This is a genomic window from Streptomyces sp. NPDC006624, from assembly GCF_040611555.1.
Taxonomy (GTDB): domain Bacteria; phylum Actinomycetota; class Actinomycetes; order Streptomycetales; family Streptomycetaceae; genus Streptomyces.
Genome location: NZ_JBEXOM010000010.1, coordinates 167,897 through 281,929 on the forward strand (window position 1 = coordinate 167,897; position 114,033 = coordinate 281,929).

General features: G+C 72.7%; 99 protein-coding genes. 65 read left to right on the forward strand and 34 right to left on the reverse strand.

Annotated elements, in window-relative coordinates; translation table 11 throughout:
• Positions 1-115 precede the first annotated feature (115 nt).
• The 3 genes from ABZY20_RS20475 (at position 116) to truA (ending at position 2,806) form a co-directional block, all read left to right on the forward strand.
• Complete coding sequence (locus ABZY20_RS20475; protein WP_003966937.1) at positions 116-1,138, forward strand: DNA-directed RNA polymerase subunit alpha; 1,023 nt, start codon at positions 116-118, stop codon at positions 1,136-1,138.
• Between the two features lie 181 nt (positions 1,139-1,319).
• The gene (gene rplQ, locus ABZY20_RS20480; protein ID WP_356442908.1) at positions 1,320-1,805 is read left to right on the forward strand and encodes a 50S ribosomal protein L17; all 486 of its coding nucleotides are present in this window, start codon (positions 1,320-1,322) and stop codon (positions 1,803-1,805) included.
• A 146-nt stretch (positions 1,806-1,951) separates the two neighbouring features.
• Positions 1,952-2,806: a tRNA pseudouridine(38-40) synthase TruA gene (gene truA, locus ABZY20_RS20485; RefSeq protein WP_356442909.1), complete on the forward strand. Its 855-nt coding sequence runs from the start codon at positions 1,952-1,954 to the stop codon at positions 2,804-2,806.
• A gap of 17 nt (positions 2,807-2,823) precedes the next feature.
• Here the strand turns inward: truA and ABZY20_RS20490 are convergent, their stop codons facing one another.
• Complete coding sequence (locus ABZY20_RS20490; protein ID WP_356442910.1) at positions 2,824-3,639, reverse strand: hypothetical protein; 816 nt, start codon at positions 3,637-3,639, stop codon at positions 2,824-2,826.
• A gap of 230 nt (positions 3,640-3,869) precedes the next feature.
• Between ABZY20_RS20490 and ABZY20_RS20495 the strand changes: the two genes are divergently transcribed.
• The 5 genes from ABZY20_RS20495 to ABZY20_RS20515 all read left to right on the forward strand — a co-directional run bounded on the left by ABZY20_RS20495 (position 3,870) and on the right by ABZY20_RS20515 (position 10,654).
• Positions 3,870-5,012, forward strand: coding sequence for a CapA family protein (locus ABZY20_RS20495; RefSeq protein ID WP_356443010.1), 1,143 nt, complete (start codon positions 3,870-3,872; stop codon positions 5,010-5,012).
• 206 nt (positions 5,013-5,218) lie between these two features.
• Positions 5,219-7,465, forward strand: coding sequence for a HAMP domain-containing protein (locus ABZY20_RS20500; protein WP_356442911.1), 2,247 nt, complete (start codon positions 5,219-5,221; stop codon positions 7,463-7,465).
• Positions 7,466-7,472: 7 nt separating this feature from the next.
• Positions 7,473-8,957 carry a poly-gamma-glutamate synthase PgsB gene (pgsB, locus tag ABZY20_RS20505; RefSeq protein ID WP_356442912.1) on the forward strand — a complete coding sequence of 495 codons (1,485 nt, stop codon included), beginning with the start codon at positions 7,473-7,475 and terminating at the stop codon, positions 8,955-8,957.
• A 94-nt stretch (positions 8,958-9,051) separates the two neighbouring features.
• Positions 9,052-9,534 carry a poly-gamma-glutamate biosynthesis protein PgsC/CapC gene (locus ABZY20_RS20510; RefSeq protein ID WP_356442913.1) on the forward strand — a complete coding sequence of 161 codons (483 nt, stop codon included), beginning with the start codon at positions 9,052-9,054 and terminating at the stop codon, positions 9,532-9,534.
• 40 nt (positions 9,535-9,574) lie between these two features.
• A complete protein-coding gene (locus ABZY20_RS20515) occupies positions 9,575-10,654 on the forward strand; it encodes an NlpC/P60 family protein (protein WP_356442914.1) in 1,080 nt (359 codons plus the stop codon).
• Between the two features lie 4 nt (positions 10,655-10,658).
• On the opposite strand, the gene ABZY20_RS20520 is transcribed toward ABZY20_RS20515, so the two are convergent.
• Positions 10,659-11,528 carry a hypothetical protein gene (locus ABZY20_RS20520; RefSeq protein ID WP_356442915.1) on the reverse strand — a complete coding sequence of 290 codons (870 nt, stop codon included), beginning with the start codon at positions 11,526-11,528 and terminating at the stop codon, positions 10,659-10,661.
• A 74-nt stretch (positions 11,529-11,602) separates the two neighbouring features.
• Here ABZY20_RS20520 and ABZY20_RS20525 point away from each other — a divergent pair, with 74 nt between their 5' ends.
• From ABZY20_RS20525 to glmM, 4 genes are all read left to right on the forward strand, one after another.
• Positions 11,603-11,923, forward strand: coding sequence for a hypothetical protein (locus tag ABZY20_RS20525; protein ID WP_356442916.1), 321 nt, complete (start codon positions 11,603-11,605; stop codon positions 11,921-11,923).
• A gap of 217 nt (positions 11,924-12,140) precedes the next feature.
• Positions 12,141-12,584 (forward strand): 50S ribosomal protein L13, encoded by a 444-nt coding sequence (rplM, locus tag ABZY20_RS20530; RefSeq protein ID WP_086737897.1) that lies wholly within the window; start codon positions 12,141-12,143, stop codon positions 12,582-12,584.
• Positions 12,585-12,626: 42 nt separating this feature from the next.
• On the forward strand, positions 12,627-13,139 hold the full coding sequence (gene rpsI, locus ABZY20_RS20535) for a 30S ribosomal protein S9 (RefSeq protein ID WP_031118774.1): 513 nt from the start codon (positions 12,627-12,629) through the stop codon (positions 13,137-13,139).
• A 153-nt stretch (positions 13,140-13,292) separates the two neighbouring features.
• Positions 13,293-14,651, forward strand: a complete 1,359-nt coding sequence (glmM, locus tag ABZY20_RS20540) for a phosphoglucosamine mutase (RefSeq protein ID WP_356442917.1) — start codon at positions 13,293-13,295, stop codon at positions 14,649-14,651.
• A 55-nt stretch (positions 14,652-14,706) separates the two neighbouring features.
• On the opposite strand, the gene ABZY20_RS20545 is transcribed toward glmM, so the two are convergent.
• Both ABZY20_RS20545 and coaA read right to left on the reverse strand, forming a co-directional pair.
• Positions 14,707-15,645: a DUF389 domain-containing protein gene (locus ABZY20_RS20545; RefSeq protein WP_356443011.1), complete on the reverse strand. Its 939-nt coding sequence runs from the start codon at positions 15,643-15,645 to the stop codon at positions 14,707-14,709.
• Between the two features lie 32 nt (positions 15,646-15,677).
• Positions 15,678-16,646: a type I pantothenate kinase gene (gene coaA, locus ABZY20_RS20550; protein WP_356442918.1), complete on the reverse strand. Its 969-nt coding sequence runs from the start codon at positions 16,644-16,646 to the stop codon at positions 15,678-15,680.
• A gap of 193 nt (positions 16,647-16,839) precedes the next feature.
• Between coaA and ABZY20_RS20555 the strand changes: the two genes are divergently transcribed.
• From ABZY20_RS20555 to ABZY20_RS20570, 4 genes are all read left to right on the forward strand, one after another.
• The gene (locus ABZY20_RS20555) at positions 16,840-17,844 is read left to right on the forward strand and encodes an ATP-binding cassette domain-containing protein (RefSeq protein ID WP_356442919.1); all 1,005 of its coding nucleotides are present in this window, start codon (positions 16,840-16,842) and stop codon (positions 17,842-17,844) included.
• Positions 17,841-18,650, forward strand: coding sequence for an ABC transporter permease (locus tag ABZY20_RS20560; RefSeq protein WP_356442920.1), 810 nt, complete (start codon positions 17,841-17,843; stop codon positions 18,648-18,650). The genes ABZY20_RS20555 and ABZY20_RS20560 overlap by 4 nt, the downstream gene beginning before the upstream one ends.
• A 96-nt stretch (positions 18,651-18,746) precedes the next feature.
• A complete protein-coding gene (gene glmS / locus ABZY20_RS20565) occupies positions 18,747-20,594 on the forward strand; it encodes a glutamine--fructose-6-phosphate transaminase (isomerizing) (RefSeq protein ID WP_356442921.1) in 1,848 nt (615 codons plus the stop codon).
• A gap of 433 nt (positions 20,595-21,027) precedes the next feature.
• Positions 21,028-21,399, forward strand: coding sequence for a holo-ACP synthase (locus ABZY20_RS20570; protein ID WP_356442922.1), 372 nt, complete (start codon positions 21,028-21,030; stop codon positions 21,397-21,399).
• A gap of 15 nt (positions 21,400-21,414) precedes the next feature.
• Here the strand turns inward: ABZY20_RS20570 and ABZY20_RS20575 are convergent, their stop codons facing one another.
• Positions 21,415-21,687, reverse strand: a complete 273-nt coding sequence (locus ABZY20_RS20575; RefSeq protein WP_356442923.1) for a hypothetical protein — start codon at positions 21,685-21,687, stop codon at positions 21,415-21,417.
• A 138-nt stretch (positions 21,688-21,825) separates the two neighbouring features.
• Between ABZY20_RS20575 and ABZY20_RS20580 the strand changes: the two genes are divergently transcribed.
• The gene (locus tag ABZY20_RS20580; protein WP_356442924.1) at positions 21,826-22,815 is read left to right on the forward strand and encodes a BtrH N-terminal domain-containing protein; all 990 of its coding nucleotides are present in this window, start codon (positions 21,826-21,828) and stop codon (positions 22,813-22,815) included.
• Positions 22,816-22,891: 76 nt separating this feature from the next.
• Here ABZY20_RS20580 and ABZY20_RS20585 read toward each other — a convergent pair whose 3' ends face one another.
• Positions 22,892-24,049 carry a hypothetical protein gene (locus ABZY20_RS20585; RefSeq protein ID WP_356442925.1) on the reverse strand — a complete coding sequence of 386 codons (1,158 nt, stop codon included), beginning with the start codon at positions 24,047-24,049 and terminating at the stop codon, positions 22,892-22,894.
• A 159-nt stretch (positions 24,050-24,208) separates the two neighbouring features.
• On the opposite strand from ABZY20_RS20585, the gene ABZY20_RS20590 reads away from it, so the two are divergent.
• The 6 genes from ABZY20_RS20590 (at position 24,209) to ABZY20_RS20615 (ending at position 30,198) form a co-directional block, all read left to right on the forward strand.
• A complete protein-coding gene (locus ABZY20_RS20590; RefSeq protein ID WP_356442926.1) occupies positions 24,209-25,675 on the forward strand; it encodes an NAD(P)H-hydrate dehydratase in 1,467 nt (488 codons plus the stop codon).
• A 166-nt stretch (positions 25,676-25,841) separates the two neighbouring features.
• Entirely contained in the window at positions 25,842-26,729 is an 888-nt protein-coding gene (locus ABZY20_RS20595; protein ID WP_356442927.1) for a L,D-transpeptidase family protein, read from the forward strand.
• Between the two features lie 80 nt (positions 26,730-26,809).
• The gene (gene alr, locus ABZY20_RS20600; RefSeq protein ID WP_356442928.1) at positions 26,810-27,979 is read left to right on the forward strand and encodes an alanine racemase; all 1,170 of its coding nucleotides are present in this window, start codon (positions 26,810-26,812) and stop codon (positions 27,977-27,979) included.
• A 108-nt stretch (positions 27,980-28,087) separates the two neighbouring features.
• The gene (locus ABZY20_RS20605) at positions 28,088-29,344 is read left to right on the forward strand and encodes an alpha/beta hydrolase (protein WP_356442929.1); all 1,257 of its coding nucleotides are present in this window, start codon (positions 28,088-28,090) and stop codon (positions 29,342-29,344) included.
• On the forward strand, positions 29,313-29,831 hold the full coding sequence (gene tsaE, locus ABZY20_RS20610; protein WP_356442930.1) for a tRNA (adenosine(37)-N6)-threonylcarbamoyltransferase complex ATPase subunit type 1 TsaE: 519 nt from the start codon (positions 29,313-29,315) through the stop codon (positions 29,829-29,831). The genes ABZY20_RS20605 and tsaE overlap by 32 nt, the downstream gene beginning before the upstream one ends.
• Positions 29,832-29,988: 157 nt before the next feature.
• Positions 29,989-30,198: a hypothetical protein gene (locus ABZY20_RS20615; protein WP_356442931.1), complete on the forward strand. Its 210-nt coding sequence runs from the start codon at positions 29,989-29,991 to the stop codon at positions 30,196-30,198.
• A gap of 39 nt (positions 30,199-30,237) precedes the next feature.
• On the opposite strand, the gene ABZY20_RS20620 is transcribed toward ABZY20_RS20615, so the two are convergent.
• Positions 30,238-30,792 (reverse strand): hypothetical protein, encoded by a 555-nt coding sequence (locus tag ABZY20_RS20620; RefSeq protein WP_356442932.1) that lies wholly within the window; start codon positions 30,790-30,792, stop codon positions 30,238-30,240.
• 829 nt (positions 30,793-31,621) lie between these two features.
• Here ABZY20_RS20620 and tsaB point away from each other — a divergent pair.
• From tsaB to ABZY20_RS20640, 4 genes are read left to right on the forward strand one after another with little or no spacing between them, the layout of a single operon-like run.
• On the forward strand, positions 31,622-32,275 hold the full coding sequence (gene tsaB, locus ABZY20_RS20625; RefSeq protein ID WP_356442933.1) for a tRNA (adenosine(37)-N6)-threonylcarbamoyltransferase complex dimerization subunit type 1 TsaB: 654 nt from the start codon (positions 31,622-31,624) through the stop codon (positions 32,273-32,275).
• Entirely contained in the window at positions 32,272-32,778 is a 507-nt protein-coding gene (gene rimI / locus ABZY20_RS20630) for a ribosomal protein S18-alanine N-acetyltransferase (RefSeq protein ID WP_356442934.1), read from the forward strand. The genes tsaB and rimI overlap by 4 nt, the downstream gene beginning before the upstream one ends.
• A complete protein-coding gene (gene tsaD, locus ABZY20_RS20635; RefSeq protein WP_356442935.1) occupies positions 32,771-33,874 on the forward strand; it encodes a tRNA (adenosine(37)-N6)-threonylcarbamoyltransferase complex transferase subunit TsaD in 1,104 nt (367 codons plus the stop codon). Before rimI ends, tsaD begins: the two co-directional genes overlap by 8 nt.
• Complete coding sequence (locus tag ABZY20_RS20640) at positions 33,871-34,128, forward strand: hypothetical protein (RefSeq protein WP_356442936.1); 258 nt, start codon at positions 33,871-33,873, stop codon at positions 34,126-34,128. Before tsaD ends, ABZY20_RS20640 begins: the two co-directional genes overlap by 4 nt.
• Before the next feature lie 128 nt (positions 34,129-34,256).
• On the opposite strand, the gene ABZY20_RS20645 is transcribed toward ABZY20_RS20640, so the two are convergent.
• Positions 34,257-36,566 carry a glycoside hydrolase family 3 N-terminal domain-containing protein gene (locus tag ABZY20_RS20645; protein ID WP_356442937.1) on the reverse strand — a complete coding sequence of 770 codons (2,310 nt, stop codon included), beginning with the start codon at positions 36,564-36,566 and terminating at the stop codon, positions 34,257-34,259.
• Between the two features lie 194 nt (positions 36,567-36,760).
• Between ABZY20_RS20645 and ABZY20_RS20650 the strand changes: the two genes are divergently transcribed.
• From ABZY20_RS20650 to ABZY20_RS20665, 4 genes are all read left to right on the forward strand, one after another.
• Complete coding sequence (locus ABZY20_RS20650; RefSeq protein ID WP_356442938.1) at positions 36,761-37,834, forward strand: LacI family DNA-binding transcriptional regulator; 1,074 nt, start codon at positions 36,761-36,763, stop codon at positions 37,832-37,834.
• A 537-nt stretch (positions 37,835-38,371) separates the two neighbouring features.
• Positions 38,372-39,382 (forward strand): LCP family protein, encoded by a 1,011-nt coding sequence (locus ABZY20_RS20655; RefSeq protein ID WP_356443012.1) that lies wholly within the window; start codon positions 38,372-38,374, stop codon positions 39,380-39,382.
• A gap of 189 nt (positions 39,383-39,571) precedes the next feature.
• Entirely contained in the window at positions 39,572-39,928 is a 357-nt protein-coding gene (locus tag ABZY20_RS20660; protein WP_356442939.1) for a YciI family protein, read from the forward strand.
• A gap of 305 nt (positions 39,929-40,233) precedes the next feature.
• Positions 40,234-41,439 carry a sigma-70 family RNA polymerase sigma factor gene (locus ABZY20_RS20665; protein ID WP_356442940.1) on the forward strand — a complete coding sequence of 402 codons (1,206 nt, stop codon included), beginning with the start codon at positions 40,234-40,236 and terminating at the stop codon, positions 41,437-41,439.
• An 8-nt stretch (positions 41,440-41,447) separates the two neighbouring features.
• On the opposite strand, the gene ABZY20_RS20670 is transcribed toward ABZY20_RS20665, so the two are convergent.
• The gene (locus tag ABZY20_RS20670; RefSeq protein WP_356442941.1) at positions 41,448-42,611 is read right to left on the reverse strand and encodes a methyltransferase domain-containing protein; all 1,164 of its coding nucleotides are present in this window, start codon (positions 42,609-42,611) and stop codon (positions 41,448-41,450) included.
• 682 nt (positions 42,612-43,293) lie between these two features.
• Here ABZY20_RS20670 and ABZY20_RS20675 point away from each other — a divergent pair.
• From ABZY20_RS20675 to ABZY20_RS20695, 5 genes are all read left to right on the forward strand, one after another.
• Positions 43,294-44,175, forward strand: coding sequence for a polysaccharide deacetylase family protein (locus ABZY20_RS20675; protein WP_356442942.1), 882 nt, complete (start codon positions 43,294-43,296; stop codon positions 44,173-44,175).
• Positions 44,172-44,891, forward strand: coding sequence for a polysaccharide deacetylase family protein (locus ABZY20_RS20680; RefSeq protein WP_356442943.1), 720 nt, complete (start codon positions 44,172-44,174; stop codon positions 44,889-44,891). The genes ABZY20_RS20675 and ABZY20_RS20680 overlap by 4 nt, the downstream gene beginning before the upstream one ends.
• A 387-nt stretch (positions 44,892-45,278) precedes the next feature.
• Positions 45,279-45,587 (forward strand): co-chaperone GroES, encoded by a 309-nt coding sequence (groES, locus tag ABZY20_RS20685; RefSeq protein ID WP_356443013.1) that lies wholly within the window; start codon positions 45,279-45,281, stop codon positions 45,585-45,587.
• Positions 45,588-45,702: 115 nt separating this feature from the next.
• Entirely contained in the window at positions 45,703-47,328 is a 1,626-nt protein-coding gene (groL, locus tag ABZY20_RS20690) for a chaperonin GroEL (protein WP_356442944.1), read from the forward strand.
• 166 nt (positions 47,329-47,494) lie between these two features.
• Entirely contained in the window at positions 47,495-48,556 is a 1,062-nt protein-coding gene (locus ABZY20_RS20695; protein WP_356442945.1) for a hypothetical protein, read from the forward strand.
• A gap of 50 nt (positions 48,557-48,606) precedes the next feature.
• Here the strand turns inward: ABZY20_RS20695 and ABZY20_RS20700 are convergent, their stop codons facing one another.
• Complete coding sequence (locus tag ABZY20_RS20700; RefSeq protein ID WP_356442946.1) at positions 48,607-49,383, reverse strand: hypothetical protein; 777 nt, start codon at positions 49,381-49,383, stop codon at positions 48,607-48,609.
• 230 nt (positions 49,384-49,613) lie between these two features.
• On the opposite strand from ABZY20_RS20700, the gene ABZY20_RS20705 reads away from it, so the two are divergent.
• On the forward strand, positions 49,614-49,904 hold the full coding sequence (locus ABZY20_RS20705) for a hypothetical protein (protein ID WP_356442947.1): 291 nt from the start codon (positions 49,614-49,616) through the stop codon (positions 49,902-49,904).
• A 465-nt stretch (positions 49,905-50,369) separates the two neighbouring features.
• Here ABZY20_RS20705 and ABZY20_RS20710 read toward each other — a convergent pair whose 3' ends face one another.
• From ABZY20_RS20710 to ABZY20_RS20730, 5 genes are all read right to left on the reverse strand, one after another.
• Positions 50,370-53,000 carry a tetratricopeptide repeat protein gene (locus ABZY20_RS20710; protein WP_356442948.1) on the reverse strand — a complete coding sequence of 877 codons (2,631 nt, stop codon included), beginning with the start codon at positions 52,998-53,000 and terminating at the stop codon, positions 50,370-50,372.
• A gap of 146 nt (positions 53,001-53,146) precedes the next feature.
• On the reverse strand, positions 53,147-53,575 hold the full coding sequence (locus tag ABZY20_RS20715; RefSeq protein ID WP_356442949.1) for a hypothetical protein: 429 nt from the start codon (positions 53,573-53,575) through the stop codon (positions 53,147-53,149).
• 712 nt (positions 53,576-54,287) lie between these two features.
• Positions 54,288-54,995, reverse strand: a complete 708-nt coding sequence (locus ABZY20_RS20720) for an ester cyclase (RefSeq protein WP_356442950.1) — start codon at positions 54,993-54,995, stop codon at positions 54,288-54,290.
• Positions 54,996-55,081: 86 nt separating this feature from the next.
• Entirely contained in the window at positions 55,082-55,855 is a 774-nt protein-coding gene (locus ABZY20_RS20725; RefSeq protein WP_356442951.1) for an SDR family oxidoreductase, read from the reverse strand.
• 94 nt (positions 55,856-55,949) lie between these two features.
• Entirely contained in the window at positions 55,950-56,618 is a 669-nt protein-coding gene (locus ABZY20_RS20730; protein WP_356442952.1) for an MOSC domain-containing protein, read from the reverse strand.
• A gap of 80 nt (positions 56,619-56,698) precedes the next feature.
• Here ABZY20_RS20730 and ABZY20_RS20735 point away from each other — a divergent pair, with 80 nt between their 5' ends.
• The gene (locus tag ABZY20_RS20735) at positions 56,699-57,595 is read left to right on the forward strand and encodes a LysR family transcriptional regulator (protein WP_356442953.1); all 897 of its coding nucleotides are present in this window, start codon (positions 56,699-56,701) and stop codon (positions 57,593-57,595) included.
• Positions 57,596-57,688: 93 nt separating this feature from the next.
• On the opposite strand, the gene ABZY20_RS20740 is transcribed toward ABZY20_RS20735, so the two are convergent.
• Positions 57,689-58,018 (reverse strand): WhiB family transcriptional regulator, encoded by a 330-nt coding sequence (locus ABZY20_RS20740; protein WP_031119978.1) that lies wholly within the window; start codon positions 58,016-58,018, stop codon positions 57,689-57,691.
• A 380-nt stretch (positions 58,019-58,398) separates the two neighbouring features.
• On the opposite strand from ABZY20_RS20740, the gene ABZY20_RS20745 reads away from it, so the two are divergent.
• The 4 genes from ABZY20_RS20745 (at position 58,399) to ABZY20_RS20760 (ending at position 62,982) form a co-directional block, all read left to right on the forward strand.
• Positions 58,399-59,010 (forward strand): response regulator transcription factor, encoded by a 612-nt coding sequence (locus tag ABZY20_RS20745; RefSeq protein ID WP_003948568.1) that lies wholly within the window; start codon positions 58,399-58,401, stop codon positions 59,008-59,010.
• Positions 59,011-59,497: 487 nt separating this feature from the next.
• Positions 59,498-60,085 (forward strand): sigma-70 family RNA polymerase sigma factor, encoded by a 588-nt coding sequence (locus tag ABZY20_RS20750; protein WP_356442954.1) that lies wholly within the window; start codon positions 59,498-59,500, stop codon positions 60,083-60,085.
• Between the two features lie 152 nt (positions 60,086-60,237).
• Positions 60,238-61,740, forward strand: coding sequence for an IMP dehydrogenase (guaB, locus tag ABZY20_RS20755; RefSeq protein ID WP_356442955.1), 1,503 nt, complete (start codon positions 60,238-60,240; stop codon positions 61,738-61,740).
• 117 nt (positions 61,741-61,857) lie between these two features.
• Entirely contained in the window at positions 61,858-62,982 is a 1,125-nt protein-coding gene (locus ABZY20_RS20760) for a GuaB3 family IMP dehydrogenase-related protein (protein ID WP_356442956.1), read from the forward strand.
• Between the two features lie 425 nt (positions 62,983-63,407).
• Here ABZY20_RS20760 and ABZY20_RS20765 read toward each other — a convergent pair whose 3' ends face one another.
• Entirely contained in the window at positions 63,408-64,913 is a 1,506-nt protein-coding gene (locus ABZY20_RS20765; RefSeq protein ID WP_356442957.1) for an oligopeptide:H+ symporter, read from the reverse strand.
• 519 nt (positions 64,914-65,432) lie between these two features.
• On the opposite strand from ABZY20_RS20765, the gene ABZY20_RS20770 reads away from it, so the two are divergent.
• The gene (locus tag ABZY20_RS20770) at positions 65,433-66,110 is read left to right on the forward strand and encodes a response regulator transcription factor (protein ID WP_356442958.1); all 678 of its coding nucleotides are present in this window, start codon (positions 65,433-65,435) and stop codon (positions 66,108-66,110) included.
• 28 nt (positions 66,111-66,138) lie between these two features.
• On the forward strand, positions 66,139-67,413 hold the full coding sequence (locus tag ABZY20_RS20775; protein ID WP_356442959.1) for an ATP-binding protein: 1,275 nt from the start codon (positions 66,139-66,141) through the stop codon (positions 67,411-67,413).
• 22 nt (positions 67,414-67,435) lie between these two features.
• On the opposite strand, the gene ABZY20_RS20780 is transcribed toward ABZY20_RS20775, so the two are convergent.
• Positions 67,436-67,918 (reverse strand): GtrA family protein, encoded by a 483-nt coding sequence (locus tag ABZY20_RS20780; RefSeq protein WP_356442960.1) that lies wholly within the window; start codon positions 67,916-67,918, stop codon positions 67,436-67,438.
• Positions 67,919-68,081: 163 nt separating this feature from the next.
• Here ABZY20_RS20780 and ABZY20_RS20785 point away from each other — a divergent pair, with 163 nt between their 5' ends.
• The 4 genes from ABZY20_RS20785 (at position 68,082) to ABZY20_RS20800 (ending at position 72,811) form a co-directional block, all read left to right on the forward strand.
• The gene (locus ABZY20_RS20785) at positions 68,082-69,275 is read left to right on the forward strand and encodes a 5-(carboxyamino)imidazole ribonucleotide synthase (protein WP_356442961.1); all 1,194 of its coding nucleotides are present in this window, start codon (positions 68,082-68,084) and stop codon (positions 69,273-69,275) included.
• Positions 69,272-69,793 carry a 5-(carboxyamino)imidazole ribonucleotide mutase gene (gene purE, locus ABZY20_RS20790; RefSeq protein WP_356442962.1) on the forward strand — a complete coding sequence of 174 codons (522 nt, stop codon included), beginning with the start codon at positions 69,272-69,274 and terminating at the stop codon, positions 69,791-69,793. Before ABZY20_RS20785 ends, purE begins: the two co-directional genes overlap by 4 nt.
• A gap of 4 nt (positions 69,794-69,797) precedes the next feature.
• Positions 69,798-70,985 carry a dipeptidase gene (locus tag ABZY20_RS20795; protein WP_356442963.1) on the forward strand — a complete coding sequence of 396 codons (1,188 nt, stop codon included), beginning with the start codon at positions 69,798-69,800 and terminating at the stop codon, positions 70,983-70,985.
• 692 nt (positions 70,986-71,677) lie between these two features.
• Positions 71,678-72,811: a dipeptidase gene (locus ABZY20_RS20800; protein ID WP_356442964.1), complete on the forward strand. Its 1,134-nt coding sequence runs from the start codon at positions 71,678-71,680 to the stop codon at positions 72,809-72,811.
• A 44-nt stretch (positions 72,812-72,855) separates the two neighbouring features.
• On the opposite strand, the gene ABZY20_RS20805 is transcribed toward ABZY20_RS20800, so the two are convergent.
• Entirely contained in the window at positions 72,856-73,248 is a 393-nt protein-coding gene (locus tag ABZY20_RS20805) for a VOC family protein (RefSeq protein ID WP_356442965.1), read from the reverse strand.
• A gap of 14 nt (positions 73,249-73,262) precedes the next feature.
• Positions 73,263-73,634, reverse strand: a complete 372-nt coding sequence (locus ABZY20_RS20810) for a VOC family protein (protein WP_356443014.1) — start codon at positions 73,632-73,634, stop codon at positions 73,263-73,265.
• 133 nt (positions 73,635-73,767) lie between these two features.
• Between ABZY20_RS20810 and ABZY20_RS20815 the strand changes: the two genes are divergently transcribed.
• Positions 73,768-74,277 (forward strand): CGNR zinc finger domain-containing protein, encoded by a 510-nt coding sequence (locus ABZY20_RS20815; protein ID WP_356442966.1) that lies wholly within the window; start codon positions 73,768-73,770, stop codon positions 74,275-74,277.
• 94 nt (positions 74,278-74,371) lie between these two features.
• Here the strand turns inward: ABZY20_RS20815 and ABZY20_RS20820 are convergent, their stop codons facing one another.
• Positions 74,372-75,715 (reverse strand): UDP-glucose/GDP-mannose dehydrogenase family protein, encoded by a 1,344-nt coding sequence (locus tag ABZY20_RS20820; RefSeq protein WP_356442967.1) that lies wholly within the window; start codon positions 75,713-75,715, stop codon positions 74,372-74,374.
• Between the two features lie 188 nt (positions 75,716-75,903).
• On the opposite strand from ABZY20_RS20820, the gene ABZY20_RS20825 reads away from it, so the two are divergent.
• On the forward strand, positions 75,904-77,061 hold the full coding sequence (locus tag ABZY20_RS20825; protein ID WP_356442968.1) for an acyl-CoA dehydrogenase: 1,158 nt from the start codon (positions 75,904-75,906) through the stop codon (positions 77,059-77,061).
• A 75-nt stretch (positions 77,062-77,136) separates the two neighbouring features.
• Here the strand turns inward: ABZY20_RS20825 and ABZY20_RS20830 are convergent, their stop codons facing one another.
• Positions 77,137-78,348 (reverse strand): phospholipase D-like domain-containing protein, encoded by a 1,212-nt coding sequence (locus tag ABZY20_RS20830; protein ID WP_356442969.1) that lies wholly within the window; start codon positions 78,346-78,348, stop codon positions 77,137-77,139.
• A gap of 246 nt (positions 78,349-78,594) precedes the next feature.
• Between ABZY20_RS20830 and ABZY20_RS20835 the strand changes: the two genes are divergently transcribed.
• On the forward strand, positions 78,595-78,960 hold the full coding sequence (locus tag ABZY20_RS20835; RefSeq protein ID WP_356442970.1) for a four-helix bundle copper-binding protein: 366 nt from the start codon (positions 78,595-78,597) through the stop codon (positions 78,958-78,960).
• 91 nt (positions 78,961-79,051) lie between these two features.
• Here ABZY20_RS20835 and ABZY20_RS20840 read toward each other — a convergent pair whose 3' ends face one another.
• Positions 79,052-80,338, reverse strand: coding sequence for an LCP family protein (locus ABZY20_RS20840; RefSeq protein ID WP_356442971.1), 1,287 nt, complete (start codon positions 80,336-80,338; stop codon positions 79,052-79,054).
• A 92-nt stretch (positions 80,339-80,430) separates the two neighbouring features.
• Here ABZY20_RS20840 and ABZY20_RS20845 point away from each other — a divergent pair, with 92 nt between their 5' ends.
• Positions 80,431-81,015: an acyl-CoA thioesterase gene (locus ABZY20_RS20845; protein WP_356442972.1), complete on the forward strand. Its 585-nt coding sequence runs from the start codon at positions 80,431-80,433 to the stop codon at positions 81,013-81,015.
• A 10-nt stretch (positions 81,016-81,025) separates the two neighbouring features.
• Here ABZY20_RS20845 and ABZY20_RS20850 read toward each other — a convergent pair whose 3' ends face one another.
• Positions 81,026-82,516 carry an LCP family protein gene (locus ABZY20_RS20850; RefSeq protein ID WP_356442973.1) on the reverse strand — a complete coding sequence of 497 codons (1,491 nt, stop codon included), beginning with the start codon at positions 82,514-82,516 and terminating at the stop codon, positions 81,026-81,028.
• Between the two features lie 127 nt (positions 82,517-82,643).
• On the opposite strand from ABZY20_RS20850, the gene ABZY20_RS20855 reads away from it, so the two are divergent.
• Positions 82,644-83,681, forward strand: a complete 1,038-nt coding sequence (locus ABZY20_RS20855; RefSeq protein ID WP_356442974.1) for a glycosyltransferase family 2 protein — start codon at positions 82,644-82,646, stop codon at positions 83,679-83,681.
• A 567-nt stretch (positions 83,682-84,248) separates the two neighbouring features.
• Here ABZY20_RS20855 and ABZY20_RS20860 read toward each other — a convergent pair.
• The 5 genes from ABZY20_RS20860 to ABZY20_RS20880 all read right to left on the reverse strand — a co-directional run bounded on the left by ABZY20_RS20860 (position 84,249) and on the right by ABZY20_RS20880 (position 92,181).
• Positions 84,249-85,898, reverse strand: a complete 1,650-nt coding sequence (locus ABZY20_RS20860; protein ID WP_356442975.1) for an LCP family protein — start codon at positions 85,896-85,898, stop codon at positions 84,249-84,251.
• Between the two features lie 194 nt (positions 85,899-86,092).
• Positions 86,093-87,868 (reverse strand): LCP family protein, encoded by a 1,776-nt coding sequence (locus ABZY20_RS20865; RefSeq protein ID WP_356442976.1) that lies wholly within the window; start codon positions 87,866-87,868, stop codon positions 86,093-86,095.
• 231 nt (positions 87,869-88,099) lie between these two features.
• Positions 88,100-89,842, reverse strand: a complete 1,743-nt coding sequence (locus tag ABZY20_RS20870) for an LCP family protein (RefSeq protein WP_356442977.1) — start codon at positions 89,840-89,842, stop codon at positions 88,100-88,102.
• 238 nt (positions 89,843-90,080) lie between these two features.
• Entirely contained in the window at positions 90,081-91,295 is a 1,215-nt protein-coding gene (locus tag ABZY20_RS20875; RefSeq protein WP_356442978.1) for an LCP family protein, read from the reverse strand.
• Between the two features lie 130 nt (positions 91,296-91,425).
• Complete coding sequence (locus tag ABZY20_RS20880; protein WP_356442979.1) at positions 91,426-92,181, reverse strand: TIGR03089 family protein; 756 nt, start codon at positions 92,179-92,181, stop codon at positions 91,426-91,428.
• A 150-nt stretch (positions 92,182-92,331) separates the two neighbouring features.
• Between ABZY20_RS20880 and ABZY20_RS20885 the strand changes: the two genes are divergently transcribed.
• Entirely contained in the window at positions 92,332-93,753 is a 1,422-nt protein-coding gene (locus tag ABZY20_RS20885) for a peptidoglycan recognition protein (RefSeq protein ID WP_356442980.1), read from the forward strand.
• A gap of 145 nt (positions 93,754-93,898) precedes the next feature.
• Positions 93,899-94,981, forward strand: coding sequence for an NDP-sugar synthase (locus ABZY20_RS20890; RefSeq protein ID WP_356442981.1), 1,083 nt, complete (start codon positions 93,899-93,901; stop codon positions 94,979-94,981).
• A 445-nt stretch (positions 94,982-95,426) separates the two neighbouring features.
• On the opposite strand, the gene ABZY20_RS20895 is transcribed toward ABZY20_RS20890, so the two are convergent.
• The 4 genes from ABZY20_RS20895 to ABZY20_RS20910 form a co-directional block, all read right to left on the reverse strand.
• Positions 95,427-96,428: a DNA-3-methyladenine glycosylase 2 family protein gene (locus tag ABZY20_RS20895; RefSeq protein ID WP_356442982.1), complete on the reverse strand. Its 1,002-nt coding sequence runs from the start codon at positions 96,426-96,428 to the stop codon at positions 95,427-95,429.
• Positions 96,429-96,506: 78 nt separating this feature from the next.
• Positions 96,507-97,823 carry a coenzyme F420-0:L-glutamate ligase gene (locus ABZY20_RS20900; protein ID WP_356442983.1) on the reverse strand — a complete coding sequence of 439 codons (1,317 nt, stop codon included), beginning with the start codon at positions 97,821-97,823 and terminating at the stop codon, positions 96,507-96,509.
• A complete protein-coding gene (gene cofD / locus ABZY20_RS20905; protein WP_356442984.1) occupies positions 97,820-98,779 on the reverse strand; it encodes a 2-phospho-L-lactate transferase in 960 nt (319 codons plus the stop codon). Before cofD ends, ABZY20_RS20900 begins: the two co-directional genes overlap by 4 nt.
• Before the next feature lie 133 nt (positions 98,780-98,912).
• Positions 98,913-99,419, reverse strand: coding sequence for a cysteine dioxygenase family protein (locus ABZY20_RS20910; RefSeq protein WP_356442985.1), 507 nt, complete (start codon positions 99,417-99,419; stop codon positions 98,913-98,915).
• A gap of 656 nt (positions 99,420-100,075) precedes the next feature.
• On the opposite strand from ABZY20_RS20910, the gene ABZY20_RS20915 reads away from it, so the two are divergent.
• From ABZY20_RS20915 to ABZY20_RS20925, 3 genes are all read left to right on the forward strand, one after another.
• On the forward strand, positions 100,076-100,339 hold the full coding sequence (locus ABZY20_RS20915; protein WP_010034659.1) for a WhiB family transcriptional regulator: 264 nt from the start codon (positions 100,076-100,078) through the stop codon (positions 100,337-100,339).
• Between the two features lie 162 nt (positions 100,340-100,501).
• Positions 100,502-104,182 (forward strand): glycosyltransferase family 2 protein, encoded by a 3,681-nt coding sequence (locus tag ABZY20_RS20920; protein WP_356442986.1) that lies wholly within the window; start codon positions 100,502-100,504, stop codon positions 104,180-104,182.
• A complete protein-coding gene (locus ABZY20_RS20925) occupies positions 104,179-105,717 on the forward strand; it encodes a DUF5719 family protein (protein WP_356442987.1) in 1,539 nt (512 codons plus the stop codon). The genes ABZY20_RS20920 and ABZY20_RS20925 overlap by 4 nt, the downstream gene beginning before the upstream one ends.
• 24 nt (positions 105,718-105,741) lie before the next feature.
• On the opposite strand, the gene ABZY20_RS20930 is transcribed toward ABZY20_RS20925, so the two are convergent.
• On the reverse strand, positions 105,742-106,197 hold the full coding sequence (locus tag ABZY20_RS20930) for a metallopeptidase family protein (RefSeq protein WP_356442988.1): 456 nt from the start codon (positions 106,195-106,197) through the stop codon (positions 105,742-105,744).
• 294 nt (positions 106,198-106,491) lie between these two features.
• On the opposite strand from ABZY20_RS20930, the gene ABZY20_RS20935 reads away from it, so the two are divergent.
• The 7 genes from ABZY20_RS20935 to ABZY20_RS20965 all read left to right on the forward strand — a co-directional run bounded on the left by ABZY20_RS20935 (position 106,492) and on the right by ABZY20_RS20965 (position 113,996).
• On the forward strand, positions 106,492-106,914 hold the full coding sequence (locus ABZY20_RS20935) for a DUF3499 domain-containing protein (protein ID WP_030844668.1): 423 nt from the start codon (positions 106,492-106,494) through the stop codon (positions 106,912-106,914).
• A gap of 129 nt (positions 106,915-107,043) precedes the next feature.
• Positions 107,044-108,660 (forward strand): L-lactate permease, encoded by a 1,617-nt coding sequence (locus tag ABZY20_RS20940; RefSeq protein ID WP_356442989.1) that lies wholly within the window; start codon positions 107,044-107,046, stop codon positions 108,658-108,660.
• Positions 108,661-108,764: 104 nt separating this feature from the next.
• Positions 108,765-110,129 carry a phosphomannomutase/phosphoglucomutase gene (locus ABZY20_RS20945; RefSeq protein ID WP_356442990.1) on the forward strand — a complete coding sequence of 455 codons (1,365 nt, stop codon included), beginning with the start codon at positions 108,765-108,767 and terminating at the stop codon, positions 110,127-110,129.
• Positions 110,130-110,206: 77 nt separating this feature from the next.
• Positions 110,207-110,377 carry a Trm112 family protein gene (locus tag ABZY20_RS20950; RefSeq protein WP_356442991.1) on the forward strand — a complete coding sequence of 57 codons (171 nt, stop codon included), beginning with the start codon at positions 110,207-110,209 and terminating at the stop codon, positions 110,375-110,377.
• 109 nt (positions 110,378-110,486) lie between these two features.
• Complete coding sequence (locus ABZY20_RS20955) at positions 110,487-111,614, forward strand: SIS domain-containing protein (RefSeq protein ID WP_356442992.1); 1,128 nt, start codon at positions 110,487-110,489, stop codon at positions 111,612-111,614.
• Between the two features lie 95 nt (positions 111,615-111,709).
• Positions 111,710-112,861, forward strand: coding sequence for a mannose-6-phosphate isomerase, class I (gene manA, locus ABZY20_RS20960; protein ID WP_356442993.1), 1,152 nt, complete (start codon positions 111,710-111,712; stop codon positions 112,859-112,861).
• A 154-nt stretch (positions 112,862-113,015) separates the two neighbouring features.
• On the forward strand, positions 113,016-113,996 hold the full coding sequence (locus tag ABZY20_RS20965) for a cation diffusion facilitator family transporter (RefSeq protein WP_356442994.1): 981 nt from the start codon (positions 113,016-113,018) through the stop codon (positions 113,994-113,996).
• The last annotated feature ends 37 nt before the right edge of the window (positions 113,997-114,033 follow it).

The following is a 114,033-nucleotide window of genomic DNA, read 5'->3' on the forward strand; positions in this document are numbered from 1 at the left end:
CTCCGTATAGGGCCGTATCGCCCGTACCCTTGCAGTACCCGCCTCTTTTTGTCGGGGGCGGCTCAAGTCGGGCGTCAAATAGCGGGCGCCCACGACTGAAGGATCTGATCCACACATGCTGATCGCTCAGCGTCCCTCGTTGACCGAAGAGGTCGTCGACGAATTCCGCTCCCGGTTCGTGATCGAGCCGCTGGAGCCGGGCTTCGGTTACACCCTCGGCAACTCCCTGCGCCGGACCCTGCTGTCCTCGATCCCGGGTGCGGCGGTCACGTCCATCCGCATCGACGGCGTCCTGCACGAGTTCACCACCGTGCCGGGTGTCAAGGAGGACGTCACCGACCTGATCCTCAACATCAAGCAGCTGGTCGTCTCCTCGGAGCACGACGAGCCGGTCGTGATGTACCTGCGCAAGCAGGGCCCGGGTCTGGTCACCGCCGCCGACATCGCGCCCCCGGCCGGTGTCGAGGTGCACAACCCCGACCTCGTCCTCGCCACGCTCAACGGCAAGGGCAAGCTGGAGATGGAGCTGACGGTCGAGCGCGGCCGCGGTTACGTCTCCGCCGTGCAGAACAAGCAGGTGGGCCAGGAGATCGGCCGTATCCCGGTCGACTCCATCTACAGCCCCGTGCTCAAGGTCACGTACAAGGTCGAGGCCACGCGTGTCGAGCAGCGGACCGACTTCGACAAGCTGATCGTCGACGTCGAGACCAAGCAGGCGATGCGTCCGCGTGACGCCATGGCCTCCGCCGGCAAGACCCTGGTCGAGCTGTTCGGTCTCGCCCGCGAGCTGAACATCGACGCCGAGGGCATCGACATGGGCCCGTCCCCGACGGACGCCGCCCTGGCCGCGGACCTGGCGCTGCCGATCGAGGAGCTGGAGCTCACCGTTCGGTCGTACAACTGCCTCAAGCGTGAGGGCATCCACTCCGTGGGTGAGCTCGTGGCGCGGTCCGAGGCCGACCTGCTCGACATCCGCAACTTCGGTGCGAAGTCGATCGACGAGGTCAAGGCCAAGCTCGCGGGCATGGGCCTGGCGCTGAAGGACTCGCCTCCCGGATTCGACCCGACCGCCGCCGCCGACGCCTTCGGTGCGGACGACGACGCGGACGCCGGCTTCGTGGAGACCGAGCAGTACTGAGAGCTCGGGCCATCCGGTCCGTACTCGGGCGCGGGTGCGCTGCGGCTTGTCGCGCAGTTCCCCGCGCCTCTTCCGGGAGCGTCCCTTCGGGACTGCTCCCGGATCTCCGACGGGCGACCGCCTGCTCGGATACTGACCCCGGTACCTGATACGGCCGGGGCAGACACCTAGGAGAAACACCATGCCGAAGCCCACCAAGGGTGCCCGTCTGGGCGGCAGTGCCGCGCACGAGAAGCTGATGCTCGCGAACCTCGCGAAGTCGCTCTTCGAGCACGGCCGGATCACCACCACCGAGGCGAAGGCGCGCAAGCTGCGTCCGTACGCCGAGCGTCTGGTCACCAAGGCGAAGAAGGGCGACCTTCACAACCGCCGTCAGGTGCTCCAGGTCATCACGGACAAGAGCATCGTCCACACGCTCTTCACCGAGATCGGCCCGCGCTACGAGAACCGTCCGGGTGGCTACACCCGTATCACCAAGATCGGTAACCGCCGTGGCGACAACGCGCCCATGGCCGTCATCGAGCTGGTCGAGGCGCTGACGGTGGCGCAGGAGGCGACCGGCGAGGCCGAGGCCGCCACCAAGCGTGCCGCGAAGGACAACGAGGCTGCCGAGGCGCAGGTCGACACGACCAAGGCCGAGGAGACCGAGGAGTCCAAGGACGCGTAAGCGTCTGCCGGGGGCCGTGCGTCGGCGGCTGCGGCCTCGTCGTGGTCGTTCGCGCAGTTCCCCGCGCCCCTGAAGGGCGTTGTTGGCGGGTCCGTTCCCTGGTGCAGGGGGCGGGCCCGCTTTCGTGTGGGTGAGAGGATCCTGGGGTGAGTGACGAAGTAGAGGCCGGTTACGTCCGGGTCCGGCTCGACCTGTCGTACGACGGGAGCGAGTTCTCCGGGTGGGCCAAGCAGGCCGGGGGGCGGCGGACCGTGCAGGGGGAGGTCGAGGACGCCCTGCGGACCGTGACGCGGTCGGGGGAGACCTTCGAGCTGACCGTGGCGGGGCGCACCGACGCCGGTGTGCACGCCCGTGGGCAGGTCGCCCATGTCGACCTGCCGCGTGCGGTGTGGGCCGAGCACCGGCAGAAGCTGCTGAAGCGGCTCGCCGGGCGGCTGCCCCGGGACGTGCGGGTCTGGGCGCTCAGGGAGGCGCCGAGCGGGTTCAACGCGCGGTTCTCGGCGGTGTGGCGGCGGTACGCCTACCGGGTCACCGACAACCCGGGGGGCGTGGACCCGCTGCTGCGGAACCACGTGCTGTGGCACGACTGGCCCCTCGACGTCGACGCCATGAACGAGGCGGCCCGGGGGCTGCTGGGCGAGCACGACTTCGCCGCCTACTGCAAGAAGCGCGAGGGGGCCACCACCATCCGGACGCTCCAGGAGCTGAGCCTGGTGCGCGGGGACGACGGGATCATCACCGCCACGGTGCGGGCCGACGCCTTCTGCCACAACATGGTGCGTTCGCTCATCGGGGCGCTGCTGTTCGTGGGCGACGGGCACCGGCCCGCCGACTGGCCGGGCAAGGTGCTGGCGGCCGGTGTGCGGGACTCGGCCGTGCACGTCGTCCGGCCGCACGGACTGACGCTGGAGGAGGTCGGCTACCCGGCCGACGAGCTGCTCGCCGCGCGCAACAAGGAGGCGCGCAACAAGCGGTCGCTGCCGTCGGCGGGGTGCTGCTGAGGGGCTTGCGCGGTGCCTCACCGGTCAGCGGCGTCCCAGGCCGTGACCAGAGTGGACAGGGCCCGCGTGGCGGCCCGGGCGTCGGCGCCGTCGCCACGCGCGTCGGCGGAGAGCTCCACGTGGAGGAACCGGGCGTGGTGGCGCTCAGCGGTCCTGCCCTGGATGTTGGTGGTGCCTTCCAGGGGGCAGCGGGCCGACCAGCCCCGGCACACCCGCAGCCCGTCGGCCTCCATGCCGTCGGCCAGGGCGGCGGCCTCGGTGAGGGTGCGCCGCGCGGCTCCGGTGGACAGGACGGCCTCGTAGGGGCGGTGTGACTCCTTGGCGAAGCCGTGCAGCTGCACCCCGGGCACGTCGCGCTTCTGGAGTTCCACGACGACGGTGTGGAACATGCTGTCCTCCTGGTGGGCGACGTCGGCGGCGTCCCGTCGGCCGGCCTCGCGGTGCGCGCCGGCCAGGACCAGTGAGCCGCCGGGGTTGTCCTCCAGGAGCCGGACGCCGAGGCGCTCGGTGTCCCGGTCGGAGACCGGGTGGGGGACCTGGACGTTCCAGCGGACGTCGGAGTCGGCGGTCAGGTAGAGGCGTCCCCAGCGCTCGGCCTTGCCCGGGCGGGCGGCGGCGATCTCGTCGTACCTGCGACCGGACTCGGTGTCGGTGAGGTGGTTCAGCTTGAGACCGAGGGGGGCGAGCAGCCGTCCGGCCTTCGTGGCGTCGCCGTCCAGGAGGCGGCCGACGGCCTCGGCGACGTGCTCGCGCTGGGTGCCGTCCGGTGGGGTGTAGGCGTCGTCCGGCTTCAGGTCCGCCGTGTACGTGAGGATCCTGTCGCGGAGGTCCACCAGCTCCCGGGCGGGCGGAATGGCATCGTCCGTTGACCGGTCCGTGGTCGACTGGCAGCCGAACAAGGCCAAGACGAGTCCGACTTGGGCAACAATGCGAGTCAAATGTGACTGTCTTGTGATGGCAGTGTCCGTGGTGCGTGTGTGGCCCATGTAAACATGATGCGGTGACATTTCGTAATCCTCTCCGGATCGCTCGGGCGGCGACGGCCTTCGCGGCCACCCTCGCCGTGACGAGCGCGTGCACCTCCTCGGCTTCCACGCCGCAGGTGAAGCCAGGCGGGCGCTCTTTCACCGTGGCCGCCACCGGTGACGTGCTGATCCACCCCGAGCTGGTCGACCAGGCCGCCAAGGATGCCAAGAAGACCGGCAGGGGAGAGGCCGGGCTGGACTTCGGACCGCTGCTCGCCGGTGTCAAGCCGGTCATCAGCAAGGCCGACCTGGCCATCTGTCACATGGAGACACCCGTCGGGAAACCGCGGGGGCCCTTCGAGGGGTATCCGGAGTTCCTCGTCCCACCGCAGATCCTGACATCGCTCAAGGACGTGGGCTACGACACCTGTTCGACGGCCTCCAACCACACCTTCGACCACGGTCTGCCAGCCGTACGCCGCACCCTGAACGCCATGGACGAGGCCGGCCTCGGTCACACCGGCTCCGCCCGCACGCCCGAGGAGGCGGAGCGGGTCGCCATCCGTGACGTCGAGGGTGTGAAGGTCGCCCACCTGTCCTTCTCCTGGGAGTCGTTCGCCCATCCGGCGCCCGAGAAGCAGAAGTGGGCGTTCAACAAACTCGGCACGGACGCCATCAGGGAGGCCGAGGCCAAGGCCCGGAAGAAGGGGGCCGAAGTGGTGATCCTCTCGGTCCACTGGGGGGCCGAGCACCACAACGAACCGGGCGTGGGGCAGTTGCGGCTGGCGGAGCGGCTCACCACGGAGACGGGCATCGACCTGGTGATAGGGCACCACGCGCACGTGGTCCAGCCGATCCAGAAGGTGAACGGCACCTGGGTCGCCTACGGCCTGGGCAACCACGTGGCCCGCCACTCCTCGCCCAGCGGGCTCACCGAGGAGGGCGCGATCGGCTGGTTCGATTTCCGTGAGACGACGGACGGATGGGACGTCTCGGCCCGTTACGCCACGACTCTGGTGGAGATCCCGCCCGAGTTGGAGGCCGGCGAGAAGGCGCCCGGCGGCGCGGTCACGGATCACCGGGTGGTGGATGTGCGGCGCGCCCTGAAAGAGCCGGGGGACCTCTCGGAGCAGCGGCTCGCCCGCTACCGGCTGGCGGCCGATCGGACGCGTGGCTTCCTGTACAACCGCGGGGCGCCGGGAGGCGAGGGTCTGAAGGAACTCGAAGTGGAGCGTGACTAGCGCCACAGCGCATCGCCGGGCGGCGGATGCAACCTCGCCGCTGCCCAGGAGTCTTTCAAATGACGGCTTGTCATGCCCCCCGGGTCCTCGGCGGTGTGATCGGCAGACGCCGTCTCCGTAGAGGTCGGAGGAGACCACCGGTGACATCGACTCGTGCCGCACGCCCCGTGAAGCGCGGGCGGCGGCGCAGCCGCAGACGAGCGGACATGCCGCTCCTGGGAGGCATCCGTCCCCCGATAGCCCTGCTCTGCGTGCTCGTGCTCGCCCTCGCGGGCCTCACCGCCAAGGTGCTCGGCCCCGCCGGGGAACCGGTCGTGCCAGAGGCCGTGCGGTCCTCCCAGCAGCACTTCGCGGAGGACGGCGCCATCGCGCTGCGCGCCTCGATCGACGAGCGGGTCACCGACCTGAACCGCACCGCCGCCGCGCTGAACGCCGGGCCGCCGGTGAAGCCCGAGCAGGTCCTGTCCGACCTGGGCAAGACGTACCAGAAGTGGACGGGCACCACCGTTCTGGACCTGCAGAGCGGTAAGGTGCTGGCCGCCAGAGGGGAAACGATTCCCCTCGCATGGCTGGACAAGGAGGTCCTCACCGGCGACCGGGCGCTCAAGCCCCGGATGGTGCGGCTGAAGACCGGTGACGTGCGCCTGATGACCATGGCGGTCCTCGGCTCCGAGGGCAGGTCCCAGCACCTGCTGATCGCGTCCAACAGTCTGTCCGTGCCCGCCATCACCCTGGGCCAGTTCCGCTCCATGGCCGTCGTCGCCACCGGCGGTGAGATCCTCGCCACCGCCGGCTTCGAGCAGTCCGAGAACATCAACTCGGATCAGGGCCGCAAGGAGCTTGCCTGGCTCCAGAAGCAGATGAGCGAGCTGTCGGCCCGGGCGGCCGAGGAAGCCGAGCAGGACCCGATCAGCGCCAGGGAGCCGGGCTCGCACGGCTACCCCGGTGTCAGCGGGACCCTGCTCGGCGAGAGCTACAACGGCCGCACCGCCACAGCCGGTTACGCCTCCCTGGCCTCTTCCGACCCCGAGGAGAAGAAGAGCGTCGGCGCCGGGCTCGGGCTCACCGTCGTGGCCCTGCTTCCCGTGGTCCAGCAGCATGCGGCCACGCCCGGCCGGGAGCTGTACGGGCTGATGGCCGCGGGAGCACTCGTGGTGCTCGGCCTGCTCGCGGCCGCCGTGCTCTGGGCGACCGTGCAGCGGCCGCTGCTGCGGCTGTTCCTGGAGTCTCGGCGGCTGGCCCGGGGCGACCTGACGCGTCCGCTGTCCGTGCCCCGCTGGGGGGAGGCCGCGCGCATCGGTTCCGCCCTGGAGCGGTTGCGCGGGCAACTGGGCGGTGCGGGCGGCGACCCCGTCGGCGGCCGGAACCGCAGGACGCCCTTCGGAGTACGCGGGGCGCTCGCGCTGACCGCCCTACTGCTGTTGCTGTGGTGCGTGCCCACCGGCCTCCTGCTGAACCGCACCGACGACTCCGTCAGCATCCCGGCCTCCATGGTCAACGACCAGCGCGACCGGACCGACCTGATCGCCGACCGGGTGCGCCGGGCGCTCAACGAGGCCCAGGCCGACCTGGTCTCCACGTCCCGGCTGATCGACCCGGACGATGCCGGTTCCGTCCCGGCCCTGCTCGAGGAGACCCTGCGCGAGCACAGCCGGTACCAGTCGCTGTACCTGCTCGACGAGGACGGCGACGTCGTCGCCCGCGCGGGCAGGGAGCCGCGCGCCGGATTCGCCGCCGCGGACGACCTGCCGCTGATCCGGGTCACCGGAAAGGGCGAGAAGAAGCCGGTCGTGCAGGCCGCGGCACCGCTGCCGGACCACAAGGGGACGACCCTGGTCGGCGAGGTCAGGATCGAGTTCCTCAACTCGCTGCTGAAGCGGCCCGGGCTCGGCGAGGTCCGCGTGGTGGACGCCGAGGCGCGGACCCTCGCCGCCGGCGACGGCTTCCTGGCCTTCGAGGAGCTGCCGCGCGAGGCGCTCACCGACCTGGTCAAGGCGGGCAACGTGGTCACCGGTGCGGGCCCGGTCGAGAACGGCCTGCTCATCCGCGAGGGACGCGGGACCACGGTCGCCGCGGCCGCCCCGTTCTCCGGCGGCGGAGTGGCCGCCGACATCGGCTGGACCGTGGTCAGCTGGCAGAACGCCGAGGACTTCAAGATCACCCCGTACCAGCGCGAGGACCGCAGCGTCCTGGCCGGACTGCTCGGTCTGGCCCTGATCGTCGTCTGCCTCGGCTGGGTGTACCTCGTCGTGGCCCGGCCGATGCGGGCCCTGGCGGCCGGTGCCGAGAAGCTGGCCGACGGCGACCTCAAGTCCGTGCTCTACCCGCGCTACCAGGACGAGGTGGGCGCCGTCGTCCGCAGCCTCGAACTGCTGCGTCAGCAACTCCAGGCCCGTAAGCAGACCCAGGCGCGCCGGCTCGTCGAGCCGGAGGCCGGCGTTCGGGGAAGGTGACCCAGCCGTGCTCTATCTGTACTTCGTCCTGCTCACCGGCAGCCTGCTGCTGCTCGTGGCGGGCATCGTGGAACAGCGCCGGCACTACGCCGCCCTGCACAGCATCCCCTCCCGCGTGCTCGTGAACGGCATCCGCGGCAAGTCCTCCATCACCCGGCTGTGCGCCGGGGCGCTGCGCGGCGGCGACCTGGTGACCGTGGCGAAGACCACCGGCACGGCGGCCCGCTTCATCCACCCCGACGCCACCGAGGAGCCGGTCTACCGCAAGTTCGGCATCGCCAACGTGGTGGAGCAGATCGGCATCGTGCGCCGGGCCGCCACCTACCGGCCCGACGCCCTCGTCATCGAGTGCATGGCCGTCATGCCGGCCCTGCAGGAGGTGAACCAGAGCAAGCTGATCCGCTCCACGATCGGCGTGCTGTGCAACGTCCGTGAGGACCACCTCGCCGAGATGGGCCCCACCCTCGACGACGTGGCGCGGTCGCTGTGCCGCTCCATGCCCGAGGACGGCATCTGCGTCACCGCGGAGAAGGAGCGCTTCCACATCCTCCAGGAGGAGGCGGACGCCCGGAACTGCCAGTTGATCTACGCCGACCCGGAGACCGTCACCGACGAGGAACTGCGCGGCTTCAGCTGGTTCACCTTCAAGGAGAACGTCGCCATCGCCCTGGTCGTGGCCGAGCTGCTCGGCGTGGAACGGCAGGTCGCCCTGCAGGGTATGTACGACGCCCCGCCGGACCCGGGCGTGCTGTCCGTCGAGCGCTACGCGACGCCCGAGGGCAAGCGGCTGGCCTTCGCCAACGTCTTCGCGGCCAACGACCCCGAGTCGACGCTGATGAACATCAACCAGCTGCTCGACCTGGGAGCCATCCACCGGCCGCTGAACGTCGTGATCAACTGCCGGCCGGACCGCGTGGAGCGCAACGGCCAGATGGGCGAGATCATCCCCGACCTGCAGCCGGACCACGTCTTCGTGATCGGGCACCCGGCCAAGAGCGCGATCGACGCCATCCCCGCCGAGTGGCGCGACCGCGCGGTCGACCTCGGGGGCGAGCGGCGGTCGGCCGAGGAGTTCATGCCCGCCCTGCTGGGGCGCCTGGCCGCCGACTCCTCCCTGGTCGCCATCGGCAACATCCACGGCCAGGGCGAGGAACTGCTGGAGTACCTGGCCGAACTCCCGGCGGACGAGTCCGCCCCCGCCACCGCCGCCCGGCCCTCGGCCGCGGCCGCCCCGGCCCAGCCGGCGCGCCTCGACCCCTACGCCTCGTACCCCATGGCCTACGAGGAGCGCTACCAGGCCTCCCGCACCCAGGAGATCCCGGTGGTCCGCATCCCGGCCCAGCCGTCCGGGCCGTACGCCGGCGCCGGGCACCACGAGCCCTCCCCCTACCAGCAGGGGCCCTACGGCGCCGCGGACCAGGGATGGCAGTACCGGGACGACCCCTACGGGCACGTCCCGGCCGACGACGGGGGCCGGCCGCCCCGTCCCTGACGTCCCGCGGACGGGGCGAGCCGGCCCGCACGACCGCCGACCGCCCCGCGCCGAACCTGCATCCGTACCCCGTCGCCCGTGCCCGGAGAACCCGTTGACCACCGCCGCCCTGTCCCCCGAGATGGCCGCCCTCGGCATCGCCATCGGCCTGTTCTTCTCGTTGCTGTGCTACCTGACCACCAACCTGTCGCCCGGCGGCATGATCACGCCCGGCTGGCTCGCCCTGACCCTCATCGAGGACCTCCAGCGGGCGGCCATGGTGGTCGGCGTCACCGCCCTCACCTACGCGGGCACCAAGGTCATGCAGCGGCTGGTGATCCTCTACGGCAAGCGGCTGTTCGCCGCGGTGGTCCTGCTGGGCGTGCTGCTCCAGGCCACCGTGATGATCGTGCTCTCGCTGGAGTTCCCGCTGCTGTACGGCAACCAGACCCTCGGCTTCATCGTGCCGGGCCTGATCGCGTACCAGATGGTCCGCCAGCCCAAGGGGGCGACGCTGCTGGCGACCGGCACCGTCTCGCTCATGGCCTACATCGTCGTCGCCGCCGGACTGCTGCTCGGCATCATGCCCACCGTCTGAGAACCGGCGTCCCGGCGACCGAGAACCCAGGAGAGAACACATGGCAGGGAAGAAGAAATCGCGGCCGGTCCTGTCCGGCCTCGTGGTGCTGGGGCTCGTCGCGACCTCCGGCTACCTCACCGTGGAGCTGCGCAAGCAGGAGGACAAGGGCGTCCCGGAGATCACGAACGTCGGCGTGCTCGACGGCTCGGACCGGGCCGGGACGAAGAAGCGCGACGAGGGCGGGCAGAGCTGGTCCCGGCTGGAGAACCCCGCCCGCTCCGTGCTGCGCGGGTCCGACGGCCAGGTCGAAGCGGTGTTCACCGACGGGGCGCGCACCGCGACCCTGACCGGTCCGGCCCGCACCTTCGCCGAGCCCTCCTCGACCAGCTCCAAGGTCTCCACGACCGACTGGGTGCGCCTCATGCCCGAGCCCTGGAAGAAGGGCGCGGACCGGCAGAAGTGGTTCAAGGACTGGTACGCCCAGTACCAGGGCAGCAAGGAGGACGACCTCCTGGCCGTCGCCTTCCAGTACGTCGCGGGCGCCAAGGACAAGAAGGACGAGCGCGGCATCGTCTACGCCGGCGACGCCAACTTCGGTCCGCTCAACGCGAGCGGGGCGGAGGGCGGTGACCTGCGCCTGGAGCAGTCCGACTTCTACGACTACCTCGGCGTGCCCTACCCCTTCCGGGACGGCGCGATCGGGCAGCCGGAGACGGCACGCGCCCGCTCGATCGACTGCTCGGGGTTCATACGGATGGTGTTCGGCTACCGCGCCCGCTACCCGCTGATGTCCACGGACGCCTCCGGTGACGGCCTGCCGCGCACCGCGAACGGCATGGCCCGCTCCGACCGGGGCGCCGACATCCTGCCGCTCACCGGTGTCTCGGCCAAGGACCGGCCCACCGGCATCGACCAGCTCCAGCCCGGTGACCTGGTCTTCTTCAAGCTCGACACACGCACCGCGCAGCGCCTGGACCACGTCGGCATGGTGCTCGGCTACGACACCGAGGGCCACCTGATCTTCGTCTCCAGCCGCGAGGAGGTCAACGGGCCGACCATCGGTGACGTCGGCGGGGTCTCGCGGCTGGACGGCAACGGCTACTACGCCAAGACGCTGCGCAGCGCCAAGCGGCTGTGACCGGTCACCCGGCCGCCGCTGCGGCGGACGCCTGCGCCTCGCCGCGGCGGCGGATCTGGTTGAACGTGTGCTGCTGGAGGTCGTCGCCGGTGCGGAACACGTCGGTGTCCTTCGTGGTGACGTCCTTGCCGCTGGTGAAGCCGGCGTTGGTGAAGTAGGCGTAGCGGCCGTAGGAGTTGCTGGTCGTGCGGCAGACGCCGGACTCGCAGAAGTTCTTCACGCCGCCGCCGGAGAGCGACTTCACGAAGCTCTTCTTGTTGGTCTGGCCCTTGGCCTTGAGCGCCTGCGCCTCGGTGTCGAAGACGGCCACGCCGACCGTGACCGCGATGCCGCCGTTGACGTAGGTCACGCGTATCAGGCGCGTGCAGTCGTTGGCGGTGAGGATCTTGGGGAGGGTGCCGCCGGCCGCCGTGGCGCAGCTGCGGGTGTCGGCGGTGGGGCCCTTCTTGTAGACGGTCCCGCCCATGGTCAGCTGGGTCCCCGGGAAGAGGGTGTCCGGGCTGAGCGGCGCCTTGTCCTTCCTGGCGCTGGCGACGAAGTCCTTCGGGTCCAGCGGGGGCGGGGCGCTGGTCGGGGCGAACGACGGCGCCGAGGCGGTGCCGCTGGGGATGTCCGCCGAGGGCAGGGAGGCAGGGGAGTTCGGCCGGTCGTCGCCGTTGGCCGAGACCACGGCGACCGCCACGGCGGTGCCGATCGCGACGATGCCGAGCGCGCCGCCGCCGATCATCAGCAGCCGGCGTCGCTTGTTGCGGGCCTCGGACGCCTCGGCGAGCGCGGCCCAGTCGGGAGACTGGCCGCCGCCGTTCCACGGCTGCTGCGACTGCGGTTTCCAGGGATCCCACTGGGACTGAGGTCCCCCCTGCCCAAAGCTCATGGGCCGCATCTTAGACGGGACATGGGGTGTGCTGGTCCGGCCGGAGCGGGCCCGGAGCCCCTAGCGTTCCTCCCATGCGGACGGGCAAATGCGACATCTTCGGGTGGTTGGGGCGGCTGCTGCCGGCGGTGGCGCTGCTGGTGTGCCCGTCGTGGTGGCCGCCGCTCGCGACGGCTGCGTGGGCGCCGGTGCTGGTCGGGGTGGTGCGGGCGGTGCGGCGGCCGCGCGGCGGCCGTTCCCCGCTGCGGTGGTGCGCCGGGGTGTGCGCCGATGTGATGCTGTCGTCGGTGTTCCCGTACGGACGGCCGGTGCGGGGCGTGCGGGCGCGGACCCTGCGCAGGGCCGTGACGGTGTGTGCCGCGCTGTGCGCGCCGGGGGTCCGGGGGCGGCGCTGATCCCGCGTTTTGACCCTTGTCGAACGCACCGGTATTCTGCTTGTTCGTTGTGTATTGGCTTGCTCATTCTCACGGGACGGGCCCTTACACCGGTCCACCGGGCCGATGACCAGCGACCCCACGTACGCGGTATGCGTCGCCGCAGTGCGGTCCAGGCTGTCGTGATCGTTTCGGTGACCTTGTCAGGACCATTCACTCGAAGCGAAGGCTACGAACCGTGCGTACGTACAGCCCCAAGCCCGGCGATGTGACGCGCCAGTGGCACGTCATTGACGCTCAGGACGTCGTCCTGGGCCGTCTCGCCTCCACCGCAGCGACCCTTCTCCGGGGCAAGCACAAGCCGATCTACGCGCCGCACGTCGACACTGGTGACTTCGTCATCATCATCAACGCCGACAAGGTGCACCTCTCCGGCAACAAGCGCACCCAGAAGATGGCGTACCGCCACTCCGGCTACCCGGGTGGTCTGCGCTCCGTCCGTTACGACGAGCTGCTCGACAAGAACCCCGAGAAGGCCATCGAGAAGGCCGTCAAGGGCATGCTCCCCAAGAACACTCTGGGCCGTCAGATGCTCTCGAAGCTGAAGGTCTACAAGGGTGACCAGCACCCGCACGGCGCGCAGCAGCCGCAGCCGTACGAGATCACCCAGGTCGCGCAGTAAGTCCGGCCACCCCCTAAGACTGAAGAGAATCTGAGGAGAATCGTGGCCGAGACCACTGCCGAGCAGCCGCTCGAAGAGCTTGACATCGACAGCTACACCACCGAGTCCGAGGTTCCCGTCGAGGGCGAGTACACCTCGGAGTCCATGGCTTCCCGCTTCGGCGAGCCCCAGCCGGCCGCCGGCCTGGGCCGTCGCAAGAACGCCATCGCCCGTGTCCGGATCGTCCCGGGCACCGGCAAGTGGAAGATCAACGGTCGCACCCTCGAGGACTACTTCCCGAACAAGGTGCACCAGCAGGAAGTCAACGAGCCGTTCAAGGTCCTCGAGCTCGAGGGCCGCTACGACGTCGTCGCCCGCATCGCCGGCGGCGGTGTCTCCGGTCAGGCCGGTGCGCTCCGTCTCGGTGTCGCCCGCGCGCTGAACGAGGCCGACGTGGACAACAACCGCGGTCCGCTGAAGAAGGCCGGCTTCCTCCGCCGCGACGACCGTGCGGTCGAGCGCAAGAAGGCCGGTCTGAAGAAGGCCCGCAAGGCCCCGCAGTACAGCAAGCGCTAATCGCGCCCGCTGTCTTCGCAACGAACGCCCCGGCTGCACGAATCGTGCTGCCGGGGCGGTTCGTTTACACAACCCCTACAGCTCCCGGACAGTGTCAGGGAGGCACTCGGGGGTGTGAGCCGCACTCTCTTCAGCAATACGGAGGACAGCACAGTGGGACGACTCTTCGGCACGGACGGCGTGCGCGGTGTCGCCAACGCGGATCTGACGGCGGAGATGGCCCTGGGCCTCTCCGTGGCCGCGGCGCACGTACTGGCCGAGGCGGGCACGTTCGAGGGGCACCGGCCGACCGCGGTCGTCGGGCGTGACCCGCGCGCGTCCGGGGAGTTCCTGGAGGCCGCCGTGGTGGCGGGCCTCGCCAGCGCCGGAGTGGACGTGCTGCGGGTCGGCGTGCTGCCGACGCCCGCGGTGGCCCATCTGACCGGCGAGCTCGGAGCCGACCTCGGTGTGATGCTCTCCGCGAGCCACAACGCCATGCCCGACAACGGCATCAAGTTCTTCGCCCGCGGTGGTCACAAGCTCGCCGACGAGCTGGAGGACCGGATCGAGTCCGTCTACGAGGAGCACCGCACCGGCGCCCCGTGGGACCGGCCGACCGGCGCCGGCGTGGGCCGCGTCCGTGAGTACGACGAGGGCGTCGACCGGTACGTCGAGCACCTGCTGGGCGTCCTGCCGAACCGGCTCGACGGGCTGAAGGTCGTCCTCGACGAGGCGCACGGCGCCGCCGCCCGGGTCTCGCCCGAGGCGTTCCAGCGGGCCGGTGCCGAGGTCGTCACGATCGGTGCCGAGCCGGACGGGCTCAACATCAACGACGGGTGCGGCTCGACCCACCTGGACAAGCTGAAGGCGGCCGTCGTCGAGCACGGCGCGGACCTCGGCATCGCGCACGACGGGGACGCCGACCGGTGCCTCGCCGTCGACCACGCCGGTGACGAGGTGGACGGGGACCAGATCCTGGCCGTGCTCGCGCTGGCCATGCGGGAGCGGTCCACACTGCGGTCGGACACCGTGGTGGCGACGGTGATGTCCAACCTGGGCTTCAAGCTCGCCATGGAGCGCGAGGGCATCCAACTGGTGCAGACCGCCGTGGGCGACCGGTACGTGCTGGAGGAGATGAAGCAGCACGGTTACGCGCTCGGCGGCGAGCAGTCCGGGCACGTGATCGTCCTCGACCACGCGACGACCGGCGACGGCACGCTCACCGGCCTGATGCTGGCGGCCCGGGTGGCCGGGAGCGGGCGTCCGCTGAAGGAGCTGGCCGCGGTCATGGAGCGGTTGCCGCAGGTGCTGATCAACGTGCCGGACGTGGACAGGTCCCGGGTGGGGACCTCCGCGGAGCTGTCGGCCGCCGTCGCGGACGCGGAGCGGGAGCTCGGGTCGACGGGGCGGGTGCTGCTCCGGCCGTCGGGCACCGAGCCGCTGGTGCGTGTGATGGTCGAGGCGGCGGACATCGAGCAGGCCCGGTCCGTGGCCGGGCGGCTGGCCGACGCGGTGAAGTCCGCGCTGGGCTGACGGCGGGCCGGGGCCGGGAGGGTGCGCGGGCCGCGCACCCTCCCGGCCTCTTCCCTTACGTCTGCGGCGTGTTGCTGCGCTGCCGGGACCAGAGCCACTTCTGGGCCAGCAGCGTCAGGGTGCCCGCGAGCGTGATGCCCAGCAGGTTCAGCAGGAGCTGCTGGGTGGAGCCCCAGGTCTGGGCCGTGTCGCCGTAGCTCAGGGCCACGGCCGCGTTCGCCGCCGCCGGGATCGTGGTCACCGAGATGGCCACGCCCACCAGGGCGCCCGACTTGGCCGAGGTCAGGGAGAGGGTGCCGGCGGTTCCGGCCAGCACGGCCACGACGAAGGACAGCCAGTCCGGGGCGTAGATGAAGCCGGTGTTGGGGCGCTCCGCTTCCAGCCGGGCCTCGGTGAACAGGTCGACGGCGTCCATGAACAGGCTGAAGGCGACCGTCACCGCCATCGCCGCCGCGAAGCCCACCAGCAGGGCGATCAGGGAGCGCAGCGCCAGGCGCGGCCGGCGTCGCACGATCGCGGTGCTGATGCCGGCCAGGGGGCCGAACTCCGGGCCCACGGCCATCGCTCCGACGATCAGGATCGCGTTGTCCAGGACCACGCCGCAGGCCGCGATCATCGTGGCGAGCGTGATGAAGGCCAGGTACGTGACGGAGAGCGTGGACTCCTCGTGCGTCTCGTCGGTCAGGTGCTCCCACAGGACCGCGTCCGCGCCCTCGCCGGGTGCCTCGGCCTCGGCCCGGTCGGCCCGGTCGGACAGGGACAGGTCGATGCTCTCGACGGCGATGGAGCCGCTGGAGTCGAGGCCGAGTTCGCGCAGCCTGCCGAGGAGTTCGTCGCCGGCCTCGCGTGCCACGTCGCACATGACGACGTCCCCCGCCGGGCTGCGGGCGGTGTCCGGCAGGACGACGAGGTGGGTCGTGCCGACCGTCTCGTCGAGCAGCCGCAGCACCTCGTCGGTCCTGTCGGACGGCGAGATCAGGCGCAGGTGAAGCATGGCGACCATCTGTCAGGGCCTCTTTCCGGACGTCACAGTTTGCGCAGGCTGAGCCGCTGCACCTTGTGGTCCGGGCCCTTGCGCACCACGAGGGTGGCACGGCCGCGGGTGGGGGCGATGTTCTCCACCAGATTGGGCCGGTTGATCGTGCGCCACATCGTCCGGGCGTAGTCGAGCGCCTCCTCCTCCGAGACCTGGGTGTACTTGCGGAAGTACGACGACGGGTTCTGGAAGGCGGTCGCGCGCAGCTTGCGGAAGCGGTTGAGGTACCAGCGCTCGATGTCGTCGACGCGGGCGTCGACGTAGACGCTGAAGTCGAAGTAGTCGGCGAGGCCGACGCGGGTGCGGCCGTCCTTGCCGGGCAGGGCGGGCTGCAGGACGTTCAGGCCCTCGACGATCAGGATGTCGGGGCGGCGGACGCTGAGCCGCCTGCCGGGGACGATGTCGTAGATCAGGTGGGAGTAGACGGGGGCCGTGACCTCGTCCTTGCCGGCCTTGATGTCGGCGACGAAGCGGGTCAGGGCGCGGCGGTCGTAGGACTCGGGGAAACCTTTCCGCGACATCAGGCCGCGGGCCTGGAGCTCCTGGGTGGGCAGCAGGAAGCCGTCGGTGGTGACCAGTTCCACGCGCGGGTGCTCGGGCCAGCGCGACAGCAGCGCCTGCAGGAGGCGGGCGACCGTCGACTTGCCCACCGCGACCGAGCCGGCGACGCCTATCACGAACGGGGTGCCGGACTGCGAGCCCTGCTCGCCGAGGAAGGTGTTGAGGGCGCCCCTGAGGCCGTCCGTCGCCCCGATGTACAGGTTGAGCAGGCGGGACAGCGGCAGGTAGATGTCCCGCACCTCGTCGAGGTCGATCACGTCGCCGAGACCGCGCAGCTTCTCGACCTCCTCGGCGGTGAGCGGCAGCGGCGTCTTGTCGCGCAGCGCGCTCCACTCGGCTCGGGTGAGGTCGACGTAGGGAGTCGCCTCCGGCCGCTGCCGGTGGGCGCTCCGGGGCATCGGGGAGACCGGAGAGATCACAGTCCATTGTTACGGGCGGACGAACGGACCGTGAGGTGGGATCCGTCACCCGAGCCCCGCCGGACCGGGCATACCGGAGAAAACCGGCCAAGGGGAGGAATGTCAGTGGTGTGCGTCACAGTTGTGGGAAGGGTGGGCCCAGGCCGGGGCCCACGGACCCCAGAGGTGACCCATGACGTACGCGATAGAGGCGGAAGGCCTGGTCAAACGGTTCAAGGACACCGAGGCGCTGGCCGGCGTGGACCTGGCGGCCCGCAAGGGCACGGTGCTCGGCCTGCTGGGGCCCAACGGCGCGGGCAAGACCACCGCCGTACGGATCTTCGCCACGCTGCTCCGCCCCGACCGGGGCAGGGCCCACGTGGCGGGCCACGACGTGGTCCGGGACGCCGGGGTGGTGCGTGCCATGGTCGGGCTGACCGGGCAGTACGCGGCGGTCGACGAGAACCTGACCGGCACGGAGAACCTGCTGCTCATCGGGCGGCTGCTGGGCATGCCGCGCCGGGAGGCCAAGGCGCGGGCCGGAGAGCTGCTGGAGCGCTTCCAGCTGACGCACGCGGCCGGACGGGCCGCCAAGACCTTCTCCGGAGGCATGCGCCGGCGGCTGGACCTCGCGGCCAGCCTGGTGGGACGGCCCAGCATCCTCTTCCTCGACGAACCGACCACGGGCCTCGATCCGCACAGCCGCGGTGAGCTGTGGGACCTGCTGCGCGGCCTGGTCGCGGACGGGGCGACCGCCCTGCTGACCACGCAGTACCTGAACGAGGCCGATGTGCTCGCCGACGACATCGTGGTGATCGACAAGGGCCGGGTGATCGCCGAGGGCACGCCCGACCGGCTGAAGGCCCAGGTCGGCGGGCAGGTGCTGGAGCTGCGGCCGATCCTCGGGCAGGACCTGGCCCGGGCGCACGCGCTGGTGGCCGCGGCCGCCGGGCCGAAGGCCCGGATCGAGGGCGAGACGATCACCGCCCCGGTGAAGGACCCCGAGCTGATGCCGGCCGTCGTACGGGCGCTGGACCGGGAGGGGATCGCGGTGGGCGAGCTGGCCCTGCGCCGCTCCTCGCTCGACGAGGTCTTCCTCGCCCTGACGGGCCACCGCGCCGAACCCGGCGAGGAGCAGGAGGACGGCGAGGCGGCCGTCCGCGACGACGAGCTGGAGAGGGCGGTGAGCCGGCCATGACCGCCACCACCGTCACGGCACCGGTCACCGGGTCGGGCCGGGTGCCGCCCCTGGCCGGGGTGCGGCAGACCTTCACCATGGCCTGGCGGAGCCTGGTCGCCGTCAAGCACAACCCGCTCGAACTGGTCGACTACAGCATCACGCCGATCATGTTCGTGTTCCTGTTCACCTATGTGCTGGGCGGGCAGATGGCCGGGTCGCCCGAGGCGTACCTGAAGTACGCGCTGCCCGGGATCATCGTGCAGAACACCCTGTTCATGACGATGTACACGGCCATGGCGCTCAACACCGACCTCACCAAGGGCGTCTTCGACCGGCTGCGCAGCCTGCCCATCGCCCGCTCGGCGCCGCTGATCGGGCGGATCACGGCCGACCTCGCCAAGCACATCTGGGCGATGGTGCTGATGATCTGCCTCGGACTGGCGCTGGGCTTCCGGGTCACCGGCGGGTTCGGCGGGTTCCTGCTCGGCGTGCTGCTGGTGGTGGTCTTCGCCGCCGCGGTGTCCTGGTGCGCGGTGCTGATCGGGATGCTGGCCGGGGACGCGGAGAAGGTGCAGGCGTTCGCCTTCACCCTCATCTTCCCGATCACCTTCACCAGCAGCGCCTTCGTGGTCGTCGACACCATGCCGGGCTGGCTCCAGGCGTGGAGCGACGTCAATCCGGTCACCCATCTGTCCGACGCGTTCCGCGGGCTGCTGCTGGGCGGGGCGGTGGCGGAGCCGGTGCTGTGGTCGCTGGTGTGGGCGGCCGGGATCGCCCTGGTCTTCTATCCGTTGGCCATGAGGGCGTACCGCGCGAAGGTCTGATCTCACGGGATCAGGGCTTCGTACCCCCGTGGTAATTTCCGAATTCGGGCACGCAGCGGCCTGTTCGGCACCGTAATCGACCCTAAGCTGCCGCCCATGTGTGGAATCGTGGGTTACGTGGGGCCGCAGTCGGCGCTCGAGGTCGTGATGGCCGGGCTGAAGCGGCTGGAGTACCGGGGGTACGACTCGGCGGGCGTCGCCGTGCTGGCCGACGGCGGGCTGGCCGCGGCGAAGAAGGCCGGCAAGCTGCTGAACCTGGAGAGGGAGCTGGACGGCAGGCCGCTGCCGACGGGCACGACGGGCATCGGCCACACCCGGTGGGCCACGCACGGCGGCCCGACCGACGCCAACGCCCACCCGCACCTCGACAACGCGGGGCGCGTCGCGGTCGTCCACAACGGCATCATCGAGAACTTCGCCCTGCTGCGGGCCGAGTTGGAGGAGCGCGGGCACACGCTGTCCTCCGAGACGGACACCGAGGTCGTGGCGCATCTGCTCGCCGAGGAGTTCTCCTCCTGCGCGGACCTCGCCGAGGCGATGCGCCTGGTGTGCCGGCGGCTGGAGGGCGCCTTCACGCTGGTCGCGGTGCACGCCGACGAGCCGGACGTGGTGGTCGGCGCCCGGCGGAACTCGCCGCTGGTGGTCGGGGTCGGCGAGGGCGAGTCCTTCCTCGCCTCGGACGTCGCCGCGTTCATCGAGCACACCCGGTCGGCGATCGAGCTGGGGCAGGACCAGGTCGTGGAGCTGCGCCGGGACGGCGTGGTGGTGACGGGCTTCGACGGCCGCCCGGCCGACGTGCGTTCGTACCACGTCGACTGGGACGCCTCGGCCGCGGAGAAGGGCGGCTACGACTACTTCATGCTCAAGGAGATCGCCGAGCAGCCCAAGGCGGTCGCCGACACCCTGCTGGGCCGGATCGACGGCTCGGGGTCGCTGACCCTGGACGAGGTGCGGATCCCGCCGCGGGTGCTGCGGGAGATCGACAAGGTCGTCATCGTCGCCTGCGGCACGGCCTTCCACGCCGGGATGATCGCCAAGTACGCCATCGAGCACTGGACGCGGCTCCCGTGCGAGGTGGAGCTGGCCAGCGAGTTCCGCTACCGGGACCCGATCCTGGACGCGCAGACGCTGGTCATCGCCATCTCCCAGTCCGGCGAGACCATGGACACCCTCATGGCGCTGCGGCACGCCCGCGAGCAGGGCTCCAGGGTGCTGGCGATCTGCAACACCAACGGCTCGACGATCCCCCGCGAGTCGGACGCGGTGCTGTACACGCACGCCGGTCCGGAGGTGGCCGTCGCCTCGACGAAGGCGTTCCTCACCCAGCTCGTGGCCTGCTACCTGGTCGCCCTGTACCTGGGGCAGGTCCGGGGCACCAAGTGGGGTGACGAGATCCGGGCGGTGATCCGCGACCTGTCGTCGGTCTCCGGCGCGGTGGAGCGGGTGCTGGGGACGATGGAGCCGGTGCGGGAGCTGGCGCGCACCCTGGCCTCGAAGAACACGGTGCTGTTCCTCGGGCGGCACGTCGGCTACCCGGTGGCCCTGGAGGGTGCGCTCAAGCTCAAGGAGCTGGCCTACATGCACGCCGAGGGGTTCGCGGCCGGGGAGCTGAAGCACGGGCCGATCGCGCTGATCGAGGAGGACCTGCCGGTCGTCGTGGTCGTGCCGTCGCCGCGGGGGCGGTCGGTGCTGTACGACAAGATCGTGTCGAACATCCAGGAGATCCGGGCGCGCGGGGCGCGGACCATCGTCATCGCCGAGGAGGGCGACGAGGAGGTGGTGCCCTACGCGGACCACCTGATCCGGGTGCCGGTGACGCCGACCCTGCTGCAGCCGCTGGTGGCCACGGTGCCGCTGCAGGTGTTCGCGTGCGAGCTGGCGACCGCCCGGGGCAACGAGGTGGACCAGCCGCGGAACCTGGCGAAGTCGGTGACGGTGGAGTGAGCGCGCGGGGCGGACGTTGACGGTCCCCTCGGCCTTGACGTGCACGATCGCCCTGCCGCAGTCCTGCGGAGCGGCGGCGGCCGTGCCGACGGTGGCGACGGTGCCGGCGGTGGCGACGGTGCCGGTGACGGCCGTGGCGACGAGCGCTGTCGATGTGACCGCGGTCCCCAGCGACTTGGACCTCGTGGTCTGTGTTGCTCCCGTTTTGTGCGATGCCGTTCGCTCATCGCGGCCATCGCGAACTCTTCAGCGGTGATTTGGTAGTTGTGCTCCGAGGGTGCCGTCCCGAGCCGGGACCGCCGGTCCGGCCGCCGGGCGCGGGGCGGGAGCGAGCGCGGGTCCCCGGGGTCCGTCCGCGCGCGGCCGCGCACCTGCGAGACATCGGCCCCGGGGTCCTGCGGGGACGGCCCGGCGCCACCGTAGGGTGCTGGGCATGAGCATCATCGGGGTCGGGATCGACGTCGCCGCGATCGACCGGTTCGCGGCGTCCTTGGAGCGCACGCCCGCGCTGGCCGAACGGCTTTTCCTGGAGCGGGAGTTGCTGCTGCCCAGCGGGGACCGGCGGGGTGTCGCCTCACTGGCCGCGCGGTTCGCCGCCAAGGAGGCGCTGGCGAAGGCGCTCGGCGCTCCGCCCGGGCTGCTGTGGACCGACGCGGAGGTGTGCGTCGAGGCCAGCGGGCAGCCCCGGCTGCGGGTGACCGGGACCGTGGCCGCGCGCGCCGCCGAACTGGGGGTGCGGTCCTGGCACGTGTCCCTCAGTCATGACGCCGGGGTGGCGTCGGCCGTCGTCATCGCCGAGGGGTGAGGCGGGGCGGTGCTCTCAGGACATCGCCCACAGGAGCGTGACGGTGCCGCAGAATCCCGCCGCGCCGAGCGCCATGCCCGTCGCCGCCGTCCACAGCCGGCCGGTGCCCTTGCGGGCGTAGTGCACGCCCGTCGCGCCGAACGTGACGGCCAGCGCCCCGGTCAGCACCGACCAGGGGATGAGGAACGCCCCGGCGCACACGACGGAGAGCGCGCCGAGGACGAGGGCGGTGGGGCCGAGTGCGGTGGCGGGCGCGTCGGCCGCCGTGGAGCCGGTGGATCCGGCCATGTGAGGCCTCCCCTGGTGAAGGCCGCCGGTGAGCGGCCTGGGTGAGCGACTCTGGTTGCAGGGCTCGTACGGACGATTCCGTTTTTGAACGGGTTCAAATCCTTGGTCGAGCATAGCGGACTTCCGGGAGGACCGGGCATGGTCATGGTGAAAGGCGTCGACACGCGCGGTGGGCAGCACTGCGAGACGACGGCCCTGGGCGTGCTGCTGCGGCACGAGGGCGTCGACCTGTCCGAGCCGATGCTCTTCGGCCTCGGCTCCGGCCTGTCCTTCGTCTACTGGGACAGCAAGAACATGGACGTCCCGTTCCTCGGAGGGCGGGTCAAGCCCTTCGAGCTGACCAGGAACCTGGCCGGCCGGCTCGGGCTGGAACTCGCGGTGCGGGAGACCGCGTCCGCCCGCAGGGGATGGCAGGACGTGACGGCGGCCGTCGACGCCGGACGCCCCGTCGGGCTGCAGCTCGACAGCTACCACCTGGACTACTTCACCTCGAAGGTGCACTTCGGCGGGCATGTCGTCGCCCTGTACGGCTACGACGAGCGCGACGCCTACCTCGTGGACACCGAACAACAGGGCGGCGCCGTGTCCACCGCTCTGGACTCCCTCGCCCGGGCCAGGGCGGCGCGCGGGCCGATGACCGCCAGGCACCGGTCCTTCACCCTCACCGCTGCGCGGACCCCGCCCGCCCCGCGCGACCGGATCGTCCCCGCCGTCACCGCCTGCGCGGACGCCTTCCTCCACCCGCCCATCGCCAACCTCGGCCACCGGGGCATCGAGAAGGCCGCGAAGCTCGTGCCCCGCTGGCTGGAGCGCGTCGAGGACCCGCGGCGCGATCTGCCGCAGGCCGCGCTCCTGATGGAGAAGGCCGGCACCGGCGGAGCCCTGTTCCGCAACCTCTACCGCGACTTCCTCGCCGAGTGCGCCCAGTGGCTCGACAGCGGCCCGCTGCGGACCGGCCACCGGCTGTACACCGAGGCGGCCGCGCTGTGGACGGAGGTCGCCGCGCTGCTCACGGCGGCCGGCGAGTCGGGCGACGGGGAGCGCCTCGTGCGCGCCGGTGCCGTCCTGGCCGACATCGCGCGCGTCGAGCGCGAGGCCATGGGGGCGCTGAGCCGCCTGCGCGCGTGAGCCCCCGCCGCTGACGGACGGGGGCCGGTGGCGGGCGGGGGCCGGTGGCGGGCGGGGGCCGGTGACGGGGCGCCGGTCAGCAGATCGTCTGGCTGGTGTTCACCCGGGTGATGTTGCGGAAGGTGGTGTTCTCGCCGCAAGGGCTCTCCCTGATGGCCGCGTTGGCGACCGTCAGGTTCTGGATGGTGATGTCCTTGTTGTTGGGGAACTCCGAGCGGGCCGCCAGGCGCAGTTCGCCGCCGCCGGTGATGGTGCCGCTCTGGGTCGCGAGGCTGACGTTGTAGCAGTTCTCGATCAGCACCGAGTTGTTGCCGGTGTTCGAGAGCGTCACCTTGTCGATGACGGCGCCGCCGCTCTCGGAGACGCAGAACACCCCGCGCCCGCCACCGCGCGCGATGACCTCGCCGACGCGGATGTTGGTGGGGTAGGCGCTGCCGACCCGGCCGTTGCGGTTGGCCATGCGGAAGGCGGCGTAACCGGTGCCGGTGCCCGCGTTCTCGGCGTCGACCTTGGTGACGTTCGCGTTGACGGTCTGGTTGAGCAGCAGGCCCGACTCGCCGACGTTGCGGGCGGTGACCGTGCCGATGGTGAGGCCGTCGACGCCGTAGGTCTCGACGGCGTGGCTGGACGCGCCGGAGACGTAGACGTCGTCGATGCGGACGTTGCGCGTCCACTGGCTGGTGTCGCCGCGGTTGTCGATCCGGACGCCCAGACCGCCGGACAGGCGCATGTCGATCTGCCCGAGCACCACGTTCTGGACGTTGCGCAGGAAGACGCCGTAGAGCGGGGTGCCGGTCAGCTTGAGGTTCTGGACCTCGACGTCACGGGTGCCCCGGGAGTAGACCGGCGCCTGGTCGCCCGAGCCGCTGCCGGTGACGTTGATCGTGCCGCAGACGTCGAGGACGGTGTAGCTCGGCAGGGAGATGCGCGAGCCGGCCGGGATCGAACCGGAGCCGCGGACCACGACCCGTTCCTTCGAGGTGCGCCCGGCGGTGAGGCTGTTGACGGCCGCCTGGACCGCGGCACGCATGTCGGTGCCGGTGTGGACGGTGCTTCCGCCGCGCCGGGCGGTCCAGGTGCTGCCGCTCTGCACGGCCTCGGCGTGGAAGGAGCCGTCGCCGCAGGCCTGGGCGCGGGAGGGGGCGGCGGTGGCGGGGGCGGTGCTCAGGGTGCCGGCGGCGGTGAGCAGGGCGGTGGCACCGGCAGCGGCTAAGAATGCGGCTCTGCGTCCCATGAGGGCCTCGGTTTCGTCGAACGTGGGGGTGTGTGCAAGCGCTTTCTGCGCGCCGGGAGTCTGGCAAAGCGGCGGCGGAGCGTCAATGGCCGCGACACGGTTCGCAGGGGCGCGTGATGCGGGGGAGTGGCCGCGTGGCCGTACGGGAAACTCGACCGCATGCGACGTGCGTACAGCGTGGAGACGGTCAGGACCGCCGAACGACGGCTCATGGCGCGGCTGCCGGAGGGGGCGCTGATGCAGCGCGCCGCCGCCGGACTCGCCGCGGCCTGCGCGGATCTGCTCGGACGGGTCTACGGCAGCCGCATCGTGCTGCTGGTCGGCAGCGGCGACAACGGGGGTGACGCGCTGTTCGCCGGGGCCCGGCTGGCCCGGCGGGGGGCCGGGGTCACGGCGGTGCTGCTGACGCCGGAGAGGGCTCACACGGCGGGTCTGACCGCGCTGCGGCGGGCCGGGGGGCGGGTGGTGCCGGTCGGCGAGGACTCCGGTGACCGCGCCGGCACGGGTGGCGCCGAGGAACTGGTCGAGCGGGCCGATCTCGTCGTGGACGGGATCGTGGGGATCGGCGGCAAGGGCGGACTGCGGCCGGAGGCCGTGCCGCTGGCCGCCGCGGCCGGCCGGTCGCGCGGCGCCGTGGTGGCCGTCGACCTGCCGAGCGGGGTCGACGCCGACACGGGCGAGGTGCGGGGCGTGGCGATGCGGGCCGATCTGACGGTCACCTTCGGAACGCACAAGCCGGGCCTGCTCGTCGACCCCGCCCGGGAGTACGCCGGGTCCGTGCGGCTGGTCGGCATCGGTCTCGAACTGCCGGACGAGCCGGAGCTGGAGGCGTTGCAGCACGCCGACGTGGAGCGGCTGCTGCCGGTGCCGCGGGCGGAGAGCGACAAGTACCGGCGGGGCGTCGTCGGGATCGCCGCCGGGTCGGCGCGCTACCCGGGTGCCGCGGTGCTGGCCGTCGCCGGAGCCCTGCGGGGCGGCGCCGGGGCCGTGCGGTACGTCGGGCCGGCCGCCGAGGCGGTCATCGCGCGGTTCCCCGAGACGCTCGTGTCGGACCGGGGACCGAAGCGGGCCGGGCGGGTGCAGGCCTGGGTCGTCGGACCGGGGGCCGGCGACGACGCCGCGACCGTGGCGGAGGTGCTGGCGGCGGACGTGCCGGTGCTGGTCGACGCGGACGGGCTGCGGCTGGCCGACGCGGACGCGGTCCGGGGACGGCGGGCCCCGACCCTGATGACCCCGCACGCGGGAGAGGCGGCGGCCCTGCTCGGCGTGGAGCGGACGGAGGTCGAGGGCGCCCGGCTGGCGGCCGTGCGGGAGCTGGCGGCGCGGTACGGGGCGACGGTGCTGCTGAAGGGCTCGACGACGCTGGTGGCCGACGCGGGAGGCGGAGCGGTCCGGGTGAACCCGACCGGGACGGGCTGGCTGGCCACGGCGGGAAGCGGGGACGTGCTCTCGGGACTCGCGGGGTCGCTGCTGGCGGCGGGACTGTCCGCGCTGGACGCGGGCAGCGCGGGGGCGTACGTGCACGGGCTGGCCGGAAGGCTGGCGGCGGCCGGGGCACCGGCGGGCGCGCACGACGTGGCCTCGGCGATCCCGGAGGCCTGGCGGAACGTCCTGGGTGAGGGGTGAGGGGTGAGGGGTGAGGGGTGAGGGGCGAGGGGTGTCGGGTGAGGGCTGAGGCGGGCCTCTGCGGAGGGAAACGGCGACCGCACGCCGTCCCTCCTGCACGCCGTCCGGGGGACCCCGGCCGCGCGGCGTCCTCGTCGGGTGCCGCCCGGGCGCTTCTCTGGCCCGTATGACCCCCAGACGTACCGCCGGTCGTGCCGTCGCCCTGCTGCTCGCCGCTGTCGCCGTGCTGCCCGGGGGTGTCGCGAGCGCCGCTCCCGTGCCGCCCGCGCCCGGGCCGCCGGCCGAGCTCGTGCCCGGTGTGGCGCCCGGGCCCGCGCAGCCCTGGTCGCTCGACACGCCCGACCAGGCGCTGCCGCCCGTGGTGTACACGCCGTCCGCCGGTGAGGACGCCGTCGAGCCGCGCAGGGCGGTGGCGGGGACGTACGCGCTCGTCGAGTACGTGCCGTTGGGGGAGGCGGTCGCGCAGGTGAGCTGCACCGCCAAGACGGGGCCGTACCAGCGGCAGGTCGAGCGGTGGCTCGGGCTGCGGGTGGACGGCAGGCAGTCCGCGGCCGACTGCCGGGCCGTCCGGGCGTTCCAGGTGAGGCAGGGCATCAAGCCGGCCATCGGGTTCGCCGGGCCGGTCACGTGGTCGCGGATGCGCTACCTGTCCGCGCGGCGGAACCCGAACGCGGCCGGGAAGTGCCCGCTGCGGACCCACCCCGTGGTCTGCGTCGACCTCGACCGGCAGCTGATGTGGGTGCAGAAGGGCAGGGCCGTCGTGTACGGGACGGTGCCGATCCGCAGCGGGCGGGCCGGGTACCGGACCCGGGCCGGCTGGCACCGGATCTACTGGCGGCACAAGAACCACTGGTCGACGCTGTACAACACGCCGATGCCGTACGCGCAGTTCTTCAACGGCGGGCAGGCATTCCACGGCGTCTACGGCAGTCTGCACACGGGCGCGGGCTCGATGGGCTGCGTGAATCTCACCGTGGCGGACGCGAGGCGGCTGTGGGGCGTGCTGAAGAAGGGGGACTGGGTGTTCGTGTGGGGGCGGCGGCCGGGGACCTAGGCGGTCCTCCCGGGGGGTGCCGCGGGGCTCGTGGGGCCGCTGCCGCCGGGCTGTCGGGGGCCTCTGAGACACTGGGCGCGATGAGCGAGAGAACAGCCCTCCGGACCGCACCCCTGCGGGCCCGCGCCGAGATCGACCTGGCCGCCCTGCGGTCCAATGTGCGGGCCCTGCGCGCCCATGCCCCGGGCGCGGCCGTGATGGCCGTGGTGAAGTCCGAGGCGTACGGCCACGGCGCGGTGCCGTGCGCCCGTGCCGCCGTCGCCGCGGGGGCGAGCTGGCTGGGCACGGCGACCCCGGAGGAGGCCCTGGCCCTGCGGGCCGCCGGGCTGCCGGGCCGCATCATGTGCTGGCTGTGGACGCCGGGCGGGCCCTGGCGCGAGGCCGTCGAGGCGGACCTGGACGTGTCCGTCAGCGGGATGTGGGCGCTCAGGGAGCTCGTGGCGGCGGCCCGGCTCGCGGACCGCCCCGCGCGGGTGCAGCTCAAGGCGGACACCGGGCTCGGGCGCAACGGCTGCCAGCCCGGCGCGGACTGGTCCGAGCTCGTACGGGAGGCCCTGCGCGCCGAGGCCGAGGGCCTGCTGCGCGTCACCGGGCTGTGGTCGCACTTCGCCTGCGCCGACGAGCCCGGCCATCCCTCTGTCGCCGCCCAGCTGCGGCTGTTCCGGGAGATGGTCGCCGACGCCGAGCGGCAGGGCGTGCGGCCCGAGGTCCGGCACATCGCCAACTCGCCGGCCACGCTCACCCTGCCCGAGAGCCACTTCGACCTGGTCCGCACGGGCATCGCCACCTACGGCATCTCCCCGAGCCCCGAGCTCGGCACCCCGGCCGACTTCGGACTGCGGCCCGTGATGACGCTCTCCGCCTCGATGGCCCTGGTCAAGCACGTCCCGGGCGGGCACGGCGTGAGCTACGGCCACGGGTACGTGACCCCCGGCGCGACCACCCTCGGGCTCGTCCCGCTCGGGTACGCGGACGGCATCCCGCGGCACGCCTCCTCGGCCGGGCCGGTCCTGATCGAGGGCAAGTGGCGGACGATCGCGGGACGGGTCGCCATGGACCAGTTCGTGGTGGACCTGGGCGGGGACGAGCCCGCACCGGGAGCCGAGGCGGTCCTCTTCGGCCCGGGGGACCGCGGGGAGCCCACCGCCGAGGACTGGGCGCAGGCGGCCGGAACCATCGCCTACGAGATCGTGACCCGGATCGGAACGCGTGTTCCGCGCGTCTATGTGCATGAGGACCAGGACGGGTAACCCGCACAGAGGACCGGTCACGCGGGAAACAGCGGGCCCAGTGGCACCAGGAACACCACCCGACCAGCGACAGTCACCGATCGGCAGCCCGGCGAGGAGGAGCGGTACGTGAGCGAGAGCAGTGCGGAGGTCGTCGCGGACGTCGCCTCGGCGGCCGTCGCGGCCTCCGCCGCGGGGGCGGCGGGGGGCTGGCGCCGGGCGACCGGCATCGCCGGGGTGGCGATAGGCGTGGTGGCCGCGGGCGCGGCCGCCGGTGTCGCCCTGGAGCGGATGACGGTCGGCCGCGGCATACGCCAGAAGGCCCGCCTCGCCCTGGACTCCGCGGGACCCTACGGGGCGCTGCGCGGCATGCCCGGCAAGGCGATCGCCGAGGACGGCACCGAGCTGTACTACGAGGTCGACGAGGTCGACCCGGAGACCGTCCCGGCCACGGGGCCGCGCCGCCGCAGGCTCTTCGGCCGCAAGTCCCCGGCCCCCGTCACGGTCGTCTTCAGCCACGGCTACTGCCTCAGCCAGGACTCCTGGCACTTCCAGCGGGCCGCCCTGCGCGGCGTCGTACGGACCGTGCACTGGGACCAGCGCAGCCACGGCCGCTCCGGCCGGGGCGTGGCGCAGAACCGGGACGACCAGCCGGTCACCATCGAGCAGCTCGGCAGCGACCTGAAGGCCGTCATCGACGCCACCGTGCCGGAGGGGCCGATCGTCCTCGTCGGGCACTCCATGGGCGGCATGACGGTGATGGCGCTGGCCGACCAGTACCCGGAGCTGATCCGCGAGCGGGTCGTCGGGGTCGCCTTCGTCGGCACGTCGTCGGGGCGGCTCGGCGAGGTCAACTACGGGCTGCCGGTCGCCGGCGTCAACGCGGTGCGGCGGGTGCTGCCCGGGGTGCTGAAGGTGATGGGGCAGCGGGCCGAGCTGGTGGAGAAGGGGCGCCGGGCCACCGCGGACCTGTTCGCCGGGGTCATCAAGCGCTACTCGTTCGCGACCCGGGACGTCGACCCGGCCATCGCCCGGTTCGCCGAGCGGATGATCGAGAGCACGCCGATCGACGTGGTCGCCGAGTACTACCCGGCGTTCCACGACCACGACAAGACCGAGGCGCTCGCCCACTTCGCGGACATGCCGGTGCTCGTCCTGGCCGGGGTGAACGACCTCGTCACGCCCAGTGAGCACAGCGAGGCGATCGCCGACGTGCTGCCGGAGGCGGAGCTGGTGCTCGTGCCGGACGCCGGGCACCTGGTGATGCTGGAACACCCGGAAGTGGTCACCGACCGCCTCGCCGACCTGCTCACCCGCACGGGTGCCGTGCCCGCAGGGGCTACCGTGAAGGGCTATGGAAGCACCAGCACCGCACAACCCGGCTGAGCCCGGATCCGTACAGATCGTCGTCACGTCCCCCGAGCAGATGCGGGAGCTGGGCCGCCGGCTCGCGAAACTGCTGCGGGCGGGCGACCTGGTGATGCTGAGCGGGGAGCTCGGGGCGGGCAAGACGACGCTGACCCGTGGACTGGGCGAGGGGCTCGGCGTGCGCGGGGCCGTCACCTCGCCGACCTTCGTGATCGCCCGGGTGCACCCCTCCCTGGGTGACGGACCCCCGCTCGTCCACGTCGACGCCTACCGGCTCTCCGGCGGGCTGGACGAGATGGAGGACCTCGACCTCGACGTGTCGCTGCCCGACTCCGTGGTCGTCGTGGAGTGGGGCGAGGGCAAGGTCGAGGAGCTGACCGAGGACCGGCTCCAGGTCGTGATCCACCGGGCGGTGGGCGACACGACCGACGAGGTCCGGCAGCTGACGATCACCGGTGTGGGTGACCGCTGGGCCGCGGCCGACCTGACCGTGCTCGCCGCGTAGACGTGCCGGCGGGAGCCCGTCGTGCGGTGATGTGATGAACGTTCCGACAAGACGTCGGCAAGATGTTGCGTTCGGCGTCTTGTCCGTGGTCACATGGTATCCAGTCCGTGGTTAGGTCTACCTAACCACGTCCGCCCCCGGCCTTCAGGAGGCGTCCATGCCGGCTACAGAGAGCAAGGGGCTTCCGCCGTTCGCGGTCGCCGGGGTGTCCATGCGGGACCTGCTGGCGGCGGGCGAGGCCGCGGCTCTGATCTCCACGCCGCCGCGCGCCCCCGAGCCGGAGCGCTCGGGACCCGGGATCTCGGGGCCGGACCTCTCCGGGCCGGACCTCTCCGGGCCGGTGAGGGATCACCGGGAAGCGGCTTAGACGCCTGGAGGGCCGGGCCGCCGTCCGTCCGTTCCTCATCTAGCGGACGACGACCACCTTCCGGCCGATCGTCGCGAACGTCCACATCGCCGCGCCGTCCGCGCGGGACTCCCGGATGCCGCCCGTGCGGACCCGGGGGTCCGGCGCGGCCTTCGACTCGTCCACGGCCGCGCTGAAACCGACGACCACGCCGTCCACGCTGGTGAAACGCACGACGTGCTCGACGGGGATGCCGTCGGAGCCGGTGACGGCGTTCGAGCGGGACGTCACGGCGTAACTGCCCGGGGCCGGGTCCACCGCGCTCGGGGCGACCTCGAAGGTGCGGGCGACCTTGCCGTTGGCGCCGACCAGCCACACCCGGTCGCCACGCAGGGAGTACACGACCCGCGCGCCCTTCCCGGAGCCGTCCGGCAGCGCGGTGGGGTCCCTCCTGGCCGGCGGCGCCTCGGAGCTGCCGACCGCCGGTGAGGCACCCGCCCGCGCCCCGCCCGGACCGGACGGGAGGGCCTCCGCGGCCTGATGGGCGAGGTAGCCGACCGTCGCGAGGGCCGCGGCGGTGAGCCCGGCCACGATTCCCGAGCTGCTGACTGCCACCGGCGGCCACCTCCGCGTACGTCCCTTGCTGTGTCTGTCCAGTTACGTTAGGTGACGGTAGCAGCAGGTGACGACCCGGCAGGCCGGGCCGGGCCGCGCCGGGGCGGGGCGGTGCCAGGCGTACGGCCGTTCGGGGGCCGGGGGCCGGGGGCCGGGGGTGCGGCGGGGCTGTGCCGGGGGCTGGCCTGGGAGGGGGCCGGGGGTCCGGGTGTCCGGGTGGGTGTTCGGTTGTTCCGGGTGGCCGCCGCTCCCGCGGCGCGGGGCGTGCGCTTTCGCGCGGCCGGCCGCTGGGGGCCGCTGCGGGGTGCCGGTAGACCGGATGTCGGGTTGGGCTCCGGTGGGGGCCGGGCTTGGCGGTCGCCGCATCGCCGCGTCGGGGCGGACCGGGCGCACGCGGGTCCTGCGGCGCGGTGGGGCGTGCGGGGCTTGGCCTGGGACGGTGCCGGGTGTCCGGGGATCTCTGTGGCATGGGGCGTGCGCTCTCCCGAGCGGGGCCGCTCGGGAGAGTCGGCAGGCCGGCCACCGGATGCGGCTCCGGTGGCCGGCCTGAGCTCGGAGCCGCCGTTTCGGGGACGTCCGAGGGGCCACCCGAGCCGGGGCGCAGCGGTGCTGGTGCCGAGGGCCGGGCGTTGCCGTGGTGCGGGGCCTGCGCTCTCGTGAGCTGGGCCGGTCGGCGGAGTCGGCAGGCCGGCCGTCGGGTGCGGCTCCGGGGCGGGGCGTCGGTCGTCCCCGCACTTGGGTTCGCGGCGTTCTCGCCGGTGCCGTGCGGTTCGGGTGGGTGGATGGGCGTACGTCCGACAGCGGCCCACGGGAGCCGTAGGCTGTTTGCGTGCTCTTGCTCGCTCTGGATACCGCCACGCCCGCTGTCACCGTCGCGTTGCACGACGGCGAGGACGTCATCGCCTCGTCGAGTCAGGTCGACGCGCGGCGGCACGGGGAACTGCTGCTGCCGGCGATCGACCGGGTGCTCGCCGACGCCGGTCTGAAGCTCGACGCCGTCACGGGGATCGTCGCCGGGATCGGCCCCGGCCCCTACACCGGGCTGCGGGTCGGCCTGATGACCGCGGAGACCTTCGGGCTCGCGCTGGGCGTCCCCGTGCACGGGGTGTGCACGCTGGACGGCCTCGCCCGGGCCGCCGACATCGAGGGCCCGTTCGTCGTCGCGACCGACGCCCGCCGCAAGGAGGTGTACTGGGCCCGCTACGCCGACTCCCGCACCCGTCTCACCGACCCGGCCGTCGACCGCCCCGCCGCCATCGCCGAGCAGGTCAAGGGCCTGCCCGCGGTCGGCGCGGGCGCGCTGCTGTACCCCGACACCTTCCCCCAGGCGCACGAACCCGAGCACGTGTCCGCCGCCGCCCTGGCCCGGCTGGCCGCCGAGCGGCTGGCGGCGGGCGAGGAACTGCCCGCGCCCCGGCCGCTGTACCTGCGCCGCCCCGACGCCCAGGTCCCCAAGAACTACAAGGTGGTCACCCCCAAGTGACCGAACCCGTGACGTGCGCGCTGCGCGAGATGCGCTGGTGGGACATCGACCCCGTGCTGGAGCTGGAGCGGAACCTCTTCCCCGACGACGCCTGGTCGCGGGGCATGTTCTGGTCCGAACTGGCCCACGCGCGCGGCCCCGAGGCCAACCGGCGGTACGTGGTCGCCGAGAGCGGTTCCCGGATCGTCGGGTACGCCGGGCTGGTCACCACCGGTGAGCAGGCCGACGTGCAGACCATCGCCGTCGCCCGCGAACTGTGGGGCACCGGCCTCGGCGGACGGCTGCTGGCCGAGCTGCTGCGGGCCGCGACCGCCTTCGAGTGCGCCGAGGTGATGCTCGAGTGCCGCGTGGACAACGTCCGCGCGCAGAAGCTCTACGAGCGCTTCGGCTTTGAACCCATCGGGGTGCGGCGCGGGTACTACCAGCCGGGGAACGTCGACGCCCTGGTGATGCGCCTGACCGCTCCCGAGAACTCCGTACAAGGAACCGAGATCAATGGCTGACGAACCTCTGGTCCTGGGGATCGAGACCTCTTGCGACGAGACCGGTGTCGGCATCGTCCGCGGCACGACCCTGCTGGCCGACGCGGTCGCCTCCAGCGTCGACGAGCACGCCCGTTTCGGCGGCGTCGTCCCGGAGGTCGCGAGCCGCGCCCACCTGGAGGCGATGGTCCCCACCATCGAGCGCGCGCTGAAGGAGGCGGGCGTCAGCGCCCGCGACCTCGACGGCATCGCCGTCACGGCCGGTCCCGGACTCGCCGGTGCCCTGCTGGTCGGCGTCTCCGCGGCGAAGGCGTACGCCTACGCGCTCGGCAAGCCCCTCTACGGCGTGAACCACCTCGCCTCGCACATCTGCGTGGACCAGCTGGAGCACGGCCCGCTGCCCGAGCCGACGATGGCGCTGCTGGTCTCCGGCGGCCACTCCTCGCTGCTGCTGTCCTCGGACATCACCTCCGACGTCCGCCCGATGGGCGCGACCATCGACGACGCGGCCGGCGAGGCCTTCGACAAGATCGCCCGGGTGCTGAACCTCGGCTTCCCCGGCGGCCCGGTCATCGACCGGTACGCCAAGGAGGGCGACCCGAACGCCATCGCGTTCCCGCGCGGCCTGACCGGCCCGCGCGACCCGGCCTACGACTTCTCCTTCTCGGGGCTGAAGACGGCCGTGGCCCGCTGGATCGAGGCCAGGCGGGCGGCGGGCGAGGAGGTCCCGGTGCGCGACGTCTCGGCCTCCTTCCAGGAGGCGGTCGTGGACGTGCTGACCCGCAAGGCCGTCCGGGCCTGCAAGGACGAGGGCGTCGACCACCTGATGATCGGCGGCGGCGTGGCCGCCAACTCCCGCCTGCGCGCCCTCGCCCAGGAGCGCTGCGAGGCGGCCGGGATCCGGCTGCGGGTGCCGCGGCCCAAGCTGTGCACGGACAACGGCGCGATGGTCGCCGCGCTCGGCGCCGAGATGGTCGCGCGGGGCCGGGCCGCGTCGAGCTGGGACCTGTCGGCGGACTCCTCGCTGCCGGTGACCGAGCCGCACGTCCCGGGCCCCGACCCCGACCACGACCACGACCACGTGCACGAGGTCAGCAAGGAGAACCTCTACTCGTGACGGTCGCGTTGATGTGGGAGGCGCGGGCGGTGCCCGGTCGGGGAGCGGACCTGCTGGCCTGGGCGCGGGCGCAGGACCTCCCCCGCGCGCCCCTGCGCCGCGAGACCCTGCGCGCCCCTCAGGACCGGGTCCTCGTCATCACCTGGTGGGACGCTCCGTACGACGCCGAGCTGCCCGAACTCCCGGAGCCGGACGGGGAGCTGGTCACGCGGGCCGTGCACCGCTGGCGCTTCGAGTCGGTGGCCGACGGCTGACCGCAGGTGTCCCGGGCGCCCGGTCCGGGCCGGCGCGCGGGGAGCCGCGGTCACGGGCCGGCGCGCGGGGAGCCGCGGTCACGGGCCGGCGCGCGGGGAGCCGCGGTCACGGGCCGGCGCGCGGGGTATCACCGCACCGCCGACACCTCCGTCTCGCAGTGCAGCCGGCGGTCGGTCCCCGGGTACCGGACCGGGCCGGTGAGGGTGAGGTGGGCCGTGTGGCGCACGTCCGTGCTGGACGCCGCCAGCCGGAGCTCCAGGGCGCCCGGTTCGACCACCCTGCGCCCCTGGCGGTCGGTGAAGGCCGAGAGGTCGGGGTGGAAGCGGAACGTCACCCGGGCCGCCTCGCCCGCGGCCAGCTCCACCCGCCGGTAGCCGATCAGCCGCACGTCCGGCCGGGTCACCGACGCCACCGGGTCGTGCAGGTACAGCTGCACCACCTCCGCGCCCTCGCGCCCGCCGGTGTTGCGGACGGTCACCGACAGGTCGTACGACTCGTCCGTGCCCAGCTCGGCCGGCCCGGTCGCGGAGCCGTCCTCCCAGGTGAACGTCGTGTACGAGCGGCCGTGGCCGAAGGGGTGCAGCGGGGTCGGGTCGAGGTTGCTGACCTCGCCCGCCAGGCCCAGGGGCGGCTGGAGGTAGGTCCAGGGCTGGCCGCCGGGCACCCGGGGGACGCTCACGGGGAGACGGCCCGACGGGTTCACGCGGCCCGACAGCACGCCCGCGACCGCCGGGCCGCCCTCCTCCCCCGGGAAGAAGGCCTGGACGACGGCACCCAGCCGGCCGTCCCACCGGCCGAGCGCGTAGGGGCGGCCGGTCAGCAGCACCAGCACCACGGGGACGCCCGTGGCGACCAGCGCGTCCAGCAGGTCGCCCTGGACCCCGGGCAGCGCGAGGTCCGTGGCGTCGCAGCCCTCGCCGGAGGTGCCGCGGCCGAACAGGCCCGCCCGGTCGCCGAGCACCGCCACGCACACGTCCGCCTCGGCCGCGCGGGCGACGGCCTCCTCGAAGCCCTCCGCGCCGGGGTCGGTCACGTCGCAGCCCTGCGCGAACGTCACCTTGGCGTCGGGGAGTTCGGTGCGCAGCGCGTCGAGGACGGTCGGGATCTCGATGCCGGCCGGCACCCCGGGGTGGTGGGTGAGGACATGGGACGGGAAGGAGTAGCAGCCGAGCATGGCCAGGGCGTCGGCCGCCCGGGGGCCGACGACCGCGATCCGGGTGTCGGGGGCCAGCGGCAGCAGGCCGTCGGGGTTGTCGAGGAGCACCACCGACTCCTCGGCCAGGCGGCGGGCCAGGATCCGGTTGGCCGTCGAATCGAGGCTGATCGAGGCGGCCGGCTCGGGGGTCCAGTCCTCGTCGAGCAGGCCGAGTTCGCATTTCTGCAGCAGCACGCGGCGGGCCGCCCGGTCCACGAGCTCCTCGGGGACGCGGCCGGAGCGGACCGCGTCCAGCAGGGGGCGCCCGTAGCACTTGAGGGTGGGCAGTTCGACGTCGATACCGGCGGTGAGCGCCGCGTGCGCCGCCTCGGCCGGGGTGGCGGCGACACGGTGGAGGGTCTGCAGGAAGGCGATGCCGAAGTAGTCGGCGACGACCGTGCCGGTGAAGCCCCACTCCTCGCGCAGCAGCCGGGTCAGCAGCTCCGGGTCGGCCGAGGCCGGGACGCCGTCCGTCTCGGTGTACGCGGCCATCACCGAGCGGGGCCGGCCCTCGCGCACGGCCATCTCGAAGGGCGGGAGCGTGACGTCCGCGAACTCGCGGACGCCGGCCCGTACCGGGGCCAGGTTGCGGGCGCCGGCCGAGGAGGCGTACCCGGCGAAGTGCTTGAGCGTGGCGACGACTCCGGCGGCCTCCAGGCCGCGCACGTACGCCGTGCCGATCGTGCCGACCAGGTACGGGTCCTCGCCGATCGTCTCCTCCACGCGGCCCCAGCGGGGGTCGCGCACGACGTCCAGGACGGGGGCGAGGCCCTGGTGCACACCGGCCGAACGCAGGTCGCCCCCGATGCGCCGGGCCATCTCCTCCACCAGCGGCGGGTCCCAGGTCGCGCCCCAGGCCAGCGGGACCGGGTAGGCCGTGGCCTGCCAGGCGGTGAAGCCGGCCAGGCACTCCTCGTGGGCGATCGCCGGGATGCCGAACCGGCCCGCCTCGGTGATGCGGCGCTGGGCGCGGGCGAGGGCCTGTGCGCCGAGCGCCGGGTCGACGGGGGCGGTGCCGAAGGAGCGGGTGAGCTGGCCGAGACCGTGGGTGATCAGCTCGTCCCAGTCGTAGTCGACGGTCATGTCGTGCTGGTGCGGGGCGACTCCGTCGCCGTCCGTCGAGGCACCCACCCACACGCCGTACAGCTGGGCGGTCTTCTCCTCCAGGGTCATCCGGGAGAGCAGGTCGTCGACGCGGGCGGCGGCGGGCACGGCGGGGTCACGCCAGGGCGCGGTGGTCATGAAGCTCCTGTCGGGTGGACGGACGGCCCTCTCACGAGCGGTGCTCACGAGTGCGCGAGCGGTGCCTGACCATCGCTTCCCGCACCCGCTCCAGCGAATCCAGCGAATGTTTCGACATGGACATCGAATGTTCCGGGAACCTATGGCGCCACGAGGACTTCGTCAAGGGGGCCCGCAGGGATACGATCGCCGCCATGACTTCCCCGGAGCCCGTTGAAAGCCGGACACAAATCCGGACGCAGGGGCGCACCGCGCAGACCGCCACGCTCGCCGAGATCGCCCGAGAGGCCGGTGTCTCGGCACCGACTGTTTCGAAGGTGCTCAACGGCCGCGCCGACGTGGCCCCGGCCACGCGCGCCCGGGTCGAGGGGCTGCTGCGCGCGCACGGCTACCGGCGCCGGCGTGCCGAGGCGACCCGCTCGCCGCTGATCGACCTGGTCTTCCACGAGCTGGAGAGCGCCTGGGCGATGGAGGTCATCCGGGGCGTGGAGAACGTGGCCCGGGACGCGGGCCTGAGCGTGGTGCTGTCGGAGAGCGCGGGGCGGCTCACGCCCGGGCGGACCTGGGCCGACCAGGTCGCCGCGCGCCGCCCGCACGGCGTGGTGCTGGTGCTGTCCGGGCTCGACGAGTCGCAGCGGGCGCTGCTGACCAGCCGTTCCATCCCGTTCGTGGTGATGGACCCGGCCGGCGACCCCGGCGCCGACGTACCGTCGATCGGCGCGACCAACTGGCAGGGCGGGCTCGCGGCCACGAGGCACCTGGTCGATCTGGGCCACCGCAGGATCGGGGCGATCAGCGGGCCGTCGCAGATGATGTGCAGCCGTGCCCGCGTCGACGGCTACCGGGCCGCGCTGGAGACGGCCGGGCTGCCCGTGGACCCCTCGCTGATCGCGGGCGGCGACTTCCACCACGAGGCCGGCTACCGGCGGGGCCTGGAACTGCTGCGCCGCCCCGACCGGCCGACCGCGATCTTCGCCGGGAACGACCTGCAGGCGCTCGGGCTGTACGAGGCCGCGCGCGAGCTGGGCCTGCGCATCCCCGAGGACCTGAGCGTGGTCGGCTTCGACGACCTGCCGGTGGCCCCCCTGGTCGGCCCGCCGCTGACCACCGTCCGGCAGCCGCTGACGGAGATGGCCGAGGCGGCGGCGAAGCTCGTCCTCGACCTCGGGCGCGGCGACGACATCCCGGCGGCGACCCGCGTGGAGCTGGCGACGAGCCTGGTGGTGCGCAGCAGCACGGCGGCGCCACCGGCGGCGGCACCGGCGTAAGGCCGGTTGAAGTATTGACTGGTGCGGCGGGCGCCCGCACACTGCGCCGAAGTCAATCGGTCACACCTTCGAAACTTTCGGACTCCCTCTGCAGGTGAGAGCGCCGCGATCGGGGTCGCCCTCCTCCGCGCCGACCGGGGCGCTCGGGGCTCGGACGAACCGGCCAGGGGCGCTTGCGACTTGGGCGTTCGGGGCGGGGCGGCGGATCCGGCAGACCCGGAGCGCCGGCCGCACCCCGTCGGGGGCGGCGGTCAGTTGGGTGGACGCCTCGTGCAACGGGTCGGCGCCGGACGGCGGTTCGGTGCCGCCGGGGCGCAACCCCTCGTGGAGCGGGAGCAGTCCGGTGCCTGTGGTGGCTCTGTGGTGGCCCTGAGGTGGGCCGGGGCCCGCGAAGTCTGAGAATTTCCGAAGAAAACGCGTCCTGCATCCCCTGCCCGTCATAATTCGGACTTACGTTCCTGTGTTGTGACGGGACATGACTCTGGGACGGGCCAGGACGCGAGCGGCTCGACGCGCGAGGCCGGCGAGGACGACGGCATACGCACCGGCCGGCGGTCGATCGCGCTGCGGACCGCCGGCCTCACCCTGGCGGGGCTGCTGGTGCTGGCCGCCGGAGCCGCGGGCTGGGCCTACTGGCACCTCAGCGACAACATCACGAGCGTCGACATCGACCACGCGCTGGGGGACGACCGGCCGCCCAAACCGGTGACCACGCCGTCCACCGCGGCGGAGGTCCTGCCCAGCGAGGCGCTCAACATCCTGGTGCTGGGCTCCGACACGCGCAGCGGCGCCGAGAACCAGCGGCTCGGCGGCGGGGACAGCGACGGCGCCCGCTCCGACACCGCGATGGTCGTCCACCTGGACGCCGGGCGGACCAGCGCGACGGTGGTCAGCATCCCGCGCGACACCCTGGTCACCCGCCCGTCCTGCCCGCTCCCGTCCGGCGGGTCGACGGCGGTCGCCTACAACTCCATGTTCAACAACGCCTACGCGGTGGGCGGTCCGGTCTGCGCGGTGAAGACGGTCGAGGCCATGACCGGCGTCCGCATGGACCACTACATCGAGATCGACTTCTCCGGCTTCGCGAAGCTCGTGGACGCGCTCGGCGGGGTCACCGTCACCACGGACGAGGACATCGCCGACGACGACAGCCATCTGCACCTGGAGGCGGGCACGCACCATCTGGACGGCACCCGGGCGCTGGGCCTGGCCCGCACCCGGCACGGCATCGGCGACGGCAGCGACCTCGGCCGCATCGGTCTGCAGCAGAAACTGGTGAAGGCGCTGCTGGAGCGCATCGCCTCGCAGGATCTGCTCACCGACCCGGCGCAGCTGTACCGCGTCGCGGACGCGGTGACCGCCGGCCTCACCACCGACACCGGCCTGGACTCGCTGAGCGAGCTGACCCGGCTCGGGCAGAGCCTGCAGAACCTGTCGGCGAGCGGGGTCCGCACGGTGACGATGCCCGTGGTCCGGGCGCCCTACGACCCCAACCGGGTGGTCGCGCAGGAGCCGGAGGCGGGGAGGCTGTGGGAGTCGCTGCGCTGACCGTCACCGACGACCGTCCGACTGCCCGCCCGTCTGCCCGCCCGTCTGCCCGTCCGTGCGTCTGCCCGTCCGTCCGTCCGTCCGGAAAAATCTCCGAGGAATTCCGGCGAGCGTGTCGATCCCGCGGTCTGCCGATCGACGCAGGGGTGAGAGCGGGGAAAACCCCCGCCCCGAACCGCAGGAGTCACCATGCCGCGCTTCCTCACCCTGATCCGCATCGACGAGAAGAACGCCCCGGCCGAGGGCCCGAGCCCCGAGCTCATGGAGCGCATGGGCAACCTCCTGGAAGAGATCACCAAGGCCGGGGTCATGCTCGACACGGCCGGGCTGGCCCCGACCTCGGAGGGCTCCCGGGTGACCTGGGAGGGCGGGCGGCTGTCCGTCACCGACGGGCCGTTCACCGAGACCAAGGAGGTCATCGGCGGCTACTCGATCAGCCAGTGCAAGGACAAGGCCGAGGCCATCGAGTGGGCCAAGCGGTTCCTGTCCGTGCACGAGGACTACTGGACGATCACCGCGGAGGTCCGCCAGATCACCGAGGACTGACCGATTCCGCTTGGCGGGGCGGTGCGGCGGGTGTCTGATGGTGGGTTGTGACACGACAGCCCTCCACCGGACAGGCCGGCACCCCCCGCGCCCTCGGGCGGGGCGGTGCCGCCGGCTCCGGGCGGGGGCGGGACGGCACCCCGTCCGCCCCCGGACCGGGCGACACCACGGGGACGCCCGGCCGGCCCGACCGTGCGCCCGCCTCCGGGCAAGGCCCTACCCCGCCACCGCCCGCCGGCGGTGAGCCCCCCTCACCGCCACTCCGCGCCGGCGGTGTCACCGAGGTCGTCGAGACCGTGTTCCGGATGGAGTCGGCGCGGATCATCGCCGGTGTCACGCGGATCGTCCGGGACGTCGGGATCGCCGAGGAGCTCGCGCAGGACGCGCTGGTCGCCGCGCTGGAGCAGTGGCCCCGGGACGGGGTGCCCGGCAATCCGGGCGCCTGGCTCATGGCCGCCGCCCGCAACCGTGCCGTCGACCTGGTCCGCCGCCGCGAGAACTACGCCCGCAAGCTGGCCGAGATCGGCCGGGACCTGTCGGCCGCGGCACCCCCGGAGGAGCCCGCCGACCCGGAGGACATCGACGACGACCTGCTGCGCCTGGTCTTCACCGCCTGTCACCCGGCGCTGTCGACCGAGGCCCGCACCGCCCTCACCCTGCGCCTGCTCGGCGGACTCACCACGGCCGAGATCGCCCGCGCCTTCCTGGTCCCCGAGCCGACCGTCGCCCAGCGCATCGTCCGCGCCAAACGCACCCTCGCGACACGGAACGTCGCCTTCGAGGTGCCCTACGGACCCGACCGCGAGGCCCGTCTCGGCTCGGTCCTCGACGTCATCTACCTCATCTTCAACGAGGGGTACGCGGCCACCGCCGGCGACGACTGGCTGCGGCCGTCCCTGTGCGAGGACGCCCTGCGGCTCGCCCGGGTGCTCTCCGCGCTGATGCCGAAGGAACCCGAGGTGCACGGCCTGACCGCGCTCCTGGAGCTCCAGGCGTCCCGTACGGCGGCCCGCACCGGCCCCACGGGCGAACCGGTCCTGCTCAAGGACCAGAACCGCTCCCGCTGGAACCGCATGCTCGTCACCCGCGGCATCACCGCACTCGCCCGGGCCGAGGCCACCGCGTCCGGCGCCCCGGGCCCGTACACCCTGCAGGCCGCCATCGCCGCCTGCCACGCGCACGCGTACACCTACGAGGAGACCGACTGGGACCGCATCGCCACCCTCTACGGTCTCCTCGCCGCCCGCTCCCCGTCCCCGGTCGTGGAGCTGAACCGCGCGGTGGCGGTCTCCATGGCCCAGGGCCCCGCCCCGGCGCTGGCCCTCGTCGACGCCCTGACCGCCGACCCCGCCCTGCGCGAGTACCACCTGCTGCCCAGCGTCCGCGGCGACCTCCTCTCCCGTCTCGGGCGTACGGCCGAGGCGCGGGCGGAGTTCGCACGGGCGGCATCGCTCACGCGGAACGCGAGGGAACGGGAGCTGCTGCTGCGCAGGGCGGCGGAGCCGACCTGACCCGACGGTCAGACGGGGTGCCCGACGAGCATCGCCGGCGCTCCCGCCACCCGCGTCAGGAACACCGTGGCCGACCGCGGCCCCTGCGGCTTGACCTTCTTGCGCAGCTCCTCCGGCTCGACCGCCGAGCCCCGCTTCTTCACGGTCAGCGTGCCGACCCCGCGCTCGCGCAACAGGGCCTTGAGCTTCTTGACGTTGAAGGGCAGATGGTCGGTGATCTCGTAGGCGGTGGCGTACGGGGTGGGGTGCAGGGCGTCGGCGGTGACGTACGCGATGGTCGCGTCGAGCAGCCCGCCGCCGACCCGGTCGGCGACCTCGGAGACCAGGTGGGCGCGGATGACGGCGCCGTCGGGCTCGTAGAGGTAGCGGCCGGGCGGGCGGACCGCCGGGTCGGGCAGGCCGCGCGAGAGCAGGGTGCGGGGGCCCGGGAGCAGCGTGGCCCGCACGGCGCCCGGCGCGGTGCCGAACCACAGCACGGCCTCCTTCACGTCCCCGCCGTCGGAGATCCACTCGGCCTCGGCGTCCTCCGGCACCGCCTCGTGCGGGATGCCCGGGGCGACCTTCAGGGCGGCGGCGCGCGGCGCCCGGCGGGCGGCCGACACCGCCCAGGACAGCGGCGGCGAGTAGGCCTCGGGGTCGAAGATCCGGCCCCGGCCGCCCCGCCGGGCCGGGTCCGCGAAGACGGCGTCGTAACCGGTCGTGTCGACCTCCGTGACGTCCGCTTCCCGCACCTCGACCAGGTCCGCGAGACCCAGTGCCTCGGCGTTCGCCCGGGCCGCCGCGGCCGTCAGCGGGTCCCGGTCCACGGCCAGGACCCGGATTCCGGCACGGGCCAGCGCGATCGCGTCACCGCCGATGCCGCAGCACAGGTCGGCGACCGAGTTGACGCCCAGATCGGCCAGGCGCCGGGCCCGGTACGCCGCCACGCTCGCCCGGGTCGACTGCTCGACCCCGTTCGGCGTGAAGAACATCCGGCCCGCGTCCTCCGCCCCGAACTTCACCGCCGCCCGCTGCCGCAGCCGCGCCTGCCCCAGCGCCGCCGACACCAGCTCGGCCGGATGCTCGCGGCGCAGCCGGGTCGCGACGGCCAGCTCCTGCGCGGGGTCGGTGTCCCGCACCTCGTCGAGGAGGGCGCGGCCTTCGGGGGTGAGGAGGGGGGCGAGGTCGTTCACCGGTTCATTGTCGGCCACGGCGCCCGCGCGGGGGCGTGTGGGCCAGTCGGTGGACGGAGCGCCCTCGGCCGCGGTGTCGGGCCCGCTCCGCCCGGACGGGCTGCGAGGATCCGGCACCATGCGAGAAGTCGTACAAACTGACAAAACCGGGGCATCGGGCCCGACTTCTGCCGACAGCGCGTCGCACGGAACACCGGACGACGCGTCCCGGGGGGCGTCCGGGGACGCGTCCGGTCCGGTGGCCGGGGGCGAGTCCGGTTCGGTGGCCGAGGGCGAGGCCCGTGCGGTGTCCGGGGGTGAGTCCGGCCTGGTTTCCGGGAGCGCGACGGGCCCGGTGTCCGGGTGCGCGCCCCGTCCGGTGTCCCAGGGTGCGGTCCGCTCGGTGCTCGGGGGTGCGTCCGGCCCGGTGTCCGGGGACGCGACGCGTCCGATGCCCGGGGGCGAGTCCGGCCCGGTGTCCGGGTGCTCGCCCCGCCCGGTGCCCGAGGGTGCGGTCCGCCGGGTGCCCGAGGGTGAGTCCCGCCCGGTGTCCAGGGACGCGCCCCGCCCGGCGTCCAGAGACGCGACGCGCCCGCTGTCCGGGGACGCGGCCCGCCGGATGCCCGGGGACGTGCCTCGCCCGGTGTCCGGTCGTCCGGTACGCCGGAGATCCCCCGGTGCCCGGCTCCGCGCGTCCGGCGGCGTGCGCGTCGGGCTCGCGGCTCTCGTTCTCGCCGCCATCGCCTCGGGCTGCGCGCAGGGCGGTGCCGGCGACGAGGTGACCCCCGCCGGCGGCCAGCAGCCCCTCGACGCGCCCCCGGCCCGCGCGCTCGACTCCTACGCGAGCAGACTGGGCGCCGCGCACGCCGCCCGGGTCGCCGCCGCCCACCGCTGGGGGCTGGCACAGGCCCCGCTGTCCGCCCCGCCGCCCCCGGCCAGGAAGCCCAGGATCAGGACCCGCGAGGGCTTCGAGGTGACCGGCCACCGCAGGCTGAACCTCCCGCCCGTCTTCACCACCGTCCCCACCCGGGACAAGGTCGTCTTCCTCACGATCGACGACGGCGCCGAGAAGGACCCGGCGTTCCTGCGGATGATGAGCGACCTCGACGTGCCCTACACCGCGTTCCTCAGCGGCTACCTGGTCAAGGACGACCCCCGCTACTTCCGCAGGATGCAGGCCCGGGGCGTGGCGCTGAACAACCACACCCTCCACCACCCCCGCCTGCCGAGCCTGTCGTACCGGCAGCAGAAGCGCGAGATCTGCGGCATGCAGCGCTACCTGGCCAAGCGCTTCGGCACCCGCCCCGCCCTCTTCCGCCCGCCCTACGGCAGCTACGACCGGACGACCCTGCGCGCCGCCAAGGCCTGCGGCATCGCCTACGTCCCGCTCTGGAACCAGGAGGTCTTCCCCGACCGCTGGGAGTACCGCGAGGGGGACCGGCGGCTGCGTCCGGGCGACATCGTCCTCACCCACTTCCGGGGCCGCGAGCAGTGGAAGGGCTCGATGGCGGACATGATCCGTCGCTTTTTGAACGAGGTCAGGTCCGAGGGCTTCGCGGTCGGGCGGCTGGAGGACTACCTGTGAGGCGCCCGGCCGCCGCCGCGCTGTGCGCCGGGCTGCTCCTGCTGGCCGGCTGCGCGGACCCGGCGGGACAGCGGCGGCCCGGACCCGCCGACGGCCGCGCCCAGGCCCCCGCACACCCGGCCGGCCGCCCCCTGCCGCCCGTCGTCGACCACGTCCCCACCCGCGACCCGGTCGTCTTCCTCACCTACGACGACGGCGCCGAACGCGACCCCCGCTTCGTCGGCCTGGTCCGTGAACGGCGGCTGCCGGTGAGCATGTTCCTCACCGACAGCGTCGTGGGCCCCGGCTACGGCCACTTCGCCCGGCTGCGCGCGGTCGGCGCCTCCCTGCAGAACCACACCCTCGACCACCCCGCCCTGCGCGGTCTGCCCTACGCGGGCCAGCGCGCCGAGATCTGCGGCCAGCAGCACAAGCTCCGCTCCCGCTTCGGCATCCGCCCCACCCTCCTCCGCCCGCCCTACGGCACCTACGACCGGGTGACCCTGCGCGCCGCGGCCGACTGCGGCATCAGGGCGGTCGTCCTCTGGCGCGCGTCCCTGGGCACCGACGGCGTCCTGACGTACACCCGCGGCAGGCCCGGTCTGCGCCGCGGCGACATCGTCTCGGTCCCGTCGGGAGACACGGCCTCCCTGACGCTCACGGAACGGACCGAGCGCCTGCTGAGGGAGATCGAGGGCAGAGGGCTGCGGGTGGGGCGCCTGGAGGACCACCTCTGACGGCTCGGCGAGGCCGCCGCGCACAACCCGGCCGCACGACCCGCCGCGTACGGCCCCCCGACCCGCCCGCCGACCCGCCGCGTACGGCCCCCCGACCCGCCGCGTACGGCCCACCGACCTGCCCGCCGACCCGCCGTGCACGGCCCTCGAACTGCCCCCCGAACCGCCCGCCGACCCGCCCGCCGCCCTCCGGACCAGGCCGACGCGCCGCCCGCAATTAGCAGTCCGCTTGACCGAGTGCTAATCGCGGTCATAGTCTCGGCTCTGGCACTCCCACCGGGAGAGTGCCAAACAAGCGACGGGCAGGTCCGGCACCCGCGACGACGGATCGACCTGGTCGCCACCTCAGACAGTTAACCCCGTGAGATCTCCGAAGGGGGAGGTCGGATCGTGACGACCGCCAGCAAGGTTGCCATCAAGCCGCTCGAGGACCGCATCGTGGTCCAGCCGCTGGACGCCGAGCAGACCACGGCCTCGGGCCTGGTCATTCCGGACACCGCCAAGGAGAAGCCCCAGGAGGGCGTCGTCCTGGCCGTTGGCCCGGGCCGCTTCGAGGACGGTAACCGTCTTCCGCTCGACGTCTCCGTCGGCGACGTCGTGCTCTACAGCAAGTACGGCGGCACCGAGGTGAAGTACAACGGCGAGGAGTACCTCGTCCTCTCGGCCCGCGACGTGCTCGCGATCATCGAGAAGTAATTCACCCCAAGCACACTGCTTTTCAACTGCGCCCCTGGCCCCCGCGATCGTCAAGAAGCCGGGCGCCCGGGGCGCAGTGCCGTAACCCAGATTCCGGAAGAGGGCTCACGCTCCCATGGCGAAGATCCTGAAGTTCGACGAGGACGCCCGTCGCGCCCTCGAGCGCGGCGTCAACAAGCTTGCCGACACGGTCAAGGTGACGATCGGCCCCAAGGGCCGCAACGTCGTCATCGACAAGAAGTTCGGCGCTCCCACCATCACCAACGACGGTGTCACGATCGCCCGCGAGGTCGAGATCGACGACCCGTACGAGAACCTCGGTGCCCAGCTGGTCAAGGAGGTGGCGACCAAGACCAACGACATCGCGGGTGACGGTACGACCACCGCGACCGTGCTCGCCCAGGCGCTCGTGCGCGAGGGCCTGAGGAACGTCGCCGCCGGTGCCTCCCCGGCCGCCCTGAAGAAGGGCATCGACGCCGCCGTCGCCGCGGTCTCCGAGGACCTGCTCGCCTCGGCCCGCCCGATCGACGAGAAGTCCGACATCGCCGCCGTCGCCGCGCTGTCCGCCCAGGACCAGCAGGTCGGCGAGCTCATCGCCGAGGCGATGGACAAGGTCGGCAAGGACGGTGTCATCACCGTCGAGGAGTCCAACACCTTCGGTCTGGAGCTGGACTTCACCGAGGGCATGGCCTTCGACAAGGGCTACCTGTCGCCGTACTTCGTGACGGACCAGGAGCGCATGGAAGCCGTCCTGGACGACCCGTACATCCTCATCACGCAGGGCAAGATCTCCGCCATCGCGGACCTGCTGCCGCTGCTGGAGAAGGTCATCCAGACCAACGCCTCCAAGCCGCTGCTGATCATCGCCGAGGACGTCGAGGGCGAGGCCCTGTCGACCCTGGTCGTGAACAAGATCCGCGGCACCTTCAACGCCGTCGCGGTGAAGGCCCCCGGCTTCGGCGACCGCCGCAAGGCGATGCTGCAGGACATGGCCGTCCTCACCGGCGCCACGGTCGTCTCCGAGGAGGTCGGCCTCAAGCTCGACCAGGTCGGCCTGGACGTGCTGGGCTCCGCCCGCCGCGTCACCGTCACCAAGGACGACACCACGATCGTCGACGGTGCCGGCGGCAAGGACGACGTGCAGGGCCGCGTCGCCCAGATCAAGGCCGAGATCGAGACCACGGACTCCGACTGGGATCGCGAGAAGCTCCAGGAGCGCCTCGCGAAGCTGGCCGGCGGCGTGTGCGTCATCCGCGTGGGTGCCGCCACCGAGGTCGAGCTCAAGGAGCGCAAGCACCGTCTGGAGGACGCCATCTCCGCGACCCGCGCCGCGGTCGAGGAGGGCATCGTCTCCGGTGGTGGCTCCGCGCTGGTCCACGCCGTCAAGGTCCTCGAGGGCAACCTCGGCAAGACCGGCGACGAGGCCACCGGTGTCGCGGTCGTCCGCCGCGCCGCCGTCGAGCCGCTGCGCTGGATCGCCGAGAACGCCGGCCTGGAGGGCTACGTCATCACCTCCAAGGTCGCCGAGCTCGACAAGGGCCAGGGCTTCAACGCCGCCACCGGCGAGTACGGCGACCTGATCAAGGCCGGCGTCATCGACCCGGTCAAGGTCACCCGCTCCGCCCTGGAGAACGCCGCCTCCATCGCCTCCCTCCTCCTCACGACCGAGACCCTGGTCGTCGAGAAGAAGGAAGAGGAGGAGCCGGCCGCCGCGGGCCACGGCCACGGCCACGCCCACTGACGACACCGGTTCGCCAGAGCACGGCCGAAGGCCCGGCACCCCGAAAGGGGCTGCCGGGCCTTCGCCGTACCCGCGCCCTCCCGGCACCGGAACCCGGCCGATCATGCAACCGTCCAGGGCCGGAGACGGTCTACCCCTCAGAGCGGCAGGAGCAGGAGGGGGCAGGATGAACCAGGTGCTCTACGGGGAACGCTCCCGTAACCCGTTGGCGCGGACGGTGGAACTCACCGAGGGCGGACTGCGCAGGGGCCGCAGGACGACCCCGCTGGACGAGCTGAACCTCGCCGCCATGGCGGAATCGTTCCTCCGGGGCGTCTGGCTGGGCGGCGGAGGCACCGAACGCCCCCTGGAAGCGCTGCCCCAGGGCCCCGGAGTCGTCCCGGTCACCCGCGTCACCGGCACCACCACACCGCTGAAAGCCCGTCAGGCGGCCGCGTTCGCCCACGCGCTGGGCGAACTGGCGGTGCGCCGCTGCGGAGGGCCGGACCACGTGGCCGCCATCGCCGCCCGGGCACAGGCGGAGGGCGTCCCTCTCTGGATCGCGCGCCGCTCCGCGCCCGGCCCCGCCGGACCCGTGACCGTCGCCGTGGACCGGCGGTCGGTCCGCGTGGACGTCTGGGGCCCGCACGCCCCCGTCGTACGCCTGCGCGCACCGCACGGCTACCGCCCCGACTCCGCCGACCGGGCGAACGGCCTGGTCCTGCGCGTCGGTGAGCTCTCCGCACGACTCGAACTCCGCAAGAAGGTGCGCAAGTCCAAGAGCAGGGTCGAGATCAGCCTGCCGGACCGGCGGTGGACCCTGCGCCGCGAGAACGCGGACAGCTCACGGCTCCTGCGCGACGACCGGCCGGTCGCCCTGCTGACCCGCCCCTCCGCATGGCCCGGCCCCCCGCCCGGCTCGGTACTGCTGCCCCTGGCCGACGTCCGCCACGAGAGCCCCGACCCCCTGGACGCCGTCATGGCCCACACGGTCGCCGTCTCCTTCGGCCTGGGCGACACGACGGGCCTGGCCCGATTCCGCGCCGTGCCCTCCCGCCGCGACACCTACGACGACATGTGGGAACGCCCCTGGTACAGCAACCTCGGCCGCAGCCGGGACGACAACGAACCCGGCGGCGGCGACGGCTGGGGCAGCGACGGCGGCGACGGCGGCGACGGCGGTGGCGGTGGCGGGGGCGGCAGCGACGGGGGCGGTGGGGACGGAGGGGGCGGCGGCGGAGGGGACTAGCGTCCGGTGGCGGCGACTCCCCCGCCCGGGGATGCCCGGGCGTGGACGGCTCACGCGACCAGTCGGCGCACCCCGTGGTCGTCCGTCACCTCGTACACGTCGATCCGCAGCAGCTCGCGGACGTGGGCCGGAACCCGCGCGACGGCCTTGACGGACGAGGACGGCACCACGAGTGCGTACCGTATGCGGGTGTCCTGGCTCGTCATGCGGCGCAGCAACTGCCCGTAGGCGATGTCCGCGTCGATGCCTTTGTCCTGGGTGCGGCCCTTGGCCTCGCAGATCAGCCGCTCGTCGCCGCGTACGGCTTCGAGATCGGTCCAGCGGTCCGTGGGCTCGACCGGTGTCCACCCCTCGGTGAGCAGCCAGGCGCGGAAGGCGCCGGTGACTCGGTCCTCGTCGCTGCCCGGGGCCAGGATCTTCCGCAGCGCCGCCAGGTCGGCCTCCTGGTTGCGCCGCAGCCGTCCGCGCCCGTCCGCGTCGAGGTCGGCGGGCCGGACCACGATCAGCCGCAATCCGTGAGTGGGGATCTCGGTGTCACGGCGGGCGTCGTACAGGGCCCGCTGCCCGCCCCGGTGGACACCGCTCACGGTGAGCCGGTCCGGCTTGTCGAAATGCGGCACGGGCCGGTCGTGCTGGAGCTCCCGGTACTCGACCACGAGCCGGTGACCGGGCCAGTACGCGTCGACCGGCAGCCTGACCCGCCGGCCCCCGGTGCCCGGATCGCCCAGCAGCCAGTCGAACCGGTGCTGGGTCAGGGCCTCTTCACCGAGGATCCGGTTGCACAGGCCGACCACGTACGCCTCGTCGCTGTCGCTTCGCGATGCCATGGCGCGCATCCTGCCTCTTCGCCCGCGGGCAGGCCAGGACGAGTGCGGTTTCTCCGGCTTGACGGCGGTGTCGTCTGAGGCCCGCTGAGCCCGCCGGAGACGGCGGCCCCGACGACCGGGATGGCCTCGGAGACGGACTTGGCGGGGTGACTGCCTTCTGCGGCAGCATCTCGGCGACCAGGAGACCGCGAGGCGGCGACAGTCGCTGCGGCCGCTCGTAGGATGCCTGGATGCCCAAGCCGACACGGACGAGCCGCGCGTGGGTCGCCGGGTGGGTGGTGCTGTGCGCGGCCGGCCTCGCTGCCACCGCCGGACTGAACGCCTCCTCGCCACCGGACCCGCAGCCCGAGAGACCTGTGAGCGCCGAGTGCGCCGAGTACGTCGCGGACGTGGAGAGGCAACTGGCCGAGGCCAGGAAGGAGGGCGGGGGAGACGGGGTGCTGGCCTTCTCCCGAGTCCGGGCCGGCACCGGCGACGACTGCGCCGACGAGCTCCGCGATCACCTCCTGGCCGACCGGTGAGCCGCGGCGCACGGCTCGCCGTGATGGCCGGGCTGATCTGCGTCGGGGCCCTGTCGGTCATGGCCGTGGCCGCCACTGCGGAACCGGAACCGGAACCGGAACCGATGCCGCAGCCCGCACCACCGCGGGTGTACTCCTCCTGCTTAGCGGCCGACACCGACCCGGTTCCCGCCGGCCACGCCCCGTGCGGCCACGGTTGAGGAACGGTCGAGCGACGGCGGTCCGCTGCAGAACGGCGGAGCACTGGCCCAAGACGGCTCCGCGGCCGTGACCGCCTTCAGAAGACGCGGGGTACCGTCACGGCGGCCGTGGCCCGGCGGTCGAGCTGACGCCTACCGGGCCTGTGTCGGGCAGTACGACGGCGCCGGCGGTTCCCGGATCTGCACGAAGTGGTTCTGAGGGCGGGGCCGGCCCCGGACGGCGTCGAATCGGACGCGCGGCGCCCGGTCGGACGACGGCAGGCCGTCAGTCCTCGTCCGGGACGGCTTCGGCGCCGTTCCGCCCGCACATCCCCGTGAAGAACGGGTTGGCCGCCGCGGTGCCGGTCTCCAGGGTGGCCGCCTCGTCGGACCGGCCCTCCGCCCGCAGGGCTCGGACGACGTCGTGGATCACGGCCGCCTCGTTCCACGCGTAGTCCCCCGAGCGATAGGCCTCCAGGGCGGCGTCGAAGTCGGCGTGTGCCTCCGTGTAGTGGCCGAGGTCGCGGTGGGCGACCCCGCGCAGATGACGGGCCATGGCGTTGGCGTAGGCATCACCGGCGCGTTCGGTCACCTCGATGGCATGGCTCAGCGGTCCGAGAGCCTCCGTGGGCCTGCCTTCCTTCAGGTGCAGCCAGCCGACGTCCCGCTGGGTATGGGCGACCCACATCTCGTCGCCGACCTGCCGGAAGATCCCGACAGCCGTCTCGGCCGTCTCGCTGGCCGCGTCCAGGTCGCCCATGCCCGCCAGGACGCGGATCCTGGCGTTCGCGACCCGCCCCATCCAGTGCCGTTCGCCCATCGGGCCGAAGATCTCCTCCGCCCGCCGGTAGCAGTCGAGCGCTTCGTCGCGGCGGCCGAGGAGACGGTAGATCTTGCCGAGGGCGTAAAGACCGGCACCCTCCCACCTGCGGTCGTTCAGTACACGGAAGTCGTGGATCGCCGATTCCAGCAACGGCGCCGCCTCCTCCGGCCGACGCAGGTAGCCGAGGGTTTCCGCGAGGGTCCGCCGCAGCCGGGCGCGCGCCCGGAGGTCGCCGGCCTGCTCGGCCAGCCGCAGCGCCTCCCGCTGGCTCTGCTCGGCGAGTTCCGGCTGCCCCCGCCACCTCTGGAACTCGCCCAGCCGCTCCAGGGAGTTCAGCACGTGCCAGGAGTCGCCGGCCGTCCGCAACCGGTCCACCGCTTCGGTCATGTGCCGCAGGGCGTCCCGGAAGTCGTGCTTCGCCGCGTGTGCGGCGGCGACGATCATCTCGTCCCTGGCCGGCCCCGCTGCGTCCGGCGTCTCCTCGGCCTGTGTGCCACCGGTCAGCAGCAGCGCCAAGGCCGTGTCCGGTGAGCCCTCGGCCAGCGCCACCGCCGCGCGGGCCCGCCGCAGACTGTGCCGTACCCGCGGCCTGGTCCCGGACGGCGCGCTGAACAGCCAGTCCGCGGCACCCGGCGACAGGGTGATGTCGTTGAGAAAGTACGACAGCGCCTCCCCGATCTCGGCCGCCTCCGCGTCCAGGCCGAGACTCCGGCCCCGGCCGATGGCCCACTCCAGCCGCTTCTGCTCGCCTGAGACCCAGGCCGCGGCCGACAACCGGTCCAGGTCGCCGACCCGCTCCGCGGACACCTCCGTGGCGAGCTCCGGGGCGCGCTGTGCGGCGAGGTGGACGACGGCGTCCCGGTACGCCCGCACCAGGCGGATCTCCAGGTTCCGCTGGTCTTCCGACGGCAGCCGGTCGTACTGCTCGGCCGCATAGACCCGGATCAGGTCGTGGAGGCGGTAGCCGGGGTCCGCTGCCCCGTCGCTCCGGGCCTCCATCAGACTGACCTCGACCAGCTCGTCGCAGGCCGCGACCGCCAGTCCGCGGGTCTCCAGGACGGACGCGAAGTGCCAGTCGGTGAGCCGTCCGACCGGTAACGAGGAGATCAGTCCGAAGGCCGCTCGCGTGGGCTCCTCCAGCTCCCGGTGACTGAAGCCCAGACAGGCCTCCAGGCTCCCGTCGGCATGGGAGAGTTCCCGCAGCCGGTCCCGCTCGTTCTCGAGGCGGGCCTGCATCTGGGCCAGGCTCAGGTCCGGCCGGTTCCGGAGTTTCGAACCGACGATGCGCAGGGCCAGGGGAAGCCGGCCGCAGAACCGGGTGATCCGCAGGGCGACGGCGAGATCGGCGGCGACGCGGTCCTCGCCGGCCCAGTGCGCCAGGACACTCAGCGCGTCGTCCTCGTTCGGGAGGGACACGTGCACGGGGGGACGCGCCACGTCTCCGACGGACAGCGCCCTGCGGCTGGTGATCAATACCGCGCACCCCGCACCCACCGGCAGCAGGGGGCGCACCTGTGCGGTGCTGTGCGCGTTGTCGAGCATGATCAGCAGCCGGAGGTCGTTCGTCAGCGAGCGCAGACGCGCGGCCCGGTCCGCGACGCGGGCGGGGATGTCCTCACGCGCCACACCGAGCCTCAGCAGGAGCTCCTCCAGCGCGTCCGCACTCGTCATGGGCTCGTCACCGTCACCGCGCAGCGCGAGGTGCAACTGGCCGTCGGGATATTCGTCCTTCAGCCGGTGCGCCGCGTTGAGGGCGAGCGTCGTCTTGCCCGTGCCGGGCGCCCCATGGACGGCGACGATCTTCGACTGGCTCTGCGAGAGACCGACGGACAGGGACCCGCCCGTCGGTGCCGGAACGTCCCGGAGCGTGGTGAGCAGGCCGTCGAGCAGGGTCTGGCGGCCCACCCAGGGCCCGGTGGGCGGCAGTTCGTGCCGCGGCACACTGCGTGCGACCGGTTGCGCGACCGCCCCGGGCCGGGTGCGCGCCGCGTGGTAGAAGGTGAGGCCACCGATCACCACCGCCGTCCCGCTTCCCACGGCGACGGCGGTGGACCCGTCGAAGAGGTCGAAGATGATGTCACCGGTCGCACTCAACGCGGCCACGGTGCCGCACAGGGCGCCGGTGACCCAGTATGGCGAGTGACGTGAACGTGCCTGATCCGCCATGGAGTTCCCCCGAGAAGCCAACGTGGCGCGAGCCGATGATGCCACGATCACGAGCCCGTGCACAGCGGCCCGATTCAGGCCAGGATGCGAGTCGGGAAGGATCCGCGGGAGATCAGTGGCAGTTGTCCCGTCGGCCCGGAGATCCTGAGCTGCCTTCCCTGGTGAGCCGCGACCCTGATGGTCGAGGAGGCGGCGGTGGCGAGGGGAATGAGCTGTGACAACTCGTCCCGCGCGATCCCGGTGACCACTTCGTTGCCACAGACGAGAACGGCGAACACCAAGGACGCCGGCTCGGACGCGATCCTCTGCTTGTCCTCGGCGGAGAAGGTGAAGAGGTAGTCTCTCGGCCCCTCGCCACTGCTGTACTTGATGAACAGATGGCGGTCGTGGTTCACCACGTAGTGCCCGTACTTCACACTGGCGCGGTTGAGTGCGGTGAACTTCTCCGAGTCGGCGATCGCCACCAGCGCGGCGCCATGCATGAAGTCCTTGTAGTCGATCAACTGTCGTCCTCTCCAGCCGGCCATGGATCGATGAAGGATCACCAGCATGGACGCGCCCGCAGGGAAGTCAGTTCTGCGGACGCGCCGGGACGATCTCTCGGACCAGTCGCCACATCCCCCTCGACGGATTCCGCTGACTCCTCACCCGGCCTCTCCAGCGCCCGCGCCCGTTCGGGGGTCTGCGGCCACGTCTCCCGGCAGAGGCCGATCCCGGAACGCCGGCCTGCCGCGCAGCCTGGACCCACGCCGTGGATTCCTCCGGCGGCCCCGCTACGAATCCCTCGCCATCCGTCTCCCCCTTGGAGGGCCTGGCGACCGCCAGCGTGTACGCGTCGTCGACCATGGGCGCCACGCCGACATACCGTCCGGAGGCGCGGTGGTGCCAGCGCAGCACTGCGGCCCGGCCGGGCAACGGGTCCCGTCGGGCCAGGTCGGCGGCCGTCTCGCCCGAAGCCGCGGCGCCGCCGGCCAGTTCGGCGGGGGCCGGATCGCCGGAGCCCGCTGGTGGGCGTCCCCACTCAGGCCGACGCCCAGCCCGAATGCGAGGGGACACGGCGGTCAACGGACCGGAACTCAGTCCGGGCGTCGGCGTCCGTCTCGGCCGGAGCGACGTCCCCAAGAGGGTGCACACAGAAGAGAGCGAGTGAGTCGTCGGCGCGGCTCCGCGAGGTCGCACGGCCCTGCCGCCGGAAGTGCGACAACCACCGCACCCTCAAAGCTCCGTGGGCTCCAACGCCCCCAACTGCTGCATGAGCCCCAGCCGGTCGTACTGCCACCAGCCCTCGGCGATCTTGCCGTCCGGGGTGCAGCGGTGGACGGTCGTTCCGGTCATCGTGACGTTCTGGCCGGTCGGCGGGATGCCGAGGAACTCGCCCTTGTGGTGCCCGCGGAAGGTCCACCGGGTGCAGACCCGGTCGCCCTCGGCCAGCTGGTCGTCGAGGGTGAAGGAGAAGTCGAACCCGCCGCGCCACTCCTCGACCTCGCGGCGTACCGCGTCCAGCCCGATGACGTCCTGCACATTGGCGGGATCGTGGTCGTGGTAGTCCTCGACGAACACGTCGTTGAACGGCGGCGCGGCGCCCTCGCCCGGTGCGAGTTCGAAGAACCGGCGCGCGGTGGCCGCGTTCAGCTGCTCGTCGCGCACCACGTCGAGATCCGTGAACGTCGGCGCCTCGTCGCAGAGCGCCACCATGTCCCGGAAGATCCGGTCGGTCTCCGGGAGCCCGGAGTTGCGCATCGCCTCCTCGTACGACGGGAACTCCACGATCTCGACGATGTGCGAGGCGTCGGCCCGGTCCTTCGCCACCACACTGTGCGTCGCGGTCCGCTTCCCCTTGGTCTGCTCGACCCACCGGTCCATCAGCCGGTTCATCTCGTCGAGCCGGCTGGTCCTGCATTCGATGAGCTGTACGAAGGTCATGATCTCGCCTCCGGCCCCCCTGGGTCCGGCTGAACAGCTCCATTGTCCCAAGCGGGCCGTCCGGGTGCCCGGTGACCGAGGAGGCCCTACTGCGGCCCGTACTTCCGCCCCGTCCTGGACGACACCGCCCCCAGCATCCCCCGCGGCACCAGCTTCGCCGCCCCCATCAGCGCCTTGTAGCGCGGGTCCGGGATGGACAGCGTCTTGCCGCGGGACAGGTCCTGCAGCGCCGCCGCGACCAGCTTGTCCGCGTCGAGCCACATCCAGCCCGGGATGTTGTCCGTGCCCATGCCGGCCCGCTCGTGGAACTCGGTGCGCACGAAGCCGGGGCAGAGCGCCATCAGCCGTACGCCGCTGCCCGCCAGGTCGCGGGCCGCGCCCTGGGTGAACTGCACGACCCAGGCCTTGGAGGCGCCGTAGGTGCCCCGCGGGACGAACGCGGCCACCGAGGCGACGTTGACGACGCCACCGCGCCCGCGGTCCCGCATGCCCGCCGTCGCCGCCGACGTCAGCCGCAGCACCGCCTCGCAGTGCACCTTCAGCATCCGCAGCTCGTCGGCCATGGGGACGTCGAGGTAACGGCCCTTGTTGCCGAAGCCGGCGTTGTTGACCAGGAGGTCGACGGGGTTCCTGCGGTCGCCCAGGCGGTCGGCCACCGCCTCGATGCCCTTGTCCTCGGCGAGGTCGGCCGTCAGCACCTCCGCCTCGATGCCGTGCCGGTCGTGCAGCTCGGTCGCCTGTTCCCGCAGCCGCCTGGTGTCGCGGGCGACCAGCACCAGGTTGTGCCCGTCGGCCGCCAGTCGCCGCGCGAACGCGGCCCCGATGCCTGCCGTCGATCCCGTAATCAGAGCCGTTGTCATGGCAGAAGGGTAGTGACCCGGCCGGCGCCGGCCGGCTGCCGCAGAGGGCCGTCCGTGGTGAAGAGTCGGTGGAGAAGGGCGTGGCGGGCCGCCGTCACGCCCCGTGCTTCTCCGCGTACTCCCGCGCCGCCCGCAGCACTTCCGGGTGCAGCGCCTCGCCCGCCGCCAGCAGCCGCGGCAGCAGCGTCCGGTCGGTCGTCGTCGCGCGGAACTCCAGCGCCACCGTGACGTCGTGGCCGGGCCGGTGCACGATCTCGATCGCGTCGCCCGCCCGGATCTCGCCGGGCCCGACCACCCGCAGGTACGCCCCCGGCGCACCCCGCCGCGTGAACCGCTTCACCCAGCCCTTCTCGCCCAGGTGGCCCTGGAACGTGCGGCAGGGGATCCGCCCGCAGGTCACCTCCAGCACCACCTCGGGCCCTATCCGCCAACGCTCGCCGATCAGCGCGCCGGACACGTCCAGGCCCGCCGTCGTCAGGTTCTCGCCGAACGCGCCGTGCGGCAGGGTCCGGCCCAGCTCGCGCTCCCACTCGTCCAGGTCCTCGCGCGCCATCGCGTACACCGCCTGGTCGTCGCCGCCGTGGTGCTCCAGCTTGCACACCGCGTCCCCGGCCAGGCCGCTCCCGCCGACGCCCTTGGGCCCCGGCGCGGCCACCCGGACCGGCCCCGTCACCGGCCGCTTGTCGATCCCCGTGACGCCCTCCGGGTTGTCCGTGTACGGCACGGCCTCGGCCCGGCCCAGATTCACCGACAGAAGCTTCATGCCCGCACGGTAGGGGACAGTGCCCCAAAGCGTCGACGAATTATTCGCGGCGGCTTCAAAGGGTCGCTTATCCTCGAAGGGTGATCGAAGCCCGCCACCTCCGCGTCCTGCGCGCCGTCGCCGCCACCGGCTCCTTCTCCGCCGCGGGGCGCGAGCTGGGCTGCACCCAGCCCGCCGTCAGCCAGCAGATGAAGGCCCTGGAGACGTCCGTGGGCACCCCGCTGCTGATCCGCACGGGCCGCGAGATGCGCCTCACCCAGGCGGGCGAGGCCCTGGTGCGGCACGCCGCAGGGATCCTCGCCGGGCTCACGGCCGCGGAGGAGGAGGTCGCGGCCATCGCCGGGCTGCGCGCCGGCCGGGTCCGGCTCGTCTCCTTCCCCAGCGGCAGCTCCACGCTCGTCCCGACGGCCCTCGCCGCCCTGCGCGCGGCCCACCCGGGCACCCGCGTCTTTCTGGAGGAGTCCGAACCGCCCGCCTCGGTCGGACTGCTGCGCGAGGGCGACTGCGACGTGGCGCTCGCCTTCCGCTACGAGGGGGCGGCGGGCGCGGAGGAGTGGGACGACCTCGTCGTGCGGCCGCTGCTGAGCGACCGGCTGGTCGCGCTGGTGCCGGAGGGGCACCGGCTCGCGGGCGCGGAGCGCGTGGCCATCGGCGAACTCGCCGAGGAGTCCTGGATCGCCGGCTGCCCGCGCTGCCGCGGCCAGCTGGTCGAGGTGTGCGCGGCGGCCGGCTTCACCCCGCGCATCGACTTCGCCACCGACGACTACCCGGCGGTGGTCGGTCTGGTCGGCGCCGGTCTGGGCGTGGCCGTGCTCCCCCAGCTGGCCGTCGAGTCGGTGCGGCCCCGGGGGGTGCGCACCGTGACGCTGGAGCCGGCCGTGCGACGGGAGATCGTCGCCCTCACCCTGCCCGACCTCGCACAGGTCCCGGCGGTGGCCGCGACACTCGACCAGCTGGCCAGGGCGGCCCGCCGCTGACGACGGCCCGCCGTCGGCGGCGTGTCCGCCGGCGGCCCACCTGCGTCAAAAACCAACGGCACGCATGCGCGTGCCTTCAGAAGAAACGTTCCTTCAGTTGTTCGAGGCGGCGTGCCCGCCCGATGTCGACGCCGACACCAGCCGGTTGCGCGCCCGCCCCATGAGCTCTTCACGCTCGTCCTCGGTCAGCCCGCCCCACACGCCGTACGGCTCCCGCACCGCGAGTGCGTGGGCGGCGCACTCGGCACGTACCGGGCACCTCATGCAGACCTCTTTGGCCGAGTTCTCGCGAGCACTCCGAGCCGCACCGCGCTCACCCTCCGGATGGAAGAAGAGGGAGCTGTCCACCCCGCGACAAGCAGCCAGCAGCTGCCAGTCCCACAGGTCCGCGTTCGGTCCGGGAAGGCGGGAGAAATCTGCCATTACGTGACCCCTTGTAGCCGTTACTGGCGGATCCGGTGTCCAAGACCGTACAACTACGATCTAAGGAGATGAAAATATGACTCATTGCGAATCTAGCTCCAGACACCGCCGAAGTGGAAGAAATGGGTCTGAATGGGGCATACCTTGTGATGAAAGTTGCGGGGGTCCGGCGCGCACATCTGCACCGTGTCCGCCCACTCACATAGAGTGCCGAAGATGGCAGTCGCCCCCGTAACTCTTTCGAGTGACCGTCGTTGAGAGTGCGAGGCGGTTGAAGGAACAAGCGCTCGGGCGGGCGTCCGAGACGTAGACCGCACAGGTGACGATTTCGTACCAGCCTGGAGGCTCAAGGTGACGCGCATCAGCTGCGGAGGACGGCCATGACATCCGTCCTCGTCTGCGACGACTCCCCGCTTGCCCGAGAAGCGCTCCGTCGCGCGGTCGCGACCGTGCCCGGCGTAGAGCGCGTGACGACGGCGGCCAACGGCGAGGAGGTCCTCCGCCGCTGGGGGGCCGACCGCTCGGACCTGATTCTGATGGACGTGCGCATGCCCGGCCTGGGCGGCGTCGAGACGGTCCGGCGGCTGCTGTCCGCCGACCCCGGTGCGCGCATCATCATGCTCACCGTCGCCGAGGACCTGGACGGCGTGGCGCTCGCCGTGGCCGCCGGTGCCCGCGGCTACCTGCACAAGGACGCCTCCCGCGCGGAGCTCCGCGCGACGGTGACGCAGGCCCTGGCCGACCCGACCTGGCGGCTCGCCCCGCGCCGGCTGCGCTCGGCCGAGATGGGCGCGGCGCCCACGCTCACGGCGCGTGAGATCCAGGTCCTCGAAGGCATGAGCCACGGCCGCTCGAACGCGGAGATCGGCCGCGAGCTGTTCCTCTCCGAGGACACCGTCAAGACGCACGCCCGGCGCCTGTTCAAGAAGCTCGGCGCCTCGGACCGGGCCCACGCGGTGGCGCTCGGCTTCCGGTGGGGTCTGGTGCGGTAGGGCCTGTCCTTCGGATCGGGCCGGCCGCGACGCGCGGCCTCCGGCAGAGGCCGGAGAGCGGGGGCACGCGGATGCCCCCGCGCGAGCCGCACACGCGCGTGCGGAAGCCGGCCGCCTACGACACCGCCGGTGGGGACCGCTCCCTGCCCGAGCGCGGTCGCGAGCTCGGGAGGGTGCTGCTCAGACCCCCCGTCTCCGGGACGATCCGAACGGCAGGTCCCAGGGGCGACGGCGCAGGTCGCGACGGTCGCGACGAGGGCACGGAGAACCAGGTGGGCGGGGGTGCACCCGCGCTCCGCCCGATGCCCGCTGCTCGTTTCGCCGCGGATGCCGCATCCTTGAGGGTGTGGAGTTCCTCGGGGACGAGTCGGTCGAGCGGAAGGGGAGGGCGCAGGGGATGAGTTCCGGCGCACCTGCTCATAACGCTTCGGTGCACAACAACGGGCGCGGAGCCGCGGACCCCGCGGCCGCAGGGCACCATGGACCGATGCGCGAAGACGAGGCGGTCCATCCCCATGGGGCGATCGGCGCGCTCGTCCACCGCGCGGTCGACGGGGACGAGCAGGCCACGCACGACCTCCTCGCCCACGTCCACCCCCTGGCGCTGCGCTACTGCCGCACCCGGCTGTCCCGCCTCCCGGGCGACGCCCGGCACTTCGTGGAGGACCTCGCCCAGGAGGTCTGCGTGGCGGTGCTCCTCGCGCTGCCCCGCTACCGGGACACCGGGCGTCCCTTCGAGGCGTTCGTCTTCGCCATCGCCGCCCACAAGGTCGCCGACCTGCAGCGCGCGGCGATGCGCCACCCCGGCTCGACGGCCGTCCCCTCCGACGAGATGCCCGAGCGCCCCGACGACTCCCTGGGCCCGGAGGAGCGCGCCCTGCTCAGCAGCGACGCGGAATGGGCCAAGAAGCTCCTGGCCAACCTCCCCGAGAACCAGCGGGAGCTGCTGCTGCTGCGCATCGCCGTGGGGCTCACGGCCGAGGAGACCGGCCAGATGTTGGGAATGTCACCCGGCGCGGTCCGGGTCGCCCAGCACCGGGCGCTGAGCCGGCTGCGGGCACTGGCCGAGCAGTAGGCGCCCCTTGCGCACCCCCCGTTGAACAGGTGGCGCGTAGCTTCCGTACGAACATACGAAGCCCGGAGCCGACCGGAACCGTGGAATGAGACAGCCGCGCTTCCCGTTAGCATGGACATCCGCACCGATCAAGGCCATTTGGGGAAGGTGTCATGACTGCCAACGTCGACGGAGTGCCCGGTAAATTCGCGACACTCGGGCTGACCTACGACGACGTGCTGCTGCTGCCGGGTGCATCCGAGGTGCTCCCCAACGCGGTCGACACCTCGTCCCGCATCTCCCGCAACGTCCGGGTCAACATCCCCCTGCTGTCCGCCGCCATGGACAAGGTCACCGAGTCGCGCATGGCGATCGCGATGGCCCGTCTGGGCGGCGTCGGCGTCCTGCACCGCAACCTGTCCGTCGAGGACCAGGTCAACCAGGTCGACTTGGTGAAGCGGTCCGAGTCCGGCATGGTCACCGACCCCATCACGGTGCACCCGGAGGCCACGCTCGCCGAGGCGGACGCCCTGTGCGCCAAGTTCCGCATCAGCGGCGTGCCCGTCACCGACCCGGCCGGCAGGCTGCTCGGCATCGTCACCAACCGTGACATGGCCTTCGAGACCGACCGCTCCCGCGAGGTGCGCGAGGTCATGACCCCGATGCCGCTGGTCACCGGCAAGGTCGGCATCTCCGGTGTCGAGGCCATGGAGCTGCTGCGCAAGCACAAGATCGAGAAGCTGCCGCTGGTCGACGACGCGGGCATCCTCAAGGGCCTCATCACCGTCAAGGACTTCGTCAAGGCGGAGAAGTACCCGAACGCCGCCAAGGACGCCGAGGGCCGGCTGCTCGTCGGTGCCGCGGTGGGCGCCAGCCCGGAGGCCCTGGAGCGCGCCCAGGCCCTCGCCGAGGCCGGTGTGGACTTCCTGGTCGTCGACACCTCGCACGGCCACAACAGCAACGCCCTCAGCTGGATGGCGAAGATCAAGTCCGCGGTCTCCGTCGACGTGATCGGCGGCAACATCGCCACGCGTGACGGCGCGCAGGCGCTCATCGACGCCGGTGTCGACGGCATCAAGGTCGGGGTGGGCCCCGGCTCCATCTGCACCACCCGCGTGGTCGCCGGCATCGGCGTCCCCCAGGTCACCGCCATCTACGAGGCCGCCCTCGCCGCCCGTCCGGCGGGCATCCCGGTGATCGGGGACGGCGGCCTGCAGTACTCCGGCGACATCGGCAAGGCGCTCGCCGCCGGCGCCGACACGGTCATGCTGGGCAGCCTGCTCGCGGGGTGCGAGGAGTCGCCGGGCGAGCTGCTGTTCATCAACGGCAAGCAGTTCAAGTCGTACCGCGGCATGGGCTCGCTCGGTGCCATGCAGTCCCGCGGTCAGGGCCGGTCGTACTCCAAGGACCGCTACTTCCAGGCGGAGGTCGCCTCCGACGACAAGCTCGTTCCCGAGGGCGTCGAGGGCCAGGTGCCCTACCGCGGCCCGCTGGCCAACGTGCTGCACCAGCTCGTCGGCGGTCTGCGCCAGACCATGGGCTACGTGGGCGCCGCCACCATCGAGGAGATGGAGTCCAAGGGCCGCTTCGTGCGGATCACCTCCGCGGGCCTCAAGGAGAGCCACCCGCACGACATCCAGATGACGGTCGAGGCACCGAACTACAGCAACAAGTGACGTCGCCGCGCGCGTGAGGCTGCGGGAGGGGCGGCCCCGGGAGTATCCGGGGCCGCCCTTGCCGTGCCCGTCGGCGATACTGGAAGACGCTGAACGCATCAGGGAAAGGCCACAGACGTGACTGAGATCGAGATCGGGCGCGGCAAGCGCGGCCGCCGGGCGTACGCCTTCGACGACATCGCCGTCGTCCCCAGCCGCCGTACGCGGGACCCGAAGGAGGTCTCCATCGCCTGGCAGATCGACGCCTACCGCTTCGAGCTGCCCTTCCTGGCCGCCCCCATGGACTCGGTCGTCTCCCCGGCCACGGCCATCCGCATCGGTGAGCTCGGCGGCCTCGGCGTGCTGAACCTCGAGGGCCTGTGGACGCGCTACGAGGACCCGCAGCCGCTGCTGGACGAGATCGCGGAGCTGGACGCGCAGTCCGCGACCCGCCGGCTGCAGGAGATCTACGCCGCCCCGATCAAGGAGGAGCTGATCGGGCAGCGCATCAAGGAGGTCCGCGACTCCGGCGTCGTCACCGCCGCCGCGCTCTCCCCGCAGCGCACGGCCCAGTTCTCCAAGGCCGTCGTCGACGCGGGCGTGGACATCTTCGTCATCCGCGGCACGACGGTCTCCGCGGAGCACGTCTCCGGCTCGCACGAGCCGCTGAACCTGAAGCAGTTCATCTACGAGCTGGACGTCCCGGTGATCGTCGGCGGCTGCGCCACCTACACGGCGGCCCTGCACCTGATGCGCACCGGCGCGGCCGGCGTGCTGGTCGGCTTCGGCGGCGGCGCCGCCCACACCACGCGCAACGTGCTCGGCATCCAGGTCCCCATGGCGACGGCGGTCGCCGACGTGGCCGCGGCCCGCCGCGACTACATGGACGAGTCGGGCGGCCGGTACGTGCACGTCATCGCGGACGGCGGTGTCGGCTGGTCCGGCGACCTGCCCAAGGCGATCGCCTGCGGCGCGGACGCGGTCATGATGGGCTCCCCGCTGGCCCGTGCGACCGACGGCCCGGGCAAGGGCCACCACTGGGGCATGGAGGCCGTGAACGAGGAGCTGCCCCGCGGCCAGAAGGTCGCCCTCGGCACGGTCGGCACGATCGAGGAGATCCTCACGGGCCCGTCCCACACGCCCGACGGCTCGATGAACCTCTTCGGCGCCCTGCGCCGCGCCATGTCCACGACCGGCTACAGCGACCTCAAGGAGTTCCAGCGGGTCGAGGTCACGGTGGCGGACTCACAGCACCGGCGGTAGGCGCGTTCGACGCGGATGAGGGCCCGGCCACTCGGGGAGTGGCCGGGCCCTTTGCCGATCGCGGGAGCGACCGCGTGGCGGCTGACGGCCCCGTGCGCTGCTCACGCTGCCGAGTGCGCTGATCATGCTGCCGAGTGCGCTGCTCACGCTGCCGATCGGCGGGGAGGCCGAGCCGGACCGGGGCGTGATCGGCGGTGCTGTTCCGCCTGGTGCCTGGCGTGATCGAGCTCGTATGCCCGCGCAGCCCCGGCCACGCGGCCCGGCCCGGCACGCCCGCCGCCGTCCGCGCCGGTCCTCCGCCCTGCCCTGCGGAGCCCGGACGCCGACCGGCCCGGTCCGGCGAAGACCCGGCGAGGGGCGGCACGAGGAAGGGCCGCCGCACCGGGGTGGTGCGGCGGCCCTTCCTCAGGTGTGAGGGTGCGGCGTCAGCGGACGTCGCCCATCATCGCCTTGACCTTCTTGCGGTACATGAACACCGCGAAGCCGGCGACCACGGCCAGGGCCGCCTCCAGCGCCACGAAGCCCGCCCTGTCGAGGTTCACCCCGCCGACCGCCGGGTTGGACAGCAGCGCGGTGACGGAGTCGCCCGCGGTGACCGCGAGGAACCACACGCCCATCATCTGGGAGGCGTACTTCGCCGGCGCCATCTTCGTCGTCACGGACAGACCCACCGGCGACAGCGTCAGCTCGCCGACGGTCTGCACGAAGTAGATCGCGACCAGCCACATCGCGGCGGCCTTGTGGCCGCCCTCGGCGATCGACAGCGGGGCGAGGAACAGGAAGAAGGACGCACCCACCAGCACCAGACCGGAGGCGAACTTCACGATCGTGCTCGGCTCCTTGCCGCGCCGGTTCAGCCACAGCCACAGCCAGGCGAAGACGGGCGCCAGCGCCATGATCAGGACCGGGTTGACCGACTGGTACCAGGAGACCGGGAACTCCCAGCCGAACAGCGAGTTGTCGGCCTTGTCGCTGGCGAACAGGGACAGGGTCGAGCCGCCCTGGTCGTAGATCATCCAGAAGACGGCCGCGGCGACGAAGAACCAGATGTACGCCGCCACCTTCGAGCGCTCGCCGGAGTCCAGGTCCTTGTCGCGCAGGATGCGGGTGATGACCAGGATCGGCACGATCAGGCCGAGGAGCGTGAGCGGGATCAGCGCCCAGTTCAGGGTGAAGTGGCCGGTGCCGCCGACCAGGCCGTAGAAGACCACGGCGACGGCCAGCCAGATCAGGCCCTTGCGCAGGGTGCGGGCCTTCTCGGCGGGCGACAGCGGGGTCGGGACCTCGCTGCTGCGTGCGCTCAGGTGGCGGCCGCCGAGCAGGAACTGCACCAGGCCCAGCGCCATGCCGAGCGCGGCCAGGGCGAAGCCCAGGTGCCAGTTGACGTTCTCCCCGACGGTGCCGATGACCAGCGGGGCGACGAAGGCGCCGAGGTTGATGCCGATGTAGAAGACGGTGAAGCCGCCGTCCCGGCGCGGGTCGTCCGGTCCGTCGTAGAGGTGGCCGACCATCGTGGAGATGTTGGCCTTCAGCAGGCCGGAGCCGATGGCGACCAGGCCCAGGCCGACGTAGAAGCTCGCGGCCGCGGGCAGCGCCAGGCACAGGTGGCCGAGCATGATGACGACGCCGGCGGCGGCGACCGTCTTGCGGGGACCGAGCACACGGTCGGCGAACCAGCCGCCGGGCAGGGTGAGCAGGTACACCAGCGACAGGTACACGGCGTAGATCGCCGTCGCCGTGCCCGCGCTCAGGTGCAGGCCACCCGGGGCCACCAGGTACAGCGGGAGCAGGGCCCTCATGCCGTAGTAGGAGAAACGCTCCCACATCTCGGTCATGAACAGAGTGGCCAGTCCGCGGGGGTGGCCGAAGAAGGTCTTCTCGGAACCGGGGGTGCCCGGGCGGGCCGAGTCCTTCGTCAGGCTGGACGCCATGGTCGTTCCTTGCTGCTCGGGACGCGCCCCGCGACAGCGGTGGTGCGCCCGGTGGGGGGCTGCCGGCACCGGTGAGTGTACGGCCGTCCGCCCGACGCCCACGGGGGTCCGCTCCGGATCACGAAGCGGTGGTCGCTCGCCACCGGGATCCATGCCTCTACGCGCGTCGCCGCACGAGGAGGCCCGGCCACAGGTCGTTTCACGGTCGGGGCCGGCGGGGAACCGGCCCGCACACAAAGAAGACCTTCAGGGCGTACCGCCTCCGAAGGTCGCCGTGGTGCAACAGGCGTTGATTCACCATACGGCAGGACACCGCCGTATATGGAAGGACTTGAGACAGGGATCACAGGTGTCGGGGGAACCGCACGCCCTCTTTCCAAGGTCCTTACCAGGATCTCGCCCCACAGGCAGAGGTCTCCCAGGATTCCTCACGAACGTAAGACACGGGTGTGCCGTCGTTAAGAATCAAGCCTTCCGGTCACACCCCGGGCCGGGGTCGCGCAGGTCTACCATCACCACATGACCCGAGTACTGCTCGCCGAGGACGACGCGTCCATCTCGGAGCCGCTGGCCCGCGCCCTGCGCCGGGAGGGCTACGAGGTCGAGGTGCGTGAGGACGGCCCCACCGCTCTCGACGCCGGAATGCAGGGCGGCGTCGACCTGGTCGTGCTCGACCTGGGTCTGCCCGGTATGGACGGTCTCGAGGTGGCCCGGCGCCTGCGCGGCGAGGGCCACACCATCCCGATCCTCATCCTGACCGCCCGCGCCGACGAGGTCGACACGGTCGTCGGGCTCGACGCGGGCGCCGACGACTACGTCACCAAGCCGTTCCGGCTGGCCGAACTGCTCGCCCGGGTCCGGGCCCTGCTCCGGCGCGGTGCCGCCGAGCCGCAGCAGCCGCCCGCCACCCACGGCGTGCGCATCGACGTCGAGTCGCACCGCGCCTGGATGGGCGAGGAGGAGCTGCAGCTCACCGCCAAGGAGTTCGACCTGCTGCGGGTGCTGGTGCGCGACGCGGGCCGGGTGGTCACCCGCGACCAGCTGATGCGCGAGGTCTGGGACACCACCTGGTGGTCGTCGACCAAGACCCTCGACATGCACATCTCCTGGCTGCGCAAGAAGCTCGGCGACGACGCCGCCAACCCCCGCTACATCGCCACCGTGCGCGGTGTCGGTTTCCGTTTCGAGAAGAGCTGAGCCGCGAGGCAGACCCGGGTAACAGGACATGCGCCGCCGACTGATCCAGTCCACGCTCGCCGTGGTGCTCGTCGTGATCGCCGTCTTCGGCGTCTCCCTCGTCATCGTCGAGACCCGCACGATCAGCAACAGCGCCCAGGAACGGGTCGAGTCCGAGGCGGTGCGGCTGGCCAGCATCGTCGACAGCAAGCTCTTCGGCGCCCAGCACGTCGACGCCGACGTGCTGCGCGGCCAGGTCACCCAGGACCACTACTACGCGGTGATCCGCATCCCCGGCCAGGCGCCCATCGAGGTCGGCACCCAGCCGGACGGCGACGTCATCAGCGCCACCGCCCCCGGCGAGGAGGGCGAGACGGTCACCGTGCAGGAGCCGCGCTCCTCGGTGACCCGCGAGGTCGGCCGCACCCTGCTGATCATCGCGCTCGTCGCCCTGCTCGCGGTGGTGGCCGCGGTCCTGCTCGCCGTCCGCCAGGCCAATCGGCTGGCCTCGCCGCTGACCGACCTCGCCGAGACGGCCGAGCGGCTCGGCTCCGGCGACCCCCGCCCCCGGCACAAGCGCTACGGCGTCCCCGAGCTGGACCGCGTCGCCGACGTGCTGGACAGCTCCGCCGAGCGCATCGCCCGGATGCTCACCGCCGAGCGCCGCCTGGCCGCCGACGCCTCCCACCAGCTGCGGACGCCCCTGACGGCGCTGTCCATGCGGCTGGAGGAGATCACCGTCACCGACGACCCGGAGACGGTGAAGGAGGAGGCGACGATCGCCCTCGCCCAGGTCGAGCGGCTCACCGACGTCGTGGAACGGCTGCTGACCAACTCCCGCGACCCGCGCACCGGCTCCGCCGTCTCCTTCGACCTCGACGAGGTCATCCAGCAGCAGCTCGCCGAGTGGCGGCCGGCCTACCGCAGCGCGGGCCGGGCGATCGTCAGCTCCGGCAAACGGCACCTGCGGGCGGTCGGCACGCCCGGCGCGGTCGCGCAGGTCCTGGCCGCGCTGATCGAGAACTCCCTCATGCACGGCGGCGGCACCGTCGCGCTGCGCACCCGCGTCACCGGCAACCAGGCGGTCATCGAGGTCACGGACGAGGGTCCCGGCGTCCCCGCCGACCTGGGCGCCCGCATCTTCGAGCGCACGATCAGCGGCCGCAACTCCACGGGCATCGGCCTGGCCGTCGCCCGCGACCTGGCGGAGGCCGACGGCGGCCGTCTGGAGATGCTGCAGACCAAGCCGCCCGTGTTCGGCCTGTTCCTGTCCCGTACGGCCCTGCAGAAGCCCGACGGCGAGGGCGAGCCGACGATCCGCTGACCGGCCGGCCCGCGCCGACCGGCTACGGCACCCGCTGCCGGGCCGGCTCCTGCGGATCGAGGAGCGCCTCCGCGTCCCGGGCGGGCAGCGCGCGGAACACCCACGAGCGGTACGACCAGAAGCGGAACAGGGTGGCGACGCCGATGCCGACGAACTTGAAGATGTTGTTCTGCAGCGGGGTGTTCCAGCCGAAGCCGTAGGTCGCCGCGTAGAGCACGCCGTTCTCGATGACCAGTCCCGCCGCGCTGAACAGCAGGAACAGGGTCATCTCCCGCCCGCGGCCGGTCTTGTCGCGGTCGCGGTAGGTGAAGTAGCGGAAGCCGACGTAGTTGAAGACGATCGCGACGATTGTCGCGATGACGCCCGCGCGCACCACCTGGAGGTCGGTGACGTGGCGCACCAGGTTGAACACGAGGAGGTTGACGAGCACGCCGGCCCCGCCCACCGCGCCGAACTTGGCGGCTTCGTGGACGAGTCTTCGGAGCCGCGAGGCACCATGTCCCATGGTCGTGCAGGCCCCCGTCCGTCTGTCGGCGTCAACCCAGCCATGCTAACCACCCTCCCGCGCGATCTTCCTGTCCATGCCGGTGGGCGGCCGGAGAGGGGCGGGGCGGGGGCCGGGAGGGGCAGGAATCCGGCCACCGCGGCGCGGCCGATACCCTGGGGGAGTGACGTTCCCGGTAGTCGGCATGGTCGGCGGTGGCCAGCTCGCTCGTATGACACACGAGGCGGGCATCCCGCTCGGCATCAGGTTCAAGCTTCTCAGTGACACCCCGCAGGACTCCGCTGCGCAGGTCGTGAGCGATGTCGTCATCGGCGACTATCGCGACCTGGAGACGCTGCGTGAGTTCGCGCGCGGGTGCGATGTGATCACCTTCGATCACGAACACGTACCCACCGAGCACCTCAGGGCCCTGGAGGCGGACGGCATCCCCGTGCGCCCCGGCCCGGAGGCGCTGCAGCACGCCCAGGACAAGGGCGTGATGCGCGCGAAGCTCGACGCGATCGGCGTGCCCTGCCCCCGGCACCGGATCGTCTCCGACCCCGAGGACGTGGCCGCCTTCGCGGCCGAGCTCGAGAGGGGCGGGCCCGAAGGGTCCTCCGGCAAGGGCGGTGGTGGGCGACGGGCGGGCGGATACCCCGTGGTCCTCAAGACCGTCCGGGGCGGGTACGACGGCAAGGGCGTGTGGGTCGTCGGCTCCGTCGAGGAGGCCGCCGAGCCGTTCAAGGCGGGGGTCGCCGTCCTCGCCGAGGAGAAGGTCGACTTCGTCCGCGAGCTCGCCGCCAACGTCGTCCGCTCCCCGCACGGCCAGGCCGTCGCCTACCCGGTCGTGGAGTCGCGGCAGGTCGACGGCGTCTGCGACACGGTCATCGCGCCCGCGCCCGGCCTCGACGAGGACCTGGCGCTGCGGGCCGAGGAGATGGCGCTGAACATCGCCAAGGAGCTCGGCGTGGTCGGCCACCTGGCGGTCGAGCTGTTCCAGACCCGCGACGGCCGCATCCTCGTCAACGAGCTGGCGATGCGCCCGCACAACTCCGGCCACTGGTCGATGGACGGCGCGGTCACCAGCCAGTTCGCCAACCACGTCCGTGCCGTCCTGGACCTGCCCCTGGGCGACCCGCGCCCGCGCGCGAAGTGGACCGTCATGGTCAACGTCCTCGGCGGCGACTACCCGGACATGTACTCCGCGTACCTGCACTGCATGGCCCGCGACCCCCAGCTCAAGATCCACATGTACGGCAAGGACGTGAAGCCCGGCCGCAAGGTCGGTCACGTCAACACCTACGGCGACGACCTGGACGACGTGCTGGAGCGCGCCCGTCACGCAGCCGGCTACCTGAGAGGCACCATCACCGAATGAGCCCTGTTGTTGGCATCGTCATGGGGTCGGACTCCGACTGGCCCGTCATGGAGGCCGCCGCCAAGGCCCTCGACGAGTTCGAGATCCCGTACGAGGTGGACGTCGTCTCCGCCCACCGCATGCCGCGCGAGATGGTCGCCTACGGCGAGCAGGCCGACGGCCGCGGGCTCAAGGTGATCATCGCCGGGGCGGGCGGCGCCGCCCACCTGCCCGGCATGCTCGCCTCGGTGACCCCGCTGCCGGTGATCGGCGTGCCCGTGCCGCTGAAGTACCTCGACGGCATGGACAGCCTGCTGTCGATCGTGCAGATGCCGGCCGGCGTCCCGGTCGCCACGGTCTCGGTCGCCGGTGCCCGCAACGCCGGTCTGCTGGCCGCCCGCATCCTCGCCGCGCACGACGAGGAACTGCGCGGCCGGATGCGCGAGTTCCAGCAGGAGCTCAACGACCAGGCCACCGAGAAGGGCAAGCGCCTGCGCTCCAAGGTCGAGGGCTCGGGCGGCTTCGGCTTCGGGAAGTGACCCCATGACGTCCCTCGACGAGGCCCGCGCGCTCCTGGCCGAGTTCCCCGTCGCCGACGGGCACAACGACCTGCCGTGGGCGCTGCGCGAGCAGGTGCGCTACGACCTCGACGCCCGGGACGTCGCCGCCGACCAGAGCGCCCATCTGCACACCGACATCCCCCGGCTGCGGGCCGGCGGGGTCGGTGCGCAGTACTGGTCGGTGTACGTCCGCACGGACCTGCCCGACCCGGTCGCGGCCACGCTGGAGCAGATCGACTGCGTACGGCAGCTCCTGGACCGCCACCCGCGGGACCTGCGTCCGGCGCTCACCGCCGCCGACATGGAGGCGGCGCGCGGGGAGGGCCGGATCGCCTCCCTCATGGGCGCGGAGGGCGGGCACTCCATCGCCAACTCCCTGGGCACCCTGCGCGGCCTGTACGGGCTGGGCGTGCGCTACCTGACGCTCACCCACAACGACAACGTCGACTGGGCCGACTCCGCGACCGACGCGCCGCGGGCCGGGGGCCTGACGGCGTTCGGCCGCGAGGTGGTCCGGGAGATGAACCGCCTCGGCATGCTGGTCGACCTCTCCCACGTGGCGGCGACGACCATGCGGGACGCGCTCGACACGAGCTCCGCCCCGGTGATCTTCTCCCACTCCTCCGCCCGGGCCGTCTGCGACCACCCGCGCAACATCCCGGACGACGTCCTGGAGCGGCTGCCCGCCAACGGCGGCATGGCGATGGTGACGTTCGTGCCGAAGTTCGTGCTCCAGGCGGCCGTCGACTGGACCGCCGCGGCCGACGAGCACCTGCGCGCCCACGGTCTGCACCACCTCGACACCACCCCGGAGGCCATGAAGGTGCACCGCGCCTTCGAGGAGCGGCACCCGCGCCCGGTCGCCACGGTCTCCACGGTCGCCGACCACCTCGACCACATGCGCGAGGCCGCCGGCATCGACCACCTCGGCATCGGCGGCGACTACGACGGCACGGCCTTCACCCCGCACGGCCTGGACGACGTCTCCGGCTACCCGAACCTCCTCGCGGAACTCCTCGACCGGGGCTGGTCCAAGGCCGACCTGGCCAAGCTGACCTGGAAGAACGCGGTACGGGTGCTGGACGCGGCGGAGGAGGTGGCCCGCGCTCTGCGCACGACGCGGCCGCCGTCCAACGCCACGATCGCGTCGCTGGACGCGCCCGTCGGCTGAGCGCCGCGAGCGGGGCGGCCGGCAGGACCGGCCGCCCCGTCACGCACCTGCGCGACCGCTCACGCGGCGCGCCGAACGGTCCCCCGGACCGCCGCCACCGGACCGCCGCCACCGGGCCGGTGACGGCGGTCGAGGACCGGAGGAGCGCCCGGGCGGCCGCGTGCCACGAAGACCGCTGGGCGGTTGTCGTGCAGGTGGGATGGCGGGGGCGATCCCTCCCGGGTCGTCGCCGCGGGTGGCTGGGCGCATCGATGACGGCTGGGCGGTTGTCGTGTACGCGGGATGGTGGTGGCGGTCCCTCCCGGGGTCGTCGCCCGCGGGTGGCTGGGCGCATCGATGACGGCTGGGCGGTCGCCGTGCACGCGAGATCCCTCCCGGGCCGTCGCCAGCGGGTGGCTGCGCGCATCCATGACCGTTGGGCGGCTGCCGTGCACGCGAAACGGCGACGGCGATCTTCGGCCGTCGCCACGCCCGCGGGGCACGGGCCTCACCTCCGGGCGCGACCGGATCGGCCGCCGGATGGTCACCCGCGCGGACCGCTCCCGGGACGTCCCGGAGGGGGAGGCCCGTCCGGGGGTGTGGGCGGCCGTGCGGCGCCCTGGTTCCCGTACTCCGAACGCCCCGCCCATCAGGAACACCCCGTCGCACCGTGGGACGGTGACCGTACTGCACGACGACCGTACGGAGCCGCCATGGCAGACCTCCAGGACGAGCTGCGTTCCACCACCGCGGCCGGCGAGTTCGACGACCTGGCCGACCCGTACCCCGAGGGGGCCGTCGTCCCGGCGGAGTCCTACGAGCCCGTCTCCGACCCGGAGGACGAGCCCCTGACCCGCGCGCACGCCATCCTCGCCGTGCACCCCGTCGCCGACGGCTACAACGGACTGCCCTGGGCCCTCAAGCGCCTGGCCTACTACGACCTGGAGCTCGGCGAGGGCACGGTCGGTACGGACGTGCCCCGTCTGCGCGGCGGCCATGTGGGCGCCCTGTTCTGGTCGCTGCACCTGCCCGAGGGCCTCGACGGCGACCGGGCCGTCAGCGCCACGCTGGAGCAGCTGGACCTGGCCAAGACGGTCGTCAGGTCCTGCGACGAAGGACTCCGCCCGGCCTGCACGGCGGGGCAGGTCGCGGACGCCCGCAACTGCGGCCGGGTCGCGGTGCTCCTCGGTCCCGCCGGGGCCCCGGCTCTCGGCGACTCGCTCGGCATCCTGCGCCAGCTGCACCAGCTCGGCCTGCGCGTGCTGACCCTGGCCGGGGCGTCCTGGGCGAGCGAGGCGGGACTGACCCGGTTCGGCGAGGAGGTGCTGCGCGAGATGAACCGGCTGGGCGTGATCGCGGACCTCTCCGGTGCCTCGCCGCAGACCCTGCGCCGCGCCCTGGGCCTGTCCCGGGCCCCCGTGCTGTGCAGCCGCTCCGCCGCCCGGACCGTCCGCCCCCACCCGGCGAACCTCCCCGACGACCTGCTGTCCGAGCTGGGCGCCGCCAAGGGCCTGTGCCTGGTGCCGCTGAGCGCCGAGCAGACCGGCGCGACCGTCCGCGACGTCGCCGACCACCTCGACCACATCCGTGCCGTGGCCGGCGCCCAGTGCGTCGGACTGTCCGGCACCTACGACACGGGAGCCGCCCACCCGCAGGAGCTGGGCGACACCTCCTGCTATCCGCGGCTGATCGCCGAACTGCTGCGCCGCGGCTGGGAGGAAGCCGACGTGGCGCTGCTGACCTGGGGCAACATCCAGCGCGTGCTGCGCGGCGCCGACTTCACGGCCCGCGCGGCCCAGCAGCGCCGCGAGCCGTCCACGGCGACGATCTCGGAACTGGACGGCTGACCCGCCCGGGCCCGCCCCGGGCCGCGGGCGGGCCCCGGGTCAGGTCACCCCTGCTCGATGCGGCACAGGCAGAACGGATGCCCCGCCGGGTCCGCGTACACCCGGAAGCCCTTCTTCTCGTAGTCCTCGCGGTCCAGCACCCGCGCGCCCAGTGCCAGCACCCGCTCCTCGGCCGCGTCGATCTCCTCCCACGTCGAGCCGCCGTCGAAGTCGAGGTGCAACTGCTGGGCGTTGCGGTCGGCCCGCGGCCACTCCGGCGGGGTGTGGCCGGGGGAGCGCTGGAAGGCGAGCCGGGGCCCGCCGGGTACGCGCAGCACCACCCAGTCGGGGTCGTCGTCCTCCGGCGTGCCGCCGGCGACCTGCGCGTAGAAGCGGGCCAGCTCGCGCGGGTCGGGGCAGTCGAGGACCACGGAACGGAAACGTGCCACAGCGGACATGGACTCTCCCGGTGTCAGCAGGCGCAGAGGCAGAACGGGTGCCCTGCCGGATCGGCGTAAACCCGGAAGCTCCGCTCGCGGTCCTCGGCGTCCAGCACCGTCGCGCCGAGCGCCAGCACCCCCTTCTCGGCCGCGTCCAGGTCCTCCACCTCCAGGTCGAGGTGGAACTGCTGCGAGTGCTCCGGGGACGGCCACCGCGGCGGCACCCACCCGGGGGCGGCCTGGAAGGCCAGCGGCGTGCCGCCCGGCACCTTCAGGTCGATCCACTCGTCCTCCCCGTCGCTCTCCACCGTCGGCGTCCCGCCCAGTACCTCGGCGTAGAACGCGGCCAGTGCGCGCGGGTCGGGACAGTCCAGAACGACGACACCCAGCTTGGCGAGAGCCATGACTTCCTCCTCGACGTCGATGACCATGCCGGTCTCGGTTACCTCCACAAGGCGTGTAACCGGTAACCGTTACTGCATGCTCCCCCATAGGCGGTAACCTCGCAAGGGAAAAGGCGGGAGGTACGGTCCAGCCATGACGGAGAGATCGCCCGCGCCCGGCGGCCTGGCCCTGATCGAGGCCCTGGTGAACACGCTGGACCTGGAATCGGGTGCCGACGCGCTGGACACCCCGCAGGGCCGCGAGCGCTTCGGCATCACCGGCGACGACGAGGCCGACCAGGCCCGCGTGCTGCGCGAGTCGCTGCGCGTGGCGCTGCTCGCCCACGCGGGCCACCCGCCGCACCGCGCGGCGCCCGCGCTGGGCGACCTCCTGGCCGCGGCCCCCCTGTTCGTCACGGTCGACCCGGCGGACGGCTCGGCCGCCCTCGCCCCCGCCGGCGCCACGTCCCTGCACGCGCGCGTGGCCGCCGCCGTCGCCGAGTCCCTGACCGCCGGCACCTGGATGCGCCTCAAGGCCTGCGAGGCCGCCGACTGCCACTGGGCCTACTACGACCGCAGCCCGGCCGGCCGCGGCCGCTGGTGCTCGATGCAGGTGTGCGGGGCCCGGGCGAAGATGCGCCGGTACCGGGCCAAGGGCGCATAGGCACCCCGAGCCACCGCCCGGTGGTGCAGAATGCACGATGACGCCGGTTCGGCCGACTGAGCCTCGGCCGAACCGGCGTCACCCCGAGTACCGCTCAGGCGCGGGGCCGCCCCATCGCCCGGTACGTCCAGCCGGCCTTGCGCCAGCGCTCCGGGTCGAGGGCGTTGCGGCCGTCCAGGATCACCTTGGCCGTCGCCACCTCGCCGAGGGCCTCCGCGTCCAGCTCCCGGAACTCCCGCCACTCCGTCAGATGCAGCACGATGTCGGCGCCCCGCACCGCCTCCAGCGCCGAGTCGGCGTAGCCCAGGGTCGGGAAGATCCGGCGCGCGTTGTCCATGCCCTTGGGGTCGTAGACCGTGACCTGGCCGCCCTGGAGGTGGATCTGCCCGGCCACGTTCAGCGCGGGGGAGTCGCGCACGTCGTCCGAGTCGGGCTTGAAGGTCGCGCCCAGCACCGCCACGCGCTTGCCGAGGAACGGCCCGCCGCCCAGCGCCTGCCGGGCCATCTCCACCATCTGCCCGCGCTGGCGCATGTTGATCGAGTCGATCTCCCGCAGGAACGTCAGCGCCTGGTCCGCGCCCAGCTCGCCGGCGCGCGCCATGAACGCCCGGATGTCCTTCGGCAGGCAGCCGCCGCCGAAACCGATGCCGGCCCGCAGGAACTTCTTGCCGATGCGGTCGTCGTGGCCGATGGCCTCCGCCAGCTTCGCCACGTCACCGCCCGCGGCCTCGCACACCTCCGCCATCGCGTTGATGAAGGAGATCTTCGTGGCGAGGAAGGAGTTCGCGGACGTCTTCACCAGCTCGGCGGTCGGGAAGTCCGTCACCACGAACGGCGATCCCTCGGCGATCGGCGTCGCGTACACCTCCCGCAGCAGCCTCTCGGCCCGCTCGCTGCGCACGCCGACCACGATCCGGTCGGGGTGCAGGGTGTCGTCGACGGCGAAGCCCTCACGCAGGAACTCCGGGTTCCAGGCCAGCTCGGCGTCCTGCCCGGCGGGCGCGTGCGCGGCCAGGTAGGCCGCGAGGCGGTCCGCGGACCCCACCGGCACCGTCGACTTGCCGACGACCAGGGCGGGGCCGCGCAGATGCGGGGCGAGCGAGGCGATCGCGGAATCGACGTAACTCATGTCGCAGGCGTACTCGCCGTGCCGCTGCGGGGTGTTCACGCAGACGAAGTGCACGTCGCCGAACGCGCCGATCTCGGCCCAGTCCTGGGTGAAGCGCAGCCGGCCGCTGGAGCCCTCGATGCCCGCGACGTGCTGCCGCAGCAGATCCTCCAGGCCCGGCTCGTACATGGGGGCCTCGGCGCGCTCCAGCTTCTCGATCTTCTCGGGCACGACGTCGAGGGCGAGCACCTCGAAGCCCAGCTGGGCCATGGCCGCCGCGTGTGTCGCGCCGAGATAACCGGTGCCGATCACGGTGATCTTCAGGGCCATCGATGCTCCAGGGGTCTACGGCAGGCGGTGCGCGCCCGAGCATATCCGGGGCGGCGCGGCGCGCTTCACCGGGCGACTTTCCCGCTGTCGTCTAGCTCACGTATCACTCCTGCGGGCGACCCCATAAACTTTTGATTACTTAACGGTAGTTAGCGCCACCATCGCAGCGTTTTGGAGCGTGAGAGACCTTGGCCGGATCGGCTGACTTCGACCTGTACCGCCCGTCCGAGGAGCACGACATGCTCCGTGACGCCGTCCGCTCGCTGGCCGAGGCGAAGATCGCGCCGCACGCCGCCGCGGTGGACGAGGAGGCCCGCTTCCCGCGCGAGGCCCTCCAGGCGCTGGTCGCCAATGACCTGCACGCCGTGCACGTACCCGAGGAGTACGGCGGTGCCGGTGCCGACGCGCTCGCGACCGTCATCGTCATCGAGGAGGTCGCCCGTGTCTGCGCCTCCTCCTCCCTGATCCCGGCGGTGAACAAGCTCGGCTCCCTTCCGGTGATCCTCTCCGGCTCCGAGGACCTGAAGAAGCGGTACATGACCCCGCTCGCCAAGGGCGAGGGCATGTTCTCGTACTGCCTCTCCGAGCCGGACGCCGGTTCGGACGCCGCCGGCATGAAGACCAAGGCCGTCCGCGACGGCGACCACTACGTGCTCAACGGCGTCAAGCGCTGGATCACCAACGCCGGCGAGTCCGAGTACTACACGGTGATGGCCGTCACCGACCCGGAGAAGCGTTCCAAGGGCATCTCCGCCTTCGTCGTCGAGAAGTCCGACGAGGGCGTCTCCTTCGGCGCCCCGGAGAAGAAGCTCGGCATCAAGGGCTCCCCGACCCGCGAGGTCTACCTCGACAACGTCCGCATCCCCGCCGACCGCATGATCGGCGAGGAGGGCACCGGCTTCGCCACGGCGATGAAGACGCTCGACCACACCCGCATCACCATCGCCGCCCAGGCCCTCGGCATCGCCCAGGGCGCCCTCGACTACGCCAAGGGCTACGTCCGGGAGCGCAAGCAGTTCGGCAAGCCGATCGCCGACTTCCAGGGCATCCAGTTCATGCTCGCCGACATGGCCATGAAGATCTCGGCCGCCCGCGCCCTGACCTACCAGGCCGCCGCCGCCTCCCAGCGCGTCGACGCCGACCTCACCTACCTGGGCGCCGCCGCCAAGTGCTTCGCCTCGGACGTGGCGATGGAGGTCTCCACGGACGCCGTCCAGCTCCTCGGTGGCTACGGCTACACCCGCGACTACCCGGTGGAGCGCATGATGCGCGACGCCAAGATCACGCAGATCTACGAGGGCACCAACCAGGTCCAGCGCATCGTCATGGCGCGCAACCTGCCGTAGGGCCGCTTCCACGGACGTGCCTCGGCCCCGGCGATCGCCGGGGCCGAGACCCGTCCGTGGAACCGGGGCGCCCTCTCACAGGAAGCGCCGGATCGGCGTCACCGCGGCCTCCGCCAGGCGCGCGGGGAGGGGCCGCCGCCGCCAGCGGGCGGCGTCGATCGGCTCGCTCAGCTTGCGGTCGGCGTCGAAGTCGGCGTCGAGCTCCGCCGTGAAGTCCTCGTCGATGACGGCCAGGACGACCTCCTCGTCGTGCTCCATGGAACGGCGGTTGAAGTTCGTCGAGCCGATCAGGGAGCAGACCCCGTCCACGGTGAGGATCTTCGTGTGGAGCATCGTCCGCTGGTACTCCCGCACCTCCACCCCGGCGTCCACGAGGGTCTGGTAGTGCTGCCGTCCGGCCAGCAGGCACGCCCGCTGGTCGGTGTACGGGCCGGGCAGCAGGATCTCGACCCGCACCCCGCGTCGGGCGGCGGCGGCCAGCAGGTCGATGAAGTAGGTGTCGGGCGCGAAGTAGGCCGTGGACAGCCGCAGCCGCTCCTGCGCCGAGGTGATCAGCACCCGCAGGACCGTCTGCATGTCCTGCCAGCCGAACGAGGCCGAGCCCCGCACGACCTGGACCGTGGACCGCCCCGGCTGCGCCTGCGCGGTGAAGCGGTCGTGCTCGTCGTAGAGGTCGTCGTGGCACTCGGCCCAGTTCTGGGCGAAGGCCGCGGCGATGCCGTCCACCGCGGGTCCGCGGACCCGTACGTGGGTGTCGCGCCACTCCTGCGGGTTCCGGGCGTTGCCGCACCACTCCCGCGCGATGCCGACGCCGCCGGTGAAGGCGGTGTGCTCGTCGGTGACCAGCACCTTGCGGTGGCAGCGGTGGTTCTGCCGCATCGGCGACAGCCGGGTGGGCTTGCGGAACCAGGCGACCTGCACGCCGGCCGCGTCCATGGCCTCCAGCAGGTCCTGCTCTATCTCCTTGGCGCCGAAGCCGTCCAGCAGCAGCCGCACCCGGACGCCCGCGCGGGCCCGCTCGGCCAGGGCGTCGGCGAACTCGTGCGCGATGTCGCCGCGCCAGTACACGAACGTCATCATGTCGACGGTGTGCTCGGCGGCCCGGATGGCGGCCAGCATCGCGGGGAAGATCTCGTCCCCGTTGCGCAGCGGCACCAGCTCGTTGCCCTCGGTCGCGGCGATGCCGATCAGCCGCTCCAGCCGCCGGCGCAGCCGCTGCTTCTGCGCCTCGGGTCTGGGCTCCTGCGGTTCCGGCGCCGTCCGTTCGTCGTAGACCTGCTGTGTCATGGGTGGGTCGCCCCCCTTGCCGTGGATGTGCCTCGCCGATGCCTTCGCGACGCCGGCCCCCCGGGGCGTCTGCATCCCTCCTTGCCGCTGTCGGCCGTTTCACGCAGCTTCGCCTGAGTCGTGCCTCACAGGCGGGGCGACCGGTACCCGGGCGGGTCCGCCCTGTGGTGCTCATGGGGCGGGAGGCGTAGGACGGAGGTGGCGGGCGCCGAGCCGCGGCTCCCGCCGCCCCCTCCGGAGGAAGCGATGACCCAGCAGCCCACCACCACGACCCCGCTCAGCAAGGAGATGCAGGACTGCGTCCAGGCGTGCATGACCTGCCACAGCGTGTGCGAGGAGACCATGAGCTCCTGCCTGCAGATGGGCGGCCAGGCCCAGATGCAGATCATGCGCGCCGTCATGGACTGCGCCGAGATGACGCGCATGTGCGCGGACATGATGATGCGGCGCTCGCCGCTGTCGGCCGAGATGTGCGCGATGTGCGCCCGCGCCTGTGACATGTGCGCCGAGGCGTGTATGTCCATGCCGGACGACGCGCAGATGATGCGGTGCGCCGAGGCGTGTCGCAGCTGCGCCGAGATGTGCCGCTCGATGGCGGCCGCCACGATGTGAGCTCCACCGCACCGCGAAGGGGGGCGCCCACCGGGCGCCCCCCTTTTCTCCTTCTTCGGCTTCTTCGGGGCGGAACTCCGCCGCCGTCCGCTCAGTTGCCGGAGACGGTGACCTTCTCGTCGTTCTTGAGCTCCTCCACGAGCTTCTTCACCTTCGCGGTGTCCCACTGGAGGTTGCCGTTGGCGGAGTTGCCCGCGATCGGCATGTTCATCGACGTGCCCTCGCCGCCGCTGACGCCCTTCATCGCCCAGAACATGGACGCCAGGTCGAACAGGCCCATCTCCTTGTCGACCACCAGGGAGTCCAGGCCCGCGCCCATGGTCGGGTACAGCTTGAACGGGTTGAGGACCGTGCTGGGGGTGGCGACCTGGTTGGCCAGCGCGGAGAGGAACTTCTGCTGGTTCTTCGTACGGTCCAGGTCGGAGCCGGCGAGCGCGTAGCGGGTGCGGACGAAGGCGAGGGCCTGCTCGCCGTTCAGGGTCTGCTTGCCCTTCTTGAGGTCGGCGCCCGACTTGGTGTCCTTGATGTCCTGCGGGATGTCCATCTCGACGCCGCCGACCGCGTCCACGATGTTCGCGAAGCCGCCGAAGCCGATCTCCACGTAGTGGTCGATGTGCAGGCCCGTGTTGGCCTCGACGGTACGGACGAGCAGCTCCGGGCCGTCCTCCGCGTACGCCGCGTTCAGCTTCGTCTGGCGGCCCGTGGCCGGGTAGAGCTTGCCGGAGTCGGAGCCCTTGAACGACGGGATGGTGACGTTGGAGTCACGCGGCAGCGAGATCAGCGTCGGGCCGTTGCTGCCGGTGTGCAGGATCATCATCGAGTCCGTGCGCTTGCCCTCGGCGGACCCGGTGCGCAGCCTCTTCTTGTCCTCGGCCGACAGGCCCGCGCGGCTGTCGGAGCCGACGATCAGGTAGTTGGTGCCCTCGCCCGCCTCGGGGCGGTCGATGACCAGCGACAGGTCGACGTCGCGGTTGAGCTTGGAGTCGGCCCAGAAGTAGGTGGCGACGCTCGTCACCACCAGCACCGTCACCAGCGTGAGGGCCGTCACCTTGATACGGCGGCGCCAGTCCGGCGCGTGCCGCGGCTCGTATCTGCCGTCGCCCGGGCCACCGGGGGAGCCGTAGACCTGACCGGTGTTGTAGCCGCTGTCGTAACCGGGCGGCTCGTCGTAGCCCCGGCCGTCCACGTAGGACGGCTGCTGCGGGACGCCGCCGGCGTACTGCGGGGCGCCCCCGTAGCCGCCCTGCCCGGGCGCCGCCGCCGGACCGCGGCGGACCTGCCGCATGACACGGGCGCTCTCGGGCTGCTCGCTGGAGCTGCCGCGTCCGTACCGGCTGCCGCGGTTGCCGCCGGACCATCCCTGGGGCCAATCATTCATGCGCCCCAGTGTGCAGGTCCCCGCGGCAGGCCATACAAGAGTCGTCGGAAAATCAGAGCACGGCTGTGGCGAACCTGACACAAAACCCCCTCATGCCGCCTCGGCATAAGGTAGGGGCCATGACAGACCAGGCCCCGGCTGCGGAATCCGGCACTGCGGATATCCCGGGCAAGCCGACTTCGGCGTCCCGCACCACCCTCAGCCACATCATGACCCACAACGACACGAACCTTCTGGGGACCGTGCACGGCGGGGTGATCATGAAGCTGGTCGACGACGCGGCGGGCGCCGTGGCCGGGCGGCACTCCGGCGGGCCGGCGGTGACCGCGTCGATGGACGAGATGGCGTTCCTCGAGCCGGTCCGCGTCGGTGACCTGGTGCACGTCAAGGCGCAGGTGAACTGGACCGGCCGGACGTCCATGGAGGTCGGCGTCCGGGTCCTGGCCGAGCGCTGGAACGAGTCGGCCCCGCCCACGCAGGTCGGCTCGGCCTACCTGGTCTTCGCCGCCGTCGACGCCGACGGCAAGCCCCGCCGGGTCCCGCAGGTGCTGCCCGAGACGGAACGCGACAAGCGCCGCTACCAGGAGGCCCAGATCCGCCGCACCCACCGCCTGGCCCGGCGCCGCGCGATCATGGAGCTGCGCGAGAAGCGGGCGGCGGAGGGCTTCGAGGACTGACCCGGGCCCGCTACGAGCACGCCACCTCGTCGCCCCGCACCACCCCGAACTCGCCCCGCCCCGGGTCCTCGGCCCGCACCTTCCGCACCCGCTCGAAGTCCGTGCCCGCGATCACCTTCAGGGTCGCGCCCAGGCCCTTGACGGGGCGGAGTTCGCTGCCCGGAAGGGCCGTGGCGAGGGACTTGGCCGAGCGGTCCCAGCGGGGGTCGTAGGCGACGACCGTGCGCCTGACGTCGCGGGTGGCGGCGTTCACCGGGGCCTTGGTGGTGCGGAAGCCCGTGGAGGACAGTGCCGCGTCCACCCGCCGCCCGAGACCCGGCGTGCGCGTGCCGTTCTCCACCTGCACGCGGATCTGCTGCGGGGCGACCGAGACGATCCGGGCGACAGCGCGCGGCCGGTGCACCGACAGCGGCTGGTCCTGGCGCAGGGCGTGGAAGAGCCGCTCGGACTTCACCGGGTCCCACTTCAGCGTCGAGCCGACGCCCTTCACGGCGTAGCCCATCCGCCCGATCGGCACGGTGGTGAACTCGGAGGAGGAGGGCGAGAAGTTCCGCATGGCCCGGCCGAGGTCCAGCATCTCGTCCGTGCCGAAGCCCCTGTCGGCCCGCACCGAGCCGAGCACCGCCCGGGTCACGTCCCGGAACTTCATCGGGTTGAGGAGGATCCCGGAGGAGGTGAGGCGTTCCACGAGCGCGGCCATGAAGCGCTGCTGGCGTTTCATGCGCCCCAGGTCGGAGGCGCCGTCGATGTGCCGGGCGCGCACGTACTGCAGCGCCTGCCCGCCGCCGAGCGTGTGCCGGCCGGGCGGCAGGTTCAGGCCGGTGTAGCTGTCCTTGAGCGGGTCCGCCGTGCAGATCTGGACGCCGCCGACCACGTCGACGGTCTTCATGAAGCTCGTGAAGTCGACCTCCACGTAGTGGTCGATCTTCACCTTGGTCATGCTCTCGACCGTGCGCACCGTCAGCTGCGGACCGCCCTCGGCGTACGCGGCGTTGAGCTTGACCGGGTGCCCGTGGTGCCGTTCGCCGGAGGTGCGGTCCCGGTGCGGTGGTGTCATCGCGTAGGAGTCGCGCGGCAGGCTCACCACGCTCGCGCGCTGCCGGTCCTCCGAGATGTGCACGATCATCATCGTGTCGGTGCAGTGGCACGGCGCCCCGCCCAGGCGGTACTTGCGCCGTTCCGCGGCGCTGATCTTCTCGCGGCCGTCGGTGCCGACCAGCAGGACGTTCATGCCGTGGCCGGAGCGGGGCCGGTTCTTCATGTCCTTGAAGGCGTCGACCCGGGCGATGTCCGCGTCCAGGCTGGTCACCACCGCGTGCCCGATGCCGGCCGAGGCGAGCACCACCACCGAGAACGTGGTGACCACCCGCATCCCCCAGCGCGGTCTGCGGCGCCGGGCGGGCGGTGCGGGGCGGCGGCGCGGGGCGCTGCGGGGCGAGGGCGGGTGCGGGCGGCGTTGCGGGGCGGCGGTGGACCGAGGGGACCGCGGCGGCGTGGGCATGGGGACACCTCCGGACGACGGCCGTACGTGGGATCCGTGACACCGTAGGCAGATACGATCTGCGGCCCGCCGTTCCGCCCCGGCGGCGCGCACCGCTGTCCCCCGTTCGCGGTAACGTGAGCCCCCTATGAACGCCAATCCCGACGTGCGGCTCCCCGCCGTTTCCGTGATCATGCCCGTCCTCAACGAGGAACGGCATCTGCGGGGAGCAGTCCAAGCGATCCTCGCGCAGGAGTACGCCGGCGAGATGGAGGTCGTGATCGCCCTCGGTCCGTCCACGGACCGCACGGACGAGATCGCCGCCGAGCTCGTGGCCGAAGACCCGCGCGTGCACACCGTCCCCAATCCCACCGGCCGTACGCCCGCCGCGCTGAACGCCGCGATCAACGCCTCCCGGCACCCGATCGTGGTGCGGGTCGACGGGCACGGCATGCTCTCGCCGGACTACATCGCCACCGCCGTGCGGCTCCTGGAGGAGACCGGCGCGCAGAACGTCGGCGGCATCATGCACGCCGAGGGCGAGAACGACTGGGAGCACGCGGTCGCCGCGGCGATGACCTCCAAGATCGGGGTCGGCAACGCCGCGTTCCACACCGGTGGTCAGGCGGGCCCGGCCGAGACGGTGTACCTGGGCGTCTTCCGGCGCGAGGCGCTGGAGCGGCAGGGCGGCTACAACGTGGAGTTCATCCGCGCCCAGGACTGGGAGCTGAACTTCCGCATCCGTGAGGCCGGCGGGCTGATCTGGTTCTCGCCGGAGCTGAAGGTGTCGTACCGGCCGCGGCCGAGCGTGAAGGCGCTCGCCAAGCAGTACAAGGACTACGGCCGCTGGCGGCACGTCGTGGCCCGCTTCCACGAGGGCTCCATCAACCTGCGCTACCTCGCCCCGCCGACCGCCGTGTGCGCGATCGCGGCCGGGACCGTGGTGGGCGCGCTGCTGACGCCGTGGGGCTTCGTGGTGCCCGGCGGCTACCTCGCGGCGATCCTGCTCGGCTCGATCCCGGCCGGCAAGGGGCTGCCGCTGAAGGCGCGGCTGCAGATCCCCGTGGCGCTGGCCACGATGCACATGTCGTGGGGCTGGGGCTTCCTGACCAGCCCGCGGTCGCTGGCGAAGAAGGTCATCGCCTCCCGCCGCCCGGCGGTCAGGGCGGACGCGGCCACCGGCTGACGGACACACACGCGTGGGCCCCCTTCCGTCCGGAAGGGGGCCCACGTGCGTCTCCCGGCCGCCGGACCGCGCCCGCCGGAGGAACGGACGAACCGCCGCGCGCGGTCGGCGCGGCGCCGGTCGTCGCATGCCGCGAAGCGGGGCCCCGCGGGCGGACGCCCGCGATCCCAGTGGCGAGGCCCGTCCGCGATCATCCGATCCACCGGCGACGGCCGCCCGCGACCCAGTGGCGACGGCCGTCCGCGATCCACCGGCACGGTCGTCCGCGATCCACCGGCGACGGCCGGGACCGCGTCCTGCGCCGGCCGTGCCCGGGGCCGAGCCCTGCGTCCCGGCCGCGCCCGGGACGCGCCCTGTGCTAGCGGCGCCCGGGGCCGTGCGTCCTGTGCCGGCCGTGCCCGGGACCGCCGCCCCCTGTGCCGGCCGTGCCCGGGACCGCCGCGCCCTGCGTCCCGGCCGCGCCCGGGACGCGCCCTGTTCCAGCCGCGGCCGCGCCCTTGCCGGCCGTGCCCGGCGAAGACGCTGCGCCGCCGACCCGCCCCGGGGCTCGCGCCCGCCCGTCCGTGCTCACCACCGATAGGGCTGGTACACGTCCATGCACTTCTTCTTGTCCGCGGTCAGCGCGTCCGCGCTCTCGGGCAGGTCGCCCGCCTCGGGAGCCTTCTGCTCCGGGTAGGCCGTGCCCTCGCGCCAGTCGCTGCCGACGGTCAGCGTCGTGGTGACGACGTCCGCGGCCCGCACCTGGCCGCTCGGGACACCGACCGCCTCGGCCACCGCCAGCGCGTTGGCCCGGCCCTGCTCCCCGGTGCTCTCCGGGTACGTGACCTGCGTACGGGCCTGCGGGGCCTGCGTGCCCGCGGCGACGGCCCGGGTGAAGCCCTCCTGCTGCAGCACGGCCGCGATCGCCGAGGCCCGCTGCGGAACGGCCGCCCGCTCCCGGCTCGCCGTGCCGTTGACGACCGTCACCGACAGTCCGGCGGCCGGAGCGGCGGCGGGCCCGGTGGACTTGGCCGGGGCCGGGGACGGACCCGTGCTCGCGCCCGCGCTGTTCTTGCCGCCCTTGTCGAAGGAGACGTCGTCGCGGAGCATCGCCCACATCGTGTCCGCGTCCCCCGGCTTGGGCAGCAGGTGGTTGCGGTCCAGGGTGTCCTCGATCCACGGCATCGTCGTCATGGTGATACGGCTCGTCGGGACCGACTTCAGCTGCATGCCGAGGTCGTACAGCTCCTTGACCGTGCCGATCTCCTCGGACACCTTCAGCGCCTTCGTGCCCGCCTCGGCCAGGCCCATCAGCCGGCCCGTGTCGGTGAAGACGTTCTGCTCCTTCAACGTCCGGATCATCGCGTTCATGTACATGTGCTGCGCCTTGGCGCGCAGCGGGTCGCTGCCCCAGGCGTGCCGGGTGCGCAGCCACTGCAGTGCCTGCTCGCCCTGCACCTTGTGCGTGCCGGCCTTCAGCTTCAGCCCGGAGCCGCCGCGCTGACCGGGCAGCGGCCGGTCCCACACGTTCTGGTTGACGCAGACCGGGACGCCGCCGACCGCGTCCGCCATGTCCACCACGCCGGCGAAGTCGACCATCATCCAGTGGTCGATGTACACGCCGGTGAGGTTCTGCCAGGTCGCCAGGGTGCAGCCGGGGCCGCCGCGCTGGAGCGACTCGTTGATGATCGTGTTCTTCGCCGGGTAGGTCTCGCCGGTGTCGGGGTCGGTGCACTTCGGGATGTCCACGCGGGTGTCCCGGGGGATGCTCACCACGGCCGCGCTCTCGCGGTCCGCCGAGACGTGCAGCAGCATCTGCACGTCCGCCAGCGGCTTGCTGCCGACGTTGTCCCGGCTGCCGCCGAGCTTGACGTTCTCCGCGGAGTTCCGGCTGTCGGAGCCGATCAGCAGGATGTTGAGGGGGGTCTGGCCGGCCGAGTTGGGCTCGGTCCTGCGGACGTCGGAGTCGCCGCTGTTGCGTTTGCCCTTGTCGAGGTTGCCGTTGAGATGGCGGTAGTAGAGGTAACCGGCGGCGGCCGTCCCGAGTATCAGGACCGACAGCACGAGCGCGAACCAGCGCAGTATCCGGCGCCCCCCGCCGCGTGGCCGGCCGCCCGGGCCGGTCTCGTCCCCGCCGCCGTCGCCCCCGCCGGACGTCCCCGCCCCCGGACGCTCGTCCTGGGCCAGGCCGCCCGCCGTGTGCCGAGTGCTGCTCCCGCGCACGTCACTCTGCGCCATACCCTGCCTCCCCACCCCTGCGGCTGACCCACGGGCCGCCCCGCGTCGTGTCCGGACCACGGGTGCTCCGGAGTCCGCCGGGCACGGTCGTCCCCGTCCCTGGTTGGACAACTGACACGCCCGGTCGGATGTACACCCGGCCAACTGTCTGAAATCTTCGTCCCCCTGACAGGACGCAGAACGGGACGCTCAGGTCACTTCGCGCACTCGACCTTGTCGGCCGTGGACTTCTGCACGTCGTCCGGCACCTTCGACGGGGTGGTCAGCGGGACACCCGCGCCCTTGAAGTCCTTGCCCAGGGTCAGCGTCATCGCGGGCAGCCCCTGGGAGTTGTCCACGCTCTCGCCCGGCTTCATCGCGGCCCCGGACAGCCCCATGATCGCGGCGAGCCTGCGCGCCTGGGCAGCCTGGTCGGGGGCGTACTCCAGCGTCGTCCTCGCCAGCTGCTCGGGCGCGTTGCCGCCGTTCTCCGACTTGGTGACGCCCTGTTCGACCTGCAGCCAGCTGAGGGTCTCCTGGGCGCTGCCGGAGACGGCACCGCCGTTGAGGACGCGCACCCGGACCTCGGAGGCCGGCGCCTTGGTGCCCTTCAGCCGGGCGGCCTCGGCGGCCTTCTCCTTCTTCTTCTGCTGCTTCACCTCGGTCAGCGACACGTCGTCCCGGACCATCGCGAACAACTGCTGGGCCTGCGGCTGCTTCAGCACCACCGTGGCCTTGACCTGCTCCTCGGGGTTGTCGACCACCGGCACGGTGGCGAACGTGAGGTTCTTGGTATCGAACTTGCCCAGCTCGGCCCCGAGGTCGGCCAGCTTCTTGATCGTGCTGATCTGGGAGTCGACGGTGAGGGCCTTGGTGCCCGCCTCCGCCAGCTTGATCATCTTCGAGGGGCTGGTGAGGGTGTCGTTGGACTTCAGCTTGCGCATCAGCGAGCCGAGGAACTGCTGCTGCAGCTCGATCCGGCTCAGGTCGCCGCCGAAGCCCACGGAGTGCCGGGTGCGGACGAAGGCCAGCGCCTCCTCGCCCTCGATCGTGTGCTCGCCCTTGGGCAGGTCGAGCTTGGAGTCCTTGTCCTTGATGTCCTTGGCCAGACACACGTCGACACCGCCCACCGCGCTGGTCAGCGTCTTGACCGCGTTGAAGTCGGCCACCATGAAGTGGTCCATCTTCAGCCCGGTCAGCTCGGTGATCGTGCGCATGGTGCAGCTCGGCGTCCGGTCCTCCTGCCCGAGGCTGTTGTTGAACCGGGTGCGCTGCTGGCCCGGGATGACCTTCTCCGTGCCGTCCTCCTGGGTGGTCGGACAGTCCGGGATGTCGGTGATCAGGTCCCGCGGGATGCTCAGCACGGTGGCGTTCGTGCGGTCCTTGGAGACGTGCAGGACGAGCGTGGTGTCCGCGTGCCCGGCGCTGTTCTTGTCGCCGTAGCCCTCGTTGCCCTCGCCGGTGCGCTTGTCGGTGCCGATCAGCAGGATGTTGATCGCGCGGTCCTTGCTGAACCCGCCGGTGCCCGCGCCGTCGTCCGACACGGACGTGATGTTGTCGTTGAGGTGCTCGTAGTACAGGTACGCGGCCGCGCTCGTGCCGACCAGGACGAAGGCCAGCGTGCCGCCCGTCCACAGCAGGACCTTCTTGCCCTTGGGCTTCTGCGCCGGGCGCCGCCCGCGCCGCCCCGCCTCCGGCTGCGCCGGGGCCGCGCCCCGTCTGCGCCCGGCCGGGGCGTCGGTGCCGGGGGCCGCCGCGCCGGACCGCCGGGTGGGGGCACCGCTCGCCGGGCGGCCGGGGGAAGCCGTGCGGGTGCGAGTCGCGCCGCCCGCTCCGGACCGGCCGGGGGCGCCGGGACCGCGGGGACCGGGAACCGGGGACTGCGGTGCGGAAGCGGCCAGTCGCAGTTCGTATTCGCCGGTGTCCGGGTTCAGTACCCACTGGTCTGCGGGGTCGATGTCGTCCGCCCGCCCACGGCCTTGCGCGTCCACGGTTGCCTGTTCCTCCGTCGAGCCACGCGGCGCCCTCCCCCGGAAGGCGCACGGTGCTGGTCAAGCAGCACACCCCCCAGGACGGACCTCGTGGGGGAGAGCACTGGATCGCACACACTATCCGCACACTTCGCCGTCAAGCGACGTGGGTGACACATTCCACGTTTTTACAACTGGGCAATCCGACCCAATTGTTTGGAGGGAGTTCGGTCAACGCCGGTGAATTCTTGGTTACTTGGCGCACTCCACCTTGTCGGCTGTGGACTTCTGCACGTCCTCGGGCGCCTTCGCCGGGGCCGTGAGGGGAACGCCCGCGCCCTTGAAGTCCTTGCCGAGCGTCAGGGTCATCGAGGGCAGTCCCTGCGCATTCGTCACGCTCTCACCCGGTTTCATCGCCGAGCCGGACAGCCCCATCAGATCGGCGAGACGGCGGGCCTGGTCGGCCTGGTCGGGGGAGTACTCCAGGGTGGTCTTCGCCAGCTCGGCGGGCGCGTTGCCGCCGTTCTCCGACCGGGTCACACCCTCCTCGTTCTGCAGCCAGCTCAGCGTCTCCTGCGCGCTGCCGGCGACGGCACCGCCGTTGAGGACGCGTACCCGGACCTCGGAGGCCGGGGCCTTGGTGCCCTTCAGCCGGGCGGCCTCGGCGGCCTTCTCCTTCTTCTTCTGCTGCTTCACCGCGGTGAAGGACACGTCGTCCCTGATCATCCGGAAGACCTGCGCGGCCGACGACTCGTTGAGCACGACCGTCGACTTCACCTTCTCCGCCGGGTTGTCGACCACCGGGGTCGTGGCGAACGTCAGGTTCTTGGTGTCGAGCTTGCCCAGCTCAAGTCCCAGGTCCTTGAGCTTGCCGATGCTGTCCAGCTGCGAGTCGACGGTCAGCGCCTCGGTGCCCGCCTCCGCCAGGTCGAGCATCTTCGAGGGGCTGGTGAGGGTGTCGTTGGACTTCAGCTTGCGCATCAGCGCGCTCAGGAACTGCTGCTGCAGCCCGATCCGGCTCAGGTCGCCGCCGAAACCGACGGCGTGCCGGGTGCGGACGAACGCCAGCGCCTGCTCGCCCTCGATGGTGTGCGTGCCCTTGGACAGCTTCAGGTGCGAGTCCGGGTCGTCGATGTCCTTGCCCAGGCAGACCTCGACCCCGCCGACCGCGCTGGTCAGGGTCTTGACCGCGTTGAAGTCGGCGACCATGAAGTTGTCCGGCTTGACCCCGGTCAGCTCGGTCACCGTCCGCATGGTGCAGCTGGGCGTACGGCCGTCCTGGCCGAGGCTGGTGTTGAAGCGGACCTGCCGGCTGCCCGGGATGACCTTCTGCGTGCCGTCCTCCTGCGTGGTCGGGCAGTCCGGCACGTCCACGATCAGATCGCGCGGGATGCTCAGCGCCGTCGCGTTCGACCGGTCCTTGGAGACGTGCAGCAGGATCGTGGTGTCGGCGTGCCCGACGCTGCCCGCGTCGCCGTAGCTCTCATTGCCCTTGCCGGTGCGCTTGTCGGTGCCGATCAGCAGGATGTTGATCGCCCTGTCCTTCTGGAAGCCGCCGGTGCCGGCACCGTCGTCGGAGACGGAGGCGATGTTGTCGTTCAGGTGCTCGATGTAGAGGTACCCGGCCCCGGCCCCCGCGAGCAGCACGAACGCCATCGTGCCGCCCGTCCACAGCAGGGCCTTCTTGCCCTTGGAGGTCTTCTTGACCGGCCGCCGCCCGCGCCGTCCCGGCGGCGGCTCCTGCGGCGCCCCGCGACGCCGGCGAGGGGGCGGCACCGCACGGCCGGGTGCCTCGGTCCGCGCGCGGCCGGGCGTCCGGGTGCGGCCGCGTTCGGCCCGGCCCGTGCCGGAGGCGGGCGGCTTGCGCGGCGAGGGGACGCCCGACCGCGGTGCGGAAGCGGGCGGTCGCAGTTCGTATTCGCCGGTGTCCGGGTTGAGCACCCACTGGTCTGCGGGGTCGACGTCGTCCGCCCGCCCACGGCTCTGCGCGTCCACGGTTGCCTGATTCCTCCGTCGGGGCACGCGGCGCCTTCCCCTCCAAGGCGCTCGGGTCTCTTCACACAGTGCGCGACCTCAGGACGGGCCTCAGAGCCGGTCGCACCGGATCGCTCACCCTAACCGCCCCTTTCGGTGCGGGGCGACGACGGTGACACATTCCACGTCCCTACACCTGGGCAATTCGCCCATTTCCCGGGAGGAAGTCCATTGCCTTGGAGGCTCCTTGGCACCGGCTTTACTCACAGGTGTCCTCGGCCGCGGTGTTCCCCTGGAACGTCGGCGGAGGAGAAACGGTGACGGCGGGCCGGGCGAAGGGTCCCGCATACGCGTTTCCGTACGACCGGTCCCGCGCGCGGTCCGGCCTCAGAGGCGCGGAACCGCGCGGCGTTTCCCGCGCGATCACCACCGGTGCGTCCGTCCGCAGCCGCTCGAACAACCGGTCCGCGTCCGGCTCCACGAGTTGGTCGCGATTGGCGTCGTACGCGTACGACTCCCGGGGAACGGTCAGGAATTGCACCTGTTCCATGGGGATGTCGCGCAGCCCGCGCACGAGTTCGTACAAACCGCGCAGACTCGCCAGATCCGGGTCGGTGGTGAGAGAGGACGTGGCGGCGTCCAGCACCGGATACAGCTTCGCGGGATTCAGCAGGACGTCATTGCTGCGCACCTTGTTGACGAGTGCCCCGAGGAAGCGCTGCTGCCGTTCCATGCGCTCGGTGTCGCTGCCGTCGCCGAGGGACTTGCGCACCCGGACGTAGCCCAGGGCCTGCTCGCCGTCGAGCGTCACGCGCCCGGCGGGCAGCCGCAGCTTGGCGGCCCGGTCGTCGACCGGCGCGCGCAGGCACACCTCGACGCCGTCGACGGCGTCGACCATCTTCTTGAAGCCGTGGAAGTCGACGACGACGTGGTGGTCGACGCGGATGTCGGTCAGCTTCTCGACGGTCCGGATGGTGCAGGCCGAGCCGCCCAGCTGGAACGCCTGGTTGAACATGGCCAGCCGCGGCGCGCTGCGGGAGCCGTCCGGCCGCCGGCAGCCCGGCAGGTTCACCATCAGGTCCCGGGGCAGCGAGACGGCGGTGGCGCTCTTCCGGCCCGCGGACAGGTGCAGCAGGATCGTCGTGTCCGAGCGCTCGGTGCCGGAGTCGCGCCCGTAGCGGGCGTTGTCCTCGCCCCGGCGGGAGTCCGACCCGATCAGCAGGATGTTGCGGGCGCCCTTGACCAGCGAGGTGGGCCGCTCCTTCTCGTACCGCCTGAGTTCGGCCGCGGCCGCCTCGTCGGGGGTGATGTTCCCGCTGAGCTTGGCGTACACGGCCCAGCCGGCGCCCACCCCCGCCACGAGCAGGCCGGCGGCCCCGAAGCCCGCGATGCGCACCCACCGCCGCCGACGCCGCCGCACCAGCCCCCGCCCACTGGCCGAGGCCCCGACTCCGGGACCGACCCTGTCGCCCACGGCAGCAACCACCCCTCCTGACGTACGCACCCGCGCGGACCGCTGCTACGACCATCGCGCGGATGCGGGGCGGGGGAGGGGTGGGGATGGGCCGAACGGACGAGCCGGCGCCGCCGGGCCCGGGGGCGCCCTACCGGGCGATCACCGTGACCCGCTCGCTCTCCACCCGCTTGTCCAGGACCCCGTCCCCGGCCCGGTCGAGGTGTCGGCACAGCACCACGGAACCACCCGTGGCCAGCGGCCCGTACAGCCCCGCGTGCAGCCCTTCCCAGGTGTCGTACGGCAGCCCCGACAGGATCCGGGAGCCCGGCCCGGTCAGGCCCAGCTCCGCCGCCTCGGCCCGGGCCCGCTCGACGACCTCCGCCCCGGTGAACTCCCGCCCGGCCACGACCAGCGCGGGCCCGTCGGGGTCCACCGGCGCGTACGGCACGAACCGGTCGCCCTGCCCCGGCACCTCCACCGCGTAGTCGGCGAACCCCTCGGGCGCCTGCGGGAACCGTCCCCCGAGCGGCCGCAGCGCCATCGCGATCCGCGCTCCGGAGCACGCCCGCGCCGCCTCCAGCGAGTCCGGCCCGCTCACCACCACGTCGGCGGCGCGCGGATCCCCGGCCACGTCGGCGACGACACCGACCGACGCGCAGGCCAGCAGCCACACCGCCGTCTGCCAGTGCGCGGGCAGCAGCAGCGCCACCCGGTCACCGGGCTCCACGGACAGCTCGTCCTGCAGCAGGTTCGAGGTCTTGGCCACCCAATTGGCGAAGGTGGCCACGGACAGTTCGACGCGTTCCCCCGTGGCGTCGTCGTAGAAGGTCACCAGGGGGCGTCCCGGATCCGCGGCGAGCGCGGAACCCAGCAGGTCGGCAGGGGTGCGATCGGTGGCGTTCACCCGCGCAAGCGTACGCGGCGGGCGGCCCCGCACCCAACGGCCCGGCCGCCTCCCCGCCCCGGGCCCGACACCGGTTCGGCCGAACCGGGACCGACGGACCGTCAACTCCCAAATAGACAGACTTGTACGACTATGTCCAAGATCAGGGGCATGCGTGGATTCCTAGCTTCCTCGATCGGTGTCACCTGTGCGGCCGCTCTGGCCCTCCCCCTCACCCCACCCGCCGTCGCGGCGACCGCGAGACCGGTGCCGGCCACGGAGGCCGCCACGGCAGCGGGACCCGCGCCCTCCGCGGGGGCGCCCGCCGTCCCCGGCAGCACCCAGTCCCTCCCCCTCGAACCCCTCACCCGCAACCGCGCCACCCCGTCCGCCCCCGCCACCGAACAGGGCCTGGCCCCCCGGGCCGTACGCCACTTCTCCCTCGTCGGGGTCGTCTGGGACGACCCCGACACCGAACTCCACGGCCGCGTCCAGGTCCGCACCCGCGCCGCCGCCACCGGCACCTGGACGGGCTGGCAGGACGTCGAGACGCACAACGCCGACCACGCGGCCGACCCGGACACCCCCGAGCGCACCTCGGGCCGGGTACGCGGCGCCACCGCCCCGCTGTGGGTGGGCGATTCCGACGGCGTCGAACTCCGCGTCCGCTCGGCGACGGAGACGGAGCCCGGAACCGGGCACCACCACCGCACGAGCACCCGCGGCCTGCCCCTGCCCGCCGGCCTCCGCCTCGAACTCGTCGACCCGGGCGAGGACGACGCACCGCCCCAGGACACCGCCGCGGACGCCGCCCGCACCGGCGCCCTGGCCGCCGAGAACGCCGCCGCCGGGGAGGCCTCCGCCGTCAACGCCGGCCTCGCGCCGCCCGGCGCCACCGAGATCGCGGCCCTGAGCCGGGAGGAGACCGAGCGGGAACTCCTCGCCCTGCGGGGCGCCGAGGCGGCCGGGCAGCAGCAGGCGAGGCCCTACATCGGCCCGCGCCCGGCCATCGTCACGCGCGGCGGCTGGGGCGCGAACGAGAGCCTGCGGGAGCGCGGCTTCCGGTACACGAAGAAGGTCAAGGCGGCCTTCGTGCACCACACCGCCAGCGGCAACAACTACCGCTGCTCGCAGTCGCCGTCACTCATCCGCAGTATCTACCGCTACCACGTCACGAGCATGGGCTGGCGGGACATCGGCTACAACTTCCTCATCGACAAGTGCGGAAGGATCTACGAGGGCAGGGCCGGGGGCGTGGCGAGGCCGGTGCTCGGCGCGCACACCCTCGGTTTCAACAGCAACAGCATGGGGATCGCCGTCCTCGGGTCGTACGGTGCCACGAAGCCGTCGAAGCGCGCGGTCAAGGCCGTCGCCCGGCTGACGGCGTGGAAGCTCGGGCTCTACCGAGTGAACCCGAGGGGAAAGACGTATCTGAAGTCGGCCGGCAGCAATCTCTACGGAAAGGGCAGGAAGGTCCGGCTGAACGTGATCTCGGGGCACAGGGACGGCTTCGTGACGGAGTGCCCCGGCCGCAAGCTCTACGGAAAGCTCGGCTCGGCCCGCTCCAAGGCGGCCCGGTACCAAGGCCGCTGAGTACACCTTCACCGCCTCCGGGGGGCACGCGGGGGCACGGGGGGCGGAATGCCGCACGGCCAGCGAAGGCGCCACGGAACGGTCTGCATACACTGACCGGCCGAAAGACAGTTCGGCCGGTCCCGGCAGGAAGCAGAGACGACACGTGACAGAAGCGATCCTCCTGGTCGGCGGCAAGGGCACCCGGCTGCGCCCGCTCACGGTGCACACGCCCAAGCCCATGGTCCCGGCGGCCGGGGTGCCCTTCCTCACGCACCAGCTCGCGCGAGCGAGAGCGGCGGGCGTGGAGCACATCGTCCTGGCCACGTCCTACCTGGCCGAGGTCTTCGAGCCGTACTTCGGCGACGGGTCCGCGCTCGGCCTGCACCTGGAGTACGTGACGGAGGAGGAGCCGCTGGGCACGGGCGGCGCCATCCGCAACGTGGCGTCGCGGCTGCACTCGGGGCCCGACGACCCGGTCCTCGTCTTCAACGGCGACATCCTGACGGGCCTGGACATCCGGGCCCTGGTCGACACCCACGAGACGACGGGCGCGGACGTCTCCCTGCACCTCACCAAGGTCACGGACCCGCGCGCCTACGGCCTGGTCCCCACGGACGGCACGGGCAGGGTGCTGGCGTTCCTGGAGAAGCCGCAGACGCCCGAGGAGATCGTCACCGACCAGATCAACGCGGGCGCGTACGTCTTCCGCCGCTCGGTCATCGACACGATCCCGCTGGGCCGGCCGGTGTCGGTGGAGCGGGAGACCTTCCCCGGTCTGCTGTCCGCGGGCGCCCACCTCCAGGGCATGGTCGACTCCACGTACTGGCTGGACCTCGGCACCCCGGCGGCGTTCGTGCGGGGCTCGGCGGATCTGGTGCTGGGCCGGGCGCCGTCGCCCGCCGTGCCCGGACGCTGCGGTGACCGCCTGGTCCTGCCGACGGCCCGGGTCGCCTCCGACGCGAAACTGTCCGGCGGCACGGTGGTGGGCGAGGGCGCGTTCGTCGCCGAGGGCGCGAGGGTCTTCGGCAGCACGATCCTGCCGGGCGCGGTGATCGAACCGGGCGCGGTGATCACCGACTCCCTCATCGGCACCCGGGCCCGCGTCGGCGAACGCTCGGTCCTCACGGGCACGGTGATAGGCGACGGCGCGGTCATAGGCCCCGACAACGAACTCCTGGAGGGCGCCCGCATCTGGTGCGACGCCCGCATCCCGGCGGGAGCGGTGCGCTTCTCATCGGACCAGTAGGCACCGCCCCGCGCGCAGCGGAGGGGCCGAGCTGCGGGCATGCGTGCCGCAAGGGGCGGCACGGGTGGGCGCAGCGGCACCCCGCTCCGCCGGGCTGCGCAACGCCCCGCCCCGGCACCGACGCCGGGCACCTGCCGGTGTGCAGCGCCGCGGGGGTACCCGGTTCCGATGCCGGGCTCCGGCCGAGGGGTCCAGCTGCGGGCATGCGTGCCGCAAGGGGCGGCACGGGTGGGCGCAGCGGCACCCCGCTCTGCCGGGCTGCGCAACGCCCCGCCCCGGCACCGACGCCGGGCACCTGCCGGTGTGCAGCGCCGCAGCGGTACGCCGCTCCGGCGCCGGGCACCGGCCGAGGGGGCGGTGCTGCAGAGCATGACGCCGGGCTCCGGCCGAGGGGGCAGCGCCGTAGAGCTGTGACGCCGGGCACCGGCCGACCGGCGGCGCCGTCTCAGAGCTGCCCGATGTCCCACCGGGGCATCTTCGGCGCCCGGCGTGCCGGCGTCCTCCCACTGAGCAGGATCAGCCGGGCGGCCCGGTGCCGATGCCCCGCGTAGGGCTCCAGCAGCTCCAGCATCACGGAGTCGTCCGCGTCCCGGTCCCCGGCGAGCGCCCACCCCACGATCCCCGGCAGATGCAGATCCCCCACGGTCACCTCGTCCGCCGCCCCGTGGCTGCGCTGCACCGTCTCCGCAGAGGTCCACGGGCCGATCCCGGGGACGACCTCCAGCCGCGCCCGGGCGGCCCCGGGCTCCATCCGCACGGCCTCCTCCAGCCGCGCGGCGACCCGCACGGCCCGCAGGATCGTCGACGCCCGCTTGTTGTCGACCCCGGCCCGATGCCACTCCCAGGACGGGATCAGCGCCCAGGTGCGGGGCGCCGGCATCACGTGCATCCGCTCGGGCGCGGGCCCCGGCGCAGGCTCCCCGAACCCGCGCACCAGCAGCCGCCACGCCCGGTAGGCCTCCACGGTCGTGACCTTCTGCTCCAGGATCGACGGGATCAGCGACTCCAGAACCAGTCCGCTGCGCGTCAGCCGCAGCCCCGGACGCCGATGCCGCGTCGTCGCCAGCAGCCGGTGCCGCGGCACGAACGCCGCCGGGTCGTCGGCCGCGCCGAGCAGCTCGGGCAGCCCCTCCAGCAGCCACTCCGCCCCGGGCCCCCAGGCCTGCCCGCGCACCCGGTCGCCGAGCGCGGACACCCGCAGCGTCCCGGGCCCGGCCGGTGTGAGACAGGCCCGCCAAACGGACCCGTCCGGCGTCACGCGGAACGTGGGATCGCCCGGCCCGCGCCGCAGCGGCCCGAGGACCAGACCGAGGTCCAGCGGCCCGTCCGGCACCCACTCGCGCACCCGGCCCGGCCCCGCCGCCTGCCGCGGCACCGCGCCGGGCACGGCGACATGGCCACCGCGCACCGTCGTACGCGAGGGCCGCGGAGCGAACCGACCTGCCATGAATGACGTCCTTGTACGAAGTCCCGAGAGGATCCGGAAGAGACCCGCCCTAAGAGGGTAGGCGCCGTCCGGCGCCCGTCACCGCACCTCGATGAACGCCTCCGCGTCCCGCTCGGGCCGCGGCAGCGGCTCCCCGGCCGGATGCCCGACCGCCACCGCCCCCATCGGGTCCCAGTCCGCGGGCAGTTCCAGCACCGCGCGCACCACGTCCCGGCAGAACATCGTCGAGGACACCCACGCCGACCCCAGCCGCTCCCCGGCCAGCGCCACCAGGAAGTTCTGCACCCCGGCCCCGGCGGCGACCACGAACATCTCCCGTTCGGCGCCGTCCCGCCGCGCGTCCCCGTAGTGGTGCGAGCCGTCCATGACCAGGCAGGGGACGACGAGGCAGGGCGCGTTGCGCAGCACGTCCCCGCGGCGTACGCGCCGGGCGATGGACTCCTCCGTCTTGCCGTCCCGCCGCAGATCCGCGATCCACGCGTCGCGCATCGCGTCGAGCAGCCGCGTCCGCGACTCCTGCGACTCCAGCAGCACGAACCGCCACGGCGTGGTGTGGTGCGGCGCCGGCGCGGTCACCGCCGCGGCCACGGCCCGTCGCACGGCTCCGGGGTCGACGGGCTCGTCCGTGAAGGAACGGACCGTGCGCCGCTGGGTCACCGCCAGCCGCACCGCCTCCGACGTACCGAGGCGGAACATGTCGTCGCGGGCGCCGCGCACCATGGCCCGCGCCCCTTCGCCGTCGTCGGCCGCCACCACGTGGGGGAGCCCGCGCACCACGGCGACGGGCAGCCCGGCGGCCTTGCCCTTGACCAGGTCGCCCGCGGCGGCGAGTTCGTCGGCCGTGGCGACGACGGTGGCGCCCAGCGGATTGCCGTGGGCGTCCGTGCCGCCGCGCAGGTCGTCGAGCACGCGCACCCCGGCCGCGCCGATCGCGACGTCCGTGAGCCCGGCGCGCCAGGGCCGCCCGAAGGTGTCCGTGACGACGACACCCACGTCGACACCGAGGGCGTCCCGCAGGCCGTCGCGCAGCGCACGGGCGGACGCGTCGGGGTCCTCGGGCAGCAACAGGACCGTCCCGGACGGGGTGTTGGACGCGTCGACCCCGGCCGCGGCCATGACGAGGCCCTGCCGGTTCTCCACGATGCGCAGGGTGCCGCGCCGGGCGACCACACGGACCGTCTCGGCGTCGATCGCGGCCTCCCGGTCGGCGGCCCGGACGACCCGGCCCTCCGCCTTGGACACGATCTTGGACGTGACGAGCAGCACGTCACCGTCGGCGAGACCGGGCTCGGCGGCCGCGATCAGCTTGGCCAGATCGTCCCCGGCCGTGACCTCGGGCAGCCCGGCCGGGGCCCACACCCGGTACCCGGCGGCAGCCCGCTGCGAGCCGCTCACGCGCCGCGCACCTCCTCGGCCAGCGCCAGGGCCTCCCGGGCCATCCCCGCGGTCGCGTCGGTGTCGGTCATCATCAGCGGCACGGCCCGGCAGCGGATCCCGGCGGCCTCGACCCGCTCCACCGCCGCCGCGTCCACCGTGTCGACGAGCCAGCCGTCCAGCAGGCCCGAGCCGTAGTGCTCGGCCACCGCCGCGGCGGTCGCCTCGACGCCCACGGCGGCGAGCACCTTGTCGGCCATGCCCCGCACCGGCGCGTCCCCGACGATGGGGGAGAGCCCGACCACCGGCACCCCGGCGTCGGCGATGCCCTCCCGGATGCCGGGCACGGCGAGGATGGTGCCGATCGAGACGACCGGGTTGGACGGCGGGAAGAGGATCACGTCCGCCTCGGCCAGGGCCTCCAGGACACCCGGCGCCGGCTTCGCCTGGTCGGCGCCCACCGGCACGATCGCCTGCGCGGGCACCGACGCGCGCAGCCGCACCCAGTACTCCTGGAAGTGGATCGCCTTGCGCTCGCCGTCGATCTCGACGGCCACGTGCGTCTCCACGCGGTCGTCGGACATCGGGATCAGCCGCACGCCGGGGTTCCACCGGTCGCACAGCGCCTGCGTCACGGCGCTCAGCGGGTACCCGGCGCCGATCATCTGCGTCCGCACGATGTGCGTGGCGAAGTCCCGGTCGCCGAGGCCGAACCACTCGGGCCCGACGCCGTAGGCGGCGAGCTCCTCCTTGAGGTGGAAGGTCTCGTCGTCCCGCCCCCAGCCCTGCTCCTCGTTGATGCCGCCGCCGAGCGTGTACATCACCGTGTCGAGGTCCGGGCAGACCTTCAGCCCGAAGAGGTGGATGTCGTCCCCGGTGTTGCCGATGACCGTGATGTCCGCGTCCGGCACGGCCCGCTTCAGACCACGCAGGAAACGGGCACCGCCGATGCCGCCTGCCAGAACCACAATGCGCATGGAAACCAGTCTTGCAGGCGGCCCCGACGACCGGTCGGCGGCCACGGCGATCGGACGGCGGCCACGGCGATCGGCCGGTGCTCACGCCGGGCTCACGAGGGCCGGCCCGCGAGCCCGACGCGAGCGCGCCCGGTCAGGCGGTCAGGGCGCCCGGCTCCGGGAGGGCCTCGCAGTGCGGGGCCGTGTGCATCGGCATCTCGGTCAGGCCCGGGTGGTACACGTGCAGACTCACCGCGGGTTCGAGCGCGTCGTTCACCACCTCGTGTACGTACCCGGGCGCGAAAACGCGCTGTGCGCCCGCCCGCAACGCGCGCGTGCCCCGTTCCGTGCGCTCGGTGAGCGCGCCTTCCAGGACGGTCAGCACCCCGGAGGAGCGGCCGTGGTCGTGCAGCCCGCTGCCCTGGCCGGGGACCCAGGACAGCAGCCACACCTCGTAGCCCGGCCCGGTGCGCAGCCGGTGGTACCAGCGGGTGGTCGCGTCGTAGCGGACGAGGTGCTGCCACTGGGAGCGGTCGGCCGCGAGGGAGCGTGCGAGGCCGACGAACTCGGCGACCGTGGCCGGGTGCTCGCGCGGGGCCTGGAGCAGGTGGGGGACTTCGAGGATGTCGCCGGCGATCTGGAGGTCGCTGTCGCTGTTCATGGGTGGGGTGGTTCCTCAGTGAAAGAAGGTCAGAGGGAACGGAGGCCGGGAACGGGTGGTTCGGCCTTCGGCTGGAGCGGGTGGGCTCAACAGCCGGAACAGCGACAGCTACAGCGAGCGCGGGCAGCACCGTGGGACCCGGCGGTGCGGGTCGAGGTGAGTGCCAAGTTCGCGAGCATGCCCACAAGCACACCGGTTCACACCTCCACTGTCAACTCGGCACCCGGTATGTGGGATGAGGTTCACCTCTTCCGGTCGATCGCTCAGATGAAAGGTTTGTCCACCCCCCTCCCGGGACACATGGCGTCCATCCGGGCACACAAACCCCGTTGCGTACTTGTGATGCGACTGTGATCAGGTTCGCTTCGGAGTGCGTGCCGGAACGAGATCGAACCTCTGGGCGTCCTTCTCCGTACAGGTCTGCGAGAGGTCCGGCGGACGACGTGCGCCCCTGCGGGCCCCGTTGGTGTGTCAGGTTTTATGGTGATTTGAACACTTTCCGCATGGGCTTGGTTCCGCAGAGTGAATCCGGGGCCCAATAGCAGATCTCGGCTTGACTCGCCCGGAGCAGCACACTTGTAATTTCACTCGTGTCGTTCAGCCGGAATCGGTAACGGCTACATCACGGGGACGCGAAAGACGGACGAGGGGCGCACATGACCGAGACGGTGCAGCAACTGCTGGTCGACGACGCGGACGAGGAACTCGGCTGGCAGGAGCGCGCACTGTGCGCCCAGACCGACCCCGAGTCCTTCTTCCCCGAGAAGGGCGGCTCGACCCGGGAGGCCAAGAAGGTCTGCCTCGCGTGCGAGGTCCGCTCCGAGTGCCTCGAGTACGCCCTCGCCAACGACGAGCGCTTCGGCATCTGGGGCGGCCTGTCCGAGCGGGAGCGCCGCCGGCTGAAGAAGGCGGCCGTCTGACCCCACCCCTCTTCGTGAACGGCCCGTCGCCCGTGGGTTATCCACAGGCGGCGGGCCGCCCTGTTGCACAGCCGATAGTGTGGTCGCTCGTCCGAGACGCCCCGCAGCCCCCACCGGTCGCAGGCGTCCACCGCAGTCCACCGAACCGGGGCCCGTACCTCGATGTCCGTGCACAGCCATCCGGCAGCTCCTCACGACACCGCTGCCACAGCCGGGTTCGACCCGGCCCGCCCGCCCGAGTTCCCGCGTCATGTGGTGACCGCGGTGCTCGTCTCCCACGACGGCGCCCGCTGGCTGCCCGACGCGCTCGCCGGGCTGCTCGGCCAGGAGCGCCCCGCCCAGTACGCGATGGGGGCCGACACCGGCAGCTCGGACGCCTCCGCCCAGCTGGTCGCCGACGCCCTCGGCGACGACCGGGTGCTCCACCTGGCCCGCCGCACCGGCTTCGGCCAGGCCGTCGAGGAGTGCGACCGCACCGCCCCGGTGCTCACCCCGGAGGAGCTGCCGTACCTGAAGCGGCCCAGCGGCTGGGACCCGGTCACCCGCTCGTGGCGCGACGACGCCTACGACCTGCCCGAGCTCCCGCACGGCGAGCCGGTCCAGTGGCTGTGGCTGCTGCACGACGACTGCGCACCGGAACCGGACGCCCTGGCGCAGCTGCTCCGCGTCGTCGACACCGAGTACGAACTGGGCCGCGAGGACGTGGCCGTCGTCGGCCCCAAGCTGCGCGGCTGGTACGACCGCAGGCAGCTGCTGGAGGTCGGCGTCAGCATCGCCAACTCCGGCCGCCGCTGGACCGGCCTTGACCGCCGCGAGCAGGACCAGGGCCAGCACGACCACGTCCGGCCCGTGCTGTCCGTCTCCACCGCCGGCATGCTGGTCCGCCGCGACGTCTTCGAGCAGCTCGGCGGCTTCGACCGGCACCTGCCCCTGATGCGCGACGACGTCGACCTGTGCTGGCGCGCGCACGCGGCGGGCTACCGCGTCCTGATCGCCCCCGAGGCGGTCGTCCGGCACGCCGAGGCGGCCTCCCGCGAGCGCCGCACGGTCGACTGCGTCGGCCGCACCGCCGCCTCACCGCACAAGGTCGACAAGGCCGGCGCCGTCTACACCCTGCTCGTCAACTCACGCACCGCCGTGCTCCCCTGGGTGCTGCTGCGGGTCGTGCTCGGCACGCTGCTGCGCACCCTCGCCTACCTCGTCGGCAAGGTCCCCGGCCAGGCCGTCGACGAGATCCGCGGCCTGATGGGCACCCTGCTCAGGCCCGAGCGGATCCTCGCCGGACGCAGGCGCAGGGGCACGCCCCAGGCCGACAAGGGCGAGCTGCGGCCGCTGTTCCCGCCGCCCGGCGCGACCGTGCGCGTCACCGTCGAACAGGTGGCGAGCAGCCTCGTCGGCCGCTCCGACCCCGAAGTCGCCTCCGGCGCGGGCCGGCACGGCGGCGCCGTGGAGTCCGGACCCGGCGGCGACGACGCCGACTTCCTGGAGATCGAGCAGTTCGCCCGGCTCAAGCGCATCGCGCGCAAACCCGGGCCCGTCCTCTTCCTGGTGCTGCTGCTCGTCTCCCTGGCCGCCTGCCGCGCACTCTTCGGCGGCGGCGCGCTCGCGGGCGGCGCCCTGCTCCCGGCCCCGGCCGACTCGTCCGACCTGTGGGCGCGTTACCTCGACACCTGGCACCCCGTCGGCGCCGGCGGCAGCTCCTCCGCCCCGCCGTACCTCGCGCTCGTCGCGATGCTGGCGTCCCTGCTGTTCGGCTCCACCGGCCTGGCCGTCACGCTGCTGCTCGTCTGCTCGGTGCCGCTGGCCGGCCTCACGGCGTACTTCGCCTCGCGCCCGCTGGTCGAGTCCCGGCTGCTGCGCGCCTGGGCCGCCGTCGTCTACGCCTTCCTGCCCGCCGCCACCGGCGCCCTCGCCGGCGGCCGCCTCGGCACGGCCGTGCTGGCCGTGCTCCTGCCGCTCGTCGCCCGCGCGGGCATCGCCGCCAGCGGCCTGGCGAACCCGGGCGGCGCCCGCGGCAGTTGGCGCGCCACCTGGGCGTACGCGCTGCTGCTGGCCATCACCACCGCGTTCACGCCGATCGTGTGGCCCATCGCCCTGCTCCTCGGCGTCGCCCTGCTGGTCCTGCGCCGGTCCGACATCACCGCCTACGGGCTGCGGTTCCTCGCCCAGCTCGGCACCCCCCTGCTGATCCTGGCGCCCTGGTCGCTGACGCTGCTGCCGTTCGGCTTCTTCCGGGAAGCCGGCCTGGAGTACGGCGCATCGGCCGCCTCCCCCCTCGACCTGCTCGGCGCCGTACCGGGCGGCCCCGGCACCGTCAGCGGCCTCATGCTCATCGGCGTCGTGCTGGCCGCGCTCGCCGCCCTGCTGCGCTCGGAACGCCAGTCGGGCATCCGCGCGGCCTGGGCCGTCGCCCTGACCGGCCTCGTCTTCGCCGTCCTGTCCAACCACTCCACCTGGGCCGGCCCCGCCACCCTCGTGTACGGCATCGCCCTCCTGGCGGCCGCCGCGCTCGGCGCCGACGGGGCACGCGCGCGCGTGGCCGAGCAGAGCTTCGGCTGGCGCCAGCCGGTCGCCGTGCTGATCGCCTTCGCCTCGGCCGCGGGCCCGCTGCTGATCGCCGCAGGCTGGATGATCCGCGGCGCCGACGGGCCCCTGGAGCGGCGCGACCCCACCCAGGTGCCCGCGTTCGTCGCCGAGGAGTCCGGCACCCGCGACCAGGCCCGCACCCTCGTCCTCGACAGCGACTCCACCGCCCACGTCGGCTACATGCTGGTCCGCAGCTCCGGCGCCCGCCTCGGCGACGGCGAGATCGCCGCGGCCGGCGGCGGGAACGCCGAGCTCGACAAGGTCGTCGCCAACCTGGTCGCCGGCTCCGGCGCCGACCAGGCCGACCAGCTCGGCGCCTTCGCCGTGCGCTACGTCCTGGTCCACCAGGGCGCGCCCCGCGAGGTCACCCGCGTCCTCGACGCCACGCCCGGCCTGACCCGGCTCAGCCAGCAGGACGACGGCGCGCTGTGGCGGATCAACCGCGAGGTCGCGCGCGCCACCATCGTCCCCGCCTCCGGTTCCGGCACCCCGCGGCCCGTCGCCGCCGGGCCCGTCGAGATCCACACCACGATCCCGGCCGGCCCCGACGGGCGCGTGCTGCGCCTCGCCGACACCGCCGCCGACGGCTGGACCGCCACCCTCGACGGCGAGCCGCTCACCCGCACCACGGTCGACGGCTGGGCCCAGGGCTTCGAACTCCCCGCCTCCGGCGGCAGACTGGACGTCACCTACGACGACCCGATCGGCCACACGGCCTGGCTGTGGGCCCAGGGCCTGCTCGCCCTCGTCCTCGTGGTGCTCGCCCTGCCGGGCCGGCGCCGCGACATCGACGACGACCTGCCCGAGGAACCGGCCGTGCCCGCCCAGGCCGTCACCGGCGAGGGCCGCCGCGCCCGGCGCCTGCGCGCCCAGGCGGAGGCCGAGGCCGAAGAGCCCGCCGCGCCCGGGGAGTTCACGCCCCCGCCGCCCGAGCAGCCCCCGGCGGCCGTCCCCCAGCAGCAGAACGGCCAGTGGGACACGGCGGCCTACGCGGGAGGCGAGTACGGCTACGGCGCCGACCAGTACGGCAACACCCCGTACCCGTCGGACGCCTACGGGCAGCAGTACCAGGCGGACCCCTACCAGGGCGGCCAGTACGACCCGTACGCCTACGGCGGCCAGTCCCCGGCCCCGTCCTACGACCAGCAGGGCTACGACCAGGCCTACACCCAGGACTACGGCGCGCCCTACGACCCGGCGCAGCAGCACCACCCCCACGGCACGGGCAGTGAGCGTCCCGACGGGAGCCAGCAGTGAACCGCACCACCCTGTCCCTGATCGCCGGAGCGACCGCGCTCGCCGCCGTCACCGGATTCGCCGCGCTGTCCACCCCGGACGCCCCGGACTCCCCGGGCACGGCCGGCACCGCCAAGGCGGCCGCCCAGCTGCCCGTGGAGCGTACGAGCCTGCTGTGCCCGGCGCCGAGCACCTCGGAGATCGCCGAGACGTCGTACACCTCCTTCACGCCCGTCACCCGGGGCACCGGCAGCGGCGGCAAGGCCGAACTCCGCGCGGCGGCCCAGGAGGACCCGGCGCAGGACCCGGGCACCGGCGGCGACCAGGCCGAGGGCGACGGCAAGTCCGGCAAGGGCGGCGCCGAGAAGCCGGTGCTGACCCCCCGGGAGCCCGGCAAGCCCGCCACCGGCGACAGCTCCGGCTCCGACGCGCCCGCGCTGGTGGGGACGGCGGACGGCAGGTTCGCGCCCGGCTGGACCGTCCAGGAGACGACGGAGGTCGCCGCCGGGACCGGCCGCGGCCTGCAGGGTCTGACCTGCACGCCCCCGGACACCGACTTCTGGTTCCCGGGCGCCAGCACGGCCGCCGACCGCACCGACTACGTCCACCTGACGAACCCGGACGACTCGGCCGCCGTCGTCGACATCGAGCTCTACGGCAAGGACGGCGCCCTGAAGTCCGCGGTGGGGGAGGACATCACCGTCCAGCCGCACTCCAGCGAGCCGGTCCTGCTGTCCACCCTGCTGGACGAGGAGCAGACCAACCTCACCGTGCGCGTCAACGTCCGCAGCGGGCGCGTGGGCGCGGCGGTGCAGGCCCTGGACGACAAGATCGGCGGCGACTGGCTGGCCGCGTCCGCGGACCCGTCGGGCAGCCTGGTCCTGCCCGGCATCCCCAAGGACGCCACCTCCGTGCGCCTGATCGCCTTCGCGCCCGGCGACACCGACGCGGACCTGAAGGTGCGCCTGGCCTCCCCGACCGGTCTGATCACCCCGGCCGGGAACGAGACGCTGCACGTCAAGGGCGGCATGACGGCCGCCGTCGACCTCGGTGACGTCACCCGCGGCGAGCCCGGCTCCCTGGTGCTGACGCCCACGGACCGGTCCGTGCCGGTGGTGGCGGCCCTGCGGGTCGTGCGCGGCAAGGGCGAGCAGCAGGAGACGGCGTTCATCCCGGCCACCCGCCCCGTCGGCACGCGCGCGACGTCCGTGGACAACAGCGCCAAGGGCAGCACGCTCTCCCTGACGGCCCCCGGCCGCGCCGCCACCGTCAAGGTCACGGCCTCTGCGGGCAGCGAGGGCGGCACACCGGTGTCGAAGACGTACACGATCAAGGCGGGCACGACCCAGGACATCGAGCCCCCGGTCCCCGCCGGTCTCAAGGGCACCTACGCGCTCACGGTCGAGCCGGTCTCCGGCGGCCCCGTCCACGGCGCCCGCACGCTGACGGCGAGCGAGGACGGCGTCCCCGCGTTCACCGTCCAGACGCTCCCGGACGACCGGGGGACGGTGGCGGTGCCGGAGGCGGAGGAGGACCTGTCGGTGCTGCAGAAGTAGGGCGGACGGCCGGTTTCCGGCAGGTCAGCCCTGGTCCTCGCCGTACCGCGGATCCACCGTCTCCGGCGTCAGGCCCAGCAGCTCGGCGACCTGCTCGACGACGACCTCGTGCACCAGCGCGGCCCGCTCGTCGCGCCCCTTGGTGCGGATCTCCACCGGCCGCCGGTAGATCACCACGCGCGCGGGGCGTCCCTCGCGCGCGCCGATCGTGCCGCCGAGCGGAACCGCCTCGTCGTTCCAGACCTGGCCGGGCCCGTCGAGCCGCGGCACCTCCAGGACGAGGAAATCGATGTCGGCGAGCTGCGGCCAGCGCCGCTCCAGGCGCTCCACGGAGTCCTGCACGAGATCGGCGAACGCGTCCGCACGGCTGGCGGCGAGCGGCACCTGCGGGGGTGCGATCGGGCCGCGCATGCCCCGGCCGTGTCGATCACGACGGCGGGGCCCGGGGGCGGCGGCGCGGGGCGTTACGGGCTTGTCCATCACTGGTGAAGGGTAGTCCCCGGCGGGCCCGGGCGCCCGGCACCGCACGGCGGCACGGGAGGCTTCCGGCCGCCCCGCGCGGTGTGTCGTCACATGAGCGTTCAAGCCAAGGTTCGGCTCGTTTCCGTATCTCCACGAGAGCGGCGAACTCACGGCAATTGAGGATTTTGTGACGACTTCTGATCGCTCGGGCGCACGTTCGATCGCTCGAACGACGGGGTCGCGGCAGGTCAGCAAGGTGGGCGCACAGGTGTGTGTGGGACGTATCACGCCACGACACGGTGGGGTGACCTGGTGGAGAGTCGTCGCGGCCCGCTCAAGAGTGCGGTACCGTCCAACGTCGTGAGCCCTGTACGTCGCTGTTCGCGCACCGCCTGCGGCCGTCCCGCCGTTGCGACGCTGACGTACGTCTACGCCGACTCGACCGCGGTCCTCGGTCCGCTCGCCACCTACGCCGAACCCCACTGCTACGACCTGTGCGCCGAGCACTCCGAGCGCCTCACCGCCCCGCGCGGCTGGGAGGTCGTCCGGCTCCTCGACGGCTCGGCTCCGGCGCGCCCCAGCGGCGACGACCTGGAAGCGCTTGCGAACGCCGTGCGCGAGGCGGCCCGTCCCCAGGAGCGGGCGGCCGGGGCCGGTGGCGGCGGGCGCGGTGCCGACCCGCGCGAGGTCGCCCGGCGAGGCCATCTGCGCGTCCTGCGGTCGCCCGACAACTGACCCTCGGCCACTGATCCAGCGGACCGTTTCTCCACAGCCTGCCCATTGACGCGACCTTGTCGCGGACATGACCATTCCGTCTGAAGCCGCGAGAAATCGCTTTCGCATGACGGAAGCCGGGAGGTGCGCGTGTACGTCCAGGAACTGGAACCCGTGGCCGGCTCACTCGGACTGTCCGCCCTGGTGGCGGCCCTACCCCTGGTGATCGTCCTGGTCCTGCTCGGCGGGGTCCGCATGAAGGCGCACCTGGCGGGCCTGATCGGTCTCCTCGCCGCCGTCCTCGTCGCCCTCCTCGCCTACGGCATGCCGCTCGGCCAGACCCTCTCCGGCGCCGCCCAGGGCGCCGTCTTCGGCCTCTTCCCCATCCTGTGGATCGTCATCAACGCCCTGTGGGTGTACCGGATGACGGTCCGCACCCGGCACTTCGACATCCTGCGCCGGTCCTTCGGGCGGCTCTCCGACGACCCGCGCATCCAGGCCCTCGTCATCGCGTTCTGCTTCGGGGCGCTGCTGGAGGCGCTGGCCGGCTTCGGGGCGCCCGTCGCGATCAGCGCGGTCATGCTGGTCGCCCTCGGCTTCGATCCGGTGCGCGCCGCCGTCGTCGCCCTCGTCGCCAACACCGCGCCCGTGGCCTTCGGCGCGATGGGCACCCCGGTCGTCACGCTCGCCCAGGTGACCGGGCTGCCGCTGGACTCCGTGGCGTCCGTGGTGGGCCGTCAGACGCCGCTGCTGGCCCTGGTGGTGCCGCTCGTGCTGGTCTGGCTCGTGGACGGGCGGCGGGGCCTGCGCGAGACGTGGGTGCCCGCGCTGGCATGCGGAGTGGCCTTCGCCGTCGCCCAGTTCGCCGCGTCCAACTACGTCTCCGCCCAACTCGCCGACATCGGCGCCGCCCTGGCAGGCGCGGGCGCCCTGGTCGCCGTCCCGCACGCGCGCGTGCCCGCCGCCGAGTCCGTACGCGCCTCCGTGCTGACCGGCGCGCGCAGCGAGGAACTGGACGCCGAGGACCCGCCCCGCGAGGTCCTGCGCGCCTACGCCCCCTACGCGCTGATCGTCACGGTCTTCTCCGCGGCCCAGATCCCCGCCGTCAAGGACTGGCTGGCCCGGGCGACCCGCACCTACGACTGGCCGTTCCTCGACGTGGCGGGCCCCGACGGCGAACCCGTCGGCGGCAACGTCTTCACCTGGCCCCTGGTGTCGACCGGCGGCACCCTCGTGCTGCTCGCCGGCCTCTGCACGGCAGCCGTTCTCGGGGTCCACGCGCGCGTGGCGGTCAAGGAGTGGTTCGCGACCGTCCACGAGCTGCGCTTCGCGATCCTGACGGTGACCTCCGTCCTGGCCCTCGCCTACGTCATGAACCTCTCCGGCCAGGCGGGGACGATCGGCCACTTCGTGGCGGCGGCCGGAGCCGGGCTCGCCTTCCTCTCACCCGTCCTCGGCTGGTTCGGCGTCGCCGTCTCCGGCTCGGACACCTCCGCCAACGCCCTCTTCGGCGCCCTCCAGGTGACCGCCGCCCGCGAGTCGGGACTGTCGCCCGACCTGCTGGCCGCGGCCAACAGCTCCGGCGGTGTCCTCGGCAAGATGATCTCCCCGCAGAACCTCACCATCGCCTGCGCGGCCGTCGGACTCGCGGGCCGCGAGGGCGACCTGCTGCGCAAGGTGCTGCCCTGGAGCCTGGGCCTGCTGCTGGTGATGTGCCTGATCGTGGTCGGCCAGAGCACCCCGGTCCTGGGCTGGATGCTGCCCTGAGCCGAGGGGACGCCCTGAGGTCCTGCGGGCATCCCCACGGCGCGCTGTCGGCGGGCGGGGGTAGCTTTGGGCGCACCGACAGTACTTTTCCAGGAAGGTTGGCCGTGGCTGCTGACTTGTCGCAGGTCGTGAAGGCGTACGACGTACGCGGGGTCGTCCCTGACCAGTGGGACGAGTCCCTGGCCGAGCTCTTCGGAGCGGCCTTCGTACGCGTCACCGGCGCGAGCGCCATCGCCACCGGGCACGACATGCGGCCGTCCTCGCCCGGCCTGTCCCGGGCCTTCGCGCGCGGCGCCGCCGCCCAGGGCGCCGACGTGACCGAGATCGGCCTGTGCTCGACGGACCAGCTGTACTACGCCTCGGGCGCGCTGAACCTGCCGGGCGCCATGTTCACCGCCTCGCACAACCCGGCGCAGTACAACGGCATCAAGATGTGCCGCACGGGCGCGGCACCGGTCGGCCAGGACACCGGTCTCGCCGAGATCCGCGAGCTGGTCGAGGCCTGGAGCGAGTCGGGCGGCCCGGAACCGGCCGCCGCGCAGGGCACGATCAGCGGCCGTGACACGCTGCCGGACTACGCGGCCCACCTGCGCTCCCTGGTGGACCTGACCGCCATCCGCCCCCTGAAGGTCGTCGTCGACGCCGGCAACGGCATGGGCGGGCACACGGTCCCCGAGGTCTTCGCCGGCCTGCCCCTCACGCTCGTCCCGATGTACTTCGAGCTCGACGGCACCTTCCCCAACCACGAGGCCAACCCCCTCGACCCGGCCAACCTCGTCGACCTGCAGAAGCGGGTCCGCGAGGAGGACGCCGACCTGGGCCTCGCCTTCGACGGCGACGCCGACCGCTGCTTCGTCGTCGACGAGCGCGGCGAGCCGGTCTCCCCGTCGGCCGTCACCGCCCTCGTCGCCGCCCGCGAACTGGCCCGGCACGGCGGCAAGGGCACGGTCATCCACAACCTGATCACGTCCTGGTCGGTCCCCGAGGTCGTGAAGGAGCACGGCGGCACCCCGGTGCGCACCCGCGTCGGCCACTCCTTCATCAAGGCCGAGATGGCCCGCACCGGCGCCATCTTCGGCGGCGAGCACTCCGCGCACTACTACTTCCGCGACTTCTGGAACGCCGACACGGGCATGCTGGCCGCCCTCCACGTCCTCGCGGCCCTGGGCGGCCAGCCGGGCCCCCTGTCCGAACTCGTCGCCGAGTACGCCCGCTACGCCGGCTCCGGCGAGATCAACTCCACGGTCGCCGACCAGCAGGCCAGCCTCGCCGCGATCCGCTCGGCCTACGAAGGCCGCGACGGCATCGCCCTGGACGAGCTCGACGGCCTCACCGTCTCCGCCGCCGACTGGTGGTTCAACGTCCGCCCCTCCAACACCGAGCCGCTGCTCCGCCTGAACGCGGAGGCCAGGGACACCGCGACGATGGAGAGGGTGCGGGACGAGGTGCTGGGGATCATCCGGGCCTGACCTCCGGCGGTAATCTGACCAGGCACAACCGCACAAGCCCCGCGCACGGACCCAGCGCACGACGCGAAGGAAACCCCATGCCCCTCGAAGCCGGACTCCTCGAGATCCTCGCCTGCCCCGCCTGCCACGCCCCGCTCAAGGAGCAGGACGCGGAACTGGTCTGCACCTCCGCCGACTGCGGGCTGGCCTACCCCGTCCGCGACGGCATCCCCGTGCTCCTCGTCGACGAGGCCCGCCGCCCCGCGTGACCGGCGGCGGCACCCTTACGCCCCACCGGGACGCATGCCCGTCGGCACAATGGGCATCGACCCTGGACGACACCCCTTGACGGACCCCGGCGACCGGAGGCTGCCGCCCATGCTCGACGAATCGCTGCTGGACTCCCCGGAAGGCCTCGCCGAGGCCGACCACCGCGGCCTGCTGCGCGGCGCCGCGGAAGCCGGCGCCCGCGTACGCACCGCCGCCCGCCACGCCGCCGAGGCCGGGATCAACGACCTCAAGCCCGACGGCCGCCCCCGCGCCGTCCTCATCGCGGGACCGGGCGCCGCCGCCACGCACGCGGCCGACCTCCTCGGCACGCTCGCCGGCGCCGGCAGCCCCGTCACCCGCCTCGCCCCCACCGGTGTCGCCCCCGCCGCGGGCGCCCTGCGCTGGGAGCTGCCCGGCTGGGTCGGCTCCGTCGACCTGCTCCTCATCACCACCCCGGACGGCTCCGAACCCGGCCTGACCGTCCTCGCCGAGCAGGCCTACCGCCGGGGCTGCGCCGTCGTCGCCGTAGCGCCCAGCCGCTCCCCGCTCGCCGACGCCGTCAACGGCTCGCACGCCCTGTTCGTCCCCATGGCGACCGCCCCCTACGACCAGGACGAGCCCCTCGCCGCATCCGCCCCCGGCGTCCTGTGGGCCCTGCTCACCCCGCTGCTCGCGCTGCTGGACCGCACGGGCGTGCTCGACGCCCCGCCGGAGGCCCTCGGCAAGGTCGCCGACCGCCTCGACCGGGTCGCCGAACGCTGCGGACCCGCGATCGCCACGTACAGCAACCCCGCCAAGACCCTCGCCGCCGAACTGGCCGACGCGCTGCCGATCGTCTGGACCGAGGGCATCTCCGCCGGACCGGCCGGCCGCCGTTTCGCCGCCGCCCTCGCCGAGCTGTCCGGCACCCCCGCGGTCGTCGCCGAGCTGCCCGAGGCACTCGCCGCGCACAGCGCCCTGCTCGCCGGCCCGCTCGCCGCCAGCGCCGACCCCGACGACTTCTTCCGGGACCGCGTCGAGGAACCGCCCGCCCTGCACGCGCGCGTGGTACTGCTGCGCGACCGCCCCATCGGCGGCCTGACCGCCGCCCCCAGCGCCCGCGACCTCGCCCTCAGCCACGACACCCCGATCAGCGAACTCGAACCGGAGGCGGGCGACGAACTGGAGACACTCGCCGAACTGATCGCCATGACGGATTTCGCCGCCGTTTACCTGGCGCTCGCTTCGAGGGCCTGATCTTGCCCGGGACACCCTGACACCCGGACGCACGGAGACCCCGCGCGCCGGCCGGGTGCGCCACCGCCGTACGCACCGAACAGCAGAGAGACCCCATGGACCGCCTCGACAACACCGTCCGCCCCTACGCCTGGGGTTCCCCGACCGCCATCCCGCAGCTGCTCGGCGTCGAACCGACCGGCGAGCCGCAGGCGGAGATGTGGATGGGCGCCCACCCCGGCGCGCCCTCGCGGACCGGCCGGGGCACGCTCGCCGAGGTCATCGACGCCGACCCGGAGCGGGAACTGGGCCCGGCCGCCGTCGCCCGGTTCGGCCCCCGCCTGCCGTTCCTCCTCAAGATCCTCGCCGCCGGGGCCCCGCTCTCCCTCCAGGTCCACCCCGACCTGACGCAGGCCGGGGAGGGCTACGCGGACGAGGAGAGCCGCGGCGTACCCGTGGACGCCCCCCACCGCAACTACAAGGACGCCAACCACAAGCCCGAACTGATCTGCGCCCTCAGCGAGTTCGACGGCCTGTGCGGCTTCCGCGACCCGCTCGCGGCCGCCGCCCTCCTGGACGGCCTCGGCGTCGGCTCCCTCAAGCCCTACGCCGACCTGCTGCACGCCGGCCCCGAGGACGCCGCCCTGCGCGAGGTCCTCACGGCGATCCTCACCGCCGACCCCGAGGAGATGGCCCGCACGGTCGAGGAAGCGGCCGCCGCCTGCACCCGCCTCGGCGGCGCCTACGCCCCCTACGCCGACATCGCCCACCACTACCCGGGCGACCCCGGCGTCATCGCCGCGATGCTGCTCCACCACATCCGGCTGCAGCCCGGCGAGGCCCTCTACCTCGGCGCCGGCGTCCCGCACGCCTACCTCAACGGCCTCGGCGTCGAGATCATGGCCAACTCCGACAACGTCCTGCGCTGCGGCCTCACCCCCAAGCACGTCGACGTCCCCGAACTCCTGCGCATCGTCCGCTTCCACGCCGCCGACCCCGCCGTCCTGCGCCCGGAGGCCTCCCCGGACGGCGAGGAGGTCTACGAGACGCCGATCGACGAGTTCCGCCTCTCGCGCTACGTCCTCCCCGAGGCCGGCACCCGCCACGACCTCACCCGCCCCGCCCCGCAGATCCTGCTCTGCACGGCCGGCACGGTCCGCGCGGGCGAGCACGAGCTGACCCCGGGCGCGTCCGTCTTCGTCCCGGCCGGCGAAAAGGCCGAAGTGTCCGGAACGGGCACGCTTTTCCGGGCCACCGTCGTCGCCTGACCGTTTCGACGACCCCTGTGCCGGTGACCTGAGACACCGCGGCCCGAACGGGCTGCAACAATGGCCCACCGTCAAGCACGGGCAAAGCCCGGGCGGCGCACCAAGGCGGGTGCCCGGGCCCTGGAAACGGCGTACGAAGGGACAACGCGAACACATGAGCGCGTCAGGCGGAACCAAGGCGATCGTGGCGGCACTGGCCGCCAATCTCGCGATCGCGGTAGCGAAGTTCGTGGCGTTCCTCTTCAGCGGCTCGTCGTCGATGCTCGCGGAGTCCGTGCACTCGCTCGCCGACTCCGGCAACCAGGCACTGCTCCTGCTCGGCGGCAAGAAGGCCAAGCGCGAGGCCACCCCGCAGCACCCCTTCGGCTACGGCCGCGAGCGCTACATCTACGCCTTCCTCGTCTCCATCGTCCTGTTCTCGGTCGGCGGCATGTTCGCCCTCTACGAGGGCTACGAGAAGATCAAGCACCCGCACGAGCTGACGCACTGGTACTGGCCGGTCGGCGTCCTGGTCTTCGCGATCATCGCCGAGACGTTCTCCTTCCGCACCGCCATCAAGGAGTCCAACGTCCTGCGCGGCAAGCGCTCCTGGAAGGAGTTCGTCCGCCACGCCAAGGCCCCCGAGCTGCCCGTCGTCCTGCTGGAGGACCTCGGCGCCCTCGTCGGCCTGATCCTCGCCCTCGGCGGCGTCGGCCTCGCCCTGCTCACCGGCGACGCCGTCTGGGACGGCATCGGCACCCTCTGCATCGGCGTCCTGCTCATCCTGATCGCCCTGGTGCTCGCCGCCGAGACCAAGTCGCTCCTGCTCGGCGAGTCCGCCGGCGTCGAGGAGACCCGGAAGATCGAGGCCGCCGTCGTCGACGGCGACACCGTCACCCGCATCATCCACATGCGCACGCTGCACCTCGGCCCCGAGGAACTCCTCGTCGCCGCCAAGGTCGCCGTCCGGCACGACGACACGGCCACCGAGATCGCCTCCGCGATCGACGCCGCCGAGGCCCGTATCCGCGAGGCGGTCCCGATCGCCCGCGTGATCTACCTCGAACCGGACATCTACAGCGAGGCCGAGGCCGCCAAGGGCCCCGACCCCGAGGCCTCGCCCGGCGGTCCGGCACCGACCGACGCCGCACACTGACGCTGACCCACGACGGGAACACCGTCCGAAGGCCGTG

Excerpts from the sequence above, each read along its gene's own strand:
- ABZY20_RS20475 (WP_003966937.1), top strand. The coding sequence starts at position 116 with ATGCTGATCGCTCAGCGTCCCTCGTTGACCGAAGAGGTCGTCGACGAA.
- rplQ (WP_356442908.1), top strand. The coding sequence starts at position 1,320 with ATGCCGAAGCCCACCAAGGGTGCCCGTCTGGGCGGCAGTGCCGCGCAC.
- ABZY20_RS20500 (WP_356442911.1), top strand. The coding sequence starts at position 5,219 with ATGCCGCTCCTGGGAGGCATCCGTCCCCCGATAGCCCTGCTCTGCGTG.
- ABZY20_RS20515 (WP_356442914.1), top strand. The coding sequence starts at position 9,575 with ATGGCAGGGAAGAAGAAATCGCGGCCGGTCCTGTCCGGCCTCGTGGTG.
- ABZY20_RS20520 (WP_356442915.1), bottom strand. The coding sequence starts at position 11,528 with ATGAGCTTTGGGCAGGGGGGACCTCAGTCCCAGTGGGATCCCTGGAAA.
- ABZY20_RS20525 (WP_356442916.1), top strand. The coding sequence starts at position 11,603 with ATGCGGACGGGCAAATGCGACATCTTCGGGTGGTTGGGGCGGCTGCTG.
- ABZY20_RS20545 (WP_356443011.1), bottom strand. The coding sequence starts at position 15,645 with ATGCTTCACCTGCGCCTGATCTCGCCGTCCGACAGGACCGACGAGGTG.
- coaA (WP_356442918.1), bottom strand. The coding sequence starts at position 16,646 with ATGCCCCGGAGCGCCCACCGGCAGCGGCCGGAGGCGACTCCCTACGTC.
- ABZY20_RS20555 (WP_356442919.1), top strand. The coding sequence starts at position 16,840 with ATGACGTACGCGATAGAGGCGGAAGGCCTGGTCAAACGGTTCAAGGAC.
- ABZY20_RS20560 (WP_356442920.1), top strand. The coding sequence starts at position 17,841 with ATGACCGCCACCACCGTCACGGCACCGGTCACCGGGTCGGGCCGGGTG.
- glmS (WP_356442921.1), top strand. The coding sequence starts at position 18,747 with ATGTGTGGAATCGTGGGTTACGTGGGGCCGCAGTCGGCGCTCGAGGTC.
- ABZY20_RS20570 (WP_356442922.1), top strand. The coding sequence starts at position 21,028 with ATGAGCATCATCGGGGTCGGGATCGACGTCGCCGCGATCGACCGGTTC.
- ABZY20_RS20575 (WP_356442923.1), bottom strand. The coding sequence starts at position 21,687 with ATGGCCGGATCCACCGGCTCCACGGCGGCCGACGCGCCCGCCACCGCA.
- ABZY20_RS20580 (WP_356442924.1), top strand. The coding sequence starts at position 21,826 with ATGGTCATGGTGAAAGGCGTCGACACGCGCGGTGGGCAGCACTGCGAG.
- ABZY20_RS20585 (WP_356442925.1), bottom strand. The coding sequence starts at position 24,049 with ATGGGACGCAGAGCCGCATTCTTAGCCGCTGCCGGTGCCACCGCCCTG.
- ABZY20_RS20590 (WP_356442926.1), top strand. The coding sequence starts at position 24,209 with ATGCGACGTGCGTACAGCGTGGAGACGGTCAGGACCGCCGAACGACGG.
- ABZY20_RS20595 (WP_356442927.1), top strand. The coding sequence starts at position 25,842 with ATGACCCCCAGACGTACCGCCGGTCGTGCCGTCGCCCTGCTGCTCGCC.
- alr (WP_356442928.1), top strand. The coding sequence starts at position 26,810 with ATGAGCGAGAGAACAGCCCTCCGGACCGCACCCCTGCGGGCCCGCGCC.
- tsaE (WP_356442930.1), top strand. The coding sequence starts at position 29,313 with ATGGAAGCACCAGCACCGCACAACCCGGCTGAGCCCGGATCCGTACAG.
- ABZY20_RS20615 (WP_356442931.1), top strand. The coding sequence starts at position 29,989 with ATGCCGGCTACAGAGAGCAAGGGGCTTCCGCCGTTCGCGGTCGCCGGG.
- tsaD (WP_356442935.1), top strand. The coding sequence starts at position 32,771 with ATGGCTGACGAACCTCTGGTCCTGGGGATCGAGACCTCTTGCGACGAG.
- ABZY20_RS20645 (WP_356442937.1), bottom strand. The coding sequence starts at position 36,566 with ATGACCACCGCGCCCTGGCGTGACCCCGCCGTGCCCGCCGCCGCCCGC.
- ABZY20_RS20650 (WP_356442938.1), top strand. The coding sequence starts at position 36,761 with ATGACTTCCCCGGAGCCCGTTGAAAGCCGGACACAAATCCGGACGCAG.
- ABZY20_RS20660 (WP_356442939.1), top strand. The coding sequence starts at position 39,572 with ATGCCGCGCTTCCTCACCCTGATCCGCATCGACGAGAAGAACGCCCCG.
- ABZY20_RS20665 (WP_356442940.1), top strand. The coding sequence starts at position 40,234 with ATGGAGTCGGCGCGGATCATCGCCGGTGTCACGCGGATCGTCCGGGAC.
- groL (WP_356442944.1), top strand. The coding sequence starts at position 45,703 with ATGGCGAAGATCCTGAAGTTCGACGAGGACGCCCGTCGCGCCCTCGAG.
- ABZY20_RS20695 (WP_356442945.1), top strand. The coding sequence starts at position 47,495 with ATGAACCAGGTGCTCTACGGGGAACGCTCCCGTAACCCGTTGGCGCGG.
- ABZY20_RS20700 (WP_356442946.1), bottom strand. The coding sequence starts at position 49,383 with ATGGCATCGCGAAGCGACAGCGACGAGGCGTACGTGGTCGGCCTGTGC.
- ABZY20_RS20705 (WP_356442947.1), top strand. The coding sequence starts at position 49,614 with ATGCCCAAGCCGACACGGACGAGCCGCGCGTGGGTCGCCGGGTGGGTG.
- ABZY20_RS20720 (WP_356442950.1), bottom strand. The coding sequence starts at position 54,995 with ATGACCTTCGTACAGCTCATCGAATGCAGGACCAGCCGGCTCGACGAG.
- ABZY20_RS20725 (WP_356442951.1), bottom strand. The coding sequence starts at position 55,855 with ATGACAACGGCTCTGATTACGGGATCGACGGCAGGCATCGGGGCCGCG.
- ABZY20_RS20730 (WP_356442952.1), bottom strand. The coding sequence starts at position 56,618 with ATGAAGCTTCTGTCGGTGAATCTGGGCCGGGCCGAGGCCGTGCCGTAC.
- ABZY20_RS20740 (WP_031119978.1), bottom strand. The coding sequence starts at position 58,018 with ATGGCAGATTTCTCCCGCCTTCCCGGACCGAACGCGGACCTGTGGGAC.
- ABZY20_RS20745 (WP_003948568.1), top strand. The coding sequence starts at position 58,399 with ATGACATCCGTCCTCGTCTGCGACGACTCCCCGCTTGCCCGAGAAGCG.
- ABZY20_RS20750 (WP_356442954.1), top strand. The coding sequence starts at position 59,498 with ATGCGCGAAGACGAGGCGGTCCATCCCCATGGGGCGATCGGCGCGCTC.
- guaB (WP_356442955.1), top strand. The coding sequence starts at position 60,238 with ATGACTGCCAACGTCGACGGAGTGCCCGGTAAATTCGCGACACTCGGG.
- ABZY20_RS20765 (WP_356442957.1), bottom strand. The coding sequence starts at position 64,913 with ATGGCGTCCAGCCTGACGAAGGACTCGGCCCGCCCGGGCACCCCCGGT.
- ABZY20_RS20770 (WP_356442958.1), top strand. The coding sequence starts at position 65,433 with ATGACCCGAGTACTGCTCGCCGAGGACGACGCGTCCATCTCGGAGCCG.
- ABZY20_RS20775 (WP_356442959.1), top strand. The coding sequence starts at position 66,139 with ATGCGCCGCCGACTGATCCAGTCCACGCTCGCCGTGGTGCTCGTCGTG.
- ABZY20_RS20780 (WP_356442960.1), bottom strand. The coding sequence starts at position 67,918 with ATGGGACATGGTGCCTCGCGGCTCCGAAGACTCGTCCACGAAGCCGCC.
- purE (WP_356442962.1), top strand. The coding sequence starts at position 69,272 with ATGAGCCCTGTTGTTGGCATCGTCATGGGGTCGGACTCCGACTGGCCC.
- ABZY20_RS20795 (WP_356442963.1), top strand. The coding sequence starts at position 69,798 with ATGACGTCCCTCGACGAGGCCCGCGCGCTCCTGGCCGAGTTCCCCGTC.
- ABZY20_RS20800 (WP_356442964.1), top strand. The coding sequence starts at position 71,678 with ATGGCAGACCTCCAGGACGAGCTGCGTTCCACCACCGCGGCCGGCGAG.
- ABZY20_RS20805 (WP_356442965.1), bottom strand. The coding sequence starts at position 73,248 with ATGTCCGCTGTGGCACGTTTCCGTTCCGTGGTCCTCGACTGCCCCGAC.
- ABZY20_RS20810 (WP_356443014.1), bottom strand. The coding sequence starts at position 73,634 with ATGGCTCTCGCCAAGCTGGGTGTCGTCGTTCTGGACTGTCCCGACCCG.
- ABZY20_RS20815 (WP_356442966.1), top strand. The coding sequence starts at position 73,768 with ATGACGGAGAGATCGCCCGCGCCCGGCGGCCTGGCCCTGATCGAGGCC.
- ABZY20_RS20820 (WP_356442967.1), bottom strand. The coding sequence starts at position 75,715 with ATGGCCCTGAAGATCACCGTGATCGGCACCGGTTATCTCGGCGCGACA.
- ABZY20_RS20830 (WP_356442969.1), bottom strand. The coding sequence starts at position 78,348 with ATGACACAGCAGGTCTACGACGAACGGACGGCGCCGGAACCGCAGGAG.
- ABZY20_RS20835 (WP_356442970.1), top strand. The coding sequence starts at position 78,595 with ATGACCCAGCAGCCCACCACCACGACCCCGCTCAGCAAGGAGATGCAG.
- ABZY20_RS20840 (WP_356442971.1), bottom strand. The coding sequence starts at position 80,338 with ATGAATGATTGGCCCCAGGGATGGTCCGGCGGCAACCGCGGCAGCCGG.
- ABZY20_RS20845 (WP_356442972.1), top strand. The coding sequence starts at position 80,431 with ATGCCGCCTCGGCATAAGGTAGGGGCCATGACAGACCAGGCCCCGGCT.
- ABZY20_RS20850 (WP_356442973.1), bottom strand. The coding sequence starts at position 82,516 with ATGCCCACGCCGCCGCGGTCCCCTCGGTCCACCGCCGCCCCGCAACGC.
- ABZY20_RS20855 (WP_356442974.1), top strand. The coding sequence starts at position 82,644 with ATGAACGCCAATCCCGACGTGCGGCTCCCCGCCGTTTCCGTGATCATG.
- ABZY20_RS20860 (WP_356442975.1), bottom strand. The coding sequence starts at position 85,898 with ATGGCGCAGAGTGACGTGCGCGGGAGCAGCACTCGGCACACGGCGGGC.
- ABZY20_RS20885 (WP_356442980.1), top strand. The coding sequence starts at position 92,332 with ATGCGTGGATTCCTAGCTTCCTCGATCGGTGTCACCTGTGCGGCCGCT.
- ABZY20_RS20895 (WP_356442982.1), bottom strand. The coding sequence starts at position 96,428 with ATGGCAGGTCGGTTCGCTCCGCGGCCCTCGCGTACGACGGTGCGCGGT.
- cofD (WP_356442984.1), bottom strand. The coding sequence starts at position 98,779 with ATGCGCATTGTGGTTCTGGCAGGCGGCATCGGCGGTGCCCGTTTCCTG.
- ABZY20_RS20910 (WP_356442985.1), bottom strand. The coding sequence starts at position 99,419 with ATGAACAGCGACAGCGACCTCCAGATCGCCGGCGACATCCTCGAAGTC.
- ABZY20_RS20915 (WP_010034659.1), top strand. The coding sequence starts at position 100,076 with ATGACCGAGACGGTGCAGCAACTGCTGGTCGACGACGCGGACGAGGAA.
- ABZY20_RS20920 (WP_356442986.1), top strand. The coding sequence starts at position 100,502 with ATGTCCGTGCACAGCCATCCGGCAGCTCCTCACGACACCGCTGCCACA.
- ABZY20_RS20930 (WP_356442988.1), bottom strand. The coding sequence starts at position 106,197 with ATGGACAAGCCCGTAACGCCCCGCGCCGCCGCCCCCGGGCCCCGCCGT.
- ABZY20_RS20950 (WP_356442991.1), top strand. The coding sequence starts at position 110,207 with ATGCCCCTCGAAGCCGGACTCCTCGAGATCCTCGCCTGCCCCGCCTGC.
- ABZY20_RS20955 (WP_356442992.1), top strand. The coding sequence starts at position 110,487 with ATGCTCGACGAATCGCTGCTGGACTCCCCGGAAGGCCTCGCCGAGGCC.
- manA (WP_356442993.1), top strand. The coding sequence starts at position 111,710 with ATGGACCGCCTCGACAACACCGTCCGCCCCTACGCCTGGGGTTCCCCG.
- ABZY20_RS20965 (WP_356442994.1), top strand. The coding sequence starts at position 113,016 with ATGAGCGCGTCAGGCGGAACCAAGGCGATCGTGGCGGCACTGGCCGCC.